The following is a 115,343-nucleotide window of genomic DNA, read 5'->3' as shown; positions in this document are numbered from 1 at the left end:
CGTCCGTCCCCGGGTCGGCGCCGGCGTCCGGACCCGTCCGGATCGCGATGATCGGGGTGCCCACCGGGATCAGCTCGCCGGTCGGCACGAGCAGGGCGTCGATCCGGCCGGCGAACGGCGAGGGCAGCTCCACGGCGGCCTTCGCCGTCTCGATCTCCACCAGGATCTGGTTGACGGTGACCACGTCACCGGGCTCGACCCGCCAGGACAGCACCTCGGCCTCGGTCAGCCCCTCCCCCACGTCGGGCATGGCGAAGATGTGCACCGCCGGGTCCTGACCGCGGGTCGTCCCGTTCTCCGTCGCCGTGCTCACCGGTACTCCTCCTGCTCGTGTACTGCCTGTTGCGGTGCCGCCCGACCGGTCAGAACGCGTAGGTGCGATCGACGGCGTCGAGCACCTTGTCCAGGTCCGGGAGGTAATGATGCTCGGCCTTGCTCGGCGGATACGGGACGTCGTACCCGGCCACCCGCTGGACGGGCGCGGCCAGCGAGTAGAACGCCTCCTCGGTGATCCGGGCGGCGACGTCGGCGCTGATCGAGGACTCCCGTGGGGCCTCGGTGACGACCACGGCCCGTCCGGTCCGCCGGACGGACTCCAGCACCGGGTCCAGGTCCAGCGGAGAGAGCGTGCGCAGGTCGATGACCTCCAGGGACCGGCCCTCGGTGGCCGCCGCCTCCGCCGCGGCCAGCGCCACGGCGACACTCGGCCCGTACGTCACCACGGTGACATCGGTGCCCGGCCGGCGCACGACACTGGAGAACGTCGACCCCTGCGGCGGCGTGCCGATGTCGACCGGGCCCTTCTCCCAGTAGCGGCGCTTGGGCTCGAAGAACACCACCGGGTCGTCGCAGGCGATGGCCTCGCGGAGCATGTCGTAGGCGTCCTGCGGCGTGGAGCAGGCCACCACGCGCAGCCCGGCGATGTGGCAGAACAGCGACTCCGGGGACTCGGAGTGGTGCTCGACCGCGCCGATGCCCCCGCCGAACGGGATGCGGATGACCATCGGCATCGAGAACGCGCCCTGCGAGCGGTAGGTCACCTTGGCGACCTGGCTGATGATCTGGTCGAACCCGGGGAAGACGAACCCGTCGAACTGGATCTCGGTCACCGGCCGGTAGCCCCGCATGGCCAACCCGACGGCGGTGCCGATGATGCCGGACTCGGCCAGCGGGGTGTCGATCACCCGGTTCTCGCCGAAGTCCTTCTGCAGGCCCTCGGTCACCCGGAACACCCCGCCCAGCCGGCCGACGTCCTCGCCCATGATCAGCACCGAGCTGTCGAGTTCCATGGACGACCGCAGGGCCAGGTTGAGGGCCTTGGCCAGTGTCGTGCGCTGCTCGTCCCGGTCCCGACCGCTCGAACCCGTCTGTCCCGCCACCGTCGCTCCACCCGTGCTCATCGGCCCGACTCCGCCGGCTCCTGGAAGGACGCCAGGTACCCGATCTGCTCCGCGTGCTGCCGCCGGGTCTGCTCGTGCTCACCGCTGTAGACGTGGCTGAACAGCCGGTCCGGGCCGGGACTGTCCAGGGCGTAGCAGGCGGCCCGGAAATGGGCCGCGAGCTCGTCGGCGTCCTGGGCGACGCGCTCGAAGAAGGCCGCGTCGGCCAGGCCCTCGCGGGTGAGGTGCACCCGGACCCGCTCGATGGGGTCGAGCAGCTTCCAGGCCTCCTCCTCGTCGGCCAACCGGTACCGGGTCGGGTCGTCGGAGGTGGTGTGCGCGTCCATCCGGTAGGTGAACGCCTCGATCATGACCGGGCCGTTGCCACTGCGGCACTCCTGCAGCGCCCACCGGGTGACCGCGAGACAGGCCAGCACGTCGTTGCCGTCCACCCGCACCCCGGGGAAGCCGTACCCGTGCGCCCGTCGGTACAGCGGCACCCGGGACTGCTTCTCCACCGGCTCGGAGATGGCCCATTGGTTGTTCTGGCAGTAGAAGACGACCGGGGCGTCGAACACGGCGCCGAACACCATGGCCTCGTGCACGTCGCCCTGGCTGGTCGCGCCGTCCCCGAAGAACGCGATGGTGGCCTCGGACCCGTCGACACCCTCGGGGCCGTCGGCACCATCAGGACCGTCGGCCCCGGCACCGGCGGCACTCGCCGAGTTGCCGGCGCCGCCGACCGCGCCGTCCAGCCGCTGGCCCATCGCGTAACCGACGGCGTTCAGCACCTGGTTGCCGATGACGATCGCGTAGCCGTTGAACCGGGTGGCCGCCGGATCCCAGCCGCACTGGTCGGTACCGCGGAAGATGCCGAGCAACTGGGCCGGGTCGATGCCGCGGCACCAGGCGACACCGTGCTCGCGGTAGGAGGGGAAGGCCATGTCGGTGGGCCGCAGGGCCCGCCCCGCACCGATCTGCGCGGCCTCCTGACCCAGCAGCGGCGCCCAGAGCGACAGCTGGCCCTGGCGCTGCAGGGCGTTGCCCTCCCGGTCGAACCGGCGGACCAGCACCATGTCCCGGTAGAGGCCCTGCAGCAGCTCGGCGGTGACCTCCAGCGGGTAGTCCGGATGCGGGGTGAACACGCCCTCCGGGGACAGCAGCTCGACGAGGTCCGGGCCCTCGCTGGTGGCCCGGAGGCCGGCGACGACCTGCTCGGGCGTGGGGTGGGCGGCGGTGCCGGCCGCACCCTGGGCGGCGGCGTCGCGGGCGGTGGTCGGCGGGTCCTGCTCCGGTCCGCCGGATGCCGCACCAGATCGTTCGCGTCGCTCAGGATGCTGTTCCCGCTGGTCCGACTCCTGCACAGGCCCTCCTCCGTCCGGCACCGGGCCCGTCCGCGCTGCCGCATCGCTCGTCCGCACGGGGGTCCGACCCTCGATACTGGCACGGATGCGACCACCGTGGTGACCTGGGCCACGTCCGACAGTCGGACGGTCGACGGTCGGTCGTGCCTGGTGGGAGGGCATGCGCGCGTCGGAGCGACCGGTCCGCGGAGGGTGCCGGATCGATCACCGCCGGGGCGCGCCGCGGTGGCGATCGGCGGCCCCCCGGCGGTTGCCGGTGCCGCCGTCGGGGCGGGCGCCTACGATCGGGCCCCGGGCAGGCGCGGTCCCCCTCGACCGCCGCCGGTCGCCCGCACCGCCCGCACACCGTTCAGTGGAGGTTCGTCGTGGAGCTGGAACACCGGTTCGAGGTCCCGGTCGGGATCGAGAAGGCCTTCGCCACCCTGGCCGACATGGAGCAGGTGGGCGGGTGCTTCCCCGGGGCCACGGTCGACAAGGTCGACGGCGCCGAGTTCAGCGGCACGGTGAAGATCAAGCTCGGCCCCATCCGGCTGACCTACAAGGGTCACGGCACCATCGTCGAGAAGGACCCGATCGCGCACCGGGCCCGGATCGAGGCGACCGGCAACGCCGGCGGTTCGTCCACCGCAGCCATGCTGGTCAGCGCCACGGCCACCGCCCTGGCCCCCAACCGCACCGCGGTCGACCTGGTCACCACCCTGTCCATCACCGGCCGGCCGGCCCAGTTCGGGCGCGGGGTGATGGTCGAGGTCAGCAACAAGATGATCTCCCAGTTCGCCGACTGCGTGTCCACCAAGCTGGTCGGCAAGGAGGCCGGCGGCGCCGAGCTGGTGGACGTCGTCGATCCCGACGAGGTCGCCGCCGAGGTCGTCGCCGACGAGCGGGAAGCCGTTCAGGAGGCACAGGCCGCCCAGGCCGCGCAGGACCGCCCGGCTGCTCCCGCCCCGGTGCAGGCGCACCGCGTGCCCACGGCCGAGCCCGAGCCCATCGACCTGCTCGGCACGGCCGGCGTGCCGGTGCTGCGGCGGGTCGTCCCCGTCCTGGCCGGGGTGGTCGGGCTGATCCTGATCAGCAAGCTGGTCCGCCGCCGGAAGACCCAGCCGGAGGAGTGACGCGCCCGCCAGGACCCGGCGCAGACCGGGTGCCGGGTCCGGTGTGAACTGCAGCTGCTGCCGGTCAGGCCACGGCGGGGGCGACCACCGCAGTGACGGACACCGTCGGGCTGGGCGGGGGCGTTGCGGCGGCCCCGCTCGGGGCGGTGCCGATGTCCACGGTCCGCCCGGCGGCGGCCCGGCGAGCGGTCTTGTGCGCGTACATGTCCTCGTCGGCGGCGTGCACCAACGCACTGAAGTCGGCCGGGCCCGCCCCGGCGGTGCTGGTGGCCCGACCCACGCTGGCGCTCACCGAGCCGGCGCGCATCGCCGCGGTGAGCCGGTCGGCCACGTTCCGCAGTTCGTTCACGCTGCAGTCCTCCAGGATGACCGCGAACTCGTCACCGCCGAGCCGGGCGACCACGTCCCAGTCCCGGACGGATTCCCGAAGCGCCCGGGCGACCAGCCGGAGGACCTCGTCGCCCGCGGCGTGACCCCGTCGGTCGTTGGTCTCCTTCAGCCCGTCGACGTCGACGAACAGCACGCTGACCGCGGTGGACCGGGCCGCCGTCCGCCGGATGGCCTGCTCGCCGGCGACCTGGAAGCCGCGGTGGTTGACCAGCCCGGTGAGGGAGTCGGTCACCGCCATCTGGGTCACCAGCCGGTTGGCCGCGTGCAGCCGCCGCCGGGTCCGCGACCAGGCCAGGTGCAGCAGGACGGCCAGGGCCAGGGTCTTCACCACCGCGAGCGCGAACTCCGTGGCGGGGACCGGGACACCGAACGCCGCGGCGCAGGCGATCCAGCCCCCCACGGCCAGTGTCACCACGGCGAGCGAGCCGAACCGGCCGGGCAGCAGGGCACCCACGGCGATGACGGACAGGATGATGCCGATCGGCGGCCAGGTCACCCGGGTCGCGACCATGTAGAGCAGCGGATTGGCGCACAGCACCATGCCGAAGACCAGACCGACGAGCGGCGAGTGCCGGCGCAGCCAGCCGTCCGGGTAGCGGCCCAGCCGCCACCAGCACAGGGCCATGCCGAGGCAGGTCAGCACGGCCAGGACACCGGCCGGGAGGGCCCCCGGCGTCGCGTCGAAGCCGAACATGGCCACGGCGATGAGGGCGAAGATGACCGACCCGACCCCGCAGGCGGGGATCAGGCCGTCGTCCACCACCAGGGCGTCGTCCTCGAGTGTCTCCGCGTCGTCCCGGCGGCGGCGCCCCTCGACGAGCAGGCCGGGACCGATCACCGGGGACGTTCGACGGGCCGTCATGGGTCCATCCTAGAGTTGATCGACCACTCTGCGTAAGAAAGAATCACTTTCAGCAACGTATGGCCGAGCAGGGCCCGCCCGGACGGTCACCCTTCGCCAGGATGACCGCCCCGGGGCCCGCCCGGGTCAGCCCAGCCGCTCGCGCAATCCGTCGAGCTCGTCGCGCAGCGCAGCCGGGACCGTCGTTCCGAGGCTGTCGAGCCACTCCTGGATGAGCGGAAGTTCACGCTTCCACTCCTGCCCGTCGACGGCGAGTGCCCGGGTGAGTTGCTCCGGGGTCACCTCCACGCCGTCGAGATCGAGCCCGCCGGGCACCGGCACGTCACCGATGGGCGTGCGGACGGCGGGGGCGGTGCCCTCGAGCCGTTCGACCACCCACTTGAGCACCCGGGCGTTCTCGCCGAAACCGGGCCACAGGAACCCGCCGTCGGCGTCGCGCCGGAACCAGTTCACCGAGAACACCGCGGGCATGCGCCGACCCGGGGCCCGTGCCAGGTCGAGCCAGTGCTGGAGGTAGTCGCCGGCGTCGTAGCCGATGAACGGCAGCATCGCCATCGGGTCACGACGGACAACGCCGACCGCACCGGTGGCCGCGGCCGTGGTCTCGCTGGCGATGGTCGCGCCCAGGAAGACGCCGTGCTGCCAGTCCCGGGCCTGCAGCACGAGCGGCACCGTGGTCTTCCGCCGACCGCCGAACAGGATCGCCGAGATGGGCACACCCCTCGGCTCGTGGTACTCGGCGGCCAGGGTCGGGCACTGGGTGATCGGGGTGCAGAAGCGGGAGTTGGGGTGCGCGGCGGGCTGCCCGGCGCTGGCCAGCACACTGCCGTCCGCGGCCAGCCCACTGGGCGTCCACTCCCGACCCTGCCAGTCCGTCAGGTGGGCCGGCGGTTCCGGCGTCATCCCTTCCCACCAGACGTCGCCGTCGTCGGTGAGGGCGACGTTGGTGAAGACCGAGTTGCCGGCGGCGATGGCACGCATCGCGTTGGGGTTGGTGTCCCACCCGGTGCCCGGAGCCACCCCGAACAGGCCGAACTCCGGATTCGTCGCGTACAGCCGGCCGTCCGCGCCGAACTCCATCCAGGCGATGTCGTCGCCGAGGGTCTCCACCCGCCACCCGGGGATGGTCGGCTCGAGCATGGCCAGGTTGGTCTTGCCGCAGGCGCTCGGGAACGCGGCGGCGACGTAGTGGACGACGTCGGACGGCGAGGTCAGCTTGAGGATGAGCATGTGCTCGGCGAGCCAGCCCTCGTCCCGGGCCATCGCCGAGGCGATCCGCAGGGAGTAGCACTTCTTGCCCAGCAGGGCGTTCCCGCCGTACCCGGACCCGAACGACCAGATCGCCCGCTCCTCGGGGAAGTGGACGATGTACTTCGTGTCGTTGCACGGCCACACCGCGTCGGTCGTGCCCGGTTCGACCGGAGCGCCGACCGAGTGCAGCGCCTTGACCCAGGGCAGCCCGGTGTTGATGAGATCCAGTGCGCCGGTGCCGATCCGGGTCATCACCCGCATGGAGGTGACGACGTACGCGGAGTCGGTGATCTCCACCCCCAGCCGCGGCTTGGCCGCATCCAGCGGCCCCATGCAGAACGGCACCACGTACAGGGTGCGACCCCGCATGCAGCCCCGGTACAGCTCCGTCATCTCGGCCTTCATCGCGGCCGGGTCCCGCCAGTTGTTGGTGGGGCCGGCGTCCCGTTCGCGCTCCGAGCAGATGAAGGTGCGGTCCTCGACCCGGGCGACGTCGGACGGGTCGGACACCACGTGGAAGGAGTTCGGCTTGCCGGTCAGCCGGGTGAAGGTGCCCGCGGCGACCAGCGCGTCGGTCAGCTCGGCGAACTCCGCATCGGTGCCGGTGACGAAGTGGATGCGGTCCGGCCGGGTCAACGCGGCCACCTCGCCGATCCACCGCAGCAGCTCGGGGGCGACCGGCGCCCCGGACGGGGCCGGGGATCTGCCGGCCGCCCCCGTCGGGCTCGGGACCGGGGCGGCCGAAACGGGCAGGGAACGGACGGTCGCGGCAGGTTCGAGGACGGCGGTCATGCGTCATCTCCAGGGTCGGGCCGCGTCGCGCCCCCTCCCGGACGGGATTCGGGCGAGCTGCGGTGCGGTGGCGGGCCCGGACGGCGGGCCGTCCGGGGCTCGGTGCACGCCCCGCGTCGGGGCGAGGAATGAGGCAGGACGTTAACCACCTCGACACCGGAAAAGGGCCCGGAAAGCTGTGGGCCGGGGCACAGAATCGTGAAAGAAGCGCCTTCGCGCTGTGGGGTGCACCACCCCGTGTCGAGAAATGTCGAGTCCTGGGGAACGACGGTGGAAAAGGTCCACGGACGAGGGGGTTCGTTCAATGCAATCGTTTCACCAGCGCGGACGACCCCCCGTGGCGGCGCCGGCCCGGCCGACCGCCCCGATGCCGACGCATCCACTCCCCGCCGCACACCCGCAGGGCACGTCCGCCGTCCGAATGCGGGAGAAAAAGACCGGGAATGCGGAGCACATTTCACCGGGAACAACTCCGGCAGACCTGGTCACGAGGATTGTAGAAATAATGTTCCCGGGCCGGTCGGCGGCCCGGGCGGACATCCGGCGCGCGGATGTGGGGGCACGGGCAGATCGGGCGAGGAACGGGTCTTCTGCGGAGCAGATCCGACTGTGACCCGGGCAGGAACAGCACGATGCTGGAGGGACGCGAGGGGGCGATCGGCCGCTCGCGGGACATCCGGACGGGAGGGCGGTGGCGATGAGCCGGACGGTGAACGCCGAACGACGCCGCGGCATCGTGCTCGCCACCCGCGCCGAGGGCCGCATCGAGGTCGCCGACCTGGCCGACCGGCTGGGGGTCGCGCAGGAGACCATCCGCCGCGACCTGACCGTGCTGGAGGCCCAGGGACTGGTGCGCCGCAGCCACGGCGCCGCCTACCCGCTCGACGGCGCCGGCTTCGAGACCACCCTGGCGTTCCGGTCCACCCACCTGGTCGGTGAGAAGCAGCGGATCGCCGAGGCGGCCGTCGACCGGATCGGCGTGGCCCAATCACTCTTCCTCGACGACGGGTTCACCCCCCTGCTCGTCGCCCAGCGACTGGCCCGGGTGGACCGGCCGCTCACGGTCATCACCCCGTCCATCTCGGTGGCCGGGGCGCTGGCCCAGGCGGCCGGGCACACCGTGATCGTCCTCGGCGGTGGCGTCCGCGCACAGACCCTGAGCACCGCCGGCCCGTGGGCCAACGCCATGCTCGACGACCTCGTCCTGGACCTGGCCGTACTCGGCACCAACGGGATCTCGCTGGATCGCGGCCTGACCACCCCGGACCCGGCCGTGTCCGCACTGAAGGCGCGGGTGATCGCCCGCACCCGACGCCGGATGTTCGTGGGCGTGCACACCAAGTTCGGCATCGACAGCTTCGCCCGGTTCGCCGATGTCGGGGACTTCCAGGTCCTGGTCACCGACCGCGGCCTGCGCAGCGTCGACGCCGCCCGGTACTCCGCCCTGGGGCCGGACGTGATCCGCGCCTGACCGCCGAGCGGAGCCGGCCGTGGGGGGCCACCCTGGTCCGGACGCCGTCCACACCCGCCCGCCCGCCCACCCATCCGCCCCCACCGGCGGCACGCCACGACGAGAGGCCGACCATGACCCAGACGACCGCCATCCCGCCCACCATGCGGGCCGCCGTGCTCACCGGTCAGCAGGCGCTCTCCGTGAAGGAGGTCCCGACCCCCGCGTACGCCGCCGACGAGGTGCTGATCGAGGTCGCCGCGGTCGGCGTGTGCGGCTCGGACACGCACTACTTCCGGCACGGCCGGATCGGCGACTTCGTGGTGGACGCGCCGCTGATCCTGGGGCACGAGCTGTCCGGGCGGATCGTCGCGGTCGGGGCCGACGTGGCCGACTCCCGGATCGGCGAGCGGGTCGCGGTCGAGCCCCAGAAGCCGTGCCGGTCCTGCCGGGAATGCCGGGCCGGGCAGTACAACCTGTGCCGCCGGATGGAGTTCTACGCCACCCCGCCGATCGACGGCGCCTTCGCCCGGTACTGCGTCATCCGTGACGAGTACGCCCACCGCGTCCCGGACTCGATGTCCGACGAGGCCGCCGCCCTGCTCGAACCGTTGTCCGTGGCCATCACCACCATGCGCAAGGCCCGCGTCGCGCCCGGATCCAGCATCCTGATCGCCGGCGCCGGGCCGATCGGCATCATCTGCGCGCAGACGGCCCGCGCGTTCGGTGCCGCCGAGATCATCGTGTCCGACCTCGTCCCGGAGCGGCGCGAACGGGCACTGCGCTACGGCGCGACCCGCGTGCTGGACCCCCGCGAGACGGACGTGGCCACCGCCGGCCTGGACGTGAACGCCTTCGTCGACGCGAGCGGCGCTGCGCGGGCGGTGTTCAGCGGCATCCGGGCCGTCCGACCCGGCGGGGTCGCGGTGCTGGTCGGACTCGGCTCGACGGAGATGTCGCTCCCGATCGAGCACATCCAGAACTTCGAGGTCACCGTCACCGGGATCTTCCGGTACACCGACACCTGGCCCGCGGCCATCCATCTCGTGTCCGCCGGGCTGGTCGACCTGGACTCCCTGGTCACCGGGCGCTTCGACCTGGACCACGCCGCCCAGGCCCTGGAGAGCGATCTGGACCCCGACAGCCTCAAGGCCATCGTCCGCCCGGGGCCGTGACCCACCCGGGGCGGTCCGGCCGCGCTCAGTTCAGCAGGGCGATGCCGATGTTCAGGCTGGTCGCGTAGAGGCACCACGCCAGGTAGGGCAGCAACAGGACCGCGGCGAGGCGGTGGCGGCGCCAGAACTCCGCCACCGTCAGCACCAGCACGACGTCCAACGCGATGATGATCACCGCGCCGAGCTCGAGGAGCTCGGCCCCGAAGAAGGCCGGCGTCCACAGTCCGTTGAGCACGAGCTGCAGCGCGTAGAGCGACAGCGCGACCCTGGCGCCGGTCGGCCCGGACAGCCCCCACCGCCGCCAGACCAGCCAGGCGGCCACCGCCATGAGGACGTACAGCACGGTCCAGACCGGGCCGAACACCCAGTTCGGCGGGGTCCACGCCGGCTTGTCGGCCTGGGCGTACCAGCCGTCGACGCCGCTGACGCTGGCCAGCCCGCCGAGGAAGGCGACCAGCCCGGACGCGGCCAGCAGCCCCAGCAGCACCCCCCACTGGCGGCCCTCGCGGGCGTGGCGGTCGACGGTCGGCGGGGTCAGGGTGGCGGTCATCCGTCAATGGTAAGCCTGCTGAGCATGAACGGCCTGTTCCCTACCGACTACCGAGCGTTATCCTCGGCGACGAAGCGGGGGCAGGTGGGGCCGTCTCAGGGTCGTATCCGGGGGATCTCAGGGCGCGTCGGGGATGACAGCCGTGCCGGTGACCGGAACGGTGGGACCCGGACGACCGCACCCGTTCCGGCCCCCGCCCACACCGCCCGTACCCACCAGTACGCCCGCCCCGCCCCAGTGCCCCGACAGGAGCCCGCCCGATGATCGAAGTGAGAGGCCTGACCAAGGCCTACGGCCGCACCGTGGCCGTCGACGACCTGACCTTCTCCGTGCGACCCGGCACCGTGACCGGGTTCCTCGGCCCCAACGGGGCCGGCAAGTCGACCACCATGCGGATGATCCTGGGACTGGACGTCCCGACCCGCGGGCAGGCGCTGATCAACGGTCAGCCCTACGCCTCCCTGGTCAGCCCGCTGACCAAGGTCGGCGCCCTGCTCGACGCGACCTGGATCCATCCCAACCGTTCGGCGCGGGCCCACCTGGCCTTCCTGGCCGCGTCCAACAAGCTGCCCAGGGCCCGGGTGGACGAGGTGCTCGAGCTCGTCGGGCTCACGGCCGTGGCCGGCAAGTCCGCCGGGAAGTTCTCGCTGGGCATGAAGCAGCGGCTCGGCCTGGCCGGCGCGCTGCTCGGCGATCCCGAGGTGCTGCTCTTCGACGAGCCGGTCAACGGCCTGGACCCCGAAGGCATCCACTGGATCCGGACGTTCATGAAGAACCTCGCCTCGCAGGGCCGGACGGTGCTGGTGTCCTCGCACCTGCTCTCCGAGATGGCCCTGACCGCGGACCACCTGCTCGTCATCGGCCGGGGCCGGCTCATCGCCGACCAGTCCACCGCCGACTTCATCTCCCAGGCCACCGAAGCCTCGGTCAAGGTCCGCTCGCCGCAACTGGCCGAGCTGCGGACCGCGCTCGCCGCGGCGGGCATCCGGACCACCGACAGCGACGGGCCGACCGGGCCCGGCGGCGCGCTGACCGCCTTCGGGACGCCCATCGAGCGGATCGGCGATCTGGCCGCGTCCCACGGCGTCGTCCTGCACGAGTTGTCCCCGCAGACCGGCTCGCTGGAGGACGCGTTCATCCAGCTCACCGGCGACTCGGTCGAGTACTCCGGCACCAGCACCCCCGGCCCCACCGGCACCGAGAGGACGGTCGCGTCATGACGCTCGTCAACGTCGAACGCATCAAGCTGTTCACCACCCGCTCGCCCTACTGGTGCCTGGCCGCGGTGTTCGTCGCCGTGCTCGGCTTCGCCGTCATCTTCGGCAGCGTCGACGGCGGTCGGCAGGCCAGCACCTCCGTCTCGCAGCTCGGCTTCAACCTCGGTCTGCCGATCTTCATGGTGCTGGCCGCCCTGGCCGTCACCACCGAGTACCGCTTCGGCACCATCCGCAGCACGTTCCTGGCCGTACCCCAGCGGCCCAAGGTGCTGATCGCCAAGACGGTGCTGCTGGCCGTGCTCGGTGGCGTGGTCGGGGTGGTCGGCGGCCTGGCCGCCTACTCCCTGACCAAGACCCTGGCCGGCGATGCCAGCACCGACCTGCAGTTGAGCACCGGCGCGGACTACCGCATCGTCCTGGGACACGGTGTGCTGCTCGCCGTCGGCGCGATCATCGCCGTGGCCGTGGCGACCATGGTCCGGCAGTCGGCCGGCGCCATCGCCATCGTGCTGCTGTGGCCGTTCCTGGCCGAGCAGCTGTTCTCGCTGATCCCGACCATCGGTCCCAAGGTGCAGCCGTGGCTGCCGTTCAGCGCGGCCAACGCCTTCGTCTCCGGCGGCAGCACCAGCCCCTTCGGACCCACGAACGGACCGACCCCGATCCAGGGCCTGCTGGTCTTCGTCGGCTCCGCCGTCGTGCTGTGGGTGCTCGCACTGGTGCTGTTGCAGCGCCGCGACGCCTGAGCCGTCCCGCCCCGCCCACCGGCGGCGGTCCCCGCAGCGGGGTCGCCGCCGGTGGCGTGTCCGGGCGGGTCAGAGCGAGCCGAGCCAGTCCACCACCGCGGCGGCGACGGCCGCGTCGCCGGTCGGGGCGTGCCCCCCGGGCAGCCACACCTGGGTGACCGGACCCGGGATGGCGCCGACGTGCGCGGCGAACTCGTCGGGGCTGCCGAACGGGTCGCGCCGGCCGGACACGAAGAGCACGGGCAGATCCAGGGCCGGGAAGTGCTCGGTGCGTAACGCATCCGGCTTGCCGGGTGGGTGCAGGGGATAGCTCAGCAGCACGAGCCCGCGGGCCGGCAGCCCCTGCGCCACGGCCAGCGAGCACACCCGGCCGCCGAACGACCGGCCGCCGAGCAGCAGGGCATCCGCCGGGATGCCCAACCCGGCGGCGAACACCCCGGCCCGTTCGACCAGGTGCGCGACGGCCACCGGCGCCTTGTCCGGTGCCCGTCGACCCGCGATCCGGTTCGGGAAGTCCAGGCGCTCCACCGGCAGCGGGGCCACCGCCTGCTCCACCGCGACCAGCGTGTGGTGGTCCCGGCCCGCGCTCGCCCCCGGGGTGAGCAGCAGCCCGCCCACGTCGTGACCCATCCCGACCCCCTCGCCCCGGCGCACCCGGACACCGCCCACCATCTCGCACAATGATGACGGCGTCCGTCCCGCACCCCGTCCGCACATCCCCCAGGAGAACCATGCCCCGCACCATCGCGACCACGACCGACGTCGACCGCGCGGAGCTGCTCGCCTTCGTCCGGCCCCGGCACGACATGGTGCTGATCGTCGGGAAGCGCGGCGGCTCCGTGCAGTCCTCCCCGGTCACCGGAGGCGTGGACGACGCCGGCCGCATCGTCATCGCCAGTTACCCGGAGCGGGCCAAGGCCAGGAACGCCCGCCGGGCGGAGCGGGCCTCGGTCCTGGTGCTGTCCGACGACTTCGGCGGTGCGTGGGTCCAGGTCGACGGGCCCGTCGAGGTGCTGGACCTCCCCGAGGCCGTCGAGCCGCTGGTCGAGTACTTCCGGAACATCTCCGGTGAGCACTCCGACTGGGATGCCTACCGGCAGGCCATGACCGACCAGGGCAAGTGCCTGATCCGGGTCACCCCGGACCGCTGGTCCCCCGTCGCCACCGGCGGGTTCCCGGCCCGCCTCGCCTGACCCACCCTGTCCGCACTCGCGACGGATGCCGACCTCGACGAGGGGAGAGTGATGAGCCGACCGGAACGTGTCGGGTGGACGCCGCTGTCCGCGCTGGTCATCGGCGTCCTGATCGCCGGGTGCGCCGGCGCCCCACCCGTGCCGGCCACCCCGCAGGCCGCCACCGTCGGCATCACCACGTTCGCCGTCATCCCGTCCGGCCCCGGCACCGCTCCGGACCCCGGGGGAACGGCCGTCCCCGGCGGATCGCTCACCGCCGTGCTGGACGCCGTCGCGGCCCGGCTGTCCGTCGCGGACGACGTGGCCCGGGCCAAGTGGGCCAACGGCCGGCAGGCGATCACCGACCCGGATCAGGAGAACCGGGTGCTGGCCGCGGTCCGGCAACAGGCAACGGCCCTGGGGATCGATCCCGACGTGGCCGAGCGGGTGTTCCGGGCGCAGATCGACGCCAGCAAGCAGGTGCAGCAGGCTCTGTACGACCGGTGGTCGGCGGACCCGGCCGTGCTGCCCGTCGACGTCCCCGACCTCACCGCCGTCCGCGGCCGCATCGCGACCCACAGCGACGAGCTGCTGGCCGCTCTGCGGTCCGCCGAGCCCGAGCTGGCCGAACCCACCTGCCGGGCCGACCTCGACGCCGCGCTGGACCGGCTGATCACCGCCATCACCGAGCCGGCCGAGCTGCGGGCGCTGCCCACCGCCACCGCGGAGCTCTGCACGACCCGGTGAACCCCGTCCCGGCGGCCGCCGAACCGGCCGGGAGCACCCCGCCGGCCCCGTACCCTCACCGGGTGCAGGACACACGCCTGAGCGGCTCGGTCGACGACGGGATGCCCGCGCACTTCCGCCGGGTGGTCAGCTTCCATCCCCGCGGCGGCCGGCTGAACGACGTGCAGCGACGGGCCTTCGAGGCGCACGGTGCCCGGTGGTTCCGGGAGTCGGCCGACCTGGCCGGCCCGGCGGACCTGGTGGCGCTGTTCGACCGGTCGGCGCCGCTGGTGGTCGAGATCGGGTCGGGCATGGGCGAATCCACGGCGGCCATGGCCGCGGCCCGACCGGAGATCAACCTGATCGCCGTCGAGGTCTACAAACCGGGGGTGGCGCAGACCCTCCATCACGCGGCGCGCGCCGGCGTCGACAACCTCCGGGTGGTGCGCGGGGACGCCGTCCAGGTGCTCACGGACCTGATCGCACCGGCGTCGCTCGCCGAGGCCTGGATGTTCTTCCCCGACCCGTGGCCCAAGACCAAGCACCTCAAGCGCCGACTGTTCACCGCCGAGTTCGCCGCTCTGGTGGCCTCCCGGCTCAGCCGCGGCGGAGTGTTCCGGGCCGCCACCGACTGGGCGCCCTACGCCGAGCAGATGCTGGCCGTGGGTTCCGGCGGCAAGCACCTGCGCAACGCCCACCCGGGCTGGGCCCCGCGCCCCGACTTCCGCCCCCGCACCCGGTTCGAGCGCCGCGGCCTGGCCGACGGCCGGGACATCCACGACCTGGAGTTCCTCCGGCGCTGAGGGTCATCGGCCCCGGAACCGGCGGAATACTTCCGACCCGGCCACGGTTGACACTCCTGCCGGCCCTGGATGCGACGGTGGAGACACCAGCAGACGACGCTCCGGCGTGGCAGTCGAGCACGGGCGATGCGGGAGGTTCGATTCCTCCCGCCGGCACCACGGCAGTACCCCGCGGAGACCCTCGGCGCACCGCGCCGGGGGTCTTCCGCTGTCCGGGGCTCAGGGCCGCGGGTAGCCGGTGGGCTCGTCGCCCAGATCCACGATGGCAGCCACCGGGCCACCGCCGTCCGGACCCTGGTGCGCGGCGGACACCGACACGAAAGCGGCCGGATCGCCCGTGACCGACGCGGTGACCCCGCCGACGCAGGCCTTGATCTGCCGGTGCCAGTGCACGTCGGAGTCGTCCAGCATGGCGTTGCGGCGGCCGCGGACCTGCCCGTCCTGGCTGACCTCGCACTTGAGGAAGACGTTGACCAGCCGCCCCTGCAGGTCGGTGTGGTGCGGACGGTCGGGCAGGTCGAGCCCGGCGTCCCGGATCGCCGACCAGATGCCGTCGGCGTCCAGCGCGTCCTTCATGACACCGTGGCCGATCCGGTACCGGCCGCCGACCCCGCGGACGTTGCCGACCACCACGATCTGCGCCTGGTCGAGCTCCACCCCGGACGAGCAGGAGGCCACCGCGGAGAACAGCGACCGGTCGTGCATGACATCGGCATCGGTCGGCATCTCGATCTCGCCCAGGGCGACGGCGACACCCAGGGCGGTGGCCCCGTTGGACAGGTCCATCGACTCGTGGGTGTGCTCGGTCCACACCGTCTTCCCGCGGGACTTGGCGTCGCGGATGGTCTGGATGGTCAGCAGCGGGGTCTTGGTCTGCACGTAGTGCACGTCGGCGACGTCGGTGATGCCCGCCCTGGCCATCGCCTCGCGGACGCCGGCCGCGACCTTCTCGATCATCGCCACCCGGCCGATGTCCTCCGGCAGCAGCACCTCGCTCATCGCGAAGCCGACCGACAACCGGGGCTCGTCACTCGGTACCGCCTTCTCCGGCGGCACGGTGGCGAACACCGTCGCGTGCGGGGACAGGACGCCGTCGGTCCCGCCCGACCAGACGATCGGGACCTGCTTGACCTCCTGGGGCGACCGGGTGCCCCTGGCCACCAGCACCTCGCGGAAGGCCCGGTCGGCGATGATCCGGGTGTAGTCGTTGACGCCGCCGTTGCCCTCGGTCTTGCCGATGACGGCGACGACCCGATCCGCCTCCAGGATCCCGTCGTCGATCAGCGCGGCCAGCTCGGAGGCGTCGGACACCGAGTGCAGGGGGATCTTGCGGACCTCGATGGCCGGGGGCAGCACGTGCGTCATGGGATCTCCTGAACGGACGGGAACGTGGAACATAACCGGCGGGGAGCCACCCGGGCAGGCCGGGACGCGCGGCGCCGGATCGGGGCGGCGGCCGAGCCCCACCGACCGGCCGGTCCCGGACCGGAGCCGGAAACGCCCATGTCGGACACGGGGCGGGGTTCAAGCGCGACTCGCGCGCGGGTTGCCTCGACGTGAGAACCCTCACGGGTGATCCCCCTGGGATCAATCCGCGGTGTTCTTCCAAGCGCACCCGGAACAGTTCAGCACGCCTTTTCTTGACCGTCCCATTACCTTTGTCCATCCCGCGTCCCGCGCCTGCGGACCGGCGAGATCCTCTGCCGTGCAGGGCAATCGGGGTACGCGCAGAAGATCATCGCCATCGGCGGGCCCGGGAACGAGCCACCGGAATACCGGACGGCATTCGTCCCGGGCGGCGGCCGCCACGGGCCGGGGGCATCAGCCCGCGTTCGTCTCGGAATGGTCAAGGCAAGGCCGCGGGAGAATACCCCCTGACACAATGGAGTCCGTGACGACCATCGAACGGACCCCGTCGGCGACAGCCGCCCTGCAGAGCTGGTGGACCGCGCTCCCCCGCGCCGCCCGGGTGATCCTCTCGATCCTCCCCGCACTGACCGCCGGCTACGCGGTCTACCTGTGGGCGCACACGGTCGTCGGCCCGCACCACCACCAGTTCGATCTGGCCATCTACTTCCGGGCCGTGCACTTCTGGGCCGCCGGCAACGACATCTACGACTACTCGCAGTTCGACCCGGTGAACATCTCGCTCGGCTACACGTACCCGCCGCTGGCCGCGGTGCTGATGTCGCCGATGGCCGCCACCACCTTCGCGGTGGTCAAGGCGATCACCCTGCCGGCCATCGTGCTGTCCGCCGCCGCCTGTGTGCTGCTCATCCTGCGCGAGCGCGTGATCATCCCCCGCGGCATGACGGTCGCCGTCGTCGGCGTGGTCACCGCGATCGCGTTCCTGCTCGAGCCCATGCGCCAGACGCTCGGCTTCGGACAGATCAACCTGTTCCTCATGCTGCTCGTCCTGCTGGATGTGCTGGTGCTGGCCCGCCGCGGCAGCCGGTTCACCGGCGTCGGGATCGGGCTGGCCATGGCGATCAAGCTGACCCCGGGCATCTTCCTGCTGTACCTGCTGGTCTCCCGGCAGTGGCGGGCCGCGCTCGTCGCCCTGGGCACCGCGGTGACCGCGACCCTGGCCGCCGCCGTCGTCGCCCCCGCCGAGACCTGGCGCTTCTACACCTCCCTGCTCTTCGAGTCCGACCGCGTCGGATTCCTCGGCAGCTCGGCGAACCAGTCGATCAACGGCCTGCTGGCCCGTTTCACCTCCCCGTTGCCGCCCAGCACCGCGGTGTGGGGCCTGCTGGTGCTCGTCCTGCTGGTCGCCGGCTACCGGCGGGTCCGCAGCGCGGTCGCCGCCGGGGACGTGCTGGCCGCGATCACCCTGACCGGTCTGGTGGGCGTGCTGATCAGCCCGGTCAGCTGGCCGCACCACATCGTCTGGGTGCTCCCGGCCATGGTCATCCTGGGCAGCACGCTGATTCGCGGCGTGCTGGCCGCCGTCCGCTCCGGCGGCCCGGTCGCGCCCCGGCTCCGTCCGCTGATCGGTCCTGCCGTGCTGGTCGCGACCGGCGTCTTCATCTGGGGCTGGGACACCCGCATCGTGCTGGGTCTGCCCGACGTCGACTACACCGGTCTCGGGCCGCTGGCCATGCTGGCCGGCAGCCTGCCGATGTTCTGGACGCTGGCCGCGCTGTTCGTCCTGCCGGTGACCTCCTTCCCGCGGGCCGCCCTCAGCGCGTCCTCCCGCCGGGTCGCCGCCGGCACCCGGGGCACCCCGACCGACTGACCGACCGGGGGCGGTCCGGGTTCCTCACGGTCCGCTTCCGGGCCGCGCGGTATCGTCACGGCGCACGACCGCCTGGGGAGGTGGCCGGCCGTTCCGTCGGGGGGTGGCATGGAACCCGCGCTCCGGCTGACCCTGCGGACGGGGTGGCCCTTCGCCGCCGTCCCGCTCATCGCCGCGGCCACCATGCTCGTCCCGCCGATGAACGGGCCGACCGCCTCGGCCCCGCTCTCCGCGTTGGCGCTCCTGCTCGGAACCCTGCTCGCCACCGGACTCGCGGTCGCAGCCGTCCGCCGGGCCGATCGGATCCTCCTGCGCGCGGCCCCGCCCCTGGTCTTCATCCTGGGCCTGGCCGCGGCCCGGTCGCTGGGCGGCGGGAGCGCCTCCGGCCTGGCCCCGCTCCTGCTGCTCCCCCTGCTGTGGGTCGTCGTCTTCGGCACCCGCACCCAGCTGTGGACCGTGGCCGCCGCCACCGCCGCCCTGTTCGTGGTGCCCCTGGTCGTCGTGGGCGCTCCGGACTACACGCCGGGTGACTGGCGCCGGGGGGTGCTGTGGACGGCCATCGTGCTGGCCCTGGGCACCCCCCTGCAGCAGGGTGTGCAGCAGTTGCGCGTGGCCGGGGCCCGGCACCGCCGATCGGCCGCCCAGCTGACCTCCGTGCTGCGGGCGGCCACCGGGCACGCCGTGGTCGCCACCGACGACGACGGGGTCATCACCCTGTTCAGCCCGGGGGCGGAGCGGATGCTCGGCTGGCGCGCCGAGGACGTCGTCGGATCCCGCGCCGACCGCTTCGTGCAGGACGAGCCGGGCCTGGCCCGCCGCGCGGCGGAGCTCGGTCTGGACTCACCGAGCGAGGTGATGGTGCAGGACCTGCTGCGGGACGGGTCCAGCGAATCGGTGCTGCGGCTGGCGCGCCGGGACGGCAGCACCCTGCGGGCCCACGTCACCGTGACCCGGATGACCAGCTCGGACGGCAGCGCGACGGGGTGGACCGGGGTGGCCAGCGACGTCACCGACCAGGAAGCGGCGCGCCACGAACTCGCCGCCGCCGAACGGCGCTGGCGGGAGCTGCTCGGCCACCTGCCCGACACCGCGGTGGCCGTGGTGGGCGCCGACCTGGGGTACCACAGCGCGCTGACCGGTCGCGGCGCCACCGGCCCGACGGACGAGCCGGACCCGGACGGTCCGAGCGCGGCCGATGCCGCCGTGACCGCCGCCGACGGGGCATCGCTGCTGCCCTCCCATCTGCTGCCGCTGGAACCCATGGTCCGGGCGGCGTTGGACGGGGAACCGGGGAGCGACGAACTGCACTCCAGCCGCACCGGACTCACCCACGAGGTCACCGCCGTGCCGCTGCCCGTCCGCGACGGGCGGCGGGAGGTCCTGGTCGTCACCCGGGACGTCACCCAGATCAGGGCCCGCGAGGCCGAACTGCGTCGGGCCCGGGACCGGTTCGGGCAGCTGTTCGACGACACCCCGCACGGCATGCTCCTGATCGGCACCGACGGGTGCATCTCCCAGGTCAACGCGGCGATGGCCCGGCTGATCGGTTGGGAACGGGAGGAACTGCTCGGCCGGCACGCCCACGACACCCCGTTCGCCGCCACCCACCCCGAGCCTCCCCGACTGGCGGACATGCTGGCCGGCCGCCTGCGGGAGATCACCGTCCAGCGGACGATCCGGGTGGGCCGGGGCGAGGCCGTGCATCTGGCCATCACCGCGGTGCCGCTGATGGTCGACGACCGCGTCGAGTCCCTCCTGGTCACCGCGGTGGACGTGACGGAGGCGACCCGGCACGAACTCCAGCTGCTGCACTTCGCCGAGCACGACCCCCTGACCGGCCTGGCCAACCGGCGCAAGTTCGACGCCGAGTTGGCCGCCCACCTGCGCCGCTGCGCCACGACCGGACCCCGGGGTGCCCTTCTGCTGCTCGACCTGGACCGCTTCAAACGGGTCAACGACACCCTCGGCCACCAGGCCGGTGACGAGCTCATCATCGCCGTCGCCGAGATCCTGTCCACCCGGATCCGCGGCACCGACGTGGTCGCACGGCAGGGTGGCGACGAGTTCGCGGTCCTGCTGCCCCGGTCCGACCGGGACGGGGCGGTCACCGTGGCCGCCGACCTGGTCCAGCTGATCCGCGAACACAGCCGCGACGCCCGCCTGCCCGCGGTCACGGCGAGTGTCGGGGTCGCCCTGGTCGACCGGGCCACGGTGACCGCCGATCACCTGCTCAGCGCCGCCGACCTGGCCATGTACGACGCCAAGCACTCGGGCCGCGACCGCGTCGCGGTGTACGGCGACGGAGGTCGACCCGACGACGGCCGGGCCCCGTCGGGTCGGGAAGCGGACCGGGGTGGCCCGTCGGCGTGGGCGGCGGACAGCCCCCGCCGGTCCGGGCCCGAGGAATGAGCCGGGACCCCCGCACGTTTCACCGGATGGACCCAGGGCACTATGGGAACGGGCTCGAGACCCGTCGCCCACGGCCTCGCGATGATCGCCGGACGTCCGGTCGATCCCCGGGCCGAGGCCGGGCCCGAGACCCACGCATGCCGGACAGCCCACCCTCGCGGGTGGTTCACGAGGAGGAACATCCATGGCACGTCGAAGCCCGCTTCCCCGCTACACCGTCCCGTCGCTGACCCCCGAGGTCGGTAGCCAGGTCGCGACCATCCTGCAGGACCGGCTCAACGCCCTGAACGACCTGGCGCTGACCCTCAAGCACGTCCACTGGAACGTCGTCGGCCCGCACTTCATCTCCGTCCACGAGATGATCGACCCGCAGGTCACCGTGGTCCGCGAGTTCGCCGACGAGGTCGCCGAGCGCGTGGCCACCCTGGGCCTGTCGCCCAAGGGCACCCCCGGCGCCATCGTCGAGGGACGCACCTGGGACGACTACTCGATCGACCGGGCCGACACCATCGCCCACCTGGGCGCGCTCGACCTGGTGTACCAGGGCGTCATCGGCAGCCACCGCAAGGCCGCCGCGGACACCGAGGAGATCGACACGGTGACCAACGATCTGCTGGTCGGCCAGCTCGGCCAGCTGGAGCTCTTCCACTGGTTCATCCGCGCGCACCTCGAGTCCGCCAGCGGCAGCCTGATCACCGACGACTCGACGACCGAGGTGCAGGCCGCCGATGCCGGCTCCACGATGAGCAACGAGTCCGCGGGCGTCGAGGTCAACAGCAACTGACCCCGCTCCGCCAGCACCGCCGGATGGCCGGTCCCCTCCCGGGGGCCGGCCATCCGGCCGTTGGTGCCCGCGGGCCGATCGTGGAGCCGGATCCTGGGCCACCCTCCACGAACGAGGAGGGGCATGTGCGTTGTGTCACCACGTCTTGCGCTCGCCGCCCCATTCGGTGGCGAATCCGTGATGCATTCGTGATCGACACCCCGTCTGCACCACGCACTGACGGCGTAAGGTCGGCGGGTCCGATCGACCGATCGGCTGAAGTGTTGTCCGGCCGTCAGGCCATGGAGGTTTCACATGATCGGCTTCATCCTCGGCATGATCCTCATCGGCCTGGTGGCCGGCGCGATCGCCCGGCTCGTCGTCCCCGGCAAGCAGAACATCTCGATCCCGATGACGATCCTGCTCGGCGTCATCGGTTCGATCGTCGGTGGGTTCCTCGGCAAGCTCATCTTCAACAAGGACGCCGCGAACGGGTTCTTCCAGACCTCCGGGCTGATCGGCTCGATCATCGGCGCGATCATCGTCCTGCTGCTGTGGATCAAGTTCGGCAGCAAGGCTCGTCGCTGACCCCCAGCGCCACCCCGGACCCGGTACTCCGCTCGGAGTGCCGGGTCTCGTGCTGTCCGGGGTCGCACGTCCGGGCCCCGCTCGGCCGGCGCACGTAGCCTGGGCCGGTGGCCCTGTCCCTGCCGCTCTTCCCGCTCGGCACCGTGTTGTTCCCCGGTGTCGTGCTTCCGCTGCACGTCTTCGAGGCCCGGTACCGCGCCCTCGTCCAGGAACTGGTCGCCCTGCCCGACCCGCCGCGCCGGTTCGGGGTGGTGGCCATCAAGGCCGGTCACGAGGTCGGCGTGGACGGCGTCACCGCCCTGCACGACATCGGCTGCACGGCCGATCTGCGCCGGGTCGAGCAATACCCGGACGGCCGCTTCGACATCGTCGCCGTCGGCCTGGAGCGGTTCCGCCTCGGTGAGGTCACCGGTGACGAGCTGCTCCGCTCGGAGGTCGAGCTGCTCGCCGACCCGGTGGGCCCGCAGGACGCCGCCCTGGCCGCCACGGCCGGCCGGCTGTTCGTCCGCTACCGGGAGGCTCTCCTCACTGCCCAGGGGACGTCGGCCGACCCGATGCCGGACCTCCCGGCCGATCCGGCCGAGGTCGCCTCGCTCATCGCCGCCTCGATGGTGGCCGACGTGACCGACAAGCAGACCCTGCTCGCCGCACCCGGTATCGCCGCCCGGCTGCGGGAGGAGGTCCGGCTGCTCCGCCGCGAGCTCGGTCTGCTGGCCCACAGCGCCTCCCGCCCGGCCGTCGAACTGGGGCGCGCCCCGTACACGGCGAACTGAGGCCGCTCACCCCCGGGACCAGGTGGACCACAGGGTGGCGTACCGCCCGCCCCGGGCGACGAGGTCGTCGTGCGACCCGAGCTCCACGACCCGGCCGTGGGCGAGGACGGCGATCGCGTCGCACGCCCGGGCCTGGGTCAGTCGGTGGGCGACGACCACCGCGGTCCGTCCGCGCAGCACCGCCCCGGCCGCCGATTCCAGCTGTCGCGCCCCGGCGCTACCGGCCTCCGCCGTGGCCTCGTCGAGGATGACCACGGGGGGATCGCGCAGCGCGATCCGGGCCAGGGCCAGCTGCTGCACCTGCACGGCGGTGAGCGCGTGTCCGCCGCCGCCGATGAGCGTGTCGAGCCCCTCGGGCAACGCGTCCACCCAGGTGTCGGCCCCGACCAGGGCCAGCGCGGCTCGCAGCTGCGCCTCGGACCGGTCGGGCGCCGCGAGCGTCACGTCGGCCCGCACCGACCCGGAGAAGACGTGGGTCTCCTGCGTGACGATGCCCACCCACGAGCGGAGCTCGTCCTCGCCGAGCCGGCCGACGGTGACCGTGCCCGCGTCGGTGACCAGGTCGGTGTGGCCGGTGGCGGCGGGGAACGCCCCGCCGATCAGGGCGGCCAGGGTGGTCTTCCCCGCACCGCTCGCGCCGACCACGGCCAGGGAGGTCCCCGCCGGCACGACCAGCTCGACATCGGTCAGCACCGGCCGCACCCCGTCGTAGGAGTGGCCCAGCCCGCGCACGCGCACGGTCACCGGCCCGTCCGGACCGGGGTGCGCGGGCAGGTCCGCCCGCGGGGTGGCGGTCACGCCGACCATGCGGGCCAGCGCCGCCCCGGCCCGCTGCACGTCGTCGAACGACATGAGCAGGATGCCCAACGGCCCGAAGAGCCGGTGGAAGAGCAGGGCCGCCGCCGTCACCGCACCGACCGTGGTGGCCTGCGCCCCGACCAGCAGGTGCCCGACGACGATCAGCGCACACAGGCCGACGGCCTCGGCCCCGTTGGTGAACAGGCCGAACCGGGAGAACAACCCGCGGGCGGCGACGGCCGCGGCGAGGTTGTCCGCCCCGGCCCGCTCGATGCGCCCGGTCTGCAACGGCCCGGTCCCGTAGGCGCGCACGGTGCTCAGCCCGTGCAGGGTCTGCAGGATCACCCCTGACCGGTCCGCGGCGAGCCGCCGCTCCCGCGCGTAGATCGGTGCCGCACGGGGCAGGTACCAGCGCAGGCCGACGGCGTAGACCGGCAACACGGTCAGGAAGGCCAGGGCCAGCCGCCAGTCCAGGACGGCGAACCCGGTGGCCGACCACAGCACGGTGATGGCCGAGGTGAAGACGGCTGCGCCCACCGGGACAGATTCGACGAAGTACTCGACGTCCTCGGTGACGCGGGACGCGACGTCGCCGTGCCCGACCTCCTCCAGGACCGGGGCGGGCAGGGTCAACGCGGCGGCCAGCACCTCCTCGCGCAGGTCGGCCGAGATGGTCGCCCCGAGGCGCTGGGCCTCCCGGAGCGACCAGCCGGTGAAGACGGCGGTCAGCACCACGGCGGCGCCCAGCCCGACCAGCAGGGGGACGAGCGCCGAGGTGCTCCCCGCCCGGACGGTGTCGACCACCTGTCCGAGCAGCACCGGCCCGGCGACCACCCCGATGCCGGCCACGCAGGTCAGCAGCACCGTGCCCAGGGTCAGCCCCCCGTGCGCGGCGGCCGCCCGGACCAGGGCCCGCCACGTCGCCCGGCCCGATGCCACCGGCAGGGTCGCCCGCACCGGACTCCCCGCGTCCCCGGTCATCTCGTCACCCGTTCCCCCGGGGCCGGTCATCGGAGCACCGCCGCGGCGTAGTCGGGGCGATCGCGCAGGTCGGCGTGCGTGCCCACCGTCGCGGCACCGTCGGCGGCGACGAACACCACCCGGTCGCAACGGGCCAGCACCAGGGGCGAGGAGGTCACCACGACGGTGCGGAACCAGGGGTGGGCCCGCAGGGTGCGGATGCCCTGGGCGGCCGCGTCCTCGGTGACGGCGTCGACGGCGCTGAGCGGATCCCGCAGGACGAGAACCGGCGGTTCGGCGGCCAACGCCCGGGCCAGGGCGACCCGTTGACGCTGCCCTCCGGAGAGGTCCGTGCCGTGGTCCTGCACCGCGTCGTCCAGCAGCCGGCCGACATCCGCACCGGCCCCGGCACCGGGAAGCGCGACCACGTCGGCGGTCTGCGCCGCGCGCAGGGCGGCGGCCAGGGTCCCCGGATCGGTCCCGCGCCCGGTGTCGAGCACCTCGGTCAGCGTGCCGCCGAGCAGGTGCACCGCGTGCGGCTCGGCGAGGATGCGGGACCGGACGGCGGCCCGGTCCAGGTCCGCGAGCTCGGTGCCACCCCACCGGACGGCACCGGCGACCGGCGTCACCGAGCCGTCGAGCAGGCCGGCCACGGCGTCGGACTGCCGCGGGTCCACCGCGGTGACCCCGACCATCTCCCCCGCCCCCACCGTGAGATCGATCGGCCCGACGGTGCCGGATCCTGTGCCGGCGCCCGCGCCGATCAGCACGAGGTCGGCGTCCGCCGGAGCGGCGTCGGATGCGGGGCCGGCGCCCGATGCCCCGCCGATCCCCTCGATGCGGGCCGCGCTGGCCCGGGACACCGCGGCCTGCTGCACGGCGGCGGCGATGTTGCGGACCGGGTCGGCCAGGAAGGAGGCCATGGCGACCACGGTGATCAGCTCGCCGATGCTGATCCTTCCGTTCACGGCCATGGCCGCACCCGCCGCGGCCGTGCCGACGAGCAGCACCCCGGTCGCGAGCAGCCCGGCGGCGGTGGCCACGGACCCGGCCGAGGCCGCACCGACCGAGGCGTCCAGGGACTGACGGCTCACCCCCCGGTAGCGGCGCACCGCCTCGGGCACGCCGCCGAAGCCGCGCAGCGGACGCATGCCGGCGACGAACTCGGCGGCGGCCCCGGCGGCCAACCCCCCGGTCTGCTGCCGGGCGTGACTGCGCCGCTCGATCCACGGGCCGAGCCGGTCCATCCCCACGACCAGGAACGGCAGCACCACCAGCACGCCGACCCCGAGCAGGACGTCGATCCCGAGCAGGACGACGGCCGAGACCAGCAGACCCACCGACGCCGACACCACGAGGCCGACCACCCGGATCACCTCGGACGCGGCCCGCGCGTCGGAGGTCAGCACGGCCATCCACTCACCGGTGGCCCGCCCCGGCCGGGCGTCGTCCACCCGCATCAGGGTTTCCGCGCTGGTGACGCGCAGGTGGTGGGCCTCGCGCAGACAGGTCACGTCCAGGAGCCAGTACCCGTAGGCGGCGGACCCGGCGAGTACCGCGAACAGGAGGAGAACCCCGACCACGGCGACGACGACGGCGGACAGGAACGGTTGGTCCACGGCCCGGTCGACGGCCAGTCCGATGGCCAGCGGCACCAGCGCCTCGCAGACCTGGTGCACGGTCGCGGCGGCGCATCCGACGGCGGCCGGCCGGGCACGGCGGCGGAAGATCTGCCGGAGGAGCGAACGGCCGGGGGGCACGGGAAGGTCCTTTCCGCCCGGCGGGGCCGGTGCGGGTCGAGGGGAACACACGGTCGCACGGCAGCCCGACATCGCCCGGTCCGACACCGCCCGGTCCGACATCGCCCCGTCCGCCGGGGGAACAGGGCCGGCACCGCCGGGTCAGCGGCTGCGGTGCATCAACCAGAAGAAGTAGGGCGCGCCGACGATGGCGGTGAGCAGCCCGGCCGGAAGCTGCGCGGGGGCGATCACGGACCGGCCGAGCAGGTCGGCGAGCACGACGAGGATCCCCCCCAGCAGCATGGCCACCGGCAGCACCCGGATGTGCCGCCGGCCGACCAGGGTGCGGGCCGCGTGCGGGGCGACCAGTCCGACGAAGGCGACCACCCCGATGGCGGCGACGGCGAGCCCGGTCAGCACGACCGCCCCGCCGAGCAGGAGCAGCCGCTGGGAGGGGGGACGGACGCCGAGCACCCGGGGGGTGTCCTCGTCCACCGACAACAGGTCCATCGTGCGGGCCCGGGCCATCAGCAGCGGGACGACCACGGCGGCCCCCAGGACCAGCGGGACCAGGTGCGCGAACGTGCGGCCGTAGGTCGACCCGGAGAGCCAGGTCAGCGCCTTGGCCGCGTTCCACGGGTCGGTCAGCACGATGAGCAGGGTGACCACGGCGGTGGTGCCGGCGGAGACCCCGATGCCGATGAGCACGAGCCGGTCGCTGGCGAACCCGGTGCGGGCGGCCAGGCCGAAGACCAGTCCCGCGGCCAGGATCGCGCCGATGCCGGCACCGCCGGCCAGCAGCCAGAAGCCGGCCCCCGGGGCCAGCGTGACGACCAGGACGGCGGCCACGGAGGCACCGCCGGAGACGCCGATCAGGGCCGGCTCGGCCAGGGCGTTGCGGCTGACCGCCTGGATCGCGCACCCTGCCGCGGCCAGGGCGACCCCGGCGAGCAGGGCCGCGCACACCCGGGGCAGCCGGTTGTCCAGGACGAAGGACACCCGCGGTCCGGCCGTGCCGGCCAGGTAGTTGGTCAGGTCACCGGTCAGCAGCAGGCTGTCCCCGATGAGCGCGCCGGCCAGGCACACCCCGAGGGCCAGGGCGACCAGCAGGGCGACGAGGATGCCGGTGCGGATGCGGCCGGCCCGACCGGGCACGCTCGTCCGACCGGCGGTCAGCACCTCGAGGGGGACGGCGACCCGACCGGAGATCGAGGAGCGCAGCCGGTAGGCCGAGGCGACCAGGACGACCGCGCCGATGACCGAGGTGATGATGCCGGTGGGCACCTCCACGGCGGCCTGCGCGCCGATGGCCGCCCGCAGCACCACGTCGGCGGCGAGCACCACGACCACGCCCGTCAGGCCGGAGACCGGGATGAGCAGGTGGTGACGGTGCAGGCCGGGCACCCGGGTGGCGGCCAGCCGGACCAGGGCCGGCGCGACCAGGCCGAGGAACCCGATGGGTCCGGTGACGGTCACGGCGGCCGCGGTCAGCCCGACGGCGAGGAGCAGCACGACGAGCTGGGTGCGCCGGACGGGGACGCCCAGGGCGCGCGCCTGGTCGTCACCCAGGCCGAGCAGGTCGAGCTTGCGCCCGTGGGCGATCAGCAGCACCACCCCGACCACGACGACCGGCGCGAACGTCGTCACCGCCGTGGTGCCCTTCTGGCCCAGCGAGCCGGCCGTCCAGGCCCGCAGCCCCTGGGTCTCCTCGGGGAACAGGATCATCACCGAGGTGGCCAGCGAGACCAGCACCAGGGCGGTGGCCGTCCCGGCCAGCACGAGCCGGACGGTCCCCCAGCGCGAGCCGGTCAACGCCAGGACGAGCAGGGCCGCGCCGAGCCCGCCGGCGAAGGCGAGACCGGCCGTGCCGAGCAGGGAACCGACCACCGAACCCTGCAGCCCGACCACGCCGCCGATCGCCACGGCGAGGGTGGCCCCGGCGCTGACGGCCAGGGTGTCCGGCGAGGCCAGCGGGTTGCGGCTCAGCGACTGCAGGACGGCCCCCGCCGCCCCGAGGGCCAGGCCCACGAGCAGACCGGCGGCCAACCGGGGCAGGCGGGAGTCGACGAGCACCGCGGTGGTCCGCGCCACGGTGGGATCGGCGGAGTCGGCGGACAGTCCGAGCAGCCACGACCACAGCTGGGTCAGCCCGACGGCCGCCGTGCCCTGCACCAGCTGCACCGAGCCCAGCACGACGATCGCCGCGACCAGGGCGACCACGACCGCCGCCGGGCCCCACCGGGCACCCCGGGGCGGGGTCCCGGCGGGGGCTGCGGTGACGGCGGGAGCCGGCGGGCTGTGCAGGGCCATCGGGTGACGCTCAGCCGGCCGCGGAGGTCGGGGCGGCGGTCGGGGCGGCCTGCGCGGCGGTCACCGCGGCCTGCACCATCTGCGTCATCGAGGCGGGCCCGCCGAACATCCAGATGGCGTCCGGGAAGCGCTGGACCTTGCCGCCGGTGACGAAGGGCAGCGACTGCCAGATGGCGTTGCCGGCGAGACCGTCGGCGTACGGGTCGGGCGTGGAGTCGCTGGCCATGTACCAGAACGGCACGTCGCCCAGGGTGGTCAGGCCCTCGACGTCGGTGGCGCCGAGCCCGTAGGCCGGGTCGCCCTCGACGCCCTGCCAGGCGTTCCCCAGCCCGAGCTCGCCGAAGACGGCGCCGACCAGGGACCCGGCCGTGTACGGCCGGATGGAGATGGCCGAACCGGTGTCGTAGGCGTCGGAGAACGCGACCGGCGTCCCGGCCAGGCCGGCCGCGGTGATCGCGGCGGCGCCGTCGGTGAGGGTGGTGGCGAACGCGGTCCTCAGCTCGGCGGCCGCGTCGGTGGTGCCGGTCGCGGTGGCGACCAGGTCGACGTTCTCCCACATGGCGCCGATGGGATCGGTGGCGTTACCGCCGGCCATCACCATGACCGGAACCTGGGCCTCGATCTGCTCCAGGGCCCCGTCGGCGAGCGAGTCGGTGACGATGACCAGGTCGAGGTCGAGGGTGCCCAGGGTGTCCAGGCTGGGCTCACCGCGGGTGCCGATGTCGGTGGTGCCCTCGGCCAGCGGGGCCGAGCTCACCCAGGTCTCGTAGCCGGCGATGTCGGCCACGCCGACCGGCTGCACGCCCAGGGTGACGAGGTACTCCGCGGCGTTCCACTCGGTGGCGGCGATGCGGGTGGCGGGTGCGTCCAGGGTGATCTCCTTGCCGCGGCTGTCGGTCAGCGTCACCGGTCCGCCGGCCTCGGCGGTGTTCCCGGAGCTGCTGGCGACACCGGAGCCGGCGGCCGAGGAGGCCGAGGAGGCGGTGGCGGCCGTCGTGGTGGAGCCGCCGCTCGCGGCCGGTTCGGTGGTGCCGCAGCCGGTCAGCAGCAGGACGGCGGCGCCGGTCAGGCCGGTCAGGAAGGTGGAGCGTCGCATCGGGGTGTCCTCACGGGTTGGGTCAGGGACGGGTTCGGGACGGGACGGGATGGGTCAGGACGGGTGAAGGGACGGCTCGGGTCGGGCAGGGACGCCGGCACGGCGCGGCCGACCCGCCGTCGGGCAGGGATCAGCGGGACATCAGGTGGACACCACGACGGCGCGCCGCCGGTGGTGCCGACCCCGGGCCCGGGTGCGCAGGGACCCGGTCAGTGCGTCGGTCTCGACGTCGATGTCGATGCCGTAGGTGCGGGTGAGCAGCTCGGCGGTGAGCACGTCCTCCGGGGTGCCGGCGGCGACGACGCGGCCGCCGTCGAGCAGGACGATCCCGTCGGCCAGCGCGGCCGCCTGGTCCAGGTCGTGCAGGACGACCCCGACGGTGATGCCGTGCTCGTCGGCGAGGTCCCGGATGATGTCGAGAAGCTCGACCTGATAACGGATGTCGAGGAACGTGGTCGGTTCGTCGAGCAGCAGGACGGCGGTGTCCTGGGCCAGGCAGCTGGCCAGCCAGACCCGCTGCATCTGCCCGCCGGAGAGCTGGTCGACCGGTCGGTCGGCCAGGTCCTGCACCCCGGTCATCGCCAGCACCCGTGCGACGACGGCGGCACCGTCGGTGTCGCCGCCGCCCCACCGGGACCGGTGCGGGTAGCGGCCGTAGGCCACCACCTCCCCGACGGTCACCCCGCCGGGCGCCACCTTCGACTGCGACAGCAGGGTGAGCCGGGTGGCCAGCACCCGGCTGGGCAGTTCGGCGACGTCGGTGTCGCCGTCCAGGTCGACCCGTCCGGACTGCAGCGGGTGCAGGCGGGCGAGGGCGCGCAGGACGGTGGACTTCCCGCTGCCGTTGGGGCCGATGAGGGCGGTGACCCGACCGGTCGGCAGGACGACGGACAGGTCCTCGACCACCGTGTTCCGCCCGTAGCCCAGGCGGAGCCCGGAGCCGCCGAGAGCGACGGCGGACGCGACGTCCGGGGCCGGACCTGCGGCGGCGCCGGCGGCACCTCGGGATTCGATCACCACTGGAAGGTAAGGCAAACCTAAGTGCTCGGCAAATCCGCGTGAGGTCCGGGCGACGGACGCCCCGCCGACCGACGGGTGACTGTCGGTGGGGCTCACTAGCGTCCTGCCCATGTCCACCGGCCGTTTCGCACCCGCCCCGGGGATCCGGGTGCTGATGCTGCTGGCCGCCTACGCCCCGCTGCTCGTGCTGATGGCCGTGCTGGATTCGTTCGGCATCCCGGCCCTGCGGTGGGTGCTCGGCGGTACCGCCGCCCTCGCCGTCCTGGCCACCGCATTGTTCTTCACCGTCGGCCTGCGGGGGCGCAACGCCGAGTCCGAGACGGTCGTGGAGGCCCGGCCCCGCGAGGGCGAGGCCCTGCGGTTCTTCGCCAGCTACGTGGTGCCGTTCTTCGTCACCCAGTCCGCGGCGCCCACCCACCAGGTCGCCCTCGGGCTCTACGTGCTGGTCATCGCGGTGCTGTACCTGCAGGGCGACATGTATTTCGCCAACCCACTTCTCGGCCTCTTCGGTTACCGGGTCTTCGAGTTGCGGCGACCGGACGGCGGTTATCTCGTCGTGCTGTCCCGGTCCTGGCACCTGGCCCCCGGCCAGCGCGTGGCGCTGGTGCCGCTGGGGGGTTACGTCTTCGTGCACCGCCGCGCGCGGGCACGTCCGGATGCACCACAGGGGGAACGATGAGCACCGATCTGCGCACCGACACCACGACGGCCGCGGCGGCACCGCCGCGCCCGCCGGGGACCACCGCCGGTCCGCCCCCGCAGCCGGTGGACGGGCCGGGCCCGACGGTCGCCGGGCACGCGGAGGACCTGAACAGGACCGACGACGGCTCGGCCGAGATCGCGGTGCCGGCCGAGGCCGAGGCGCTGCGCCGGGCGATCGGCCCGCTGGCCGGCGGGGGTGACCTCTCGGTGACCCTGACCCTCGTACTGGACCACCGCACCGAACGCCCCCGGGTGCTCGACGCGCCGGTCGACGCCGCGCTCGCCGCCGAGCTGTTGGCCGAGTGCGTGGCGACGGCCCGGTCCGCGGTGGCGGCCGAGCTGGTGCCGGCCGTGCCCGGCTTCACGCCGGGCAGGGCCCAGTGGGTCTTCGTGGAGGTCGACGAGCAGCTGGCCGAGCTGGACCACGCCGTGCGCCGGCCCAGCCACGAGCAGTACGACAGGTCCACCGATTTCGGCCGACGCAATCTGCTGGTCGTCCGGGTCAAGGCGGCCGACGGCACCCAGATCGCCCGCCTGTACCAGGGGTTCTCGCCGGAGAAGGCGCTGGGCCGCCGCACCGGCATCGTGGCGTTCTGGGGTGGGGAGCGGTTCGAGGGGCTCACCGAGGCCCCGCTGGTCATCGACCGGGCGTTCCGGGTGCTCGTCACCGGCGGGACAGCCCTGATGCCGGCGTCCTCGGCCTACGAGTCGCTCTTCGGGCCGCCGCCGGGGCTCCGGGAACAGGCGGCGCAGACCTTCGCGTCGACCTTCGGCACCCTGTCCATCACCGGGGCGCAGGAGCTGCGGGAGGCCTGCACCACCGACCCGACGATGATGCGCAAGATGCTGAGCATCGAACGCAAGCTGGCCGAGCCGGCGTTCCGCTCCGCGCTCACAATGCCCAACCTGCTGACGTTCCTCGGCCGCAATCCCAAGATCGCCGTCAAGGTCGACCGGACGGGGCCGGCGCCCAGCCTGGTGTTCGAGACCGACGCCCAGCACCGCTGGGCCCTGCTCAAGCTGCTGGACGACGACTTCCTGCACTCGGAGCTGACCAGCCGGACCTACGAGGCGAACTCGAAGAGCGAGCTCTGAGGTCTGGGCCGGCCCGGATCGTCTCCGCGACAGTGGTTCTCGACCGGGAACGGCGCGGAGGCGCCACCCGCCCGGCCGGGGTCGCGCCGCGAACCCTCAGGCAAACCCAACACTCTCCGTATAGCCATTATCGCGGAGCGTGTGCACAATGTGATCATGCCCGCCCCGTCGTCCACCCCCCATCCGATCGTCCTGGATGCGGCGGGAACGGCGCGGCTGCGGCCCCTCGTCCGGCTGGCCGCGTGGTCGTCGCACTTCCCCTCGGCGGTCCTGCACATCGTGCAGGACGGGGTCTGGGAGTCGCTCCCGTCCACCCCGTCCGCGGATCCGGCCGTGACCGCGGCGCTCACCGTCCTGCGGACCACCGTGCTCAAGCTGGGTGCGCCGCTGGTCGTCCCGGACGCCCGCGTCGACCCCCGGTTCGCCCGCCACCCGGGTGTGCGGTCGGGCGGTCTGGGCAGCTATCTCGGCGTCCCCGTCCGGGCCCGGGGCGCCGAGCCGGTCGGGGTCCTCTGCGTCCTGGACGCGCAGGCCCACGTCATCACCGCCGCCGAGGTGACCCGGCTGATCGACTTCGCCGCCCACCTCGGGAGCCAGATCGATCTCGCCCGCCGCCTGGAGCGGCAGCGCCGGGCCGGGTCCGTGGCCACCGCCGAACTCCGCCGCGCCGTCGACGAGCACCGCATCGTGCCCTGGTACCAGCCGATCGTCGACCTGACCTCCGGCTGCGTGATCGGCTTCGAGGCCCTGGCCCGCTGGGTGCATCCCGGCGGCGAGGTGGAGGACCCGGACCAGTTCGTCCCGCTCGCCCAGGGCACCGATCTGGCCCTGGATCTCGACCTGACCGTCATCCGGCAGGCCCTGACCGATCTGCGCCGGTGGCAGGTCGGCTCCCCCCGGTTGCGGATGGCGGTGAACCTGTCCGGCCGGCACGTCACCCACGCGGACGGCGCCGCGGCGCTGATCCAGCTGACCCGTGAGGTGGGTGCGGACCCGGCGACGGTGGACATCGAACTGACCGACGTGGGCGGCCCGGACGCCGCCCTGCAGGACGCGGTGTTCGTGGAACACCTGCGCGGCCACGGCTTCACCGTCTGGCTCGACGACTTCGGCTCCGGCTGGTCGCCCCTCGAGCACCTGATGCGGCTGCCGGTGGACGGCGTGAAGATCAACCGGGCCATCGCCCTGTCCCTGGGTACCGACGTGGGGGACGCGGTCACCCGGTCCGTCACCGGCATGGCCGCGCAGCTGGGTCTGCTCACCAACCTCGCCGGCATCGAGGGTGCCGACCAGGCCGCCCGGGCACGCACCCTGGGCTGCGACCGCGGGCAGGGCTACCACTGGGCGGCACCCGCGCCGGCCGCCGTCGTGGAGCTGCGGTTGGCCGAGACCCGGGAGCGCCCGCCCACCCCCGCGCCGGAGCCGCCACCCGCGTTGCGGCCGGCCATCGCCGGCACGCTGGCCGGTTCGGTGCTGGACGCGTTCCCGGACGCGACCGCCGTCCTGGACACCGCCGGGGTGATCGTGGCCGTCAACCGCGGATGGCGCGAGTTCGCGCTGGAGAGCGCGGGCCGGACGGAGAGCGTGGGGAGCGATTACCTCGCCGAGTGCCGAGCGTCGGCGGATCGCGGTGCGACCGAGGCCGGTGAGGTGGCCCGGGAGCTGCAGGCGGTGCTGCGGGGCAGCGTCCAGCAGGCCGAGATCGAGTACCCCTGTCCGACGCCGGCCCGCAACCGCTGGTTCCTGGCCCGCATCACGCCGCTCGGCGGCGCCCGCCCGGGCGCCGTCATCACCCATGTGGACATCACCCGCCGGAAGAAGGCCGAGCTCGAACTCCTGCATGCCGCGGCGCACGACCCGCTCACCGATCTGCCCAACCGCTCGGTGCTGACCGCCCGACTGCAGGCCGCCCTCGGCCAGTTGCGCGATCGCACCGCGGACGCGCACGTCGGCCTGGTGTTCATCGATCTGGACGGGTTCAAGACCGTCAACGACACCTACGGGCACGCGGCGGGTGACGACGTCCTGGTGACGGTGGGGCGACGGCTGGAGAGCGTGCTGACCGTCGAGCAGACCGCCGCGCGGGTCGGCGGGGACGAGTTCGTCGTGCTCGCGCCGCGCATCGACCGCGGGGCGCTGGCCCGGCTGACCCAGGACGTGGAGGCCGTCCTGCTGCGGCCCCACCTGATCCGCGGCCGCCAGATCGTGGTCGCCGGCAGTGCCGGCATGCACCTGGCCGATCCCGGCGAGGAGGCGGACGCGGCGCTGCAGCGTGCGGACGCGGCGATGTACCGGGTGAAGGGTGCGGTGGCGCGCGGTGTCCGGCCGGCTCCGGTGGAGACGGTCACCTCCTTCCTCGCGGAGTTCTCCGCCCGCTGACCCGCCGGGCCGGGCGGTCCCGGCAGTCCCCCGCCTCCCCCTGTCGCTCCGGCGGCGGACCCGGTCGGCGTGTCGGCACCCTCACAGCCAGACCTTCTACGTTCTGTAGAAATCATCTTCTACACGGCGTAGAAATGAGTGGACCGCTTCAGTCCGTCAACACTCAGGGGCGCACGGTGGACGTGCTCGACATCGCTCGGTGGCAGTTCGGCATCACGACCGTCTACCACTTCCTCATGGTCCCGCTGACGATCGGGCTGGGTCTGCTCGTCGCCGTCATGCACACGGCCTGGGTGCGGACCGGGCGGGCGGAATGGCTGCGGATGACCCGCTTCTGGGGCCGCATCTACCTGATCAACTTCGTCCTCGGCGTGGCCACCGGTCTGGTCCAGGAGTTCCAGTTCGGGCTGGCCTGGAGCGCCTACTCGCGCTTCGTCGGCGACGTCTTCGGCTCGGTGCTCGCCCTCGAGGCGCTGCTCGCGTTCTTCCTGGAGTCCACGTTCCTCGGGCTGTGGATCTTCGGCTGGGGCCGCATCGGCAAGAAGCTGCACCTGGCCGCCCTCTGGGCCGCCGTGCTCGGCTCGGTGGTCAGCGCGTACTTCATCATCGCCGCCAACTCCTGGATGCAGCACCCGGTCGGCGTCGTGCTGGACACCAGCAGCGGCGAGGCCCGCGCCCGCCAGGTCGACTTCCTCGCCGTGCTCACCAACAACACCGCGCTGGCCGCGTTCAGCCACGCGATCGTCGCCTCGCTGATGGTCGCCGGCGGGCTGCTCGTCGGAGTCGGCCTGTGGCACCTGCGCCGGCGGAAGCTGGCCGGGGAGCCCGTCACCGAGGTCGACCACCAGGTGTGGCGACGCTCCGTCCGCCTCGGTGGCTACGTCTCCCTCGCCGCCTTCGCCCTGGTCTCGCTGACCGGTGACTGGCAGGGAAAGCTGATGTACCAGCAGCAGCCGCTCAAGATGAGCTCGGCCGAAGCCCTGTGCGAGACAGAGGCTCCCGCCTCGTTCTCGCTGTTCGCCTTCTCCAAGCTGGGCAGCAACGAGTGCGACGACGTGCACTCGTACACGATCCCGTACGTGCTGTCGTTCCTGGCCCACGGCGACTTCTCCAGCGCCGTCCCCGGGGTCAACCAGCTGCAGGAGGAGTACGCGGCGACGTACGGCACGACCTACCCGGACGACCCGTCGTTCGGCGACCGCGCCGGCCAGGAGATCGACTACACCCCCGTCCTGGCCGTCACCTACTGGGGCTTCCGATTGATGATCGGCATGGGCATGCTGTCCGCCGGGGTCGCCGCGTACGCCCTGTGGGCCACCCGGCGCGGACGCGTCCCGACGTCCCGGATCGGTGTGTACGGAGCACTTCTCGCCGTCGGCGCGCCGTTCCTCGGCAACGCCGCGGGCTGGATCTTCACCGAGATGGGCCGGCAGCCGTTCGTCGTGTACCCGAACCCCGACGTCCCGGTGGCCGACCAGGTGTACTTCTTCACCGCCCAGGCCGTCTCCCCCGGGATCACCGCCGGCGAGGTGTGGACCTCGTTGATCTCCCTCGCCCTGGTCTACGGGGTGCTGGCGGTGGTCGAGGTCGGGCTCATCGCCCGGTTCGTCCGCCGCGGTGTGACCGACGGAGACACCACCCCCACCCCGGGCATCGGTGGCGGCCGCCGGAAGGACGGCAACGACGGTCCGGACGGCGCCGGCCCGGACGACACCGACAGCTCGGACACCACCGATGACGTCCTGCAGTTCGCCTACTGACCGACCGCACCACGCCCGCCCAGAACCCCGCCCGCAGCACCGCTCTCGACCGAGGAGCTCACCATGGACCTGACGACCGTCTGGTTCGTCGCCGTCGCCGTGCTGTGGACGGGGTTCCTGCTGCTGGAGGGGTTCGACTTCGGCGTGGCCGCCCTGTTGCCGGTGCTCGGCCGGGACCGGGCCGACCGGCAGCTGATGCTGCGCACCATCGGCCCGGTGTGGGACGGCAACGAGGTGTGGCTGGTGACGGCGGTCGGCGCGGTGTTCGCGGCCTTCCCCGGTTGGTACGCCACCTGGCTGCCCGCGATGTACCTGCCGTTCGTGGTGGTGCTGCTCGGCCTGATCGTGCGGGCGGTCGCCTTCGAGTGGCGGCACTCCAGCCACGACGAGCGCTGGGACGCCGCGTGGACCCGGGTCATCACCATCGGGTCGTTGGTCGCCGCGGGGGGTATCGGCGCCGCGCTGGGCGCGACCACCCTCGGGCTGCCCATCGGGCCGGACGGCGTCCGGGTCGGCGGCGCCTTCGCCGGCTGGTCCTGGCCCGCACTGCTCGGCGCGGTCGCCGTGCTGGCCTACTCGACGCTGCACGGCGCGATCTTCCTGGCCCTGAAGACCGACGGCGGGCTGCGGGTCCGCGCACGGGCCTTCGCCGCCCGCTGGGTGGGCCCCGCCGCGGTGCCGCTGCTGGCCTGGGCGGGTCTGGTCCAGCTGCGGTCCGGCGGGCCGATCACCGGCGCCCTGTGGGTGGTGGCGGCCGGTGCCGCGGTGGTGACCTGGACGCGACTGCGGGTCGGCCGGGAGGGCCAGGCGTTCGCCGCCTGGGCCACCGTGCTGCTGGCGTCCGCCGCGACCGTCTTCGCCGCGGCCTTCCCGGTGGTGCTGCCCTCCACGATCGACCCGGCGTTCGACGTGCTCGCCGCGCAGGCCTCGGTCAGCGACTACACGTTGACGGTGATGACGTGGGTGGCCGGGTTCGGCCTGCCGGTGGTGCTCGGCTACCAGGCCTGGACGTACTGGGTCTTCCGCCGCCGCCTGGTGGCCGAGCCGGTGCACTCCCCGGAGGAGGCGCACGCATGAGGCGATCCGGCGGGCCGACCGGGCGGGGGCCGCTGGCCCCGCTCGACGGGATGCCCGGGGTGCGGGCCGCCCTGGCCCGGGCCGGGGTGGTCGCCCTCGTCCGCACGGCCGGGATCGTCCTGCTGGCCGCCGGTCTCGCCACGGCCATCGCCCGCATCGTGGACGGCGCGCCACCCCTGGTCCCGCTGCTGCTGGCCGGCGCGGGTGTCGTGGTGCGGGCGGTGGCCGGCGCGGTCGGCGAGATGCTCGCGGCCCGGGACGCCCGCCGCGCCGAGGACGCCCTGCGCGCGGCGGTGACCGACCGGTTCGCCGTGTCCCCCGCCGCGGTCGCCGCCGCCGGCGGTCCCGGGCCGGCCGCCGTGCTGCTCACCACCCGGTTGTTCGACCTGGGCCCGTCGCTGGCCGGGTATCTGCCCGCGCTGGCCCAGACCCTCGTCGTCCCCCCGGTCCTGCTCGTCGTCCTGGGGTGGACCGATCCGCTGTCGGCCGTGCTGGTGGCGGTCACCCTGCCGCTGGTGCCGGTGTTCATGGTGCTGGTCGGGAAGTACACCGCGGACCGCACCTCGGCCGCGGCGCGGACCCTGGACCGGATCGCCGGGTACGTGACCGAGCTGGTCCGCGGCCTGCCGGTGCTGACCGGGCTGGGCCGGGCGGCCGAGCAGACCGCGGCCCTGGCCGGTCTGGGCGAGCGGTACCGCCGGACGACGACGGCCACGCTGCGGCTGGCGTTCCTGTCCGCCCTGGTGCTGGAGCTCATCGCCACCCTGGCCGTCGCCCTGGTCGCGGTGACGGTCGGGCTGCGCCTGCTCGAGGGGCATCTGACGCTGGCCGTCGGGCTGACCGCGATCCTGCTCGCTCCCGAGGCGTTCGCGCCGCTCCGCGCCCTGGGGGCGGCGTTCCACGCCAACGCCGACGCCGCCCTGGCCGCCGCGCAGGCCCGGGCGGTGCTCGCCGCCCCGGTGCCTGCGGCCACCGAGGCCGGCAGCGGGCCCGTCGTCCTCACCGACCTCACGGTCGGCTACCCGGAACGCAGCACGCCGGCGCTCCCCCCGACCTCACTCCTCATCCGCTCCGGGGAGGTGCTCGCGTTGGCCGGGCCGTCCGGCTGCGGGAAGTCCACCCTGCTGGCCGCGCTGGCCGGCGCCGTGCCGCTGGACGCCGTGGTGGGCGGCACGCTCGCCGGCGTGCCCGCCCGGGCGGCGGTGGCCCTGCAGCATCCCCGGACCACGGCCGACACGGTCACCGCCGAACTGCTGGTCCACGCCGGGTCCGCGGCGACGTCGACCGGCCGGGCCGTGGTCGCGGCCGCCCTGGCCCGGGTCGGCGCGTCGGACCTGGCCGACCGGCGGTGCCTGTCGCTGTCCCCGGGTGAGCTGCAGCGCGTCGCGCTGGCCCGGGCCCTGGTCCGGGTGGAGCTCGGCGCCGAGCTGCTGCTGCTCGACGAGCCGACCGCCCATCTCGACGCCCGCTCGGCCGCCCGCGTCGCCGCGGTGATCGACGAGCTGCGCGGCCGCATCACCGTCGTCCTGGTCACCCACGACACCCGCCTGCTGCGCCTGGCCGACCGGGTGGTCACCCTGGACGGGCGGTCGCCGAGCGCCGAACCGACCACCGGAGCGGCTCCCGCCGCCGGGGCGGGATCCCCCGATCACGAGATCGCCGCGCTGCCCGTGGTTCCCGGTCCGTTCGTGTCCGCCCGTCCCCCCGCCGGCCTGGCCTGGCCGCGCCGGGCCCTGGTCCGGGCGGTCGCGGCGGGCACCCTGACCAGCCTGGCCGGGGTGGCGCTGACCGCGCTGTCCGGCTGGTTGGTGGTCCGGGCGGCCGAGCTGCCGCCGGTGCTCACCCTGCTGACCGTCATCGTCGGGGTCCGGGCCTGCGGCCTGGGCCGGGCGGTGCTGCGCTGGTGGGAGCGGTTGACGGTGCACGATGCGGCCCTGCGGCTGGCCGCGGACACCCGGGTCCGGGTGTGGACCGCGCTGGCCCGCCAGGGCATCACCGCCGAGCGCGCCCCGGGCGCCGCCCTGGGCCGGGTGGTCGGCGACATCGCGCTGCTGCAGGACCTCTCGGTGCGGGTGCTGACCCCACCGCTGGTCGCCGCGATCACCGTGCTGGTCAGCGTGGGCGTACTGGCCGTGGTGTCCCCCTCGGTCGCCGGCGCGGTGCTGCTGCTGGTGCTGCTCGGTGTCGGCGTGGTCGCCCTGCTGCACCGGCGGGTCGACGCGGGCGCCGCGCGGGACGAGGCCACCCTGCGGGTCGCCGCCCTGCGGGAGTGCACGACCGTGCTGGACGGGGCCGTGGACCTTCGCGTGCACGGGATGACCGGCGCCGCCCTGGGACGGGTCCGCACGGTGGTCGACCGCCAGGGTGCGGCGGCCCGCGTCGGGGTGCGGGCCGGAGCGTGGAGCGCCGGGGTCGTCTCCGGGGTCACCGGGGCGGCCGCGGTGGCGGCGGCCTTCCTGGCCTGGGCGGGCGGGCTGACCGGTCCGGTGGTCGCGTTGCTGGCGTTGACGCCGCTGGCGCTGGCCGAGCCGTTGACCGGCCTGGTCGCGGCCCGGCAGCGGCGCGGGGCGTGGGTCGACGTCCGGTCGCGGGTGGACGGGGTGCTGGCCGCGCCGGTCGCGCCCGACCCGGCCCTGCCGGTGGCGGCCCCGCACCCGGTGACCGCGCTGGCGGCCGCCGACCTGGTCGCCGGGTGGCCGGGCGGCCCGGATGTGCTGCAGCACATCGACTTCACCGCCGCCCGCGACGGCTGGCTGGTCGTCCGCGGACCGTCCGGGAGCGGCAAGTCGACCCTGCTGGCCGTGCTGCTGGCCGGTCTGCGTCCGCGTGACGGTCAGTACGAACTGGCCGGCACGGGTGTTGCGGCCACTGCGGTCCGGTCCGCCGATGTGCTGGGCGACGACATCCGGGCCGCGATGGCCTGGTTGCCGCAGGAGTCCCACGTGTTCGCGTCGTCGTTGCGGGCCAATCTGGCCGTGGCCCGACCCCGCGGCGAGATCGACGACGACCGGATGCACACGGCGTTGGCCGCGGTCGGCCTCACCGCACTGGTCGCCACCATGCCCGCCGGGCTGGACACCCCCGTCGGGTCCGGCGGGGCGGCCCTGTCCGGCGGCGAACGGCGGCGGCTGGCCGCCGCCCGGGCGCTGCTGGCCGACCGGGGCGTCGTCCTGCTGGACGAGCCCACCGCCCACCTCGACCCACCGACGGCCCGGGCGCTGATCCGCGACCTGCGGACGGCACTCGCCGGCCGGGTCGTCGTGTGCGTGACCCACGACGACGACGTGGCCGCCCCCGGTGACCACGAGCTGCGGCTGGACCGGGCTTTGGTGCCGGCCTGACCGGCGCCGGCCGCTCAGTGCGCGGCGGCCTCGGTCAGCGCCTGCCGCGCCGTCCGGGGCGCGCGGCCCAGCAGGGTGCCGAGCAGGGGGTCCGTACCGGCGAAGAAGCCCTGTTCCGCGGCCTGGAACATGCCCAGGGTGAAGCGGGCGACGAACTCGGGCTGCCCACCGGCCACCCGCGCGGCGACCCATTCCTGCGGGTCGATCACCTCCACGGCGATGGACCGACCGGTGAGATCCGATGCCAGGGCGGCGATGTCGGTGAAGGTGGGGGCGTCCGGCGCGGTCAGCGTGGTCGGGCCCTCGTATTCCCCGTCGGAGTCCAGGATGATCGCGGCCGCCTCGGCGGCGTCCTCGCGGGCGGTCCAGGACACCGGCCCGTCGGCCGGGACGGTGATCCGACCGGTCTCCGTCCAGGGCCCGGTGAGCCAGCCCAGGCTGTGCGCGTAGAAGCCGTTGCGCAGCGCCGTCCACGGCACACCCGACTCGGCCAGGAGCTGCTCGGTGGCCGCGTGCACGCGCGCGGGGGCGAACGGGCTGTCCGGCGCCGCCCCCTGGTGGCTGGTGTAGAGGACCCGCCCCACACCCACCTGGTCGGCGGCGTCGATCGCGGCGCGATGCAGGCTCACGGCGTCGGCACCGGGGTCGTTGGAGGAGACCAGGAGGAGCTGATCCGCGCCGTCGAACGCCGCGGGTAACGAGGCCGGGTCGGCGTAGTCGCCGCGACGGACCTGCACGCCGCGATCGGCGAAGTGCCGGGCCCGGGCGGGATCCCGGACGCAGACGGCGATGTCGACCGCCGGGTGGCGATCGAGCAGGTGGTCCACGGTGGCGCCGTTGAGGGCGCCGGTGGCTCCGGTGATGACGATCATGGAGAGTCCTCAGGGGTGGGGTGTTAACAGCGGAATCAACCTCACCGTACTCGTGGAAACACTCTGGTAGCAAGGAGCCGTTATCGTTGGCAACATGAACGAGGTGGAGAGCGGCCGGGCCGGCACGCGGTCGAGGATCGTGGAGCGGGCCGCCCAGCTGCTCGGCGAGCAGGGTCCGGCCGCGGTGACCACCCGCGGGGTGGCCGAGCGGGCCGGCGTGCAGGCGCCGACCATCTACCGCCTGTTCGGCGACAAGGACGGCCTGCTCGACGCGGTGGCCGAACACGTGCTGGCGGAATGGGTCTCGGCCAAGGCGGAGACGGTGCGGGCCGCGTCCGCATCCGATGTCGACCCGGTGGCCGATCTGCGGGCCGGCTGGGAGATGCAGATCGCGTTCGGCCTGGCCAACCCGGCGATCTTCCGGCTGCTCGCGGACAGCGGCCGGACCGCCCCGTCACCCGCCGCGGCGCTGGGGATGCAGGTGTTGGCCTCCCGCGTCCACCGGGTGGCGGTGGCCGGGCGGTTGCGGGTGGGCGAACACCGGGCGGTCGAGCTCATCCACGCCGCCGGCCTCGGGGTGGTGCAGACCCTGCTGGCGGCACCACCCGCCGACCGTGACCCCGGCCTCGCCCCGGCCATGCTGGACGCGGTCCTCGCCCGGATCCTGGACGAGGCACCGGCTCCCGCGGCGGACGGCCGGATCCCGGCCGCCGTCGCCCTGCGGGCCGCCGCGCCCGATCTGGACGCGCTGAGCGGCGCCGAGCGGGCACTGCTCGCGGAATGGCTCGACCGGGTCGTCGCCGCGGGCACGGCTCCGGCCGGCGCCGAGCACTGAGCGGCTCACCCCCTCAGCGGCTCGCCTGCTCGATCCGGGCACCCAGGTCCTGCAGTTCGTCCAACACGGCAGCGGCCCCCCAGACCTGGTCCCGGCGGCGGTCGGTGAGCGGCCGGAGCACCCCCTGCCGGTGCAGCCGGTCCAGGGCGGCGAAGACGCTGCTCCGCGCACCCCCCACTGCCGCGCACGCATCCTCGGCGGCCAGCACGGGCCGGAGGGGGAGCAGCTCGAGCAGACGGGCGGCAGCACTTCCGGTGCGGACCGGGCCGGTCATCTCGCGCCATTCACCGGGCAAGGTGACCAACCGTTCCGCGGTGACGCGGGACTCGGCCGCGGCAGTCCGTGCCCCGTGGGTGAACGCCAGTACAAGGGGTTGCACCTCTCCACGGCGGTACTCCTCCAGCAATCCGAAGTAGCGCTCCCGGTCCGCCACCAGTGCAGACGCCAGCGGCACCACCACGGCCCGAGTGACTCCACGCCGCCGGAATACCGTGTTGATCAGCGCACGACCGATCCGCCCGTTGCCATCGGTGAAGGGGTGGATGGACTCGAACTGGGCGTGGGCCACCGCCGCCTGGAACAGGGCCGGGAGATCGTCGCGCTGGATGAACGCCATGAGGTCGTCCATCAGCACGTCGACCATGTCCGGCGGGGGCGGGACGAACAACGCGTTCCGGGGCGACCAGTCGCTCCCGCCGATCCAGTTCTGCACGTCACGGATCCGACCGGCACATCGCGCTTCGGTCGGGTCGTTCCGCATCAAGGCCCGATGGGCATCGGTGATCGCTTCCCGGCGGAGAGGGGCACCCGTTCCGACGCTGTCGACCAGGAGGTCCAGTGCCCTGGTCGCCGCGACCATGGCGACCGCCGAATCGTTGGCCCTGGACCCGTGCAGTGCGCGGGCATAGTCGTCGATCCCGGCCTCGACTTCCTCGATCTTCGACGAGGCGATCGACTCCGTCCGCAGGAGCAGACCCTTCAGAGCGCCGAGGACCTGGCCATGGGCGCCGTCGAGCAGGGTGATCTCACGGATGGCCAGGTCCATGGCGGTACTCGTCCCGGCGTCCACCTCTAGGCGCCCCTCGGCGATGAACGGGGGGATCGACACGGTCACCTCGGAGGTGGTTCGGTCCTCGCGGGTGCCGCCGCGCACCGTCTGCCGCCAGGGACGCCGCTCATGGCGGTGCACCGGCCACGGGCTCGTCGATGCGCCCCTCGGCCGTGTCATGTCCCCCCACCCCGATCGGAAACTCGGACCGTTGGTCAGACTAGTCCGAGTTACGTCGGTAAGTGAGACTCTCCCTCGCTCGGATCCGGCCTCCGAGCGCACCGCTCCGCCGCCACACCGGCGACCCACCCGGTGCCCGGCAGACTCCGCCCCACCCACAGCCGGCCGCCCCGAGCCCCACCCCGAGGACACCCCGTGACCGTCACCGTTCCCGGCCCCGCACTTCCCGTGGTGGACGCCGAACCCGGCTACCGCTCCCCGTACTCCGTCCGATTCAGCACGCCGGAGGTCGAACGGATGGCCGGGCTGGACGGGGCGCCGTGGAACGACCCGCAGATGCAGGCCTGCATCCCGTTCGACCGGTGGTACACCCCGGAGACGGCGGCGCAGTGGGGGCCCTGGGGTCCGCGGGCCTATCGGTATCCGGCACCCGCCGGGCGGTTCCGCGGGCGCGTGGCCCGGGAGCGGGTGGTGGCGGTGGCCGCGGCGCTGATCGGGCTGGACTACCAGCACCACCACGTCCCGTCCTGGTCCCCACCCGCCGACTGGCCCCACCACCCGGTGCGTTCCGGCCGGCGCGGGCCCGGCCTGGACTGCAGCAACTTCATCGGGTTCGTCCACTCCTACGCCCTGGGCATCACGCTGCCCACCCAGGTGGTCACCCAGTCCGAGATGCACCGCAGCACCACCGAGGGTTCGTGCTTCACCCACCCGATCCAGGTGCTCCCGGCCACCGACCACGACGCGTTCGTCGCCTCGCTGCAACCCGCCGACATCGTGTACATCCGGTCCGAAGCGGGGGTCGTCTCGCACGCGGTGCTGTGGCTCGGCGACTGCGGAGTCGGACCCGGGACGACCCCCCTGGTGCTGGACTCGGGCAGCAGCGGACTGCTGGACGCCGAGCGCAGCTCGATCCCGGCCGGGGTGCGCATCCGGCCCTACCGACCCGTCGGCTGGTACGCCCGGCGCACCTCTCACGCCCACCGGGTCGTCCCGGACTGACGCCGGCGGTCCCTCAGCTCAGATAGCCCTCGACGGTGTCCGCAGGACGGACGGCCGCGCCGTCCGGGTCCTGTCCGGCGTGCCGGCGGGCGTCGCGCTGGCGCAGCAGGTCCCAGGCCTGGTCCAACGCCTCCTCCAGCCCGCGCAGCTGCTCGTGCTCCTTCTCGTCGCTGATCTCCCCACGGCGGCGGCGCTCGCGCAGCGCGTGCTCCTGGTCGACGAGATGGGTGATCTGCTCGTGGATGGTGTCGTCGGACATGTCGCGACCTCCCGGGAAGATGACAGAGCCTTCTCCCGCACCGTAGGCCCCGCCCGCGCTTTTGCCGCACCGGCAAAGATGCTTGCCAAGACGGGCGTCTCCCGGCAGGCTGCGACCCCCACCCGGGCTCGACGAGGGGCACCCCATGACCCATCACCACGGCAGCACCCAGGACAGCGGGCGACCTGCGCCCGTCTTCGACAAGCCGTACTGGGAGGAGCACTGGGACCGACCGGCCACCGCCGGGCAGGCGCCGGTCAATCCCCACCTCGTCCGGGAGACGGCGACGCTGACCCCCGGCACCGCCCTGGACGCGGGATGCGGGGTGGGGACCGAGGCCCGCTGGCTGGCCGGGCAGGGCTGGCAGGTGACCGGCGCGGACATCTCCGGCGCCGCCCTGGCCGCCGCGCGCGACCACGCGGGGGCCGACGACCCCGGCGATCGGCCCACCTGGATCGAGGTCGACCTGGGCATCTGGGAGCCGCGGGAGCGGTGGGACCTGGTCGTCAGCCACTACGCCCACCCGGCGATCCCGCAGCTCGACTTCCACCGCCGGCTGGCCGGCTGGGTCGCCCCCGGCGGCACCCTGCTGATCGTCGGCCACCGGCACGGTCCGGGCGGCCACGGTCAGGAGCACCACGGTGACCACCCGCCGGCCGAGGCCACCGCGACCACGGACGGGATCACCGCCCTGCTGGCCGGCGGGCAGTGGCGCATCGACACCGCCCGCGAGGTCGACCGCGTCCTCCCCGGGCACGGACGGACCCTGCAGGACGTGGTGGTCCGGGCCACCCGGCTGCGCTGACGTCCGGGGACGTCCAGGCCCGGGTACCACGCGGGAGATCGGCCGCACCGTTGCACCGACGTGCAATCCCGAGCTCCCGGGATTGCACGATGCCCGATGCGTAACAACCCCGTGAGGTCGGCCTCCTAGCGTCGGGCGCCCATACGGCGAGCGGTTCAGCCCATGTGCCCACGCCACCCACCGCCCCTGACGGAGGAATCCCGTGATCACCCGCACCCGCCCGCTCGCCGCCCTCGCCGCGGCCGCACTCACCTTCTCGCTCATCTCCTGTGGCGCCACCGACACCTCCTCCGGCTCCGGGTCGGACGGTGTCGGATCCGTCGGCGCCGTGCCCTCGTCCGGCCCGTCGTCCTCCGGGGCGACCTCACCGGGAGCGGCCGGATCCACCTCGTCGGAATCCGGCGGTGTCACCGGCGGGGCCGGGTCCGTGGCGGCCGGCGGCGTCGTCCAGGCGGCCGCCGATCTGGTCCCGGCCGAGATCAGGGAGCGCGGGACGCTGGTCGTGGCCACCGGCGAGGGCTACCCGCCGTTCGAGTTCTACGCCGAGGACAACACCACGCTGACCGGGGTCGACCCGGACCTGGTCGCCGCGGTCGCCGGTGCGCTGGGCCTGCAGCCCGACCTGCAGGTCCTCAAGTTCGACGGCATCATCCCCGGCCTGCAGGGCGGGCGGTACGACATGGCCGCCGCCGCCATGGGGGTGACCGACGAGCGGAACAAGGTCGTCGACTTCGTGACCTACTTCGAGGGCGGCACCTCGATCATGACCGCGGCCGACAACCCCCTGGGCCTGACCCTGGACAACCTGTGCGGCCACCGCATCGCGGCCCAGAAGGGCACGATCTACGCCGACAACTACCTGCCGCTGTTCAACCAGACCTGTCTGGACGCCGGCCAGAGCGAGATCACCGTCGACATCTACCCGGACGCGGCGCAGACGAACCTGGCCGTGGGCAACGGCCGGGCCGACGCCGTCGTCTCCGACTTCGGCCCGCTGGCCTACGCCGCCCAGCAGGCGAACGGCCAGTTCTTCGTCCTGGACGCCAGTTACGACCCCGCCCCCTACGGCTTCGCGGTGCCCAACGGCTCCGAGTTGGCCCCGGCCATCGAGGCCGCCCTGGACGCCATCGTCGCCGACGGCACGTACGGGGAGATCCTCGACAAGTGGGACGTCGCGACGGGGGCCATCACCGACCCGACGGTCTCCCGTGGCTGAGGTGGGCGGAGCGGGGCGGGCCGGGCAACCGCCGGCCACCCTGCCCGGGCAGGTCGTGGCACTGCGGCATCCCGGACGCTGGGTGGCCATGGCCGTCGTCGTGGTGCTCGCCGCGATGCTGGTCAACTCGCTGATCCGCAACGAGAACTACCAATGGGACGTGGTCGCGAAGTACTTCACCAGCACCGCCATCCTGGAGGGCCTGCGCACGACGGTGCTGCTCACCGTCGTCGCGATGGTGGTCGGGCTCGTGCTCGGGGTGGTGCTCGCGGTCGGGCGGGACTCGAAGAACCCGATCGTGTCCGGAGCCTCGCTGCTCTACATCGGGTTCTTCCGCGGCACCCCGCTGCTCGTGCAGTTGATCTTCTGGTTCAACCTCTCCGCGCTGTACCCGACGCTGTCGCTGGGGATCCCGTTCGGGCCGACCTTCGTCTCCGGCAGCGCCAACGCCCTGATCACCCCGCTGGTCGCGGCGATCCTCGGGCTCGGTCTGAACGAGGCCGCCTACATGGCCGAGATCGTCCGGGCCGGACTGCAGTCTGTGGACAGTGGTCAGACGCAGGCCGCACAGGCCCTGGGCATGACGGGCCGCCAGGTGTTCCGCCGGATCGTGCTCCCCCAGGCTCTGCGGGTGATCATCCCACCCACCGGCAACGAGACCATCTCGATGCTGAAGACCACCTCGCTGGTGAGCGTGATCGCCCTGCCCGAACTGCTCTACGCCTCGCAGATCATCTACAGCCGGACGTACGAGGTCATCCCGCTGCTCATCACGGCCAGCCTGTGGTACCTGCTGCTGACCACCGTGCTGACCATCGGGCAGACGTTCCTGGAGCGCCGCCTGCGTCGTGGCGACAGCCAGGGTGGCGGTCGGGTGCGCAAGGGCAGGGCCCCGACCGACCCCGCGCCACCCGAGGAAGAGCACCTCGAGCCCGCCGACATCCAGCACGGAGGAACGCGATGACCGCCGCCGACGCCCCGCTGCTGCTGGCCCGGGGCGTCCGGAAGTCCTACGGCAGCAACGAGGTCGTCAAGGGCATCGATCTGGAGGTCCGGGCCGGCGAGGTGCTGTGCCTGCTGGGTGCGTCCGGATCCGGCAAGAGCACGTTCCTGCGCTGCATCAACCACCTGGAGAAGATCGACGCCGGGTGGATCAGCGTCGACGGCGAACTCGTCGGCTACCGACGTCAGGGCGACAAGCTGTACGAGCTCAAGGACGCCGAGATCGCCCGGCGGCGCAGCGAGATCGGCATGGTCTTCCAGTCGTTCAACCTGTTCCCGCACCTGTCGGTGCTGGGCAACCTCATGGAAGCCCCGCTGCGGGTCCGCCGGGAGAAGCCGGGGCCCGTGCGGCACCGGGCGCTGGCCCTGCTGGACCGGGTCGGCCTGGCGGACAAGGCCGACGCCTTCCCCCGCCAGCTCTCCGGCGGCCAGCAGCAGCGGGTGGCCATCGCCCGTGCCCTGGCCATGCAGCCCAAGCTCATGCTGTTCGACGAGCCGACGTCCGCGCTGGACCCCGAACTGGTCGGCGACGTCCTGGACGTCATGAAGGATCTGGCCGCCGACGGCATGACCATGATCGTGGTGACGCACGAGATCGGCTTCGCCCGCGAGGTCGCCGACAGCGTCGCCTTCCTGGACGGCGGGGTGGTCGTCGAGCACGGCCCACCGGAGCGGGTGTTCTCCGACGCCGCCCACCCCCGCACCCGGTCCTTCCTGGCCCGGGTGCTCTGAGACCCGGTTCTCGGGAACGCACGGACCTGCAGCGCCGCAGGGAGATCCACTCCGCATCACTTCCAGACAGGGGAGTTCCGATCATGGAGCACGTCGATCACGTCGTGGTGGGCCTGGGTGCCCTGGGCAGTGCCACGGCCTACCAGCTGGCCCGCCGCGGCGCGGACGTGCTGGGCCTGGAGCAGTTCGAACTGGGTCACGTGCGCGGTGCCTCGCACGACACGTCGCGGATCATCCGGCGTGCCTACGAGCGCCCGGAGTACGTCCGGTTGGCCGACGCGGCCTACCGCGACTGGGCCGAGTTCGAGGAGGTGTCCGGCGAGCACCTGGTCACCCGGACCGGCGGGGTGACGTTCTGCCCGCCGACGGCCCCGGCGCCGCTTGCCGACTACCTGCACAGCCTGCGGGTGTGCGGGGTCGAGCACGAGGAGCTGGACGCGGCCGCGATGCGCGAGCTCGTGCCGCAGTTCGCGGTACCCGAGGGGGTGGGCGCGGTGTGGACGGCCGACTCCGGGATCGTGCACGCCAACCGCTCGGTCGCCGCCCTGCAGATGCACGCGCGGATGTTCGGGGCCCGGCTGCGGGACCGCTGCCCGGTGACGTCCCTTCAGGAGGACGCCGACGGGGTGGTGCTGCAGACCGCACAGGGACCGGTCCACGCCGGGTTGGTGGTGCTGTGCACGGATGCCTGGACCAACCGGTTGCTCGCGCCGCTGGGCGCGCAGGTGCCGATGCGGGTCATGCAGGAGCAGGTCACCTACTTCAAGCCGGACCGGCCGGCGGAGTTCGAGATCGGCCGGTTCCCGATCTGGATCTGGGAGGACCAGGTCTGCTACTACGGCTTCCCGTGTTTCGGCGAGCCGACGATCAAGGCGGCCCGGGACGTCTCGGAGGTGCTGATGGGGACGGACGAGCGGACGTTCGTCCCGTCGCCCACCCGGTTCGACGAGCTGCGCGCGTTCATGGCCACCACCCTCCCCGGTAGCGGCGTCCCGCTGCGCACGGTGACCTGCCAGTACGCCCTCACCCCGGACCGGCACTTCGTGCTGGACTCCGTGCCCGGTCATCCCCGGCTGCACCTGGGGCTGGGCGCGGGCCACGCGTTCAAGTTCACCCCGACCATGGGCCGGGTGCTGGCCGACCTGGCCACCACCGGCTCGAGCACGGAGGACCTGTCGCTGTTCCGCGCCGACCGGCCCGCCCTGCGCGATCCGATGCCCGTCGGGGCCGCCTGACATGCTCACCGACGTCGAGGCCCACGCCCTGGCCCATCTGGACGAGACCGCCCTGGTCGGTGATCTCGTCGAGCTGGTCCGGATCCCCAGCATCACCGGCAGCGACGCCGAATCCGATCTGCAGCACCGCCAGGCCGCGGGCCTGGAAGAGCTCGACCTGGACGTCGACACCTGGGCGCTGGATCTGCCCGCGCTGCGGGCCGACCCGCGCTTCCCGGGCACCGAGGCCGACCGCACCGAGGGGTACGGCGTGGTCGGCACCTCCGGCCCGGGCGAACCGGCGCTGATCCTGCAGAGCCACGTCGACGTCGTCCCGCTGGGCGACCGTGCCCGGTGGGCCGGGACGGAGCCGTTCGGCGGGGTCATCCGCGGCGACGTGCTGCACGGCCGGGGCGCCTGCGACATGAAGGCCGGGGTCGCGGTCAACACCGCGGTGGCCCGCACCCTGCACGACTCCGGGCTCGTCCTGGAACGGCCGCTGGCCGTGCACTGCGTGGTCAGCGAGGAGGACGGTGGCCTGGGCGCGTTCGCGACCATGGTGCGCGGGCACGGCGGCGCGGCCGCCGTGATCACCGAACCCACCAGCGGGCGGGTGGTCACCGCCCATGCCGGTGCCCTCACCTTCACCCTGACCGTGCCCGGGCTGGCCGCGCACGGCAGTGCCCGCGCGTCCGGGGTCAGCGCGTTCGACGCCTTCCTCCCGGTGCACCGGGCGATCCTCGAGCTGGAACGCGAACGGAACGCCGACCACGACCCCCGCTTCGGGGCGAACCTGCTGCCCTACCCGATCTCGATCGGCCGGATCGCGGCCGGCGACTGGGCCAGCAGCGTCCCCGACCTGTTGACCGCGGAGGGGCGCCTCGGGGTGCGGCTGGGCGAGGACCCGGCGGATGCCCGCGCGTCGTTCGCCCGGGCCGTGGACGCGGCGTGCCGGGCCGATCCGTGGCTGGCCGACCATCCGGTCGCACTAGTCTGGTCCGGCGGCCAGTTCGCCAGCGGCGCCACCCCGACCGGGCATCCGGTCATCGCCGAGGTGACCCGCGCCGCCGGTGACGTCGGTGTCGGTCACCGGGACGGGGAGCAGGCCGTGCCCTACGGGAGCGACCTGCGCCTGTACACCGGGGTCGGGGGAATCCCCACCCTGCTCTTCGGTCCGGGCGACGTCCGGATGGCCCACGCCCCGCGCGAGCAGGTGTCCGTGGCCGAGACCCTGGCCGTGGCCAGGGCTATCGTGCTGCTGGCCGTCCGCCGCTGCGGCGCCCACCGATAGGCGGTCATGCGCGAGAACCCCGACTACGCCATGGATCCGGCCGACCTGAAGCGGCTGGTGCGGGAGAACCCCTGGGCCACCCTGGTCAGTCACACCTCGGGCGGTCTGGCGGCCTCGCACTATCCCGTGCTGGTGGACGAGACCCGGGACGAACTGTCGCTGCTGACCCATCTCGGCCGGCCCGACGAGGACGTCCTCGAGCTGGGTGACCGGGAGCTGCTGGTGCTCGTACAGGGCCCGCACGGGTACATCTCGCCCAGCTGGTACCACACGTCGCCGGCCGTCCCGACGTGGAACTTCGTCGTCGCGCACCTGTCCGGGGTCCCGGAGATCCTCAGCGGGCAGGAGAACCTGCGGGTGCTGGACGCGCTCGTGGACCACTTCGAGGACGCGGTGCCCGAGCCCCGCCGCCTGCTCACCGATCCGGCGAACGTCGCCTACGCGCAACGGATCGTCGCCGGCACGGTGGGCATCCGGCTCACCCCCACCCGCATCGTCACCAAGGCCAAGCTCAGCCAGGACAAGCCGCCGGCCGTCGTCGAGCGCGTCATCGACGCGCTCGGGTCGCCCGGCCCGTACGGCAATCCGGCGTTGGCGGCCGAGATGCGCCGCGTGCACGGGGGGACCGGATGACCGAGCCGCTGCTGCTCACCGGCGCCCGCCTGCCGGGCGCGGCCGAGCCGGTCGACGTCCTGCTCACCGACGGGCTCATCTCCGCCGTGGGGTCGGGGGCGGGGACGCGGGGCCGCCGGGTCGACCTGGCCGGCCGCTGGATCGTCCCCGGCCTGTGGGACGAGCACGTCCACCTGACCCAGTGGGCGATGACCCGCCGCCGGCTCGACGTCTCCCCGGCCAGCAGCGCGGCCCACGCCGCGGACCTGGTCCGCGCGCACCTGACCGGGCCGCACGCACCCGCGGCGGACGAGCACCCGGTGGTCGGCTACGGCTTCCGGGACGGGCTCTGGCCGGACGCACCGAGCCGGGCCCTGCTGGACGCCGCCGGACCGGACCACGCCGTCGTGCTGGTCTCCGCGGACCTGCACTGCGTCTGGCCGAACAGTGCCGCCGCCCGACTCTTCGGCGTGCTCGACGGGCAGGACGGCCTGCTCGTCGAGGACGACGCGTTCCTCATCACCCGCCGGCTCGACGAGGTGCCGGACACGGTGGTCGACGGCTGGGTCGCCGATGCGGCGGAGGCGGCGGCCGCCCGGGGGGTGGTGGGCGTCGTGGATCTGGAGATGGCGTGGAACCCGGGCGTCTGGGCACGCCGGGTGGCGGCCGGGCACCGGGCCCTGCGGGTGGACACCGGGGTCTACACCCGCCATCTGGATCGCGCCCTGGACAGCGGCCTGCGCACCGGCGATCCCGTGCCCGGCGGCGGCGGCCTGGTGCGGATGGGCCCGTTCAAGATCCTCATCGACGGCTCGCTGAACACCCGGACCGCCTGCTGCCGGCAGCCGTACCCGGACGGGACGAGCGGGTTCCTGACCGTCGAACCCGCCGACCTGCTCGACCTGCTGCGCCGGGCCGTCGGTGGCGGCCTGACCCCGGCCGTGCACGCCATCGGGGACGAGGCCGCCCGCATCGCCCTGGACACCTTCGCCCAGCTCGGGGTGGGTGGCCGGATGGAGCACGCCCAGCTGGTCGCCCCGGAGGATCTGGCCCGCTTCGCCGAGCTCGGCATCACCGCCAGCATCCAACCCGAGCACGCGATGGACGACCGCGATGTCGCCGACCGGCACTGGGCCGGCCGGACCGCGTGGGCGTTCCCGGCCCGCTCGCTGCTCGACGCCGGGGCCCGGCTGGCCCTCGGATCCGATGCCCCGGTCTCCCCGCTGGATCCCTGGCTCGGCGTCGCCACCGCGGTCACCCGCAGCCGGGACGGCCGGGACCCGTGGCATCCCGAGCAGGCCATCTCCGTCGCCGACGCGCTGGCGGCGTCCACCCGCCACGGCCGCATCGCGCCGGGCGAGCCGGCCGATCTCGTCGTGCTGGAGCGCGATCCGCTCGCCAGTTCCGGCGACGAACTCCGGACGATGCCGGTGTCCGCGACGGTGCTGGCGGGTCGGGTGACGGCAGGGGCACTGCCGGACTAGTTCTGTCCGGCACGCCGCTGCGCAGGACGCGTGAACGGACCGCTCAGCACCGCCCACTGCAGCAGCATGATCGTCTTGCCGTCCGCGATGCGGCCGTCGCCGATCATGGCCAGCGCCTCGTCGATGTCCACTTCGAGCACCTCGATGTCCTCGCCGTCCTCGGCGAGACCGCCGCCGCTGCCGGTCCTGTCGGTCGGCCGGTAGGGCGCGGCGAAGAAGTGCACGCGTTCGGTGACCGACCCCGGGCTCATGAACACGTCGAACACGTGGGTGATCGTCCCGAGCTCGACCCCCAGCTCCTCCTCCGCCTCCCGGCGGATGGCGGTCTCCGGGTCGTCGTCGTCCACCAGTCCGGCGGCGGCCTCGACGAGCATGCCGTCGGGGTGCCCGTTGACGTAGACGGGGTAACGGAACTGCCGGGTGAGCAGGACGGTGCGGCGATCGGTGTCGTAGGGCAGCACGGTGGCCCCGTTGCCGCGGTCGTAGGTCTCCCGCTGCTCGGTGGTCCACTGCCCGTCGCGACGGCGGTGGTCGAAGGTGGTGCGTCGCAACACGTGCCAGCCGCCGTGGGAGGTCAGCTCGACGTCGCGGACGACCACGTCGGGATTGCCGGTGAGGTCGCGGCCGACCCGGTCGAGCCCGGTGCGCCCGCGGTGATCGGGGATGTCGAGGCCGGGCGTCCCGGTCGGGAGAGGGGTGCTCATCCGGGTACCGTACATGCAGAAGCGTGCAACACCATGAAGGAGTGCGAATGCTGGCTGCCGAACGCCGCGACCTGCTGCTGACCCGACTGCGTGTCGACGGGAAAGTGGTGGCCAAGGAACTGGCCGCCGAACTGGGGCTGTCCGAGGACAGCATCCGGCGGGATCTCCGCGAGCTCGCCGCGGCCGGCCTGTGCCAGAAGGTCTACGGCGGAGCGGTTCCCGCCTCGCCGGCCCTGGCCGACTACACCACCCGGGCCGGTGTCGAGCCCGCCGGCAAGACCGCGGTCGCGGTCACCGCGGCTGCGCTGATCCGGCCGGGCAGCGTGGTGATCCTGGACGGCGGGACCACCACGCTCGCGGTCACCCGCGCCCTGCCGACCGACCTGGAGTGCACCGTCGTCACCCACAGCCCCACGGTGGCGGTCGCCCTGCTGGACCACCCGGGGGTCGAGGTGGTCCTGCTCGGCGGCCGGCTGTTCAAGCACTCCATGGTCACCTGCGGGGCGGTGGCCGCGGAGGCCGCCGCCGGTGTCACCGCCGACCTGTTCCTGCTCGGGGTCACCGGGGTCCACCCGGTGCACGGCCTGACCACCGGTGACGTCGACGAGGCGGCGATGAAACGGTTGCTCGCGAGCCGCTCGGCGGAGACCTGGGTGCTGGCCAGCGCCGAGAAGCTGGGCGCCGCATCGCGGTACACGGTGCTCCCGCTGGCCGAGGTGTCCGGGGTCGTCACCGACGGACGACCGCACGAGACCGTCGACGCACTCCGGAATCTCGGCGTGACGGTGCGGGAAGGGCGCGGGCCCCGCGCGCGGTGAGCAGCCCGGCGCGGGTCAGCCGGTGGGTGCGGCCAGCAGGTCGGAGACGCCGCGGGCCAGCCGGTCGGCCACGGCCCGGGTGGAGGTCAGCTCCCGGCCGATGAGATGGGTCGGTCCGACCAGGCAGGCCGCCGCGACGACCGCGCCGGAGGCGTCGCGGACCGGCGCGGCGACCGAGGTCAGGCCGTCCTCGGCGTACCCGTCGAGGACAAGGCGGTCGTCGAGCCGGGCCCGCCGCACCTGCTGGAGGAAGCTGTCCAGGTCGCGGGGGGTGCGCTGGGCGGTGAGCGACGTGCGGGCCGGTAGCACCGCGACGATCTGGTCGTCGTCGAGGTCCATGATCAGCAACGCCCCGCCGTCCGCGCCGACCATCTGGGCGGGCCGGCCGAGCCAGCTCTGGGTGCTCAGCGGCCCCTCGGCGAACGCCTCCGCCACCGTGACGCTGCGGATCCCGCGGCGGACGGTGACGTAGGCGGTGGTGCGGGACTCCTGGGCGGCCGCGGTGACCAGCGGCGCCACCTGCTGGGTCAGCACGGCGGCGGTCACCGCCCGGTGCCAGCCGTGCAGGTACCAGCGCGGCGTCACCGTCCCGCCCCCGCCGGCGAGGCGGACCAGCCCGGCGTTCTCGGCGTCGCCGAGCACCCGCTCCACCCGTTCGGGACGGACCCCGAGCCGGCGGGCGATCTCCGGCACCTCACTGCCTCCCTCGCACACGTCCTCCAGGACGGCCGCGGCCAGGCTCAGCGACGCGCGCCCGGCGGCGACCCGGACCGCCCGGCCGTCACTCGGTGCGTGCTGCGCGGGTGCGCGCACGATGGCTGCCTCCAGGTTCGACCGGGCGGCGAGCAGCACGCGGCCGGCGACCGGCAGCACCCGCTCGGTCCGGATGGCGGGGACGTGCACGACGAGGGCGGCGACCACCTCCCCACCCTGGTCGCGGACCCCGACGGCGATCTGGTCGCGTTCGTCGGCCGCGGACCGTTCGACGTCCCGGCAGCTCTCGTCCTGCAGCACGCGCACGGCGGCATCGCCGGGCCCGGCGCACAGGTCACCGACCCGGACCCGCACGTGCAGGGTCCAGCCGGACGGGACGACGGCGATGACCCGCGGTCCGCCCGGGGCGGGCGCGACCAGGCACACCGTCTCCCCGGTGGCAGCCGACAGGCGGGTCAGGGCGAAGTCGACCGCCGAGGCGACGGCCGCTCCGGCCCGGCCGGACATGGTCGCCGCACGCCGGCCCAGCCGGTACGCGCCGTACCCCTCGGCGTGGTCGAGCAGGCCGACGCCGGCCAGCGCGGCGGACACCCGCGAGGCCGACGAGGTGGTGAGGCCCAGCTCCTGGGCGAGGGCACCCACCGCCACCGGGAGGAGGGGATCCGGCCGGTCGGCGACCGCACGCACCACCGCGAGAGCGGTGGCGAGACGGTCGGGCATCGGCATCCTTCCTGTCCGGGCGCACTGGGGGACTGCGATCCTCCGGCCAGTACCGCACCGGAGACCGATTCAAACCCGCTGATCAGCGGTGGTCGACCTCCGCGAACTCCCGTCCACCGGACAACCGCGCGTAGCCGGGGCCACGATCGAAGAACGGCGGGTCGGCGGGCGCCTGCGCACGGCGGGACGCCCGCAACGCCTCGGTGGCGGCCAGGTCGACCTGCACACCGCCGGGTCCGCCGGTGAGCACGACGCCGTAGTCCCGAGCCGCACCGGCGGTCGAGACCTTGCCCCACAACACGTCCCGCTCCACGGCCGCGACGGGACGCTCCAGCGGGTCACCCCACCCGCCGCCGCCGGTGGTGCGGATGCGGATGAGTTCCCCCGCACGCACCGGCTCGTCGTCGGCCAGGGCGTCGACCTCGCGCTCGTGCGGTCCGCCCGGGTCGATGGTGACGCTGAACGACTGCCCGGCTCTCCCGCCGCGCACTCCCCAGCACGCCAGGATCGACCGGTCGGCGATGGACATGAACGAGGCGTCCACCAGCATGCGGATCTGCTTGTCGTAGCCGAGTCCGCCCCGGTACAGCCCCGGCCCGCCGGAGTCGACGGCCAGCCCGAGCCGTTCGACGAGGAACGGGAACCGCGCCTCGGTGAACTCGGTGGGCAGGTTCCGCGAGTCGGGCACCACGTGGATGGTGTCCTCGCCGTCGGCGTAGTAGCGACCGCCCGATCCGCCGCCCAGCACCTCGCGCATCAGGTACTCCCGGCCGGCCTCGTCGCGGCCGTAGACCCCGGTGTAGCGGATGGTCTCCTGGTCCGCCGGCATCCGGCCGTCCACCGCCTTGGCCAGCACCCCGGCGAGCACGCCGAGCAACCGCAGGATGACGAACGTCCGCGCGTTGGTGGGGGCGGGGAAGATCGGTGTGAGCAGCGTTCCCGGTGACGGGAAACGCATCTCGATGAGCGGGACGACGCCCTCGTTGACGTCGAGCTCGGCCATCCGCTCCGGGCTCGCGGCCAGGTTCCGCAGGATCGGTGCCAGCCACTTGGCCAGGAACACCCCGTCGGAGTAGTCGGCGGCGTGGTTGATGGGGCCCTTGGCCTGCGGGGACGTGCCGGTGAAATCCAGGATCAGCCGGCCGCCGGTGACGCCGTCCCCGTCGGACAGCTTGGTCAGGGTGATCCGCTGGGCGTGCAGCCGGGGCTCGTCCACGCCGTCGTGCTCGGCGTAGTCCTCCCAGACGTACTCGCCGTCCGGGATGCGCGACAGGATCTCGGTCCGGTACGTCTGCGTCGAACGGTCCAGGATGGTGTCGAACGCGGCCTGCACCTGCTGTGCCCCGTACCGGTCGAACAGCTCGGTCATCCGGGCGGCGCCCATCAGGCAGGCCGAGCACTCGGCGTCCAGGTCGGCGGCGAGCGACTCCGGCATGCGGGAGTTGCGGGTCATGATGGCCAGCGCCGCCTGGTTGGGCACGCCGCGGTCCCACAACCTGATGGGCGGCACCATCAGGCCCTCCTCGAACACGCTGCGGGCGTGCGAGGGCATGGAACCCGGGACGGAGCCACCGATGTCGTCGTGGTGACCGAACGCCTGCACGAACGCCACGACCCGCCCGCCGGAGAACACGGGCACGGTGACGCACAGATCGGGCAGGTGCCCGATGCCGCCCTCGGACAGGTAGACGTCGTTGTGGAAGTACACGTCGCCGGGGTTCATGGTCTCCAACGGGAAGTCCCGCACCACCGGCTGGACCAGCGCCGAGTACGACCGGCCGGTGAGCTTGCGCATCCGGGCGTCGTGGATGCCGGCGCGGAAGTCGTGCGCGTCGCGGATCATCGGCGACCGCGACGTGCGCCCGATGGCCGTCTCCACCTCGGCCTCCACCGACGCCAGCGTCCCGGCGACGATCTCGACCAGGATGGGATCGACCTGCTGTGTCACCGGCGTGGTCATCCGGCGATTCTGCCGCCGGGGGCCATCGGCGTCACGGCTGGGGGTGGGCGCGGTCGCGGGCCCGCCCGGCCTGCACGCTCATCACGATGGCCAGCGAGATGAGGAACGGGATCACGACCAGGATGGCCGTCGGCCACAGAGCGTTCAGCACGGCCGGTGAGCTTTTGTTGAACCGCACCAGCAGTGACCAGCTCAGCGCCTGCATGGGGACGGCCACCACTGCCGCGGCCAACGCCGCCGGCAGCCCGTGTCGGCCCGTCGCCACCGCGCCGAGCGACCCGATCACCAGCGACGGCACGAAGGTGAACATCCAGTGGAAGATCGGGATGATCGGCCCGACGGAGGGGCCGGCCGGCCCCGCGAAGAACAGGGCGTTCAGGCTGCCCACCGCCGCCGTGACGACGAGCAGCACCGCGAGCACCCAGGGGAACCACCGCGGTGGGGCCGGCTCGGGCAACCGGCGGAACAACACCAGCGCCGTCGCGATGGTCACTGCGGCCGTGGCGATGAGCAGCAGCCAGACGGGTAGCGGCTCGTCCAGCAACCGGCCGACCATCGACGATCGAGTGCCGGGCACCCACACGCGCTGCGGCCAGGGCAGCGATCCGACGAACACCGCCGCGATGGTCAGCGCACCCAGGGCGACGATGAGCAGTGCCGTGGTCGCGTCGCGACGCCGTGCGGCGGTGATCATCGGCCGACCGTAGCCACCCCGCGGGTCAGCCCCCGAGCCGCCGCGCCACCACCGCGTACAGCGGATCCCCGCGGTACCGCCCGCCGGGGGTCCGCAAGGAGGCCTCCGCTTCGGTAAAACCGCCGGCCTGCCGGAGATATTCGCTGACGATGGCGCAGTGCTGCTCGTCGTCGGTGGCCAGCCAGCCGCGGATCGCCTTGGACGGGAAGCAGCGGTTGGAGAACGTCAGGGCGACGGGCGCGCCCGGCCGCAGCACCCGCGCCGCCTCGGCCAGCACCTCCACCGGCCGCACCAGGTAGTCCACCGACACGCAGCACACCACCCCGTCGACCGAGGCGTCGGGCAGCGGCAGCCGCGGGTCGAGGTTGAGGTCCTGCACGATCCGCTCGGTGGCCATCGGGTTGGCGTCGAGCTCGGCCGCGTTCATGCCCAGGACGATCAGCTCCGCCGGCGCGCTGTGCAGGTGGGAGATCCACGACGACATCAGGTCCAGCACCCGCCGCGGCTCACCGGACGCGCCGTCCAGACCGAGCTCGGCGTACAGGTCGCCCACCGCGGCGATGGCGCCGTCGTCGATGTGGGTGACCAGCCGCGTCGGGGTGTAGAACTCGCCGTCCGGTGACGGGTCGCTGCGGTCGAAGAAGCCGTCGGGGAACGGAGAGGGGGAGGTCACCCCAGCCAGAGTGCCGGAAGCCGGCGGCTCAGGACTCGCAGCCGACCCCGTCCCCGTCACGGTCGAGCTTGCTGGAGTACCCAGGGTCGCCGCGATACACCGGCGCCGCTCCCGCAGCCTCGGCCGCGGAACAGTTCGCGTAGTACGCCGACTGCTGCTGCTCCTGCGTCTGCGGTGCCGGAGCCACCAACGGCTGCGGCGCGGCCTGGGTCCGCGGGGCGGCCTGCGTCTGCGGCACCACTGCCGCCGCTTCGGGGGCAGCTGCGACCGCCGCGGGCTCCTCGACGGCAGCCGCAGCCGGGGCCGGCAGGGTGACCGTCTCGGTCTGCGTCACGGTGACCGGCGGCGGTGCGGGCGCCGTCGACACCACGGTCGTCGTCACCACCACGGTCGTCGGGACGGTGACGGTGGTCGGCACCGACAGGGTCGTGATGGTCGAGACAGCTGCCGGCTGCTGGGCGACCGGAGCAGACACTGCCGGGCTGCCGCCACCCACCAGGGCGAGCACCAGCCCCACGCCGGCGACTCCCCCGCCGACCTTGCGCGATGCCAGCGGCCCCCACGACGGCCGCGCGATGACCACGGCGACGATCCCCGCGATCATCACCAGCAACCCCAGCATGACCAGTCCGCCGCCCCCGCTGATCGCACCGATCAGCGCGAGCACCAGCACAGCACCCGCCACCACCCACCACACCGGGCCGACCCCTCGACGACCAGGCGTGGGCCTCCCGGATGGTGGCGGGTGTCCCGCCGGTCCGGCTGCCGGTGCACTCATGCCTTCCCCCACCCCTGTGGCCCGGGTGTCCGGGCCGCACAGTGACCTTCTCGTCACAGCGGGCTCCGGCGTTACCCGATCGGGGAAAGTCGCCGCGGCCGTCGACCCGCTGGCCACAGTCCGTCGACGGTCCACCCCCGTTCGCCCCCCCGAACAGGGTGTTGTCGGGCCGGACATCACCGACCGGTGGACGAGCGGTGAACACCGGCAGCAGCCCGACAGCAGCCGGAGGAGAGCCCGACCGGCGTCCGTCCCGCGAAACGCCGCACCCGGGATACCGGCTGCCCCGCTGCCCACTCCGAACCACTGCCCGCGCGGACCCGCTGCTCACACCGACCCGCGTTGCTCGCGACCGGCCGCGAGCAACGCGCCCTCGCACGAGCAACGCGACTCGGCTCGAGCGACGGGCCCCGGACGGTCCCGCCCACCCGCTCCCCTCATGCGACCGACGCTTCCCTCGCGTCCGGACGAGAGCCGAGCAGACGCCACACGAGGCGAGCGCTCGCCCTGGCCGGCCGGCGCCCCAGCCCCGTGCACCCACACCCACCCGCGCCCTCACGCGACAGACGCTTCCCTCGCGTCCGGACGAGAGCCGAGCGAACGTCGCGCGAGGCGAGCGCTCGCCCCGGCCTCCCAGCCCCGAGCCGCACGTCCGCACCCCGCCGCACTCACCCCCGGGTGAGCACCAGATTCCCGAAGTCGTCCACCCGCGCGGTGAACCCGGGGGGCAGGGGCACCGTGGAACCGAACTCCTGCAGCACGGCCGGGCCCCTCACCTGGTCGCCGGCGCCCAGGCGTGCCCGGTCGTAGACGATGGCGTCGGTCCAGTCGTCGAAGTACACGGGACGCTGCTCGAGCACCGCGGGGCGGGTGTCACCGGTGCCCGGGGCCACCCGGGGGATGACCGGTCGGGCCTGCGGGCCGACCCCGGTGACGCGGAGGTTGACCCACTCGACCGGTTGGCTGGCCCGGCCGCGGAAGTCGTACCCGTACAGCGCCCGGTGCGCGTCGTGGAACGCGGACACCACGGCATCGGCCCACCCCCGGCCCACCGTCCCGGCGGCATCGAGATCGGGCGCGGGCACCCGCACCTCGAAGGCCTGACCGAAGTACCGCAGATCGGCGGACACCTCGATGCGCCGCGCGGCCGGCTCGAACCCCTCCCGGTCCAGCGCCTCGTGGGCCCGGGCGGTCAGTTCGGCCAGCACGGCGCGGACACGGGCCGGGTCGAGCTCGTCGTCGCGGAACACCATGGTGCGCACCGTGTCGTGACGGACGTCCACGGTGAGCAGCCCGTAGGCCGAGACGGTGCCCGGGTCCGGGGGGACGAGAACGGCGGGCAGGCCGAGGATGTCCATCAACCGGCAGGCCAGCAGCGAGCCGGATCCGCCGAAGGCGACCATCGGGTGGTCGCGGATGTCCAGCCCCCGCTTGACGGTGACCTGGCGCAGGGCGTTGGCCTGGTTCCACGCCGAGATCTCCAGCACCCCGGCCGCGCAGGCCGGGACGCTCAGCCCGAGATCGGCCGCCAGGACGGCGATCCCGGCACGAGCAGCCTCGGTGTCCAGCGGGATGCGGCCGCCGAGCAGGTGCGGCGGGATCCGTCCGAGAACCAGCTGGGCATCGGTGACGGTCGGTTCGACCCCGCCGCGGGCGTAGCAGATCGGACCGGGGTCGGCGCCGGCCGACCGCGGGCCCACCGACAGCGAGCCCTGCGGCGAGACCGCCGCGATCGACCCGCCGCCCGCACCGACGGTCACCACGTCGATCATCGGGATCTTGGCCGGGAACACCCCGATGGTGCCCTCGGTCGTCAGGGGCGCCCGACCGTCGGTGATCACCGTGACGTCGGTGGACGTGCCGCCGCCGTCGCAGGTGACCACGGACGGGTGGCCGGCGTTCGCCGCGATGACGGCGGCACCCAGCGCGCCCGCGGCGGGACCGGACAGCACGGTGGTGATCGGCTGGTGGACGACCTCGCCCGCCGACAGCACCCCGCCGTTGGACCGCATGATCGAGAACGGGATGTCCCGGCCCGGGTCGAGTTCGGCGAGCCGCTCGGCGATCGCGCGCACGTAGGCCGCCACCCGGGGTTTGACGGCCGCGTCGACCAGGGTCGTCATCGCCCGCTCGTACTCGCGGTACTCGGGGAGCACCTGGCTGGACAGCGAGACCACCGCGGCCGGGTGCTCGGCGCGGATGACGTCGAGCAGGGCCTGCTCGTGGCTGTCGTCGGCGTAGGAGTGCAGGAGGCAGACACCCAGGGTGTCGATCCCGCGGTCCCGGAACTCCCGGACGGCGGCGACGGCGCCGGCGCGGTCGAAGGGCCGGATCTCCCGACCCCGGTGGTCCATCCGCCCGCCGACGGTGCGGACCCGGTCGACCGGCACGATGCGGTCCGGCTTCACCCAGAAGTAGCTGTTGCCGTAGCCGTCGGGCACGGACTGGCGGGCGATCTCCAGCAGGAACTCGTACCCCTGCGTGGTCAGGAAACCGAGCTCACCCACCGCCCCCTCGAGCAGCTGGTTGGTGGCCACGGTGGTGCCGTGGGCGATGGACGCGATGGCCGACGGGCCGACCCCCAGGACGTCGAGGATGGCGTGCACGGCGGTGAGGAAGCCGACGGCGGGGTCGGCCGGGGTGGACGGGGTCTTCGACGTCACCACCAGTCCGGTGCGCGTGTCGACGGCGACGACGTCGGTGAAGGTGCCGCCGGTGTCGACCCCGATGCGCAGGGTGCGGGCGGCGGGCGGGTGTTCGGCGATGACGGTCCTCCCGGGATCGGGTCGGGTCGGCGCGGGGCGGGCGCGACGCCGTCCCGATCCTCCCCCACCGGTGCCGGGGATCAGTCGCGGCGGCCCAGGGCGCGCAGGGTGCTCCGTTGGGCGGCGCCCAGGCCGCTGATGACGACGTCGATGCCGTCCAGCCGGGCCTGCGCCGAGGCCGCGGCCAGCAGCTCCAGCCCGCCGTCCGCCCAGGCGGTCACGGCGCGGGCATCGACCACGATGCGGCGCACGGGCGGGGTCAGCGCCTCCCGCATGACAGCGTTGAACCGGTCCAGTTCGGTGTCCGCCAGCGGCCCCCGCAGACCGACCACGGCGAGATCGCCGGTGATCTGCAGATCGGTGGACGACACCGCCGGCAGGGGCTCCACCGGATCGGACGGGCGGCGATCACCGTGCACGTCCACCACCGGTGCTCCTGGCCGCTCGATGCTGCTGTCCCCTGGTCGATCGGGTGCGGACAGCGTAAAGCTGGTCACACACCGTGGCAAGAGCACGACAGATCACGCCCGGGTGACCCGTCCGCCGGTCAGGAGTGGATCACTCCTCACTCCCCGTGGCCGCCCGTCCGGAGGACCGACCCCGACCCGGCGGCGTCAGCGGGACGTTCTACCGACGATTCGCGCCCGACGGATCACGCCGTCCGGGTGGCAGCCATGGTGGAACCGCACCGGCACGGTGACCACGGGTGACCGGGAATCACCGTGACGGGCGATCATGTCAGCCGCGTTCCCGGAGAGTCTTGACACGCGCCGTCGTCAAGGGACTACTGGAAGTGATCTTGCGCCGTCCGTTTCGTCCCGGGCGCACGCCCGGACTCCGCCCCCGAGGAGAGCGACAGTGACCGCAGCCCGGCCCGTGGATCCGGCCCACCCCGCCGGAGCCGACGGGCTGCTCCGTTCGGGCGACGACACGGACTGGGTGCAGCATCTGCTCCAGCTCGCCCGGGTGCGCCTGGGTATGGAGCTCTCGTGGGTGTCCCGGGTGGAGGACGACACGGTCGTGGTCGAGGCCGTCAGCGGCGCGGTCCCCGATGTCCCGTTGGCCGCCGGCTACACATCCCCCCTCGGTGACTCGTACTGCGTCCGCGTGCTGGACGGTGCCGCACCGCTCGTCGTCCAGGACGCGGCTCTCGACCCGCTCACCGCAAACCTGCCGGCGACGGCCGAGATGGGTATCGGGTCCTACGTGGGGGTTCCCCTGCAGCGGTCCTCCGGGGCGGTCTACGGGACGCTGTGCTGCCTGAACCGCGATCCCGATCCCCATCTGCGCCTGCGGGACGCCCAGTTCCTCCAGCTCCTCGCCGACCTGCTGATGGACCTGCTCGATCGCGGGGAGGACCGCACCATGCAGCTCCGGGAGGACGAGGCCACGCGTGACGGGGTTCGCGCCCTCATCGCCGACGGCGGGCCGGACATGGTGTTGCAGAGCATCCACGCCCTCCCGGACCTGCGCATCATCGGCTACGAGTCGCTGGCCCGGTTCGCCGCCGGAACCCCGGACGTCTGGTTCGCCCGGGCCCGCGAAGTCGGCCTCGGGGTCGAGCTGGAACTCGCCGCGGTGGCCAACGCCCTGGAGCACCTCGACCAGCTCACCGACGAGCAGTTCCTCACCGTGAACGTCTCACCCGACGTGGTGTCCCATCCGGGCCTGGTCGCGGTGCTGGGTCGACGGGGGCTGCACCAGCTGATCCTGGAGATCACCGAACACGAGAAGGTCGACGACTACCTGGGCCTGCGGGAGGCGATGGACCGCTGGCGCACCCGGGGTGTCCGTTTCGCCGTCGACGATGCCGGGGCCGGGTACTCGGGGATGCGGCAGCTGATCGAGCTGCGCCCGGAGATGATCAAGCTCGACCGGTCGATCACCCGTGGCCTGGACGCCGACCCGGCCCGGTTCGCCATGGCCACCGCCCTCGCGGCATTCGCCCGGGAGATCGGCTCCGGCCTCGTCGCCGAGGGCGTGGAGACGGCCAGCGAGCTGGCCAAGGCCCTGGAACTGCGGATCCCGCTGGCCCAGGGCTACCACCTGGGTCGACCGGGAGAGCGGCGCCCCCGGGTCGACCTGACCCGCCCGCGACTGACGGCCTGACCGGTCAGCTCCGCGGGTCGACGACGGTGATGCCCGGCGCGGCCGGTCCGTCCAGTGCGGCCAGCGCGGGACCGGCGCCGTTCAACCCGACCACCTGGCCGATGAGGTCCTGGGGTCGGAGTCGTCCCGCGGCGACCAGCTCGAGCATGCCCGGGTAGTCCACCGCGGGCATGCCGTGGCTGCCGTAGATCTCCAGCTCGTGCGCGATGACCCGGTCCATCGGCAGCGGCGGGGTGGACCCCGCCCCCAGCAGCAACCCGGCCTGGACGTGCCGGCCGCGGCGGCGCAGGGAGAGCACGGAACCCACCGCGGTCGGCGTGCTGCCCACCGCGTCCAGGCCGACATGGGCGCCGCCGGCGGTGATCTCGCGGATCCGCTCGGCGGTGTCCGGCCCGGCGGCGACCACCTGCTCCGCACCCAGCTCCCGGGCCCGGTCCAGCGCGTCGGCCGAGGTGTCCACCGCGACCACCCGGGCGCCCAGCGCGACGGCGATCATCACCGCGGACAGCCCGAGGCCGCCGCAGCCGAACACGGCCACCCACTGCCCCGGGGCGACCCGCCCGTGCACGGTCAACGCCCGCCACGCGGTGGCGAAGCGGCAGCCCAGGGCCGCGGCGGCCAGCACGTCCACCCCGTCGGGAACGGCGACGAGGTTGAACGCGGCGGGGCGGACGACGACCCGTTCGGCGAACGAGCCCGGCCCGGTGAACCCGGGTTGGGTCTGGTCGGGGCACACCTGGGCCTCGCCGGCCCGGCACAGCGCGCACCGACCACAGCCCAGCACGAACGGCACGGTGACCGTGTCGCCGAGCCGACGCCCCGGGCCGAGATCGCCCACCCCGGAACCCAACTCGACGAGGATCCCGGCCAACTCGTGCCCGGGCACGTGCGGGAGGGAGACGGGGTCGTGGCCGCGCCAGGCGTGCCAGTCCGACCGGCACACACCGGTGGCCCGCACCTCGATGACCGCGCCGTCGTCAGGGCAGACCGGGTCGGGGATCTCACGGACGCTCAGCGGGCCGCCGACGGTGTCGAAGACGACCGCCCTCACGCGTGGTGACCCGGGACCAGCGCGACCTTGCCGGAGCGCCCCTGGTCGACGAGCTGGTAGGCGGTGGCGGAGTCGGCCAGGTCGAAACGGTGGCTGACCACCACCTCGGGGTGCAGGTCCCACACCACCAGGCGGTCCATCAGCTCGGCCATCCGACCGACGCTGCTGACCCACGAACCGATCAGGGTGATCTGCCGGTGGATGACCTCGTGGCTGACGTCGAAGTCCATCCGGCCCCCTTCGCCCACGAACGCCATCCGGCCCCACCGGGCCAGGGCGAGCAGAGCGGTGCGCCGGCCGGCGCCGGAACCCGAACAGTCGACCGCGGCGGTCACCGAGCCGGCGCGCGACCCGGCCAGGTCCTCGGGGCTGACCACCTCGTCGACCGCGCCCAGGTCCAGCGCCAGCTGGGAGCGCTCCGGGGACGGATCGGTGCCCAGCACCGGTCGGCCGCCCAACTTGCGGGCGAGCAGACCGGCGGCCAGGCCCACGGGGCCCAGACCGGTGACCAGGACGCTGTCCTCGCCGGAGATGTGCAGTCGGGTCAGCGCCTCGTAGGCGGTGCTGAACCCGCAGGCGATGCACGCGCCGTCGACGAAGCTCAGCGCGTCCGGCAGCGTCACGCAGGTGACCTCCTCGGCGAGCAGGTAGTCGCCGTGACCGCCGTCGCGCTGCCAGCCGTAGGCGCTGCGCAACGGAGAGGTGCAGCTGATGAAGTAGCCGCGGCGGCACTCGGCACACTGCCCGCAGCCGGTGATGTGGTAGACCGCGACCCGGTCGCCGACCGACAGACGCCGGCAGCCCGGGCCGACCGCGACGACGGTGCCGGCCGGTTCGTGCCCGGCGATGACGTCGTTGTAGCCCTCCGGGCCGGAGCCCAGGTGCTCGCGGTAGATGGCCCGCACGTCGCTGCCGCAGATGGTGGACGCACCCACGGCCAGCAGCACCTGACCGACACCGGGTGTGGGAACAGGGATGTCGTCCCGCAGGACGGTGGTGGAGTTCCCCGGCAGGTAGACCCCGCGCATCGTGGTGGGGAGATCGGCGACGGTGGGCACGGTGGACGCGGTCGGCATGGGGTCACGGTAGATCCCCGCCCGGCCGTCGGGGGACGCGAGCCCGCTCGGGCACACAGTGGTCAGCGGGCGGCACCGATCTGGTCACCGACGGCGCGAACCGGGCTCAGACCCGCAGGACCCTCGGTCCCAGGCTCTCGAACCGCCGCGCGGCGAACGGCGCGAGCCCGCGGTCGGTGATCAACGCGTCGAAGTCGGCGACGCCGGCGAACCGCGCGAAGCTGTTCACCCCGAACTTGGTGTGCACCCCGACGAACAGCCGCCGGCGTGACCGGGCCATCACCATGGCCTTGACCGTGGACACCGCCGGGTCCGGGGTGGTCAGTCCGTGTTCCACGGTGATGCCGTTGCTGCCCAGCACGGCGGCCTCGAAGACCAGATCGGCCAGGATCTCCCGCACCCAGTGCCCGGACGTGCTGAGGATCTTCTCGCGGACGAGACCGCCCAGCACGATCACCGTGTGCCGCTCGTTCGCGGCGAGGGCGGCCGCGGCGGGCAGGGACGGGGTGACCACGGTGACCGGCCAGTCCGCCTCGGCCAGGGCCTGCGCCACCAGCAGCGGGGTGTACCCGTCGTCCAGGAACAGCGACTGCACCACGCCCAGTTCCTCGACGACGGCCCGGGCGATGCGCCGCTTCTCGGCGACCAGGTGGGCGGACCGGTAGGACAGGGTCGTCTCGTACCCGGCGCCCTCGAACGGCACCGCCCCGCCGTGCACCCGGCTGATCAGCCCGGTGCGGTCGAGCACGGCCAGGTCCCGCCGGATCGTCTCCGCGGACACCCCGATGACCCCGACCAGGTCGAGCACGCTCATCCGACCCGCCCCGCGGACGGCCTCGACGATGGCGCGCCGCCGCTCGGCATGGTCACTGCGCCGCACGGTCATCGGTGTCCTCCCGTCGGGAGAACCTACGGGGCGGCCCGGGTGTCCCCGGACCGCCCCGCAGGACCACGCCGTCAGCGCCGGAGGGTCACCAGACCTGGATGACCGAGGGACGCGGGCCGGCGAACTGGCCCGGCTTCGCGGCCTGTCCGACCGGCACGTAGTCCGGGAAGCGCGAGAGCTGCGCGTCCCACGTGCCGTCCTCGCCGGGGTGCTGCACCGCGACGTAGGCCATGCCCCTGCCGTCGCGCTCGTGGACGACCGGTCCGCAGGTCTCCGCGCCGGTCGGCACGGCCAGGAACTGCTGCACCCGGCCCCGCTCCCTGCCGGACAGCCCGACCTTGAACAGCCCGTCGTTGTACCCGATGGTGCTGGGGGCGCCGTCGGTGGAGATCCACAGGTTGCCCGACGCGTCGAAGGCGACGTTGTCCGGGCAGGAGATCGGCGAGACCTTGTCCTTCGGGTAGCCGGCGAAGTACGTCGAGTCGTTGGTCGCCGGATCACCGCACACCAGCAGCAGGTTCCAGGTGAACGTGGTGCCGCAGGCGTTCCCCTTGTCCTCGTTGATCTCCACGATGTGCCCGTCGCGGTTGGCCAGGCGCGGCGCCACCTCGGTGGCGCCCTCCTTGCCGGCCTTGCCGCGGTCGGTGTTGTTGGTGCAGGCCACGTACACGCGCCCGGCGATGGAGCGGTGCGGCTGCACGTCCTCGCAGCGGTCCATCTTGGTGGCGCCGACGGTGTCCGCGGCGAGTCGGGTGTTGACCAGCACCTCCTGCACGGTGAATCCCGGCACCGCGCTCTTCCCGCCCCGGGTGAGCGCGATCCACGTGCCGGTGCCGTCGAAGGCGCCGTCGGACGGGAGCTTCCCGGTGCCGTCGATCTCGGCGACCGGGGAGTCGCCGGAGAACCGCGCGACGTACAGGTCGCCCTCGGTCAGCAGGGTCCGGTTGTACTCGCGGTCGGCCTTGGCGGTGCCCGTGCGCATGCTCCGTGCGGAGACGAACTTGTACAGGTAGTCGAAGCGCTCGTCGTCACCCATGTAGGCCACCGGGCGGCCGCCGGACAGCGTGACGTTGGCGCCCTCGTGCTTGAACCGGCCCATCGCGGTGTGCTTGAGCGGCGTGGCCGTCGGGTCCTCGGGATCGATCTCGACGATCCAGCCGAACCGGTTGGGCTCGTGGACGTCTCCGCTGCTGCGGGCGTCGAACCGCGGGTCGATCTCCTCCCAGCCGTAGGTGCTGGGGGCGTCCTTCAGGCCGTACCGCTTCTCGGCGGCGGAGACACCGGTGGTGCGGAAGTACCCGTTGAAGTTCTCCTCGCCGGAGAGCACGGTGCCCCACGGGGTGGTGCCGCCCGAGCAGTTGCCGAACGTGCCCAGCACGGTGCGACCGGCCGGGTCGGCGGTGGTGCGCAGCAGCTCGCACCCGGCGGCCGGTCCCGTCAGGGTGAACGGGGTGTCCGCGGTGATCCGGCGGTTCTTGCGTCCGGCGGGGTCGTAGGTCCACGGGGTGCCGTAGGTGGACCGCTTGAGACCGACCACCGACATGCCGTGCGCGGCCTTGGCGATCTTCTTGGCGGTCACCGTGTCGACGGTCGGCGGGAACATGATGGCCGGATTGACGTACTCGTGGTTGGCCACCAGCAGCCCGCTCAGACCCTTGGCCCCGTTGACGATGATGTCGAGGTAGTCGTTGTTGTAGCCGAACTGCAGCGCCTGCTTCTCCGGCGTCTGGGCGAGCGCGTCGAAGGCGACGCCGCCGGGCAGGATCGGGTCACCCCAACGGATGATCGGCGACCAGGAGTACCCCTCGGGCACCGTCACCGCGTCGACATCGGCCGGCACGGGCGCGATGGGGCTGAAACGCAGCAGACCGCCGGCCGGGCGGGCGCCACCTCGGGCGACCCCGGCGGCCTGGCCGGAGGCGTCCGGAGCCGCGGGGGCCGCGGCCGCGGCGGGCATGCCGCCCAGGAGAGCGGGACCCAGGGTGAGCGCGGCGGCACCGGCACCGGCCAGGCCGAGGGCCTTGCGCCGGTTCAGCACGGTGTCGGCGATGCTGCGGAAGGTCGGGTTGGCCGTGGGGTTCGGCACCGGGTGGGCGCAGGCGTCGGCGCACTTGAGGTGGCAGGTGACGGGGCTGCGCTTGCCCCGGGTGTGCCCGTCCATCAGCAGGGACAGGCGGCGTGCGGGCGGGATCGGCGCGGCGGGGTCGGACTCGGGCGATTCGTGGCATGCGGACACGGCGGACTCCTGTGTTCGGCGTCAGGGGTGAGGTGACCGTAGGGCGGTCGATCACCCGGCAGGGGGGCCGGAGATGACGCACGGGCGAACGCTGGATGGCCGCCGGGCGGCCCCGGCCGCCCGGACGGCTGAGGACTATCACCCGAACGGGGTGGCCCTCAGGTTGGGGAATCGAGCTCGAGCGACCAGACTGAGCCGGATGCGTGATCAGACGATCACTGCGAGACACTGGATGTGCGACGACAGCTGCAGGACGGAGGCGCGGCCGGCATGACACTGGCGATCCGGGCCGGCCAGGTCTTCGACGGCACCGCGTTCCGCGGGCCGGCCGCCGTACTGCTGGACGGTCCCCTGCTCGTCGACGTGGTGGACCCCGAGGCGGTACCGGCCGGAGTCGAGGTGCACGACTTACCGGGGGCGACCGTCCTGCCCGGCCTCGTGGACACCCACGTGCACCTGTGCGGCGACGGGCGGCTGAAGGCGATGGACCGGGCCGCCCGGGCCGATCCCACCGAGCTGGACGCGATCATCACCCGCAGCCTGGGTGTCCAGCTGGCCGCCGGGGTGACCACGGTCCGCGACCTCGGCGACACCCGGTTCGCGGTGGTCGACCGGCGGGACCGGCAGCGCCGGCACGAGCCGGACGAGCCGACGGTGGTGGCGGCCGGACCCGCCCTGACCAGCCCCGGCGGCCATGCGGCGGCACTCGGCGGGGTGGTCAGCGGGCGGGCGGAGATCCTGGCCGCGGTGCAGGCCCGGGTGGACCGCCGGGTGGACGTCATCAAGGTGATGGGCAGCGGCGGCCTCACCACCTGGGGCAGTGACGTCGCCGGTTGCCAGTTCTCCGACGACGAGCTCGGGTTGATCGTCTCCACCGCCCACGGCGCCGGCCTGCCGGTCACCGTGCACGCGCACTCCCTGGCCTCGGTCCGCCAGGCACTGCGGGCGGGCGTGGACGGCCTGGAGCACTGCGGGGCGCTGACCGAGACGGGGTTCGACCTGCCGGACGACACCCTGGCCGCGCTGGTGGCACAGGACGTGGTCCTCGGCGGCTGCCTGGCCCACTCCTCCGCCGACGTGCTGACCATGGCGCCCCCCACCGTGCTGGCCATGATGCGGCGGGCCGGCGTCGGCCCCCGCGACTTCGACGAGGGCCGCGCGGCGATGCTGCGTCGGGTGTTCCTCGCCGGGATCACCATCGGCGTGGGCACCGACGGTGGGGTGACCTCCGGCCGGCCGCACGGCGGTGCCGCCGCCGACGCCGCCACCGTGCTGCGCATCGGCGGGGACACCCGGGACGCCGCCGCCGCCGCGACCTCGGTGGGCGCCGGAGTCTGCGGCCTGGGCGACCGCAAGGGCCGCCTGGCCCCCGGGTTCGACGCCGACATGCTCGTCGCCGACGGCGACGTGGCCGGCGACATCACCGCGCTGCAGCGGGTTCTCGCCGTCTACAAGGCGGGCGTGCCGGTCATCGGCCGATGATCGCCGGCGGTCCGGTCGGGGCCGCCGTCACGGCCCGCCGCGCCAGTGGTCGATCCGGTGGTGGTCGGGGGCGAACCCGTTGTCGATGCCCCACAGCACGGCCTGGGTCCGACTGGCCACGTCGATCTTGCGGTAGATGATGCGGATGTAGGACTTCACCGTGTTCGGGCTGAGGAAGGTCAACGCGGCGACCTCGGCGTTGCTCTTGCCCTGGGTGATCAGCGCGAGGATCTCGGCCTCCCGGTCGGTCAGGCCCTCCCCGCGGCCCGGCCAGTCCAGCCCGTTCACGCTGCGGGCCCGCCGGGGCGGGTCGCTGATCACCATCTCGCCGGCGTGCACGGCCTCCAACGAGGAGACCAGCTCCCGGGCCGGCAACGCCTTGGAGAGGTAGCCGTGCGCCCCCTGCTCGCGGGCGCTGCGGACCAGATCGGGATGGAAGTTCCAGGTGTAGACCACCACCCGCCGGGCCCGCGGATTGGCGACCAGCACACCGATCTCGTCGTGATCGGATTCGGGCTGGGCGAACGAGTCGTAGAGCACGATGTCCACCGAGTCGCTCAGCGCGCTGTTGGTGTCGATCTCGGCGATGAGCACCCGGTCCCGGTACTGGTCCAGGATGCTCGCCACCCCGATGAGGACGACGTCGTAGTCGTCGACCAGGGCCACGGTGATCGGTCGACGCTCGCCAGGTGTGCTCACGTCACTGACGGTAAACCTCCCTAGGGGTGTGCCGCACCCTCCCTGGGGGTGGTTGTGTCGTCCTCACAGGAAGCCGCGCCCCGCCCCTCGGGTCGGGATGCGGCATCCACCACCCCCATCGCACGGAGGCACCCATGTCCTGGATCGGACTCATCATCAGCTTCATCGTCGTCGGCCTGATCGCCGGTGCCGTCGCCCGCCTGCTCGTCCCCGGGAAGCAGAACATCTCGATCCCGATGACGATCCTGCTCGGCATCATCGGCTCGTTCGTCGGCGGCTTCCTCGGCTACCTGATCTTCCACAAGGACGCCGCGGACGGCTTCTTCCAGCCCGCCGGCATCATCGGTTCGATCATCGGCGCCGTCATCGTGCTGCTGATCTGGCTCAAGGTCGGCGGCCGACGCAGCGTCTCGTCCCGCTGACGGCACGGCCTGACCGGCCGACGGCACGGGGGGTCGACCGGTCAGGTCAGGTCAGGTCAGGTAGCGGAACGCCGCCGATCCCGGCGCGATGCGCTCGCACCCCATGGGGGACGCGGACATCCGCTCGAGCAGCGCCGGAAGTCCCTCCGCCGCACCGAGTTCGATGCCCACCAGAGCGGGCCCGGTCTCCCGGTTGTTGCGCTTGACGTACTCGAACAGGGTGACGTCGTCGTCCGGTCCGAGCACCTCGTCCAGGAAGCGGCGGAGCGCCCCGGGTTCCTGGGGGAAGTCGACCAGGAAGTAGTGCTTGAGCCCCTGGTGCACCAGCGAGCGCTCGAGGATCTCCCCGTACCGCGACACGTCGTTGTTGCCCCCGGACACCACGCAGACCACCGTGCTGCCCGGCACCACCTCGTTCTCCAGCAGCGCGGTGACCGCCAGCGCGCCGGCGGGCTCGGCGATGATGCCCTCGTTCTGGTACAGCCCGAGCATCCCCGTGCACACCGCCCCCTCGCCCACCGTGCGCAGGGTGACGCCGTACGCCCGGATCGCCGCGAACGGCAGGGCGCCGACCGTCCGGACGGACGCGCCGTCGACGAACGGATCGGTGGTCTCCAACGGCACCGGCCGGCCCGCGGCCAGGGCGGCGGCCAGCGACGGGGCGCCGGCGGGCTCGACGGCCACGAGGGCCACCGCAGGGGCGCGTTCGGCCAGGTACGCGGCCATCCCACCGAGCAGACCGCCGCCACCCACCGGGACGATCAGCTGGTCCGGCGGCCGACCCAGCTGCTGCAGGATCTCCCGGGCCACCGTGCCCTGCCCGGCCATGGTGCGCAGATCGTCGAACGGCGGGACCAGCACCGCACCGGTGGCCAGCGCATCCGCGGCCGCGTGCTCGGCCGCGTCGTCGAAGGAGTCGCCGACGACGATGAGCTCGACCCGGTCGCCGCCGTGGGCGCGGATCCGGTCGCGCTTCTGCCGAGGTGTGGTGCGCGGCAGGTAGATCCGCCCGTCCACGGCCAGCGCCCGACAGGCGTAGGCGACACCCTGCGCGTGGTTGCCGGCACTCGCGCACACCACCCCGGACGCCCGCTGTGCCTCGTCCAGTTGGCTCATCAGGTTGTAGGCGCCGCGCACCTTGTACGACCGGACGACCTGCAGGTCCTCGCGCTTGAGCAGCACCCGGGCACCGGTCAGCGCACTGAGCCGGGGCGCGGGTTCCAGCGGTGTGCGCACGACGACCCGGTCGATCCGCCGGGCGGCCTCGTCGATCGCCGCAGCCCGCAGGGCAGGCGGGGGTGTCATCGGCGGCACGGGAGGAACGGACACCGTCCGATCCTGCCACCCGGTCCCCGACCACCGGTCCGCTCCGACCCTCCTCCCGGGTGACGGGCGCCACGCGTCACCCCATCGGCGGTACGACCTCGCCGTCGTGGCGAATATAGTTCTGTTATCACTAACCACCCGGGACTCGATCGGCGGGTAGCGGGACCACAGCCTTACCCCGTCAGCTCGCGGCCGATAGGGTTCGGGCCGAGGCGAGGGGGCCGCTGCATGGACAGCCTGACCTGGGCGCTGCTGATCACCGGCGGCGTCGGTGTGGCGCTGCTGGTGATCGCCCTGGTCCTCGGCGAGATCCTCAATCTCGGCCACGTCGACGCGGACGGCCCGTTCTCCCTGCCGGCCATCGCCGCCTTCGTCGGTGGCGCCGGGTTCATCGGTGCCCTGGCCGCGTCCCTGCTGCCCGACGGGATCACCGGCGGCGGCCGGGTCGTCGCCTCGGTGGGCATCGGCCTGGTCGGGGCGACCCCGTTGGCCTACGGCGCCATCCGGTTGACCCGCGGGTTGATGGGCATGCGCACCGACGGCACCCTGACCGACACCGATCTGCTGGGGGCCCAGGGCACGGTCATCACCGCCATCCCCGGGACGGGCTACGGCGAGGTGCGCCTGACCGTCGGTGGTCACCAGCTCAAGTACTCCGCGCGGGCACCGGAGCCGTTGCCCGCCGGCACGCCCGTCTTCGTCACCGATGCGTTGAGCGCCACCGCCGTCGAGGTCGTGTCCACCGCGTTCGACCGCTGACCCGCACCGCCCGAGTGCCGGGCCCCGTTCCGTTCCACCCGAGCACCACCCCGTGCACCACCCGTCCAGGAGGGCCCTGCCCATGACCTTCTCCCCGACCCTGATCGCCATCGCCGGCATCGTCGTGCTCGTCGTGCTGCTGGTGCTGCTGATCCTGTCCCGCATCAAGGTGGCCGGCCCGAACCAGGCGTTCCTGGTCACCGGGCAGCGCGGCAAGTCCGTGACCTCGGCGTCCGGCGAGCGCTCCACCGATCTGTCCGGCCAGAAGGTGGTGATGGGGGCGAGCGTCTTCGTCATCCCCGTCGTGCAGAAGCTGCACACCATCGACCTGTCCAGCCGTCGCATCCCCGTCGGCATCCGCGGTGCGGTGTCCAAGCAGGGCATCAAGTGCGATCTCGAGGGCGTCGCCATCGTCAAGGTCGGCGGCAACGAGGGATCCATCCGCGCTGCGGCGCAACGGTTCCTGAACCAGCAGGCCGGTATCGAGGTGTTCACCTCCGAGGTGCTCGCCGGTGCGCTGCGGTCCATCGTCGGCCGGTTGACCATCGAGGAGATAATCCGCGACCGGGCCGCGTTCGCCTCCGCGGTCGCCGAGGAGGCCGAGTCCGCCCTCACCGGCCAGGGCCTGATCCTGGACACCTTCCAGCTGCAGGACATCCAGGCCGAGGGCAGCTACCTGGCCGATCTGGGTCGCCCCGAAGCGGCCCGGGTGCTCAAGGAGGCGGCGATCGCCGAGGCCCGCGCCAAGCAGGCCGCCGAGCAGGAGCAGCTGCTGGCCCAGGAGGCCATCGCCATCGCCAACCGCCAGCTGAACCTCAAGCAGGCCGAGATCAGCGCCGAGATCGACGCGGCCAAGGCCCAGGCAGCCGCGGCCGGCCCGCTCGCCCAGGCCGCGCAGGATCAGCAGGTGCTCCTCGAGCAGGAGAAGGTCGCCGGTCGCACCGCCGCGCTGAAGGAACGGCAGCTGGACACCGAGGTCCGCAAGCCGGCGGATGCCGACCGGTACCGCATCGAGCAGCAGGCCGAGGCCAACAAGAACGCGGCCATCTTCCGGGCCGAGGCCGAGCGCCAGTCCACCATCGCCGCCGCCCAGGCCACCGCCGAGCAGGCGCGGCTGTCCGGTGAGGGCGAGCGCGCCCGCCGATCGGCCCTGGCCGACGCCGAGGCCATCGAGGGCGAGAAGAAGGGCGAGGCCGAGCGCCTGCGCCGGCAGGCCATCGCCGCGGCCGTGGAGAGCGAGGGCGCGGCCGACGCCAGCGCCATCCTGGCCCGCGGTCAGGCCGAGGCCAAGGCCATGGACCAGCGCTCGCAGGCCTTCGCCACCTACGGCGAGGCCGCCGTGCTGGACCTGCTGGTCAAGGTGCTCCCGGAGATCGTCAGCGCCGCGTCCGCGCCGATCTCGGCCATCGACAAGATGACCGTCATCTCCACCGACGGCGCCGCCGGGGTCACCAAGTCGGTGGCCGCCAACGTGGCCCAGGGTCTGCAGCTGTCCTCGGACCTCACCGGGGTCGACCTGGGCAAAATGCTCTCCCGCCTGGGCGGGGCCAGCGCCGTCGAGGCGGCCGGCCGCACGGAACCCGCCGACGGCGCGGCCGCCCGGTCCGCCGCCGACCGGGACGGAAAGGCCCGCACCATCCCCGTCGACTGACCCCGCGGGTTCCCCCCCGCACCCCGGACGCGCCGGCACTGCCTGTCCCAGGCGGTGTCGGCGCATCGCCGTTCGGGCTGCGCTCCGGGGTCGGCCGCTGTTCAGGCCGCGGCCAGACCCGACGTCTCCAGCCGCACCGCCAACGCCAGCAGGTCCCGGTCGCGGCCGTGTTCGCCGATCAGCTGGGCGCCGATGGGCAGACCGCCCGTCCCGGTGCCGATCGGCACGGTGACGACCGGTCCGCGGGCGAGCGAGGTGATCACGCCCCAGTCGAAGATCACCGAGGCCGGCAGCTCGGCCCCGTCGACGAGCACGGTCCGGTCGTCCAGCGGCACGGCGGACAGCGGCGGCGCCACCACCGGGGTGATCGGGCAGACCACCGCGGCCACCGTGGCGAACACCTCCGTCGACCAGGCGTCCACGACCTCGGCCTGGCGTTCCAGATCGGCCAGCAGCGGTGGGGCGAGATCGGGAACCGCCGCGCCGTGGGCGATCTCGGCCGCCATCAGCCGCCGATAGACCGCGGCCTCGGCCGGTCCGGCCAGCGGTGGCCGGATCACCACCAGCTCGATCCCGGCGTCCCGGGCCCGCACGCACCAGGCCGACAGGGCGTCCCGCACCTCGGTCCCGGTGACCGGCCAGTCACCCGGCATCCACACGCCGAGCCGGATCTCCTCGGCCGCCGACCCGAGCGGGGCGGCCGCCCCGGCACCGCCGGGCGCTCCGGTGAGCAGCGCCTCGGCGGGCAGCAGCAGATCGGCGACGGTGCGCGCGGTGATGCCGACGGTCGAGGCCGGCGGCTCCAGTCGTCGGGACGGCGGCCACGGCAGGTGGCCGCGTTTGGAGACCAGACCGTGGCTGGGCCGCCAGGACGTCACCCCGCACCAGGCCGCGGGAAGCCGTACCGAGCCGGTCATGTCGCTGCCCAGGTCGAGCCAGGAGTGTCCTGCCGCGACCGCCGCCGCGCCCCCGCTGGACCCGCCGGGGGTGCGTGTCCGGTCCTGGGGGTGCCGGGTGATGCCGAGGTGCGCGGACCCCGACTGATAGTCGTCGAGCCACGGCGGGACGTTGGTCTTCCCCACGACGACGACGCCGGCCGCGCGCAGGGCCGCCACCGCGGGGGCGTCGGTCCCGGCGACGTACTCGTGATCGGGCACGCCGTCCCCCGTGGTCAGGCCGGCCACGTCGAAGCAGTCCTTGACGGTCAGCGGCAGCCCGGCGAGCGGCGGGAGCGGCTCCCCGTCCCGACGGCGCCGGTCGATCTCCCGCGCCTGTGCGGACGCGGTCGGGTCGCGGCGCACCACGGAGTGCACCGGAATCGGGCCGGCCTCGTCGGTGTCCCACCGTTCGTGCAGGTCCGCGACGACCTGCTCGGCGGTCACCGTGCCGGCGCCCAGTGCGGTCAGCAGGTCCCCGGCTGTCATCCCGGTGGTGTCCCTGCCGGTGGTGTTGCTGCCGGTCATCCTGTCCCCTCCCCTGCGACGCCCCTCGCCGCGGGTCGCCGTTCGATATGACCACATCCCCGCACGGGGCGGTCCGCTGGTTAGGGTCGGGGGACGCCAACCCGTCGTCCGGAGGTGCCCCTCGTGCTGGCCGCCCTGCGCCGCGCGCGCATTCTCGAGGAGGTCCGCCGCTCCGGCGGGGCCCGGGTCACCCACCTGACGACCCTGCTCGGGGTGTCGGACATGACGGTCCGGCGCGACCTGGAGGTGCTGGACCGGCAGGGCCTGCTGGCCAAGGTGCACGGCGGGGCGACCGCGATGGAGACGGCCAGCGCCATCGAGCCCGGGTTCGAGATCACCAGCCAGCGGGAGTTGCGCGAGAAGGAGGTGATCGCCGCGCGGGCCGCCACCCTGGTGCATCCGGGGATGGCCGTGGCCATCACGGCGGGCAGTACGACGTGGACCCTGGCCAGGCACCTGTTCGACGTCGCCGACCTGACGGTGGTGACCAATTCCCTCAAGGTCGCCGAGGTGCTGCACGCCCAGCAGCGGCGCGATCTGACCGTCGTCCTGACCGGCGGCCTGCGCACCCCGTCCGACGGTCTCGTCGGACCCATTGCCGTGCAGGCGATCCGCTCGTTGCACGTCGACCTGGTGTTCATGGGCGTGCAGGGTGTGGACGAGCGGGCGGGGCTGACCACCCCGAACCTGCTGGAGGCCGAGACCAACCGGGCGTTCGTCGACTCGACCCGCCGGCTGGTCGTCCTGGCCGACCACACCAAGTGGGGGAAGGTCGCTCTCGCGCACATCGCGCCGTTGTCCGCGGTCAGCACGATCATCACCGACGACCGGTTGAGTTCGGAGGCCGCGGAGGTGTTGGCCGATCAGGTCGCCGAGGTGATCGTCATCCCCACGGGCGACGACGAGGGCTGACCGGCTCGGCCCCGGTCAGCGGGTCGGATCGAGCACCGGCAGGGTCAGCGTCATCACGCAGTTCCCCTTGCCCTTGGGGCGCTCGTAGGTGAACCCGAGGCCCTCGTACATCGTGCGCGTGGCGTTGTAGAGGAACGACGACGACACCTTCCGCCCGGGCTCGAGGTCGTGCGGGTAGGCCTCGACCAGGCCGCCGCCGGCGGCCGCGATCAACGCGAGAGCGCCCCGTACCGCGATCCCGGCCATGCCCTGGCGGCGGAACCGCCGGTCGACGAACAGGCAGGTGATCCGGAAGTCGGGCTCGCGGACCGATTCGGCCTCCCACTGCTTGCGGTGGTGGATGTTGCGCAGCTCGCCGACCGTGCCGAACTGGGCCCAGGCGATCGCCTCGTCCCCGTCCATCACCAGGGCGGCGTGGGTCCGGCCCGCCTCGACCAGCCGCCGCTTGAACTCGCGGTTGCCGCACTCCCGCCGCTCCGGGGGATCGGGGTACAGGTGGAACCAGGTGCACCAGCACCCACCCCAGACCCCGTTGTGCCGTTCCGCGAGGTCGGCGAACGCCGGCCACGTCGCCGGGCCGAGCGGCTCGATCCCGTGGCCGTCGACGACGATCCCGGCGCCGCCCCCCGCTGCACCGTCCTGCGCTGCACCGTCCTGCGTCATGGCGGGGAGGGTAGGCGCGGAAGCGGTCAGCCCCTGTCCGGATGCTCCACGGCCCGGGCGCGCCGGGTGAGGAACTCCCGGACGGCGGGGTCGGTGGCCAGCTCCCCGGCCCGCCGGTAGGCCTCGAGCGCCTCGGGGACGTGACCGGCGGCGGCCAGCAGGTGGGCCCGGACCGCCCAGGCCGGTTGGAAGGAGGCAGCCCCGTCACCGACTTCGTCCAGCAGTCGCAGACCGGCTGAGGGCCCGTCGACGCGCCCCACCGCGCCGGCCAGGGCCACGCGGGTGCCGAGGGTCGGGGCGAGCAGGCGCAACGCCCGGTACAGGGTGCACAGGGCCGGCCAGTCGGTGTGCCCGGTGGCGGCACGGGCGCAGTGGACGGCCTGGACGGCGGCCTCCAGCTGGAAACGCCCCGGCCGAGGGGTACCTGCGCGGCGCAGGTACTCCTCGCCCTCGGCGATGAGCGCGGTGTCCCACCGGGCGGTGTCCTGTTCGTCCAGGGGCACGTAACCCGGTCCTCGCGCGGGTTCGCGGGCGAGGGCCAGGGTGATCAGGGCGGCCAGCCCCCAAGCCTCCGGCTCGCCGTCGAGCAGTGCGGCCACCGTGACGGCCAGATGGTGTGCCTCGTGGACCATGTCGGCCCGCCCGGTCCCCTCCCGACCCAGGGCGAAGCACCCGTACACGGCTTCGAGCACCGGGCCGAGGCGACCGGGCAGCGCTTCGCGGGCCGGGACGGTGAACGGGATCCGGGCGTCGCGGATACGCCGCTTGGCCCGGACGAGCCGCTGCGCCATGGTGGCCGGTGCCACCGCGAAGGCGGTCGCGACCTCGGCGGCGTCGAAGCCGAGCACCGTCTGCAGCATGAGCGGGGTCCGGATCGTCTCGTCGATGGCCGGGTGGGCGCAGACGAACAGCAGGGCCAGTCGGCGGTCCGGCAGGGCGTCGGGGTCGAGATCGTCGAACGGGTCGCGGGGGGACAGGGCGGCACCGGGCCACCCCGGGGGTGACGGGGTGGTCTGCTCGGTGGGCAGGGCCACCGAGGTGCGGTGCGCCGCGGACCGCCGGCGATCGCGTTGCCGGTTGCGGGCCACCGTGATCAGCCATCCCTCCGGGTTGTCCGGCACGCCGGTCTCCGGCCAGCGCCGGAGCGCCTGTTCGAAGGCATCCGCCAGGGCGTCCTCGGCCTGCTCCAGGTCGCCGTCGGCGGCGGCGAGAACGGCGACGAGGCGCCCGTGGGCGGTGCGCGCGGTCCGGGCGGCGGCCGCACGCACCGGGTCGGACGGTGAGCTCACGTGTTCGGGCGCCACGCACCGTCGGCGTGGAAGACGGACCCGGGCCGGACCTCCACCGCACCCCAGTCGACGGGCGGCGCCTGTTGCGCCCAGCCGAGCGCGGCGTCCAGGTCCGGCACGTCGATGACGAAGGACCCGCCCAGCTGATCCTTGGTGTCGGCGAAGGGGCCGTCCTGGATCTGCAGGCGGCCGTCCCGTCGGCGCACCGTGGTGCTGCTCGCGGACGGCTGCAGGACCTCGGCCGACAGCAGCACGCCGGCCGCGGTCAAGGCGTCGGCGTACGCGGCGAACGCCTGCCGCCCGGCCTGTTCGACCTCGGGCCCGAGATCGTCGGACGTCATCTCCGGGTAGTGCAGGAGCAGGGTGTAGCGCATGTCGGTGCCTCTCGTCGGGCGGCGAACCGCGGGATCCTCACACCGTCATGACGATCGACGCCGGCCCCGATCGACACCCGCCGGAAAAAGATGCTCACCGGCGACCGGCGACCGGCGACCGGTGCCGTGTCGGCCGTCCCGGGCCGGCCACCGCTCGTCCCCCGGCGGCACCGCCACCCCGCGGCGCCGCCCGCCCCTCGTCAGGCCCGGCTCTCGGTCCAGTCCGCCGTCCGGTCGCGGAGGACGTCGTACCGCCGGCGGACCACCGGCGTGGGGTCGGCGGTGAACGCGGTGGTCTCCGGGGGCGCCCAGGCCGGCGGTTCGTCGGCTCCGGACAGCGCCCAGGCGGCCTGGCGGGCGGCGCCGAGCGCGACGTACTCGCCGGGCACGGGGAACTCCACCGGCAACCCCCAGACGGCCGGGGCGAGCTGCTGGACGGCGGGGTTCCGGGCGGCCCCGCCGATGACCAGGACCCGGCCGGGGACGACACCGAGCGCGTCGATGGCGTCGCCCAACGAACCGAGCAGGGCCTCGACGGCCGCCCGGGCCAGGTCCTCCCGCTGGACGCCGGAGGTGAGCCCGGACAGCACACCGGTGGCCGTGGGGCGGTTGGGGGTGCGTTCGCCGTCCATGTACGGCAGGAACGTCAGCCCGCCGGCGCCGGGCTCGGCGGCCAGGGCCAGGGCGGCGAACTCGTCGTGGTCGACCCCGAGCAGCCGCGCGGTGACCGACAGGATTCGGGAGGCGTTGACGGTGCACACCAACGGCAGATAGCGGCCACTGGCGTCGGCGAACCCGGACACCGATCCGGTGGGGTCGGCGCGGGGACTGTCGGTGACGCAGAACGCGGTCCCGGAGGTGCCGATGGAGACCACCACGTCCCCGTCGCGCAGGCACAGCCCGAGGGCGGCGGCCATGTTGTCACCCGTCCCCGCGGACAGCTGCGCCCCGCCCGTGGTGGTGCCGACGACCTCACCCGGCCCGGCGATGCGGGGCAGCTGGGGGGCCGGTCCGCCGGGTCCGCGGCCCAGGGCCCACGCGGCGACCTCGGGCAGCCAGTCACGGCGGGCGGGCGAGTAGTAGCCGGTCCCGGAGGCGTCGCCGTGGTCGGTGACCATCTCGGCGCCGGAGCCGGGTCCACCGGCGAGCATCCAGGTCAGCCAGTCGTGCGGGAGCATCACCGCGGAGGTGCGTTCGGCGTTCTCCGGTTCGTTCTCGGCCATCCAACGCAGCTTGGTGACGGTGAACGAGGCGGGCGGCACGGAGCCGATGGCGTCCGCGGTCTGCTGTTCACCACCGAAGTGGGCGATGACGTCGGCGATCTGCGGGGCGGAGCGGAGGTCGTTCCAGAGCAGCGCGGGTCGGACCACCGCGCCGTCCGCGTCCAGGGCCACCATGCCGTGCTGCTGTCCGCCGACCCCGATGGCCGCCGCGCGGTCCAGCAGCCCGGATCCGGCCAGCTGCAGGGCCTCCCACCAGGCCTGCGGGTCGACCTCGGTGCCCACCGGATGCGGGCTGCTGGCCTGGTCGACCACCACCCCGTCCTCGGCCCGGACCAGGACGACCTTCGTGGACTGCGACGAGGAATCGATCCCCGCGACGAGCTGCGACACAGTGGTCCTCTCGGTTCGAACGCCGTGGTGCGCCGGACGACCCACCCGGCCACCGTCGCAGGCTCGCACACCGACCGGCGGCGAGCACGTCGCCGGGTGTCCGTGGCGCCCGCCCGGACGCTCGCCGGGACGCCGTCGGGGTGGTCGGGACGGGGTGGTCAGTACGAGTACAGCGACCCCTTGGCCAGCCCGCCGCCGGTGACGATGGAGACGCCGGACGAGGTGCCGATCAGGTCGGCGCCGGCCGCGAGCAGGGCCCGGACCTGCTCGATGGTCTTCACCCCGCCGGAGGCCTTGACGCCGATGGAGGCGGGGACGGCCCGGCGCAGATACGCGATGGTGGCGGGATCGGCGATGCCGACGGCTCCCCGGGACGCGGGCTTGACGAAGGCGGCACCGGCGTCGATGGCGGCCTGCACGGCCTGCTCCCGCTGGCGGCGGTCCAACAGCGGGAGCTCGAGCATGACCTTGACCCCGATCGGCGACGCGGCGTCGACGACGGCCTTGAGGTCGGCGGCGAACTCGGTGACCCGACCGGAGAGCAGGTAGCCGATGTTGACGGTGGCGTCGAGCTCGTCGACCCCCTCGTCGACGAGGGAGGCGGCCTCGGCGCGGCGGCCGGCGGTGGTGGAGCTGCCGTGCGGGTAGTCGACGATCGACCCGATGCGGGCCGAGGTACCGCGGAGCTCGTCGCGGGCGACCGCCACCCAGGCGGCGGGGACGACGGCGGCGTCGAAACCGTGGGTCAGCGTCTCCTGGATGTGCAGGCGGACGGCCCGCTCGGTGATGCCCTGCCCGACGAGGGTGTGCTGGATGCGGCCCGCGAGCTGTTCCCGCGGCAAGGTCAACGCCGGGTGCTCGTCCGGGAGGAGGCCGCGGCGGGCCTGCTGCACTCCGGAGAGCTCCGGGTAGGAACCCACTGGGGCCACCGACACGACACATTCCCCCTGCTCGTCCGACCGTTCCGGTCACGATGACCGCTGCGGTGCCCACCACCCGACCCGGTCAGGCCGGCCCGGGCGACCTGCGCCGGTGCCGGACTCCCTGCCGTCGAGGACCGGCCCCATGTCGCGGTCGAGGACTCCCGATCGTCACCGTCGAGGCCCCCACCGGGCTCGGCGGGCCGATCTCTCGCCCGTTCGCCGCTCCGGCCGATCGCGGTGACACGCTCCGTCCCCAGTCTGGCACGCCGAGACCGGGGTCACATCACTCCGGCGGGTGGTGCGCCGGGGAACCGCCGGCGGGGTTTGCGGCATGAGCAGCAGGTGGGGCGTGGGGTTGGGGTTGGGACCGAGCCGGGTGCCGGGGGTGGGTACGGAGGTCGTCCGGACGTCCCAGCACCTACGCTCGACGGTCATGCGCATCCTGTCGATCCAGTCGTCGGTGGCCTACGGACATGTCGGCAACAGTGCGGCGACGTTCCCGCTGCAGCGGCTCGGGCACGAGGTGTGGCCGGTGAACACGGTCCACTTCTCGAACCACACCGGCTACGGGGCGTGGCGGGGTGAGGTGATGGCGCCGGAGGTGGTGGGCGACGTGATCCGCGGGATCGACGAGCGGGGTGCGCTCGGTGACGTGGACGCGGTGCTGACCGGCTACCAGGGGTCCCCGGGGGTGGCCGAGGTCGTGCTCGACACGGTGGAACGTGTCCGCGAGCTGAACGCCGCGGCACTGTACTGCTGCGACCCCGTCCTCGGTGACGTGGGGCGGGGCATGTTCGTGCTGCCGGGGATCCCGGAGCTGATGCGTGACCGGGTGGTGCCGGTCGCCGACGTGGTGACGCCGAACGCCTACGAGTTGGCGTTCCTGGCCGCCGACCCGGAGTTCACCGCCGGCGGCCGGGAGGCGCGGATGCCCGCGACGCTCGACGAGGTGCTCGCCGCCGTCGAGGTGGTGCGAGGGTCGGGGCCGTCGACGGTGTTGGTGACGTCGGTCGAGCAGGGCGCGACGGACGACGAGATCGCGATGCTGGCGGTCGATTCCACCGGCGCCTACCGGGTGCGGACGCCGCGGCTGCCGCTGTCGGTGAACGGGGCGGGCGACGTCACCGCCGCGCTGTTCCTCGCCCACCTGTCGGCCGGCATCGACACCGCCCTGGCCCGCGTGGCCTCGTCGGTGTTCGCGATCCTCACCGCCACGCACCGGGCCGGGGCGCGCGAGATCCGACTGGTCCATGCGCAGAGCGCCATCGCCGATCCGCTGGGTGAGTTCCCGGTCGAGCGGTTGGCCTGACCCCGGAACACGAGGGGCGTGGTGCCGCAGGGCGCACCGGTGTCGCCGGCGCGGCGCGGCGCAGCGCGGCGCGGCGCGGCTCGGCGCGGCTGGGCGCGGCTGGGCTGAACCAGGCGCGGCTCGGCTCGGCGCGGCTCGGCTGGGCTGCGCTGAACCCAGGCTCGCGCGGCGCGGCTCGACTGGGCTGAACCAGGCTCGCCCTGCTCGGCTCGGCTCGGCTCGGGCTGAACCAGGCTCGCCTTGCTCGGCTCGGCTCGGCTCGGCTCGGCTCGGCTGAACCAGGCTCGCCCTGCTCGGCTCCGCTCGGCTCGGCGCAGTTGCGCTCGGCTGGGCTGAACCGGGCTCACCCTGCTCGGATCCGCTCGGCTGGGCTGGACCGGGCTCGCCGGGTTCGGCTCGGTGCTGCTCGCCGGGCTCGGCTCCGCCCGGCTTCGACCGAGGGGGCCGAGGCCAGCCGGTTCAGCCGCCGGTGGCCGTGGTGAGGCAGAAGGGATGGCCGACGGGGTCGAGGAGCACCCGCCACATCTGCGGCCCGGCCTGATGGACGGCCTGGGTGGCTCCGAGCTCCTCGGCTCGAGCGACGGCGACATCGAGCTGCGCGACGGCGATGTCGAGGTGGATCTGCTGGGGACGTTCGGGGTCGGGCCAGGTGGAGGCGGCGTAGTCGTCGACCTGCATGAGCGTCAGGTTGGGGCCGGTCGCTCCGGCGAGGGAGACGAGCCGGCCGTCGGGCGTCGCGAAGACGCGGCGCATGCCGAGCAGGGCGGTGTAGAAGTCGGCGAGTACGGCCGGCTCGGGGCAGTTCAGCGACACCGAGGCGAGGGTGCCGATGGGTGCGGGATCGGGCTGGGCGGCGGAGGTCATCGCCACACGGTGCCATGGCGGTCCGACACCTGAGGTCCCGCAGGCGCCGCCCCGGCCCACCGTGGCGGCCGGCACCACCGCAGCCCGCATCAGCGCAGCCGGCGCCCGAGCGTCGGTCATCCCGTGGTCTGTTGTCGGCTCACCCGGTGAAGGTGACCTCCGCGGCCGGAACGACGGCGGCGGTCCGGCCCGGCGCCGCCTGGAAGCTCCAGTACAGGTTGGTGTGGGCGATGACGGCCGGCACCGGCGGCGCACCCCAGGGGCTCTTGTCCCCTGCGGTGTGCGCGTCGCCGACGAGGGTCACGTCGTAGCCGCGGGTGAAGGCGCCGTGGATGGTCGATCGGATGCACGCGTCGGTCTCGGCGCCGGCGACGATCAACCGGCCCACCCCGGCCTCGGCCAGGATGTCGCTCAAGTCGGTGCCCTCGAACGAGTCGCCGTACGACTTGTGCACCAACACCTCGGTTTTCGCGGGTACCAGCTCCGGCACGTAGGCCCATTCGACGCTGTCGCGGACGAGCTCCTCATCGCTGTGCTGGACCCAGACGACGGGAATCGACTCGTCCCGGGCACGCCCGACCAGGGCGGCGATGGCGGCGACCACCTCGTCGCGGCGATGCGCCCCGTCGACCACCCCCTGCTGCACGTCGATCACCAAGAGCGCCGTGCCGGTGCGGTCCTCGAAGGTGCTCATCATCTACTCCCCTGGCTCACTCGGAGGTGGCAGTGCGGCGGCCCGCAGAGCCTTTGCTGACGGTACGACCGGACACCGACAACCACCCGTCGAGTGGTGGACACGGGCCGGACACCACATCCCGACTGGTCCGTGTCACGGGTTCGGTCAGGCAGGACGCTGAAGCTAGAAGGGCGGAGCGTCGTCATGACCTGCTCCTGCTGCTGGCGGTGGGGGGGCCTCCCCGTCGACGGGTTCGTCGCTGTGGTGTCGCCGGCTGAAGTGTTCGTGCAGCACCAGGGTGATCAGGTCGTCCTCGACGACACTGATGTACGAGCCATTGCCGACGGCCTGGCTCGTGCCGCGATCCTGATCGCCGGCGCCTTCTTCCGAGATCCGCGCGCGGTACTGCACGTGCCGAAACTCCAGGAAGTCGAGAAAGGGTTGCTTCTTCGTCGACGCCCGCGGCCGGACGTTCACGGGCGCGTCGTCTCCACCCGTGACCTCGGCAGGCCCGTCCCCGTCCCCGGTCGGCGTGGAGGCCGGGGACGGGGTACTCGTGCCAGTGGGTGGAGCGGTCTTCACATCAGCAACTGGTGCAGCGTCCTGGCCGGCCCAGGTGGAGTGGGTGTCGCATCGGGGAGGGCAGCGGTCGGTGCACCCGAGGGTGAAAGAACCGATCGCGGGGTAGAACTCGACGCTGGGGCGGGGTCGGCCGGGGGTGCGTTTCACCCATGTCTCGGGGACGGCGACCTGTCGGGGTGGGTCGGGGTAGGTGTGTCCGGTGGGGCTTCGCCAGGTGACACCTTGGCCGGCAGGGTCGGTGGGGCTTGGGGCGTCGCGGCGCAGGGTCCAGCCGGCGTGGTGTTTGAACAGGTGGTGTCGTCGGCACAGCGGGTCGAGATTGCTCGTGGTGGTCTGGCCGCCGGCGCCAGGTGTGCGGTGGTCGTAGCGGTTGCGGTGGTCGATGTCGCAGCGCCAGACGGGTTGGCGGCAGGAGGGGAAGCGGCAGGAGTCGGCCAGGGCGGTGAGGTGGTCGCGGAGGTCTTGGCGGGGGCGGTAGTGGTGGGTGCCGGCGTGGGTGACGGCGCCGGTGGTGGGGTCGGCGAGCAGGGTGCACAGGGTTGCGGCGGAGGCGGCGATGGTGCGGGCCATGCCGGCGGTGATGGCGCCGTAGCCGGCGAGGTCGGCGGGGAGGTCGTCCAGGCCGGCGAGGGTGTGCAGGCCGAGGGTGATCTGCAGGTGGGGTCGGCGGCCCTGCCGGGACAGGCGGCGGGTGGCGCGCTGATCAACGCGACCGGAGGTGACGGCCCGACCGTTCACGGGCGAAGGCAGTGCTGAGGGAATGGTTTCGGTGCTGGCAGGCATGTCGGCGATCCGGTGATCACCCGCGCCAGCGCCGGTCGCGTCGGCCGCGCCGGCCGCGCCGGTCGCGTCGGCCGCGTCGGCCGCGCCGGCCGCGCCGGTCGCGTCGGCCGCGTCGGCCGCGCCGGCCGCGCCGGTCGCGTCGGCCGGGAGATTGGTGTCGGCCGTGACTCTGGTGTCGGGGGTGAGGTAGTCGGCGAGGTCGACCTGCCCGTGGGTGAGGATCTGCCCGGCCAGGTCGGTCAGCGCATCGACCCGGCGGGCCCCGATGGACCGGTCGTCGTCGGCGAACCCGACGGTGTGCGTGGCCAGGAGGTCAGCCAACTGGAAGATGCTGACCGCGCCGTCCGCCGCGAGGTACGCCTTCAACGTGGACATCCCGTCGGTGCCGGGCTGCACCAGCAGACCCCGCTCCCTGCGCGCAGCCTCGTGCCGTTCGGCCGCGCCGCGGGGGTCGACCGCGATGACCGCGGCCGCGGTGGCCTTACGGGTCGCCGCGGTGGACTGCGCCGAGGCGATCGGCAGTACCCGGCCTTCCACGATGCCGGTGAGGTGGGCGGGCAGCGGCGCGGTGTACTCGGCGATGACCCGGGCCTTGCCCCGGTCGATCACCCCGGACGACAACGCCGCCAAGGTAGCGGGCAGTTCGGTGCACATCCGGATCGCGTCCCGGACCTTGACCCCGGCGGTGACCGGGGAGATCCGGAACGCTGCCGCGACCTCACCGGCGGCCATCGACTGCGCTGCGTCCAGCACGAACGACCCCAGCACATCGGGATCCGAGTCAGCCGAACCGGTCAGCTCCCGGCCGGCCAACCGACCCGCCAACGCATACGGATCGCCCGCCACCCCCGGGACGGCGAACGCCGCCAACGCGCGCATCTGCCACGCCGCCACCGCGGACATCAGCCGCTCGGACTCCGCGGTCGCATCGACCAGGTCAGCACCGGACATCGACCCCGGGTCGGCACGCAACAGGTCAGGCACGGCAAGGGGCGGGACGACGTCGACCGCCGCCCCGTCCTGCTCGTTCCCGTCGTCGTACATGTGTTCGATTCTATCCTTTCAAACAGTCATCGAGGATCCCCTGGCCGGGTGATGCCCCCGGTCAGAACCGCGGCACGTCCCTCGCTTCGAAGACATTGCCGGGGACGTCCTCGAGAAACCCGGCCACGACGACCGCGGCAGTGGGGCGGCGGCCCGGCCTGAGGCCTGCCCAAGGCGCGCAGGGCGACCGCTGGTCGCCGGTGAGGCGGACGGGTGCAGCCGACCGCCGCTCCGCCCGCTCCCCACCAGTCAGCGCCGGTCCACCACGCAGCGGGACGGCGGTCTCGGCCCTTCGCGGGCCCACCCCGCGCACGCGGAGCCACCGCCTGCACTGCAGGGCGCACGAGCGCCGGGCACCGACCCGCCCGCTTCCCACCAGCCGATACCGGCCACACCCGGCCGCCGGCCGCCAGCCGCAAACCGCGAGCCCGCCTCCGACGCGTGACGAACCCGGAACTCGACCCCGGGGCCCAGGACACCCAGCCCCCGAACCGCCTCGACCCCCGCGGCTCACCCACCCCGCGGCCCGTACATGATCAGCCCCACCCCGGCCAGGCAGACCAGCGCACCGATGACATCCCACCGGTCGGGTCGGAAACCGTCGGCGACCATCCCCCAGGCCAGGGAACCCGCGACGAAGACCCCGCCGTACGCCGCCAGGATGCGGCCGAAGTTCGCGTCCGGTTGCAGGGTCGCCACGAATCCGTAGGCGCCAAGGGCGAGGACCCCGGCCCCGATCCACAGCCAGCCGCGGTGCTCACGTAACCCCTGCCAGACCAGCCAGGCGCCGCCGATCTCGAACACAGCGGCCACGAGGAAGAGCAGCAGGGAACGCGCGATGGTCACCGCTGCCACGCTAGGCGGCGGCCGGGTGACCTGCGCCGCAACCCCGCACAGCCACCTCCGCTGCCGTAAGGTCGTCAGCGGTGCGCCGGGAAGTCTGGTCGGCAGTCGTTGGAACGACCCACGAGCACGACGAGCCACCAGGAGCACACCATCCCCTCGCACCCCGCCCCCCGTGGTCGCGCCCTCGGTCGCGGCAGCTGGCCGGAAGCCAGCCGCATCGCGTCGATCCTGCGTCGCGAGACCGTGGGCGGCGCGCTTCTGCTCGTCGCCACCGTCATCGCCCTCGTCTGGGCCAACTCCCCCGCCTCCGACCTCTACGCCACCGTGCGCGACACCCGGATCGGTCCGGCCGCACTGCATCTCGACCTCACCCTCGGACAGTGGGCCGCCGACGGTCTGCTCGCGGTGTTCTTCTTCGTGGCCGGGCTCGAGCTCAAGCGGGAGTTCGTCGCCGGTGACCTCCGCGACCCCCGGCGCGCGTCGATCCCCATCGCGGCGGCGTTCGGCGGCGTGCTCGTTCCCGCCCTGATCTTCCTGCTCTTCACTCGCGGTGACAGCACGGCGATGGCGGGGTGGGCGATCCCCACCGCGACCGACATCGCTTTCGCACTGGCTGTTCTCGCCGTGATCAGCACCCATCTGCCGACCGGGCTGCGGACGTTCCTGCTCACCCTCGCCGTCGTCGACGACCTCATCGCGATCACCATCATCGCCGTCGCGTACACCAGCTCACTGGCCCTGGTCCCGCTGCTGCTGGCCCTGGTCCCGCTCGCCCTGTTCGCCGTCCTCGTCCAGCGCCGGGTCCGGTCCTGGTATCTGCTGGTGCCGCTCGCGGTGATCACCTGGGCCCTGGTGCACGCCTCGGGCATCCACGCCACCGTGGCGGGGGTCCTCCTGGCGTTCACCGTTCCGGTCATCCGCAGCGCCCGCAACGGCGGGCCCGACGCCGGTCCGGGCCTGGCCGAACACTTCGAACACCGGCTGCGGCCGCTCTCGTCCGGCTTCGCCGTGCCGGTCTTCGCGTTCTTCTCCGCCGGCGTCACCGTCGGCGGACTGAGCGGTCTCGGCGCCTCGCTCAGCACCAGCGTCACCCTGGGCGTGATCGTCGCCCTGGTGGCCGGCAAGACCGTCGGGGTCTTCACGGCGACCTGGCTCATGGCCCGGTTCACCCGGGCGGACCTGGACGACGAACTGTCCTGGACCGACGTCCTGGGCGTGTCCATGTTGGCCGGAGTCGGCTTCACGGTGTCGTTGCTGATCGGTGAGCTCGCCTTCGGCCCGGGCACTCCGAGCGACGACCACGTCAAGGTGGGCGTACTCCTCGGGTCGTTGCTCGCCGCGCTGCTCGCTGCCGTGGTGCTCCGCCTGCGGAACCGGGTGTACCGGCGGATCTGCGAGGCCGAGGCGCTGGACGAGGACCAGGACGGTATTCCTGACGTCTACCAGCGCGACGGTCGGTAGCGACGGACGGGCCCCGGGTGGCCGGGCACCGTCAGATGCCGCGCAGGCGCTCCACGAACTCGTCGGCCATGTCGAGCTGGGTGCGGAGCTTCTCCCGGCGTTCCAGGGCCTGGGCGACGAAACCGGCGAGCCGGGCGCGGGCGGGATGGTCGGGGTGATCGGCGTCCGCGTCGAGCGCGTCGATGGTGGCGAGCAGCTCCCGCATCTCCTCGATGGAGAACCCCAGCGGCTTCATCCGGCGGATCAGCAGCAGCCGTTCGAAGTCCTCGCCGCTGTACAGGCGGAAACCTCCGACGCTGCGGGCGGACGGGACGATCAGCCCCTCCTCCTCCCAGTGCCGGATGGTGCGCAGCGAGAGGCCCGCGCGGTCGGCGAGTTCACCGATCTGCATCAGGTCGGTCACGACGACTCCAGGTGTTCACGGCGCACGGTGCCGCCATCGTGCCAGCCCCGGCGGACGCCCCGCGACTCACCGGACGTTCTGCGCGCACCCGTGGCCCGCCACTCCCGCCGCCCGAGTCGGCGACGGACGCCGGCTGCCCGGAGAAATCACAGCATCACTGGATCTCTTCCGTAACGTGAGGGTATGGTCGTGCTGTCGCCGCGGCCCCCGGGCTGCGCCGCCCCCGCGCACAGATGCGCCCGCGCTCCCCCGCATTCGTCGGCGGTGCGCGCCATGCCCCATCAGAACGGATCACCCTCGTGCCCGAGGTACTCGCGCCCGGCCGTCCCGTCTCCGGCCGACGGCCCGCCTGGCTGGCCCCGCACATCCTGAAGACCGAGGTCCTGGCCGGTCTCGTCGTCGCCCTCGCCCTCATCCCGGAAGCGATCTCGTTCTCGATCATCGCCGGGGTCGACCCGCGGGTGGGGCTGTTCGCGTCGTTCACCATGGCCGTCTCCATCTCGATCCTGGGCGGCCGGCCGGCGATGATCTCGGCGGCCACCGCCGCGGTCGCGCTGGTGATCGCCCCGGTCATGCAGCAGTACGGCCTGGACTACCTCATCGCCACCGTCATCCTGGCCGGCGTTCTCCAGGTCGTGCTCGGGCTCATCGGGGTCGCGCGGCTGATGCGGTTCGTGCCGCGCAGCGTGATGGTCGGCTTCGTCAACGCCCTGGCCATCCTGATCTTCGTCGCCCAGTGGCCGAACCTGACGAACGTTCCCGTCATGGTCTACGTCCTGGTCGCCGCCGGTCTCGCGATCATCTATCTGCTCCCGCGGCTGACCAAGGTCGTCCCGTCGCCGCTGATCGCCATCCTCGTGCTGACGATCCTCACCCTGTCGGTCGGCATCGCGGTGCCCACCGTCGGCGATCAGGGCGCCCTGCCCGACAGCCTGCCGCTGCCCTTCCTGCCGGACGTGCCGATGACGTGGGAGACGCTTCGGATCATCGCGCCGTTCGCCATCGGCATGGCCCTGGTCGGGCTGCTCGAGTCGCTCATGACGGCCAAGCTCGTCGACGACATCACCGACACGCGGTCCAACAAGACCCGCGAGTCCTGGGGCCAGGGCGCGTCCAACATCATCACCGGCTTCTTCGGCGGCATGGGCGGCTGCGCGATGATCGGCCAGACCATGATCAACGTGAAGTCCCGCGCCCGCACCCGGCTCTCCACGTTCCTGGCCGGGGTGTTCCTGCTGATCCTGGTGGTCTCCCTCGGCGACATCGTCGGCCGCATCCCGATGGCCGCCCTGGTCGCCGTCATGATCATGGTCTCCATCGCCACGTTCGACTGGTACTCGATCACCCCGCGCACCCTGAAGCGCATGCCCAAGAGCGAGATCGCGGTCATGCTGGTGACCGTCGTGGTCACCGTGGCCACCCACAACCTGGCCTACGGCGTCATCGCCGGCGTGCTCCTCGCGCTGGCCCTGTTCGCCCGACGCGTCGCGCACCTGGTCAACCTGGACAGCACGCTGTCCGCGGACGGCACGACGCGCACGTACACCGTCACCGGCGAGCTGTTCTTCGCCTCGTCCAACGACCTGTACGGCCAGTTCGACTACAACGACCCCGCGGAGCGCGTGGTCATCGACCTCACCGGGGCACATCTCTGGGACGCGTCGACCATCGCCACCATGGACGCGATCAGCCACAAGTTCGCGCTGCACGGGCGCACCGTCGAGATCATCGGGCTGGACGCGGACAGTGCCGAACGGCACGAGCGACTCAGCGGGACGCTCGGCGGTCACTGACCCCCGGCGGCATCGGGAGGCCCGCGTGCGGGCGGCCGGGTGGGACCCGCGGTGAGAGCAGTCCCAGGTGCTCGGCCCGCCGAACGGCGTCCATCCGGGACACCGCCCCGAGCTTGCGGTAGACGTTGGTCAGGTGCCGCTTGACGGTGCCCTGGCTGATGCGGAACTCGATGCTCATCTCGGCGGTGCTCCGAGCCCGGGACAGGGCCTGCAGCACCTGCGCCTCCCGCTCGGTGAGCAGTTCCGCGGTCGGCGGGGGACGTCGGCCCAGCTGGTGGATGGTGGCCCGGGAGACGGCCAGGAACACCAGGTCGTCGGGCCGCACCACGCTGCGCACGGCGGCGGTCAGCTCGACCCGGTCCGCGTTCTTGACCAGGTACGCGCTGGCCCCGGCGGTGATCAGGTCGACCATCAGCTCGGCGTCGTCGTGCATGGTCACCACCACCACCCGGGTCGACGGGCTGGCCGCGCGGATGCGCTGCACCGTCTCCTGGGCGGGCGGTCCGGGCATCTGCACGTCGATGACGACGACCGCCGGACGCAGCTCCTCGGCGACCCGCACGGCGGCGGTGCCCGAATCCCCTTCGGCGACCACCCGCACCCCCGGGATCGTCCCCAGGATCTCGGCCAGCCCCTCCCGGAACAACTGGTGGTCGTCGAAGACCGCGACGGTGATCCCGCCGGCCGGTGCGGTCATCGACCCTGGGCCCCGGACGGCACCCGCAGCACCACCCGGGTCCCGATGCCCGGCTCACTGTGCACGTCGAGGGTGGCGCTGAGCAGCTGGGCCCGTTCCCCCATCGAGTCCATGCCCACGTGACGCTCCCCGGCCCGGACCGCCTCGACGTCGAACCCGGCCCCATCGTCGGTGACGGTCACGGTCAGCAGCCCGTCCGCTGCGGTCAACTCGACCGTCACCGCTGTCGGGGCGGCGTGGGTGACCGCGTTGCGGACGGCTTCCCGGACGACCAGGAACGTCTCCTCGGCGAACGCCGCGGGCAGGGCGTCCACCGGTCCCGCGGTCTGCAGGGACGTCCGGACCGCTGACGGGACGGCGTCCAGGGCGGCCTGCACCGCGGCGACCAGACCGCCGTCGTCCACATGGTGGCGCAGCTCGGCCGACAGCTCGCGCACCAGGGTGCCCACCGTCTCCATCGCCGCGCGGGCCGCGTCCAGCTTCCCGCCCGCCCGCTCGGGGTCGTCCTGCGCGTAAATGCCGTGCAGTTCCAGGCTCTGCAGGGCGACGGCGACCGTCGGCGCCGCCACGTCGTGCAGCTGGCGCGAGATGCGCCGCCGCTCCTCCTGGCTCGAGTCGTGCGCCTGGGTGAGCAGACGCTGCCCGTAGCCGAAGGCCGCCACCGCCATCCGCTGCATGATGACCCGGTTCAGGGCCAGCGCCGCGGCCGCGACGCCGTCGGGATGGTGCTCGGCGACGGTCGGCAGTGCCGCCTGGAAGATCAGCCCCGCCGCCTTCAGGGAGTCACTGGGGTTCAGACCTGCGGTGGCCCTGGTCCGGCCGATGGTCTCGCTCAGCACATCGGGACGAGGGGCACCCGCAGGCGGCGCGGCGACGGTCGTCGGTGCGCCCAGCACGGCGTCCACCACGCTGTAGAGCTGCGCAGCCAACTGGGGGCGGGCTCGTGGGTCGTCGATCAGCGGGTTCCCGGAGAGCGCCAGCAGCCGGAAGTACTCCGCGAGCACCACCTCGCGAGGGGCGGGGACGGGGACGGACAGGACAGCCTCCCCACAGCTCGGACAATTCGGCCCAGCCTAGAGCGGCCCGGCCCACCCCGCCCCGCCACGGCGCCCCCGCTCAGACCATGACGGCGACCGCGGCGACGTTGATCGCCAGCTGGCAGGACAAAAACATCAGGTACGGACGGCGACGCCCGACCCGATCGGTCGCCCGGGACGCCGCGGGCAGAGCCACCGCCACCAGCACCGACCCGACGACCACCACCACGGCGACCGGCAGGAACACCGGTGCGAGGACCAGCACCGCCGCGGCGACGAGGCCGCCGGCGACGAGGGCGACGACACCCAGCACCCACCCGGTGCGCACCGGACCGAGGAGGACCGGCAGGGTGCGGCGGCCGGCCAGGGCATCGCCCTCCCGGTCGGACAGGTCCTTCGTGGGACAGCAGCACGTCACCCACACCGCCAGCAGAGCGCCGAGCATCAGCACGGGATGCGGCCCGCCGTAGACCAGCCAACCGGCGGCGTAGGTCAGCAGGGCACCGGCGCCCACGGACAGCGCCGAGCTCACGGCACCGTCCTTCCACCGTGGGCCGGCCGAGTACGCCCAGCCGAGCGCCAGGGACGCCACCGCCAGGAGAAGCGGACCTGGTCCGGACCAGCCGCAGAGCAGCAGGCCGCCGAGACCCGTCGCAGCACAACTGATCCCGGCCACGCGGATGCCGATCCGGCCCTGCGCGAGGGGGCGGCCCGACCCGTTGACGCGATCCTCGTCCTGATCGCACACCCCGTTGAACACATACACGGCGACGGCGAGCATCGGCCAGCCCAGGAGGAGGCGTCCCGCGTCCGGATGCGGCACGACGAGGAACCCGCTGGTGACCAGGATGCGTTGCAGGAACACCAACTGGACGGCCGGCCGCGCCTCGAGGAACAACGTCCACGCCGTCGCGGCCACCCGCGCACCCCGCCCGACACCGACCGTCCGCAGCGGGACGGGTGGAACGGAGACCAGTGTCGGGAAGGGCGAGATCGGTTGCATCGCAACACGATCGGCAGCAGCCGCATGCCATCACATCGGCCGTCGGGTCCCGTCGCCCAGCCGTGGGGCGTAGTCGCCACGAGCCGGAGGTCGTAGTGCGGCTACGACTTTCGTCGTATGGACAGCGCACGGGGGCGCGTGAATAAGTGGAGAGCGCAGGTATGTCGTCGTGACGGCCCTCGGGGCCGGACCGCCGGCGCCCGGACGGTCGTGGACCGACAGGCGCACCGGCGCCGCCGCGGGCCCTCTGGGGGGTGGGCCCGCGGCGGGATAGCAACCAAGCACCGCACCCGCGCCCGGCGCCCGGCGCCCGGCGCCCCGGAAAATGATCACCGCGCCCATACGCACGGCCTGATGGACTCTGGTCACTCTCCGCTCATGAATGCCTCGGGTGCCGCGGACCCGGGTGCGTTCCGTCGCGCCGTCCCGAGGTGGGTCATGCCCCGTCGCCCTGTGTCCGGAACCCTCGCGTGCCTGCTGGTGGTGCTCATCGTCGGCGGCGGTAGCGGCCTCCTGATCGGTCCACCCGTGGCGGCGGCGGCGGCTGCTCCCCCGGCTGCGGCCGCGGCCGCGGCCGCCGCGCCCGACGTGGATCTCCGGGTCACCGTGGCCGGACCGGCCTCCGGGGTGCCGGGCGGCGCCTTCACCTACCGGGTGGTGGCGAGCAACAACAGCCTGCCGTCCGCCGACGGGGCCGTGATTACCATCGCCCTCCCCGAGGGGGCGACGGAGGTGGCGACATCCTGCGCCGCCGCCGGCGGAGCGGTGTGCCCGGACACGGTGGACCAGGACGGCGGGAGCGCCTCGGCGACCGTCCCGACGCTGCCCCACCTCGGCGAGATCACCGTGACCGTCACCGGCCGATTCCCGGCCACCCCGGTCAGCTCGGTCACCCTGTCCGCCACCGTCGTCCCCCCGGCCGGGCTGGTCGACACCGACCCCGCCTCGGACTCCAGCTCGGTGAGCACGGCCCTGCTCACCGGGGCCGACCTCTCGGTGGACCTGACCCAGGCCTCCGGCGAGTTCTCCCCCGGCGAGCCGCTGCGCCTCACGCTCGGTGCCGTCAACGACGGACCAGAAGCAGCCGACGGCGCCCTGCTGGCGCTCTTCAGCTACGGCGAGATCCCCGGTTCAGGCGGGACCCCACTGACCGCTCGGACCCACATCGTCTCCTGCACGGCCACCGGTGGTGCCGTCTGCCCCGATCTGGCGGATCGCGAGTCGATCAGCGCCGCCGTGATGGCGCCGATCCCCACGTTCCCCGCCGGGTCCCGCATCGTCGTCGTGCTCACCGTCGAGCCCCAGCTCGACGGACTGTGCACCCCACCGGTCTCGTGGAGCAGCGCCGCCCGCATCACCGGGCCACCCGGAGCGACCGATCCCGACACCGACCAGCGGTTCCTGACCGCCACCGGGTTCCCTCCCGCCTGCGCGCCCGCCGACCTGAGCGTGACGCAGGTCCAGGCGGCCGGCACCTTCGCTCCAGGAGAGCCTTTCGAGCTGACCGTCACCGCCAGGAACGACGGGCCGGAGGCAGCTGACGGCGCCCTGCTGAGCATCAGCGGATTCGGGACCTCCACCCGCGACATCCCGGCGCAACAGGCCGCGGCCGTCACCATCCGGTCCTGCACCGCATCCGGGGGCGCGGTCTGTCCGGAACTGGCCGACACCGAGTTCTCCGCACTGGCCGTCCAGACCGCCGTACCGTCGTTCCCCGCCGGCGGCAGTGTCGTGATCGTCCTGACCGTCGACCCCGTCCCGTCGTCCGGCTGCGGAACAATCACCTGGCACACCACCAGCCGCATCGCACCCCCGGCCGGGCGCAGTGATCCGAAGCCCGGCGACAACGAGAGGTCCACCGACGCCGTCGGCCCGGACGTTCCCTGCCCGGTCGCCGATCTGACCGTCAGCCAGAGTCAGGCCTCGGACTCCTTCGCCCCCGGTGAACCTCTGCGGATCACCCTGACGGTCGGCAACGACGGACCCGAGGCCGCTGACGGGGCCTTCCTGTCGGTCTTCTCCTCCGGCACCACCTCCGACGGGACGGGCCGCGTCCTCACCGGGGCGGTGCGCTTCCTGTCGTGCACGGCCGCCGGCGGCGCCGTCTGCCCGGTCACCACGGACCGCGCCGGCAGCAACCCGGCCCTGCAGACTGCACTTCCCACCTTTCCGGCCGGCGGTCGGGTGGTCATCACGATGACCGTCGACCCCACGACCACCGGTACCTGCAGCCGGAGCATCGCGTGGACGACCTCGGCCCAGGTGTCCGCACCGGACGGGGTCGTCGACCCCGCCGCCGGTAACGGCTCCACGGTCGGCGCCAGCGGATCCGCACCCTGCGTGGACGTCTCGGTGAACTCCGCACTTGGCCGCGTCGCGGTCCGGGCCGGTGACCCCGTCCGCTCCACCGTGGTGGTCGCGGCCTCCGGCACCGGGCCGGCCCGGTCCGTCCGCTTCACCGACGTCCTCCCCGTGGGCTTCGTGTACTCCGGCGGCTCCTGCGTCCCGGCCACCGCGGTGTCGACCTGCGGACCGCTGACCTGGAACCCGGTCACCCGGGAGGTGTCCTCGACCATCCCCGTCATCGGGGCGGCGGACTCGGTGACCTTCACCCTGACCGGCACCGCCGGACCGGTACCCGGCACGTTCGCCACCCGGGCCTCGGCCGTGTCGGGCACCGGGGCCGACGCCTACGTCGACATCAACCCCGGATCCGACGTCAGCACGGTCAACCTGCAGATCTCCAACACCGCGTCGCGCATCGGCGTCACCCCCGTGCTGACCGGCCTGCCTGCCGGTGGTGTCTCGACCGACCTGCCCCTGTCCGGTGAGATCATCTGTGGCACACAAGGTGCCGTGTCCTGGTCGGCCACCGTTCCGGCCGGGGCGTCGACCGCGGGCTCAGCTCCGGTGCTCTTCTACGACGGCGAGGACTGCACGGTCTCGGTCGACGCGTTCCAGCCGCCGGCCGGATACGTCCTCGTCGGGCCGCCCCAGGTCGCCACCGACGGCCTGCGCCCGCTGGGACCGGACAGCGACGTCCGCATCCTGGTCACCGTCGCCTTCGCTGCCGATGAATCGAGCACCACACCGGACCCGAGCACGCCGGACACGAGCACACCGGTCACCAGCACGCCCGGCACCACCACACCCGGCACCACGACACCCGCCCCGTCCACCACGGCACCGGGCCCGGTCTTCGACCCGGCCGGGACGAATCCGGCGGACGTCGTGCCGTGGTTCACCGATCGGTCCGGTCGGGGAGTTCCCGACTCGACGGCGTCCGGGCGGCCGTACATCGCGGGCGCGCCGCTGGCGTCCACGGGGGTGCCGGTGCTCTCCGGGGTCGCGGCAGGTGCGGGCCTGCTGCTGATCGGCGCGCTGCTGCTGGTGGGTGTGCCGCTGCTGCGGGGTCGACATCGCCCCCGGCCCGGTCAGCGCAGGGCGGCCATCGTCGCCGACACCACGGAGCGGTGACGCTCGACCCAGGTCGCGACGAGCTCGCCGACCGCGTCGATCTCCGACTCCGCGACGAGCACCGACGGCGTGGGGACGACGGCACCCAGCTCGGCCAGCACGGGCCGGAGCTGCAGATCGGCCAGGTGCCGGTGCGCCGGCCCGGCCGAGGTGGTCAGCGGGACGACGACGGTGCCGCTCAGCGCGTCCGCGGGCAGGGTGTCGAGGAACAGCTTGAGCAGGCCGGTGAACGAGGCCTTGTAGGTGGGGGTGGCCATGATCAGCAGCTCCGCCGCCCGGGCGTGCGCGGACGCCTGCGCGGCCTCCGGCGACAGCGACCAGGGCGCCAGGAGACCCGGGGCCAGGGTGGCCAGGTCCACCACCTCGACGTCCCCCGGCGGGACGTCGAGGACGGCGGCGAGCTGGTCAGCGAGCGCAGTGGCGGCGCCGAGGGTCCGCGACCCGACCTTGGGATTACCGACCACGGCGACGATCCGGGGCTCGCTCATGCCACGGCCGCCGGGGTCCGTTCGCCGGCGGTCACGGCGACGGGCAGGGTGTTGCCGGCGATCGGGGCCGGGCAGGTGCCGAACGGACTGAACGAGAACGGCTGGTTCACCGCGCGGTTGAAGTCCAGCACCACCTCGCCGGCGCGGCCGCCGGGTGCCGGCACGACCGGGACGACCCGCCACGGGGCGGTGGTGTCCCCGTTGGTCGCGTCGTGGAAGGCGATCGACGGCGATCCCGCCGAGCCGGTGGCGACCAGCGTGTGGGACGTGCCGGCGATCTCGACCGTCACCTCGCCCACCGCGGGCACCCGCTGCCGCAGACCGGCTCGCGCGGTGTCGACCTCGGTGGGCACCGGCGCCGGATAGGCGGCGTACGTGCCGGTCAGCACCCAGGCCGGATCCACCGGGAAGGCCGGGATTCCCCGGAAACCCTGCAGCGTCGGTGCTTTCGGATCCCGGACCCGGACGGCGTACCGGCCGCCGCGCAGGACGAGCTCGACGACCCGCTCGCCGTCCCGCACCCACATCAGCGAGCCGTCCTCGGCGAGCTGGGCGGTGAGCGTGCCCTCCACCGGCCGGCCGTCGGCCGCGACCACGAGGCCGTCACCGCCGGTCAGTTCGGCACCGGCGGCGTCGGCGCGCCAGACGCCGGGCAGGCCGTCCAGCTCCCCCGCCGTCTCCGGCAGCCAGTGGAACCCGGTGAGCGACAGCCAGCCGTGCGGGACGGCCAGGGCCTCCTCCCGCCCCCGGTGCCAGGCGTCCCAGGCGGACTGCAGATCGGTCGTGCGGGTCGGTGCCGGAGTCACAGCGGTCACGGGGGGAACCTTTCTCAGGAGCAGGCAGATCAGACGTGCGCGGGCTCGCGGGCGTCCAGCAGCTCGCGGTCGCGACTGGCCACCTCGTCACGCACGAGCGGGATCACGTAGCGGCCGAAATCGATCGCGTCGTCGAGGATGTCGTACCCGCGGGCGGACAGGATCCGCACCCCCAGACCGTAGTAGTCGAGCAGGGCGGCGGCCACCGTCTCCGGAGTGCCGACCAGGGCGGTGGAGTTCCCGCCGCCGCCGGTCGCCCCGGTGGGGGCGGTCCACAGTGCGCGGTCATGCCGCTCTCCGGCCGCGGCCGCGGCGAGAAGCCGCTGCGAGCCGGTGTTCTCGGGGACGGCGGGACGCAGCCGGGCCGGGACGCCGCTGGTCGCCGCCGAGGCCTTGACCGCCTCGATGCGGGTCAGCACCCGTTCCGCCTTGGCCCAGGCCAACTCCTCGGTGGGGGCGATGATCGGCCGGAACGCGACCTGCAGGATCGGCCGCTCCTTCCCGGCGGCGGCGGCCGCGGCGTCGATGGTGGCGATCTGCTCGCGGGTGCCGGCCAGGGGCTCCCCCCACAGCGCGAAGATGTCGGACTCGGCGGCCCCCACCGCGTACGCGGCCGGGGAGGACCCGCCGAACGAGATCCGCGGGCGCGGCTGCTGCACCGGAAAGATATCGGCCACGAAATCCTTCAGCTGGTAGTGCTCGCCGTCGTAGTCGAACCGTTCGTGCGAGGTCCAGGCCTGCTTGATGATCTGCAGGTACTCACGGGTCCGGGCGTACCGGCTGTCCTTGTCCAGGAAGTCGCCCTCGGCGGCCTGGTCGGCGGTCGACCCGCCGGTGATCACGTGCACCTCGAAGCGGCCGGCCGAGACGTGGTCCAGGGTCGCGAACGTCTTCGCCGCGTACGTCGGGGCCGAGACGTTCGGGCGCTGGGCGAGGACCAGGTTGATCCGTTCGGTCTGCCCGGCGATGTACGCGGCGACCTGCGCCGGGTCCGGTGATCCCGAGTGGTAGGCGAACAGGATGCGGTCCCAGCCGTTGTCCTCGTGCGCCCGGGCCAGGCGACGGGTGTAGTCCAGGTCCAGGCTGCCGCCGGGGCGCGGCGTCACCTCACTGGCGGCGTTGGTACCGGCGATTCCGAGGAATTCCACGGGCATGACAGGTCTCCAGACGAGCGGTTCAGGCGTGGGCGGCGGAGGCCGCGAGGGACGGTGCGGACCGGTCGATACCGGTGGCGGTCAGCAGGCCCAGGATGTCCCGGGCGACCTGGTCGTTCTGGCGGAAGCCGGGGGCGTTGAAGTTCGGGCGCGCGAAGCCGGCGGCGCCGGCCGACCCGGACACCGAGGGCCCCAGCAGGAAGCGGCGCTCGTGCAGGGTGCGGTCCGCGCGGACCGCCCGGGCCCGGACGTCGGCCCGGAGCTGGCCGCCGCCGAGCGATCGGCCGTCGGCGTCCCGGAGGTCCTCGGCGGCCAGTTCCCCGTCGGCCAGCAGACCGCGGATCAACGGGTCGGTGGCCTCCCGCACGTCGGGACGGGGCAGCCGGGCGTCGATCATCGCGGCGGCCCGCAGGCGCAGACCGGGGACGGCCGGCGAGGTGGCCACGAACGCGGGGTCGTCCCGGTCCCCGGCGGCATCGACCGACACCTGCAGATCCGGCCCGAGGAAGCGCACCAGACCGGCACGATGGACGGCCAGCAGTTCGGCGAGCCGCCGCGGCGGCGGACCGCTGGCCACGAACGAGAAGAACCCGTGGAACTGCCCCTCGGTGTACCGGACCCGGTCGACCGGGCTGATCCGCCCGGCGGCGACCGCGCCCAGCAGCACCCCGTACACGGTGAGCAGCGCGTCGAAGACGGCCCCGTCGGCGGAGTGCGCCGGATCGGCGCTGCGGCGCAGGTCCTCGGTGATGTGCCCGACCAGGGCATCGGTCAACGTGTCCGGGCCGGTGAACGAGTGCCCGGCCAGCGGGCGGTCCAGCGCCGGGACGACGAACCGGTCGACCGGGTCGGGAACGGCGGTCTCGACGACCGCGGCCAGCTCGGCGGCGTCCGGTCCCATCGTCGCGATGATCGGTTCGAGATCGGCGAACGAGCCGCGGGTGCGCTCGGGGTGGGCGGCGAACAGCCGTCGATAGTGGGCGTCGGTGAGCTCGCGGACGATCAGCGGCCAGACCTGCTCCCGGAAGTCCAGGGTGCCGGCCGGTCCGGCCAGGTCGGCCAGGGCGCCGGGGGTGAAGTACCGGGGGGCCACCGGGCCGCCCGTGTTCACCGCGTAGCCGAGCTTGGCGTGGTAGGGCACACCGCGACGGGAACCCACGTGCAGCACCGGTTCCGCGCCGCTCGGCCGGTAGCTCAGCACACCGTCCCGCTCGACGAACCGTCCGCCGCGCTGCTCCATGGTCAGCACCATCAGGTCGATGAAGGCCAGCCCGAACCCGCGGACGATCACGTCCTGGCCGGCGCGCAGGCCGCTCAGGTCGAGGTCGGCGGTGTATCCGGGCGGCACGTAGGTCAGCCCGTGCTCGACCGCGGCATCGGCCAGGGACCGCTCGTCCGCGGTCAGCGTGCGGTCCAGGTAGCCCTGGGCGAGCACGACGACATCGGCGTCGAGCACATCGCCGTCGGACAGGTGCAGCCGCTGCCGGCCGTCGGGCAGGTCGACCAGGGAGACCGCCCGCGCGGCGTGGGTGGTCAGGCGGACGCCGGCCGGCAACGCGGCCACCGCCCGCTCCCACACCCACGCCAGGTACTGCGCCTGCACCTTGCGGGGGGCGAAGTCGTCGGGTCCGTAGCTGTCCGCCGCGTCGGGAAGGCCGGCGGCGGCGAGCACCGCACGGCCGGGGCCGCGCAGCCAGCCGTCCAGGGACGGCCCGGGGGTGATCGGCCCGCGGCAGCGCACCGAGTCGTCGGTGAACATGGTGACGTCGCGGGTGCGGGAGTTCATCCACAGCAGCGGCGACTGGTCGGCCCGCCAGATGCGGCCGCCGCCGACCGGATAGGGGTCGACCACGTGCACGTCGACCGGACGGTCACCCAGCAGCTCGGGGGCGTTGGCACCCAGCCGGTCGAGCAGGGAGACCGTGCGGGGTCCGCCGCCGACGAAGACCACCGTGGGGCTGTCGGTCGCCGTCATCGAGTGGCGCCCACCGGCTCGCGGGCCGGGTCGGCGTGCCGCCGGTGGGCCGCCTCGATCTCCGCCCAGCTGAGCTGACGCCACTCGGGCAGACCGGCCCCGGGCACCAGTTCCTTCCCGAACGCCAGTGGGCCGATGGACTCCGGGTCGGCGTCCACGTCGAACCGGGGGGTGTACCCCGTCGCCAGGTACAGCGCCCGGGCCTCGGGCTGCCGCGGGCCGGTGGTCAGGTGGACGCGGTCGTAACCCAGCGACGCGGCGGCGACCTCGAGCTCGGCCATCACCCGCACGGCGAGTCCGCGGCGGCGGTGCCGGGCCGCGGTCCACACCCGTTTGACCTCCGCGGTGCGCTCGTCGTACCGACGCAGGGCGCCACCCGCGACGATCTCGCCGTTCTCCTGCAGCAGCAGGAACGTGCCGTGCGGCGGGACGAAGTCGCTGATCGGCACCTCGGTCAACTGGGTGTTCGCCGACGGACGCCCGTACCGCGTGCCGTACTCGACGACCAGGTCGGTGAGCAGCGGGCGGGCGCGCGGATCATCCGCGGTCACCCGCAGCACCTCGAGGTCGGCCGCACCGGCCCGCGGGTCCACCCGGACCGGCGCCCGCGGGGCGACCACCGGCTCCGGGCCGTCGGCCCGACCGGCGAGATGGGCCAGGAACTCGTCGGTGACCTGGGCGACCGGGCCCGCCGAGGCCGGGTCGAGCAGCAGACCGCCGTCGGGGTAGCTGCGGACGTGTCCCGACGGGACGAACCAGCCCTGACCGACGTGGGCGGCGCCCAGCGCGGACAGCAACGGACGCAGGGCGTAGTCCACGGCCAGCACGTGGGCCGGGGAACCGCCGGTGGCCAGCGGGAGGACGGCCTTGCCGCGCAGCGCCCGCTGCGGCAACAGGTCCAGGAAGATCTTCAGCAGACCGGAGTACGACCCCTGGTAGACGGGGGTGGCCACGACGAGCGCGTCGGCGGCGGCCACCGCGGCGAGTGCCTCGACGATCCGGGGGTCGGCGAGGTCGGCGTGCACCAGGGCCTGGGCCGGCAGGTCGCGCAGCTGCAGCGTGTGCACCCGGTGCCCGGCGCCGGTGATCCGCCGGTTCACGTGGGTCAGCAGGGCATGGGTGCTCGAGCTGGCCGACGGGCTGGCCGAGATGCTCAGCACGGTCAGGCCGGTGGTCGGGCCGGTGTCGGTCATGTCGCTCCCTGGTGCACGGAAGGGGGTGCGGGCGGCGGCGCTGTCGTCCCGTGGGTCCAGCTCTCGATGGTGCCTGTGCTGCGGGCCTCGACCGGGGTCGGCGCCGGTAAATCCTTCGTACGGGGTGGAACGCCGGACCTCTCGTCGGTCTTCCCCCGGTGGGTGATCGGGCCGGACATCACACGACCGCCGAGATCGCGTGCTCGGCGCTGTCGGGGTCGGCCGACCAGATGTGCGGCTCGAGCACTGCGGCCGGGTCGGCGACGGGCGACGGCTCAGGCCGCGCCCGGGCGTGCCTGCGTCGGATCGTCGAGGAGGGCGCGGATCCCGGCGTGGGCGGCGCCGAGCGAGGCGGCGTCGAAGCCGAGGCGGGAGAACTCCACCCGGCAGGATCCGGCCAGGGTGCGGGCGGTCATCTCGGCGCGCATCGAGCCCTCGAGGTGCCGCCGCAGCGGCGGGTAGTGACCGCCCAGGACGATGACCTCCGGGTCGAGCACATTGGCCAGCAGGGCACAGCCGATACCGAGCCAGCGACCCTGGTCGGCCAGCGCCGTCTCCGCCCGGGGGTCACCGCGGTCGGCGCGGCGGGCGACCTCCTCCAGGCGGGCGGTCAGGTCGACGGTCGGGTCGCGCACCTCGTCGTCGATCGGGAACGCGGCCAGCAACGCGGCCAGCCCCACCCCGGTCTCCCAGCAGCCCCGCCGGCCGCATCCGCACTGGGCGGCGGCCGGGCCGACCGGGATGTGGCCGACCTCGCCCGCGAAACCCGAGGCACCGCGGAGGATCTGGCCGGCCTCGATGATGCCGGCCCCGACACCGGCCTCACCGGCGAGGTAGACCAGGTGGGGGGAGCCGGCCTCGCCCCCGGCCGCGTACTCCGCGATGGCACCGAGATTGGCGTCGTTGTCGACGGCGACCCGCACGTCGGGCCAACCGAGCCGGCCGCTCAACGTGTGGGCGATGTCCACGTCCCGCCAGGACAGGTTGGGGGCGAAGGCGAGCATGCCGGCGGACACCTCGACCAGGCCGGGCAACGACACGACCACACTGTGCACCTGCGTCGGATCGGCCCCCAACCCGTCCACGAGCTCACGGACCAGCTCGGCCACCCGGCCCATGGTGCGGGCGGGGCCGAGCTCGACCACGGACAGGCCGATGCGGCGGCGGGCCAGCACGCGGCCGGCCAGGTCCAGCACGACGGCGGCCAGGAAGTCGATGTTGACCTCCACGCCGACGCACCGCAGCGCGTCGGCGTTGAGGTGGAGGACCCTCCCGGGGCGCCCCAGGCCGCGGTGCGGCTCCCCGGCGTCGCCCTCGGTGACCAGGCCGAGTTCGGTCAGCTCGGCGACCAGGCTGGACACCGTGGCCTTGGTCAGGCCGGTGTCCTCGGCCAGCCGGGCCCGCGACCGCGGCCCGCCCCCGGCCAGGGTGCCGATGAGCAGGGAGAGGTTGAGACGGCGCACGGTCGCCTGGTCGGCGCGGGCCGGGGCGGTGCGCAGGTGCACCGGGTGCGCCAGTGGTGATGCCATCCCGACGCCCCTCTCCTGCTGTGTCGGATGCCCGGCCGTCGCACCCGAAGTCGATCATGACAGCCGGCGGGTCCAGGTCCGCGACCCTCCGGGTGAACGTTCACCACGGAGCCGTCCACCCGGTGGCGCCGGGCGCAGGATTGCGCCGCCCGGAAGGACGGGCCGCGTGGGCGGCCCGTCCCTCACCCCTTGCGGAGGATCAGCGGCCGGCGCTGGACCGGCGGCGGCGGCTGATGGCGTCGACGCTCGCGGCGACGAGCAGCACCAGGCCGGTGACCAGGTAGTTGACCTTGGCCTCGAAGCCGAGCAGGCCCAGACCGTTGTTGATGACGGCGATGACCAGACCACCGATGATCGCGTCGCGGGCCTTGCCCTTGCCGCCGAACAGCGACGTGCCACCGATGACGGCTGCGGCCACCGCGTACAGCAGGGTGTTGCCGGCGCCGGCGTCGGGGGTGACCGAGTTCAGCCGGGAGGCGGCGATGATGCCGGAGATCACGGCCATGCCCGAGCTGATGACGAAGCACCACACGGTGATCCGGCCGACCCGGATGCCGGCGCGGCGGGCCGCCTCGGCATTCCCGCCGACCGCGTAGACGTACCGACCGAAGGCGGTGCGGTTCTGCACGAACGTCCAGATGATCAGCAGGACGGCGACCAGCGGGGCGACCCACGGGATGCCCTCGAGCTGGATGGTGGCCACCCGGGCCCGGTTGACGCTCAGCACGGCGGTGGCGGCGATGAGCAGGGCGGCGATGAACGCGATGCGCAGCACGATGACCGCGAGCGGCGGGCTGACCAGGTTGCGGGACCGACGGCGCTGCCAGACCGCCAGGCTGACCCCGGCGTACGCGGCGATGGAGAGCACCACCAGCACCCAGCCGACGACCACCGGGACGTTGTTGTTGGCGATGCCGACGATCACCGGCTCGTTGATCGGGACGGTGCCACCGGTGCCGATGATCCACAGCAGCACGCCCTGCCAGGCCAGGAAGAACGCCAGCGTCACCACGAAGCTCGGGATACCGATGGTGGAGACCAGCCAACCGGTGATCAGACCCATGATCACGCCGATGAGCAGCGCGGCCAGCACGGCCACGTACCAGGGGAAGCCCTCCTTGAGGATGAGCATGCCCATGGAGCCGGCGCCGACGCCGCCGATGACACCGGCGGACAGGTCGATGTGGCCGAGCAGCAGCACGAAGCCGATGCCCATGGCCAGCACGCAGATCGACCCGGCCTGGGTGATCAGGTTGGCGAAGTTCAGCGCGGTCGGGAAAGTGCTCGGCCGGGCGATGGTGAACACGATGATGAGGGCGAGCAGGCCGAGGATGGCCGGCAGCGACCCGACGTCACCGGAGCGGACCTTGTCGCGGTAGCCCTGGACGTAGGCGCCCAGCGAGACCGGGCCCTTGGCGTCGGCGGCGAACCCGGCCCGTGCCTCGACATCGGTGCGGCCCTTGCCGGACGGCGGCGGGGTGGTGGTGGGGGTGCTCATGCGGACTCCTGCGCAACGGCGGGGGCCAGTCCGTGGTTGCCGGAACGGCCGGTGGTGATCAGTTCGACGATCTCGCGGTTCGTGACGTCCTTGGCGGCGACGTCGGCGGCCACCCGGCCCAGGTACAGCGGCGTGATGCGGTCGCTCACCTCGAGCACGTCGTTCATGTTGTGGCTGATGAGCAGGACGCCGAGGCCGTTGTCGGCCAGTCGGCGGACCAGGTCCAGGACCTGGCGGGTCTGGGCGACACCCAGGGCGGCGGTGGGCTCGTCGAGCAGGACGACCTTGGAGTTCCACAGCACGGACTTGGCGATGGCCACGGTCTGCCGCTGCCCGCCGGAGAGGCTGGAGACCAGCTGGCGGACCGAGGAGATGGTGCGGACCGACAGGGAGGCCAGGGTCTCCCGGGCCTTGATCTCCATCTGCGCCTCGTCGAGGACCAGACCGGCCTTGGGCTCGCGGCCCAGGAACATGTTCTGGACGATGTCGAGGTTGTCGCACAGCGCGAGGTCCTGGTAGACGATCTCGATGCCCAGCGCGGCGGCGTCGCGGGGACTGCCGACCGACACGGGCTTGCCCTCGAAGAGGTACTCACCGCTGTCGATGCCGTGGATACCGGCGACACACTTGACCAGGGTGGACTTCCCGGCGCCGTTGTCGCCGACGAGCGCGGTCACCTGCCCGGGGTAGATCTTCAGGTCGACGTCGTGCAGGACCTGCACGGCGCCGAAGCTCTTGTTCACCCCGGTGAGCTGGAGCACCGGCGTCTGGGTCTGGGTCATGCGGGCGGGATCCTCTTCGGGAGAGTCGGTGCCGAACGGGTGGAGCCGCGCGGCGGGGGTGACACGGGGCGGACCGCCCGATGGCGACGAGCGTGCTGCTCGTCGCCATCGGGAGGGTCGTTCACACGGGGCGGAAGCCCAGGGTCAGCTGATGCCGGCCTCGGTGCACTTGGCGGCGTAGTCGCCGGTGCACAGCTCGGCGGCGGACACGGCGCCGCCGTCGATGACGTCCTTGACGTTCTCCTTGGTGATGGCCTTGGGATCCAGCAGCACGGCCGGGACGTCACGACCGCCGGTGGCGTCGGTGACGGTGCCGGTGGCGCTGCCCTCCTGGCCGGAGGCCAGCGCGATGGCCAGCTTGGACAAGGCGTCGGCCTCCTGCTTGGCGTCCTTGTAGACGGTCATGCACTGGGTGCCGTCGAGGATGTTCTGCAGGCCCTGCACGGTGGCGTCCTGGCCCGTGACGGGCAGGGTGACACCGTTCTTCTTGAGGATGGAGATGACCGCGTTGCCCAGGCCGTCGTTGGCGGCCAGGACGCCGTCGACGGCGCCACCCTGCTGGGTGAAGATCTGCTCGAAGATGGTGGCGGCCTGCTGGTTGTCCCAGTCCGGCACGGCCTGCTCGGCGACCTGCTTGTAGCTGGTGATCTTGTCCAGGACGTTGTGCGCACCGGCGGCGAAGTCGGTGGCGTTGGAGTCCGAGGGCGACCCGTCGAGGAAGACGATGTTCTTGTCGCCCTCACCCAGGCAGTCGGCCAGACCCTGGCCCTGCAGCTCGCCGACCTTGGTGTTGTTGTACGAGACGTAGTAGTCGGCCACGCCACCGAGGGTCAGCCGGTCGTAGTCGATCGTCTTGACACCCTGCTGGGCGGCCTTCTTCTCGATGGCCGCACCGGACTCGTTGTCCAGGTTGACGATGGCCAGCACGGTGACGCCGCTGGTGATCATCTGGTCGGCGATGGTCTGCATCTGGGCCTTGTCGCCGTTGGCGTTCTGGATGTCGTACTCCACGCCGGCGGCCTTGAACGCGGTCTCCAGGGCCGGGCGGTCCGCGGTCTCCCAGCGGACGGAGGACTTGGTGTCCGGCAGGATCACGCCGATCTTGCCGGACATGGTGCCACCGGCGGCGGGTGCGGAGGACGCCGCCGAGGAAGATGCCGACGACGAACCCGAGGACATCGCCGAGGACATCCCGGACGAGGCCGACGAGACCGCCGACGAGGCGGCCGAGGTCGCGGAGGACACGGCGCTCGAGGCGGCGGTGCCGGTGCTGCCCCCGCAGGCGGCCAGCAGCAGCGAGCCGCCGGCCAGCACGCAGAACGCGGCAGAAGTCTTGAGACGCATGGAGTTCCTTTCATCGGACACCCCGGGCGAGCGACCGGGGCGGGAGGTGCGGCAACGCCGCCCACGGCCGGGCGACTCTGCGAGGGGAACGCGGGGGCGGAGCGGAAGACGGGCCGGCGGCACGAACCCGACGCACGATCCGGACGACGCCGAGGCGTCGGCGATCGTCGGGCGGGGACGGGACGGACCCGGACAGGAAGAGGCGGCGTGGCGGACCCGTGATCAGGACACGGGATCAGCAGGCGGGAGTCAGGAGGCGGGGACGCGACCGGACGGCAGAGCGGTGGGCGGGCCGGTGCGGATGGAGCGCACACCGGACGAGCGTGTCGACGATGACATGCAGATCCTTCTGAACGGACCACGGGCCGATGTCCGCGGGGAGCGGCGGCACGGGGATGACGGTGGGGCGGGACGAGCGGCACAGCTGCGACGGACCGCTTCTGCAGGGGCGTCATGCCGGCCGTCTGCGTCGATCAGGTCAGTGGTCACACAAACTATGAGCGCTAAAGCACCATGTCAAGGAGGTCACATCACGATTTAGTCATGGTGGCCGAACGAAGTCTGTGTGTCTCTGTGGGTGACCTGTCGCTCAATGGGGTGAGCGGCTCCGGCGACCGATCCGGGCACCGATGAGCACCCCGAGCGCAGTCGTGACGGCGCCGAGCAGGGCGGCCCCGGCGAGCGGGAGCAGCTCGGGGGACCGGAGCGGTGCCGGCGCGGGGTCCCCCGGACGGGTCGTCGGGACCGGCCGTGGATCCGGGGCGGATGCGGTGACCGGCGCGGCGGTGGAGACCGGAGCCCCGGAGGCGACGGCGGCGGCCGACTCGGCGATGGCCGCCGGTTCAGCGACGGCGGCGGCGGTCACGAGCTCACGGTCGGCGGCGAGCACTCCGTCGATCGCGACGAAGAACAGGCCCGCGGTCCGGCGGGCCACGCTGACCAGGACCCGTTGGCCGACTCCGCCGACCATCCCGCCGACCACGGCGTCCGCGTCGTAGGTCAGGGTGGTCGTCCCGTCGCCGCCGTCGGCCAGTCCGACCTGCACCGTGGTGTCGATGGTGCCGGGCCCGCCGGCACCGACCGCGTGCAGCACCAGCGCGGTGGGGGCGACCAGATCGGTCAACCGGACCTCGCCGGAGTAGGAACCCCTGATGGACGCCACGCCCAGCGTCACCGTCATCCCGAAGTGGTTCTCCCCCAGGGACATCAGATCCTGGCAGCCGGGGATGACCCGGTTCAGCACCGCCGGGTCGAGCAGGGCGTCCCAGACCCGTTCCGGGGTGGCGTGCAGGACGGCGGATCCGGCGACCTTCATCGGGTGACTCCCTCGTCGGAACGGGCGACGCCGTGCGCAGCGGTGGCCCCGGCCCGGGCATGCCGGGTGCGGAGGTCGAACAACAGGCTCGGGTTGAGCGGCATGGCCGTGATGGGGAACCCGACGGCGTCCTCGACCGCCGACGCGAGCACGGCGGGGACGGGAATGACCCCGGCCTCCCCGGCGCCCTTGATGCCCAACGGATTCAGCGGCGACGGAGTGGTGGTGTGGCCCAGCTCGAGGACGGGGATCTCCGACACGTACGGCATGAGGAAATCCATCAGCGACGCATTCTGCAACTGTCCGTGCTCGTCGTAGGCCAGCGTCTCGTAGAGCGCCCCGCCGATCCCCTGGGCCACCCCACCGTGCACCTGTCCGGCGACGATCATCGGATTGATCAGCGTCCCGCAGTCGTGCACGACGCAGTACCGCAGGATCGTGATCTCGCTGGTGTCCCGGTCGATCTCGACCACGGCCGCATGCATCCCGGAGGCGAAGGTCGAGCGGGGCGGGGAGTAGTACTCCTTGCCCTCGAGGCCGGGCTGCGTGCCCTCCGGCACCGGCGGGACGTCGGGATCGGCCGGCCGGGCGAACTGGGTGGCGGCCTTGGCGGCCTCGTCGAAGGCGTAGCGCAGCGGGTTGGACAGCACCGCGACCGACCCCAGCGGCATGGAGACCGCGGGATTCCCGGCCATCACCACCAGACCGTCGACCACGTCGAGATCCTCCAGGGCGCACTCCAGGGCGTCCGCCGCCACGGTCAGCGCCTTGGCCTTCGCTGCGCGGGCGGCCAGGACCACCGCGCTGCCGGACATCACCGCGGCCCGGGAGGCGAAGGTGCCCACCGCATGTCCGAAGCGTCGGGTGTCCCCACCGGTGACCCGCACCCGGTCGATGGGCACGCCGAGCTCGTCCGCGGCGATCTGCGCGAAGACGGTCCGGTGCCCCTGCCCCTGCGAGGTCAGGCCCACCGACACCTCGACGGTGCCGTCGGTCTGCACCGTCACGTGGGCACCCTCGTAGGGCCCGGGCCCGGTGCCCTCGACGTAGCAGCCGAGTCCGATGCCGATCATGCGGCCCTGCGCCACGGCCTCGGCGCGCAGACGCGGGAAGTCGTCCCAGCCGACGAGCTCGCACAACTGGTCGAGCTGTGCCGGGTAGTTGCCGGAGTCGTAGATCAGCGGCCGGCCGTCCTGGAACGTGAGCCCCTGGTCGTACGGGAACTCGTCGGGCTGGATGAAGTTGGCCCGCCGCACCGCCGTCCGGTCCAGACCGAGCTCCGCGGCGATCCGGTCCAGCGTCCGCTCCATGACGAACACACCCTGCGGCCGACCGGCGCCGCGGTAGGGCGTGACGATCACCGTGTTGGTGTAGAGACTCGTGAACTCCACCCGGTAGGCGCCCGGCTTGTACGGCCCCAGCAGCTGGGTGGAGGTGACGATCGGGCAGATGATGCCGTACGGCGTGAACGCGCCGTTGTCGTGCCAGAACCGCACGTTCAACGCGAGAACGCGTCCGGTGTGGTCGAAACCGACCCGGACACGGTGTTCCTGGCCGCGCTCGTGGGCCGAGGAGATGAAGTGCTCGCGCCGGTCCTCGGTCCACTTGACGGCCCGGCCCAGGCGGCGCGCGGCCAGCGGCACCAGGATCTCCTCGGGCCACGGGTGCATGATCTTCACCCCGAAGCCGCCGCCGACATCGGGCGCGATCACCTCGACCTTGGACAGCGGCAGCTCCAGCTTGGCCGCGACCGCGGCGCGTACCGAGGTCGACGTCTGGGTCGACGAGTACATCCGCAGACTCTCGTCGTCGGCGTCCCAGCGGGCGTGCACCGCCTTGCCCTCCAGCGGCATCGAGCACGACCGCTCGATGGCCAGCTCCAGCTCGAGCACCCGCGGCGCGGCGGCCATGGCCCGGTCGACGTCCCCGACCTCCTGCACCAGGTGCGCGGCGATGTTGTCCGGGACGTCCTGGTGCACCGCGGCGATTGCGGCCCGGGCGGCGGGGATGCCCACCACGACCGGCAGGATCTCGTACTCGACGCGGATGCGGGCGGCGGCATCCTCGGCCAGATAACGGTTCTCGGCCACCACCATCACCACGGCCTCACCGACGTGGTGCACCGTGTGCGGGGCGAGCGCGTACCCGGTCCGGGGGGCGTGCAGCGCCGGGTGCGGGATGAGCACCGGCAGGGGCAGGGCCGCCGGGCCGGGCAGGTCCTCGTGGGTCCAGACGGCGACGACCCCGGGGACGTCGAGGGCGTCGGTGACGTCGATGTCCAGGATGCGAGCGTGCGCGTGCGGGGATCGGACGAACGCCGCCTCCAGGGCCGGGGTGGCCCCGCCGGCGCCGATGTCGTCGGTGTACCGGCCGTGGCCGGTGGTGAGGGCGACGTCCTCGGTGCGCAGGACGGATCGGCCGACGTAGCGGCCCGCCATCAGTGCCGCCCCCCGGCCGCGTCGGTGTCGGTATCGGGCTCGGGGTGGGGGTCGAGCGGTGCGTCGGGGTCCGCGGTGAGCTCGGCCGCCCGCAGCACGGCGGCCACGATGTTCTGGTAGCCGGTGCAGCGACACAGGTTGCCGCCGATCATCTCCCGCGCCTGCTCGACCGTCGGGGACGGGTTCTCGCGCAGGCCGGCGCTGATGGTGGTGAGGAAGCCGGGGGTGCAGAAGCCGCACTGCAGGGCATGGCAGTCGCGGAAGGCCCGCTGCACCGGGGCGAGCGAGGCCGGGTCGCCGCTCTCGTCGATCTGGCCGAGCCCTTCGACGGTGGTGATCGCGGCACCCTGCACCGAGACGGCGAAGATCAGGCAGGACCGCACCGGGTCGCCGTCGAGCAGGACGGTGCAGGCCCCGCACACCCCGTGCTCGCACCCGACGTGTGTGCCGGTGAGGCCGAGGTCGTGCCGCAGGAAGTCGCTCAGGGTGCG

The 115,343-nt window shown here is 73.3% G+C and carries 96 protein-coding genes (2 of these 96 only partly in view); 40 read left to right on the top strand and 56 right to left on the bottom strand.

Annotated elements, in window-relative coordinates:
* From J2S58_RS12830 to J2S58_RS12820, 3 genes are all read right to left on the bottom strand, one after another.
* Window positions 1–250, bottom strand: the beginning of a protein-coding gene (locus J2S58_RS12830) for a dihydrolipoamide acetyltransferase family protein (RefSeq protein ID WP_205256955.1). It extends 1,175 nt beyond the left edge of the window; 250 of the gene's 1,425 nt are visible here — the first part of the coding sequence; its start codon is at window positions 248–250; its stop codon lies beyond the left edge, outside the window.
* Between the two features lie 112 nt (window positions 251–362).
* Complete coding sequence (locus tag J2S58_RS12825) at window positions 363–1,289, bottom strand: alpha-ketoacid dehydrogenase subunit beta (protein WP_240188911.1); 927 nt, start codon at window positions 1,287–1,289, stop codon at window positions 363–365.
* 107 nt (window positions 1,290–1,396) lie between these two features.
* Window positions 1,397–2,743 (bottom strand): thiamine pyrophosphate-dependent dehydrogenase E1 component subunit alpha, encoded by a 1,347-nt coding sequence (locus J2S58_RS12820; RefSeq protein WP_306828472.1) that lies wholly within the window; start codon window positions 2,741–2,743, stop codon window positions 1,397–1,399.
* 365 nt (window positions 2,744–3,108) lie between these two features.
* On the opposite strand from J2S58_RS12820, the gene J2S58_RS12815 reads away from it, so the two are divergent.
* On the top strand, window positions 3,109–3,855 hold the full coding sequence (locus tag J2S58_RS12815) for an SRPBCC family protein (protein WP_205256736.1): 747 nt from the start codon (window positions 3,109–3,111) through the stop codon (window positions 3,853–3,855).
* A 64-nt stretch (window positions 3,856–3,919) separates the two neighbouring features.
* Here J2S58_RS12815 and J2S58_RS12810 read toward each other — a convergent pair whose 3' ends face one another.
* Together J2S58_RS12810 and J2S58_RS12805 are read right to left on the bottom strand one after the other, a co-directional pair.
* Window positions 3,920–5,107: a GGDEF domain-containing protein gene (locus tag J2S58_RS12810; RefSeq protein ID WP_205256737.1), complete on the bottom strand. Its 1,188-nt coding sequence runs from the start codon at window positions 5,105–5,107 to the stop codon at window positions 3,920–3,922.
* 126 nt (window positions 5,108–5,233) lie between these two features.
* Window positions 5,234–7,150: a phosphoenolpyruvate carboxykinase (GTP) gene (locus J2S58_RS12805; protein ID WP_205256738.1), complete on the bottom strand. Its 1,917-nt coding sequence runs from the start codon at window positions 7,148–7,150 to the stop codon at window positions 5,234–5,236.
* A gap of 697 nt (window positions 7,151–7,847) precedes the next feature.
* Here J2S58_RS12805 and J2S58_RS12800 point away from each other — a divergent pair.
* Together J2S58_RS12800 and J2S58_RS12795 are read left to right on the top strand one after the other, a co-directional pair.
* Window positions 7,848–8,621 carry a DeoR/GlpR family DNA-binding transcription regulator gene (locus tag J2S58_RS12800; RefSeq protein ID WP_205256739.1) on the top strand — a complete coding sequence of 258 codons (774 nt, stop codon included), beginning with the start codon at window positions 7,848–7,850 and terminating at the stop codon, window positions 8,619–8,621.
* Window positions 8,622–8,734: 113 nt separating this feature from the next.
* Complete coding sequence (locus J2S58_RS12795) at window positions 8,735–9,775, top strand: NAD(P)-dependent alcohol dehydrogenase (RefSeq protein ID WP_205256740.1); 1,041 nt, start codon at window positions 8,735–8,737, stop codon at window positions 9,773–9,775.
* Between the two features lie 25 nt (window positions 9,776–9,800).
* On the opposite strand, the gene J2S58_RS12790 is transcribed toward J2S58_RS12795, so the two are convergent.
* Window positions 9,801–10,325, bottom strand: a complete 525-nt coding sequence (locus J2S58_RS12790) for a TspO/MBR family protein (protein WP_205256741.1) — start codon at window positions 10,323–10,325, stop codon at window positions 9,801–9,803.
* A 260-nt stretch (window positions 10,326–10,585) separates the two neighbouring features.
* Here J2S58_RS12790 and J2S58_RS12785 point away from each other — a divergent pair, with 260 nt between their 5' ends.
* Complete coding sequence (locus tag J2S58_RS12785) at window positions 10,586–11,545, top strand: ABC transporter ATP-binding protein (RefSeq protein ID WP_205256742.1); 960 nt, start codon at window positions 10,586–10,588, stop codon at window positions 11,543–11,545.
* On the top strand, window positions 11,542–12,285 hold the full coding sequence (locus J2S58_RS12780) for an ABC transporter permease (RefSeq protein ID WP_205256743.1): 744 nt from the start codon (window positions 11,542–11,544) through the stop codon (window positions 12,283–12,285). The genes J2S58_RS12785 and J2S58_RS12780 overlap by 4 nt, the downstream gene beginning before the upstream one ends.
* A gap of 69 nt (window positions 12,286–12,354) precedes the next feature.
* On the opposite strand, the gene J2S58_RS12775 is transcribed toward J2S58_RS12780, so the two are convergent.
* Window positions 12,355–12,915: an alpha/beta hydrolase family protein gene (locus tag J2S58_RS12775; RefSeq protein ID WP_205256747.1), complete on the bottom strand. Its 561-nt coding sequence runs from the start codon at window positions 12,913–12,915 to the stop codon at window positions 12,355–12,357.
* Between the two features lie 101 nt (window positions 12,916–13,016).
* Here J2S58_RS12775 and J2S58_RS12770 point away from each other — a divergent pair, with 101 nt between their 5' ends.
* The 3 genes from J2S58_RS12770 (at window position 13,017) to trmB (ending at window position 14,986) form a co-directional block, all read left to right on the top strand.
* The gene (locus tag J2S58_RS12770; protein WP_205256750.1) at window positions 13,017–13,478 is read left to right on the top strand and encodes a TIGR03618 family F420-dependent PPOX class oxidoreductase; all 462 of its coding nucleotides are present in this window, start codon (window positions 13,017–13,019) and stop codon (window positions 13,476–13,478) included.
* Window positions 13,479–13,529: 51 nt separating this feature from the next.
* Window positions 13,530–14,204 carry a gamma subclass chorismate mutase AroQ gene (gene aroQ / locus J2S58_RS12765; RefSeq protein ID WP_205256751.1) on the top strand — a complete coding sequence of 225 codons (675 nt, stop codon included), beginning with the start codon at window positions 13,530–13,532 and terminating at the stop codon, window positions 14,202–14,204.
* A 62-nt stretch (window positions 14,205–14,266) separates the two neighbouring features.
* Complete coding sequence (gene trmB, locus J2S58_RS12760; protein WP_306828462.1) at window positions 14,267–14,986, top strand: tRNA (guanosine(46)-N7)-methyltransferase TrmB; 720 nt, start codon at window positions 14,267–14,269, stop codon at window positions 14,984–14,986.
* Window positions 14,987–15,205: 219 nt separating this feature from the next.
* Here trmB and bar read toward each other — a convergent pair whose 3' ends face one another.
* The gene (gene bar, locus J2S58_RS12755; protein ID WP_344470411.1) at window positions 15,206–16,339 is read right to left on the bottom strand and encodes a barbiturase; all 1,134 of its coding nucleotides are present in this window, start codon (window positions 16,337–16,339) and stop codon (window positions 15,206–15,208) included.
* 538 nt (window positions 16,340–16,877) lie between these two features.
* Here bar and J2S58_RS12750 point away from each other — a divergent pair.
* The 5 genes from J2S58_RS12750 (at window position 16,878) to J2S58_RS12730 (ending at window position 22,757) form a co-directional block, all read left to right on the top strand.
* The gene (locus J2S58_RS12750) at window positions 16,878–18,224 is read left to right on the top strand and encodes a glycosyltransferase 87 family protein (protein ID WP_205256753.1); all 1,347 of its coding nucleotides are present in this window, start codon (window positions 16,878–16,880) and stop codon (window positions 18,222–18,224) included.
* A gap of 108 nt (window positions 18,225–18,332) precedes the next feature.
* A complete protein-coding gene (locus tag J2S58_RS12745; protein ID WP_205256754.1) occupies window positions 18,333–20,633 on the top strand; it encodes a diguanylate cyclase in 2,301 nt (766 codons plus the stop codon).
* Between the two features lie 184 nt (window positions 20,634–20,817).
* Window positions 20,818–21,417, top strand: coding sequence for a Dps family protein (locus J2S58_RS12740; protein ID WP_205256755.1), 600 nt, complete (start codon window positions 20,818–20,820; stop codon window positions 21,415–21,417).
* Window positions 21,418–21,711: 294 nt separating this feature from the next.
* Complete coding sequence (locus J2S58_RS12735) at window positions 21,712–21,984, top strand: GlsB/YeaQ/YmgE family stress response membrane protein (RefSeq protein WP_205256756.1); 273 nt, start codon at window positions 21,712–21,714, stop codon at window positions 21,982–21,984.
* A gap of 107 nt (window positions 21,985–22,091) precedes the next feature.
* Entirely contained in the window at window positions 22,092–22,757 is a 666-nt protein-coding gene (locus J2S58_RS12730) for an LON peptidase substrate-binding domain-containing protein (protein WP_205256757.1), read from the top strand.
* Between the two features lie 6 nt (window positions 22,758–22,763).
* Here J2S58_RS12730 and J2S58_RS12725 read toward each other — a convergent pair whose 3' ends face one another.
* The 5 genes from J2S58_RS12725 to J2S58_RS12705 form a co-directional block, all read right to left on the bottom strand.
* The gene (locus J2S58_RS12725; RefSeq protein ID WP_205256758.1) at window positions 22,764–24,566 is read right to left on the bottom strand and encodes an ABC transporter ATP-binding protein; all 1,803 of its coding nucleotides are present in this window, start codon (window positions 24,564–24,566) and stop codon (window positions 22,764–22,766) included.
* The gene (locus J2S58_RS12720) at window positions 24,563–26,275 is read right to left on the bottom strand and encodes an ABC transporter transmembrane domain-containing protein (protein ID WP_205256759.1); all 1,713 of its coding nucleotides are present in this window, start codon (window positions 26,273–26,275) and stop codon (window positions 24,563–24,565) included. Before J2S58_RS12720 ends, J2S58_RS12725 begins: the two co-directional genes overlap by 4 nt.
* Window positions 26,276–26,416: 141 nt before the next feature.
* A complete protein-coding gene (locus tag J2S58_RS12715; protein ID WP_205256760.1) occupies window positions 26,417–28,564 on the bottom strand; it encodes an iron ABC transporter permease in 2,148 nt (715 codons plus the stop codon).
* Window positions 28,565–28,574: 10 nt separating this feature from the next.
* Entirely contained in the window at window positions 28,575–29,660 is a 1,086-nt protein-coding gene (locus tag J2S58_RS12710) for an ABC transporter substrate-binding protein (protein ID WP_205256761.1), read from the bottom strand.
* 141 nt (window positions 29,661–29,801) lie between these two features.
* Window positions 29,802–30,677: an ABC transporter ATP-binding protein gene (locus tag J2S58_RS12705; protein WP_306828452.1), complete on the bottom strand. Its 876-nt coding sequence runs from the start codon at window positions 30,675–30,677 to the stop codon at window positions 29,802–29,804.
* Between the two features lie 112 nt (window positions 30,678–30,789).
* On the opposite strand from J2S58_RS12705, the gene J2S58_RS12700 reads away from it, so the two are divergent.
* The 6 genes from J2S58_RS12700 to cydC all read left to right on the top strand — a co-directional run bounded on the left by J2S58_RS12700 (window position 30,790) and on the right by cydC (window position 41,034).
* On the top strand, window positions 30,790–31,359 hold the full coding sequence (locus J2S58_RS12700; protein ID WP_205256763.1) for a hypothetical protein: 570 nt from the start codon (window positions 30,790–30,792) through the stop codon (window positions 31,357–31,359).
* The gene (locus tag J2S58_RS12695) at window positions 31,356–32,477 is read left to right on the top strand and encodes a Kiwa anti-phage protein KwaB-like domain-containing protein (RefSeq protein ID WP_205256764.1); all 1,122 of its coding nucleotides are present in this window, start codon (window positions 31,356–31,358) and stop codon (window positions 32,475–32,477) included. Before J2S58_RS12700 ends, J2S58_RS12695 begins: the two co-directional genes overlap by 4 nt.
* 156 nt (window positions 32,478–32,633) lie before the next feature.
* Entirely contained in the window at window positions 32,634–34,856 is a 2,223-nt protein-coding gene (locus J2S58_RS12690; RefSeq protein ID WP_205256765.1) for an EAL domain-containing protein, read from the top strand.
* A gap of 176 nt (window positions 34,857–35,032) precedes the next feature.
* On the top strand, window positions 35,033–36,616 hold the full coding sequence (locus J2S58_RS12685) for a cytochrome ubiquinol oxidase subunit I (RefSeq protein ID WP_344470415.1): 1,584 nt from the start codon (window positions 35,033–35,035) through the stop codon (window positions 36,614–36,616).
* Between the two features lie 63 nt (window positions 36,617–36,679).
* On the top strand, window positions 36,680–37,693 hold the full coding sequence (cydB, locus tag J2S58_RS12680) for a cytochrome d ubiquinol oxidase subunit II (protein ID WP_205256767.1): 1,014 nt from the start codon (window positions 36,680–36,682) through the stop codon (window positions 37,691–37,693).
* Window positions 37,690–41,034, top strand: coding sequence for a thiol reductant ABC exporter subunit CydC (gene cydC / locus J2S58_RS12675; protein ID WP_205256768.1), 3,345 nt, complete (start codon window positions 37,690–37,692; stop codon window positions 41,032–41,034). Before cydB ends, cydC begins: the two co-directional genes overlap by 4 nt.
* A 14-nt stretch (window positions 41,035–41,048) precedes the next feature.
* On the opposite strand, the gene J2S58_RS12670 is transcribed toward cydC, so the two are convergent.
* Window positions 41,049–41,906, bottom strand: a complete 858-nt coding sequence (locus J2S58_RS12670) for an NAD(P)H-binding protein (protein ID WP_205256769.1) — start codon at window positions 41,904–41,906, stop codon at window positions 41,049–41,051.
* A 94-nt stretch (window positions 41,907–42,000) separates the two neighbouring features.
* Between J2S58_RS12670 and J2S58_RS12665 the strand changes: the two genes are divergently transcribed.
* Entirely contained in the window at window positions 42,001–42,741 is a 741-nt protein-coding gene (locus J2S58_RS12665) for a TetR/AcrR family transcriptional regulator (protein WP_205256770.1), read from the top strand.
* Between the two features lie 13 nt (window positions 42,742–42,754).
* On the opposite strand, the gene J2S58_RS12660 is transcribed toward J2S58_RS12665, so the two are convergent.
* Window positions 42,755–43,855: a Fic family protein gene (locus J2S58_RS12660; RefSeq protein ID WP_205256771.1), complete on the bottom strand. Its 1,101-nt coding sequence runs from the start codon at window positions 43,853–43,855 to the stop codon at window positions 42,755–42,757.
* A 309-nt stretch (window positions 43,856–44,164) separates the two neighbouring features.
* Between J2S58_RS12660 and J2S58_RS12655 the strand changes: the two genes are divergently transcribed.
* Window positions 44,165–44,971, top strand: coding sequence for an NlpC/P60 family protein (locus J2S58_RS12655; protein WP_205256772.1), 807 nt, complete (start codon window positions 44,165–44,167; stop codon window positions 44,969–44,971).
* Between the two features lie 13 nt (window positions 44,972–44,984).
* Here J2S58_RS12655 and J2S58_RS12650 read toward each other — a convergent pair whose 3' ends face one another.
* Window positions 44,985–45,230, bottom strand: coding sequence for a DUF2630 family protein (locus J2S58_RS12650; protein ID WP_205256773.1), 246 nt, complete (start codon window positions 45,228–45,230; stop codon window positions 44,985–44,987).
* Between the two features lie 145 nt (window positions 45,231–45,375).
* On the opposite strand from J2S58_RS12650, the gene J2S58_RS12645 reads away from it, so the two are divergent.
* The 8 genes from J2S58_RS12645 (at window position 45,376) to J2S58_RS12610 (ending at window position 53,586) form a co-directional block, all read left to right on the top strand.
* Window positions 45,376–46,035 carry a class I SAM-dependent methyltransferase gene (locus J2S58_RS12645; protein ID WP_205256774.1) on the top strand — a complete coding sequence of 220 codons (660 nt, stop codon included), beginning with the start codon at window positions 45,376–45,378 and terminating at the stop codon, window positions 46,033–46,035.
* Window positions 46,036–46,237: 202 nt separating this feature from the next.
* Window positions 46,238–47,251, top strand: a complete 1,014-nt coding sequence (locus J2S58_RS12640) for an ABC transporter substrate-binding protein (RefSeq protein ID WP_205256775.1) — start codon at window positions 46,238–46,240, stop codon at window positions 47,249–47,251.
* A complete protein-coding gene (locus tag J2S58_RS12635) occupies window positions 47,244–48,215 on the top strand; it encodes an amino acid ABC transporter permease (protein WP_306828442.1) in 972 nt (323 codons plus the stop codon). Before J2S58_RS12640 ends, J2S58_RS12635 begins: the two co-directional genes overlap by 8 nt.
* Window positions 48,212–48,985, top strand: a complete 774-nt coding sequence (locus J2S58_RS12630; protein WP_205256776.1) for an amino acid ABC transporter ATP-binding protein — start codon at window positions 48,212–48,214, stop codon at window positions 48,983–48,985. Before J2S58_RS12635 ends, J2S58_RS12630 begins: the two co-directional genes overlap by 4 nt.
* 83 nt (window positions 48,986–49,068) lie before the next feature.
* Window positions 49,069–50,220 carry an N-methyl-L-tryptophan oxidase gene (solA, locus tag J2S58_RS12625; protein ID WP_205256777.1) on the top strand — a complete coding sequence of 384 codons (1,152 nt, stop codon included), beginning with the start codon at window positions 49,069–49,071 and terminating at the stop codon, window positions 50,218–50,220.
* 1 nt (window position 50,221) lies between these two features.
* Window positions 50,222–51,490 carry a M20/M25/M40 family metallo-hydrolase gene (locus J2S58_RS12620; protein ID WP_205256778.1) on the top strand — a complete coding sequence of 423 codons (1,269 nt, stop codon included), beginning with the start codon at window positions 50,222–50,224 and terminating at the stop codon, window positions 51,488–51,490.
* A 6-nt stretch (window positions 51,491–51,496) separates the two neighbouring features.
* Window positions 51,497–52,123, top strand: coding sequence for an FMN-binding negative transcriptional regulator (locus J2S58_RS12615; RefSeq protein WP_205256779.1), 627 nt, complete (start codon window positions 51,497–51,499; stop codon window positions 52,121–52,123).
* The gene (locus J2S58_RS12610; RefSeq protein WP_205256780.1) at window positions 52,120–53,586 is read left to right on the top strand and encodes an amidohydrolase; all 1,467 of its coding nucleotides are present in this window, start codon (window positions 52,120–52,122) and stop codon (window positions 53,584–53,586) included. The genes J2S58_RS12615 and J2S58_RS12610 overlap by 4 nt, the downstream gene beginning before the upstream one ends.
* Here J2S58_RS12610 and J2S58_RS12605 read toward each other — a convergent pair.
* Window positions 53,583–54,290, bottom strand: a complete 708-nt coding sequence (locus J2S58_RS12605; protein ID WP_205256781.1) for an NUDIX domain-containing protein — start codon at window positions 54,288–54,290, stop codon at window positions 53,583–53,585. The genes J2S58_RS12610 and J2S58_RS12605 overlap by 4 nt on opposite strands.
* A 47-nt stretch (window positions 54,291–54,337) precedes the next feature.
* Here J2S58_RS12605 and J2S58_RS12600 point away from each other — a divergent pair, with 47 nt between their 5' ends.
* Window positions 54,338–55,108, top strand: a complete 771-nt coding sequence (locus J2S58_RS12600) for a DeoR/GlpR family DNA-binding transcription regulator (protein WP_205256782.1) — start codon at window positions 54,338–54,340, stop codon at window positions 55,106–55,108.
* A gap of 15 nt (window positions 55,109–55,123) precedes the next feature.
* Here the strand turns inward: J2S58_RS12600 and J2S58_RS12595 are convergent, their stop codons facing one another.
* The 7 genes from J2S58_RS12595 to J2S58_RS12565 all read right to left on the bottom strand — a co-directional run bounded on the left by J2S58_RS12595 (window position 55,124) and on the right by J2S58_RS12565 (window position 63,840).
* A complete protein-coding gene (locus tag J2S58_RS12595) occupies window positions 55,124–56,542 on the bottom strand; it encodes an IclR family transcriptional regulator domain-containing protein (protein ID WP_205256783.1) in 1,419 nt (472 codons plus the stop codon).
* Window positions 56,543–56,624: 82 nt separating this feature from the next.
* Window positions 56,625–58,502, bottom strand: a complete 1,878-nt coding sequence (locus tag J2S58_RS12590) for a hydantoinase B/oxoprolinase family protein (protein ID WP_205256784.1) — start codon at window positions 58,500–58,502, stop codon at window positions 56,625–56,627.
* Window positions 58,503–58,533: 31 nt separating this feature from the next.
* Window positions 58,534–59,196 (bottom strand): hypothetical protein, encoded by a 663-nt coding sequence (locus tag J2S58_RS12585; RefSeq protein WP_205256785.1) that lies wholly within the window; start codon window positions 59,194–59,196, stop codon window positions 58,534–58,536.
* A gap of 25 nt (window positions 59,197–59,221) precedes the next feature.
* Window positions 59,222–59,869 carry a methyltransferase domain-containing protein gene (locus tag J2S58_RS12580; RefSeq protein WP_205256786.1) on the bottom strand — a complete coding sequence of 216 codons (648 nt, stop codon included), beginning with the start codon at window positions 59,867–59,869 and terminating at the stop codon, window positions 59,222–59,224.
* A gap of 28 nt (window positions 59,870–59,897) precedes the next feature.
* A complete protein-coding gene (locus tag J2S58_RS12575) occupies window positions 59,898–60,557 on the bottom strand; it encodes an excalibur calcium-binding domain-containing protein (protein ID WP_306828433.1) in 660 nt (219 codons plus the stop codon).
* A 758-nt stretch (window positions 60,558–61,315) separates the two neighbouring features.
* A complete protein-coding gene (locus J2S58_RS12570; RefSeq protein WP_205256958.1) occupies window positions 61,316–63,412 on the bottom strand; it encodes a hydantoinase/oxoprolinase family protein in 2,097 nt (698 codons plus the stop codon).
* Between the two features lie 80 nt (window positions 63,413–63,492).
* Window positions 63,493–63,840 (bottom strand): STAS domain-containing protein, encoded by a 348-nt coding sequence (locus J2S58_RS12565; RefSeq protein ID WP_205256788.1) that lies wholly within the window; start codon window positions 63,838–63,840, stop codon window positions 63,493–63,495.
* A gap of 430 nt (window positions 63,841–64,270) precedes the next feature.
* Between J2S58_RS12565 and J2S58_RS12560 the strand changes: the two genes are divergently transcribed.
* Entirely contained in the window at window positions 64,271–65,521 is a 1,251-nt protein-coding gene (locus J2S58_RS12560; RefSeq protein ID WP_205256789.1) for a sensor domain-containing phosphodiesterase, read from the top strand.
* Window positions 65,522–65,525: 4 nt separating this feature from the next.
* Here J2S58_RS12560 and J2S58_RS12555 read toward each other — a convergent pair whose 3' ends face one another.
* The 4 genes from J2S58_RS12555 to J2S58_RS12540 all read right to left on the bottom strand — a co-directional run bounded on the left by J2S58_RS12555 (window position 65,526) and on the right by J2S58_RS12540 (window position 70,695).
* Window positions 65,526–66,572, bottom strand: coding sequence for a zinc-dependent alcohol dehydrogenase family protein (locus J2S58_RS12555; protein ID WP_205256790.1), 1,047 nt, complete (start codon window positions 66,570–66,572; stop codon window positions 65,526–65,528).
* Window positions 66,569–67,648 carry a zinc-dependent alcohol dehydrogenase family protein gene (locus J2S58_RS12550; protein WP_240188858.1) on the bottom strand — a complete coding sequence of 360 codons (1,080 nt, stop codon included), beginning with the start codon at window positions 67,646–67,648 and terminating at the stop codon, window positions 66,569–66,571. The genes J2S58_RS12555 and J2S58_RS12550 overlap by 4 nt, the downstream gene beginning before the upstream one ends.
* Window positions 67,649–67,754: 106 nt before the next feature.
* Window positions 67,755–68,534 (bottom strand): DeoR/GlpR family DNA-binding transcription regulator, encoded by a 780-nt coding sequence (locus J2S58_RS12545; RefSeq protein WP_205256791.1) that lies wholly within the window; start codon window positions 68,532–68,534, stop codon window positions 67,755–67,757.
* Between the two features lie 85 nt (window positions 68,535–68,619).
* Window positions 68,620–70,695 carry a PhoX family protein gene (locus J2S58_RS12540; protein ID WP_205256960.1) on the bottom strand — a complete coding sequence of 692 codons (2,076 nt, stop codon included), beginning with the start codon at window positions 70,693–70,695 and terminating at the stop codon, window positions 68,620–68,622.
* 345 nt (window positions 70,696–71,040) lie between these two features.
* Between J2S58_RS12540 and J2S58_RS12535 the strand changes: the two genes are divergently transcribed.
* A complete protein-coding gene (locus tag J2S58_RS12535) occupies window positions 71,041–72,252 on the top strand; it encodes an amidohydrolase family protein (RefSeq protein WP_205256792.1) in 1,212 nt (403 codons plus the stop codon).
* Window positions 72,253–72,279: 27 nt separating this feature from the next.
* Here J2S58_RS12535 and J2S58_RS12530 read toward each other — a convergent pair whose 3' ends face one another.
* A complete protein-coding gene (locus J2S58_RS12530; protein WP_205256793.1) occupies window positions 72,280–72,951 on the bottom strand; it encodes a response regulator transcription factor in 672 nt (223 codons plus the stop codon).
* A gap of 134 nt (window positions 72,952–73,085) precedes the next feature.
* Between J2S58_RS12530 and J2S58_RS12525 the strand changes: the two genes are divergently transcribed.
* Entirely contained in the window at window positions 73,086–73,373 is a 288-nt protein-coding gene (locus J2S58_RS12525) for a GlsB/YeaQ/YmgE family stress response membrane protein (RefSeq protein WP_205256794.1), read from the top strand.
* A gap of 51 nt (window positions 73,374–73,424) precedes the next feature.
* Here J2S58_RS12525 and ilvA read toward each other — a convergent pair whose 3' ends face one another.
* Window positions 73,425–74,678, bottom strand: a complete 1,254-nt coding sequence (ilvA, locus tag J2S58_RS12520) for a threonine ammonia-lyase IlvA (protein WP_205256795.1) — start codon at window positions 74,676–74,678, stop codon at window positions 73,425–73,427.
* A 249-nt stretch (window positions 74,679–74,927) separates the two neighbouring features.
* Between ilvA and J2S58_RS12515 the strand changes: the two genes are divergently transcribed.
* Window positions 74,928–75,458, top strand: coding sequence for an NfeD family protein (locus J2S58_RS12515; protein WP_205256796.1), 531 nt, complete (start codon window positions 74,928–74,930; stop codon window positions 75,456–75,458).
* A gap of 82 nt (window positions 75,459–75,540) precedes the next feature.
* On the top strand, window positions 75,541–77,109 hold the full coding sequence (locus J2S58_RS12510; protein WP_205256797.1) for a flotillin family protein: 1,569 nt from the start codon (window positions 75,541–75,543) through the stop codon (window positions 77,107–77,109).
* A gap of 101 nt (window positions 77,110–77,210) precedes the next feature.
* Here the strand turns inward: J2S58_RS12510 and J2S58_RS12505 are convergent, their stop codons facing one another.
* Window positions 77,211–78,572, bottom strand: a complete 1,362-nt coding sequence (locus J2S58_RS12505) for an amidase family protein (RefSeq protein WP_205256798.1) — start codon at window positions 78,570–78,572, stop codon at window positions 77,211–77,213.
* 123 nt (window positions 78,573–78,695) lie between these two features.
* Here J2S58_RS12505 and J2S58_RS12500 point away from each other — a divergent pair, with 123 nt between their 5' ends.
* Entirely contained in the window at window positions 78,696–79,484 is a 789-nt protein-coding gene (locus J2S58_RS12500) for a DeoR/GlpR family DNA-binding transcription regulator (protein WP_344470418.1), read from the top strand.
* 15 nt (window positions 79,485–79,499) lie between these two features.
* On the opposite strand, the gene J2S58_RS12495 is transcribed toward J2S58_RS12500, so the two are convergent.
* The 5 genes from J2S58_RS12495 to deoC all read right to left on the bottom strand — a co-directional run bounded on the left by J2S58_RS12495 (window position 79,500) and on the right by deoC (window position 84,358).
* Complete coding sequence (locus J2S58_RS12495; protein ID WP_205256800.1) at window positions 79,500–80,147, bottom strand: hypothetical protein; 648 nt, start codon at window positions 80,145–80,147, stop codon at window positions 79,500–79,502.
* Between the two features lie 26 nt (window positions 80,148–80,173).
* Entirely contained in the window at window positions 80,174–81,436 is a 1,263-nt protein-coding gene (locus tag J2S58_RS12490; protein ID WP_205256801.1) for an RNA polymerase sigma factor, read from the bottom strand.
* Window positions 81,433–81,810 carry a YciI family protein gene (locus tag J2S58_RS12485; protein ID WP_205256802.1) on the bottom strand — a complete coding sequence of 126 codons (378 nt, stop codon included), beginning with the start codon at window positions 81,808–81,810 and terminating at the stop codon, window positions 81,433–81,435. The genes J2S58_RS12490 and J2S58_RS12485 overlap by 4 nt, the downstream gene beginning before the upstream one ends.
* Before the next feature lie 200 nt (window positions 81,811–82,010).
* Entirely contained in the window at window positions 82,011–83,423 is a 1,413-nt protein-coding gene (gene xylB / locus J2S58_RS12480; protein WP_205256803.1) for a xylulokinase, read from the bottom strand.
* Window positions 83,424–83,581: 158 nt separating this feature from the next.
* Window positions 83,582–84,358, bottom strand: a complete 777-nt coding sequence (deoC, locus tag J2S58_RS12475; protein WP_306828419.1) for a deoxyribose-phosphate aldolase — start codon at window positions 84,356–84,358, stop codon at window positions 83,582–83,584.
* 421 nt (window positions 84,359–84,779) lie between these two features.
* On the opposite strand from deoC, the gene pdxY reads away from it, so the two are divergent.
* Window positions 84,780–85,655 (top strand): pyridoxal kinase PdxY, encoded by an 876-nt coding sequence (gene pdxY, locus J2S58_RS12470; RefSeq protein ID WP_205256804.1) that lies wholly within the window; start codon window positions 84,780–84,782, stop codon window positions 85,653–85,655.
* Window positions 85,656–86,114: 459 nt separating this feature from the next.
* Here pdxY and J2S58_RS12465 read toward each other — a convergent pair whose 3' ends face one another.
* From J2S58_RS12465 to J2S58_RS12450, 4 genes are all read right to left on the bottom strand, one after another.
* Window positions 86,115–86,519 carry a VOC family protein gene (locus J2S58_RS12465; protein WP_205256805.1) on the bottom strand — a complete coding sequence of 135 codons (405 nt, stop codon included), beginning with the start codon at window positions 86,517–86,519 and terminating at the stop codon, window positions 86,115–86,117.
* A 139-nt stretch (window positions 86,520–86,658) separates the two neighbouring features.
* Window positions 86,659–87,213, bottom strand: a complete 555-nt coding sequence (locus J2S58_RS12460; protein WP_205256806.1) for an isochorismatase family protein — start codon at window positions 87,211–87,213, stop codon at window positions 86,659–86,661.
* Between the two features lie 165 nt (window positions 87,214–87,378).
* Complete coding sequence (locus J2S58_RS12455) at window positions 87,379–89,604, bottom strand: HNH endonuclease signature motif containing protein (protein ID WP_205256807.1); 2,226 nt, start codon at window positions 89,602–89,604, stop codon at window positions 87,379–87,381.
* A 510-nt stretch (window positions 89,605–90,114) separates the two neighbouring features.
* The gene (locus tag J2S58_RS12450; protein ID WP_205256808.1) at window positions 90,115–90,450 is read right to left on the bottom strand and encodes a YnfA family protein; all 336 of its coding nucleotides are present in this window, start codon (window positions 90,448–90,450) and stop codon (window positions 90,115–90,117) included.
* 108 nt (window positions 90,451–90,558) lie between these two features.
* On the opposite strand from J2S58_RS12450, the gene nhaA reads away from it, so the two are divergent.
* Window positions 90,559–91,911, top strand: coding sequence for a Na+/H+ antiporter NhaA (gene nhaA / locus J2S58_RS12445; RefSeq protein ID WP_240188859.1), 1,353 nt, complete (start codon window positions 90,559–90,561; stop codon window positions 91,909–91,911).
* Between the two features lie 31 nt (window positions 91,912–91,942).
* Here the strand turns inward: nhaA and J2S58_RS12440 are convergent, their stop codons facing one another.
* On the bottom strand, window positions 91,943–92,302 hold the full coding sequence (locus J2S58_RS12440; protein WP_344470420.1) for a MerR family transcriptional regulator: 360 nt from the start codon (window positions 92,300–92,302) through the stop codon (window positions 91,943–91,945).
* A 245-nt stretch (window positions 92,303–92,547) separates the two neighbouring features.
* On the opposite strand from J2S58_RS12440, the gene J2S58_RS12435 reads away from it, so the two are divergent.
* Window positions 92,548–94,107, top strand: a complete 1,560-nt coding sequence (locus J2S58_RS12435) for a SulP family inorganic anion transporter (protein ID WP_205256810.1) — start codon at window positions 92,548–92,550, stop codon at window positions 94,105–94,107.
* On the opposite strand, the gene J2S58_RS12430 is transcribed toward J2S58_RS12435, so the two are convergent.
* The 3 genes from J2S58_RS12430 to J2S58_RS12420 form a co-directional block, all read right to left on the bottom strand.
* Window positions 94,082–94,804, bottom strand: a complete 723-nt coding sequence (locus J2S58_RS12430) for a response regulator transcription factor (RefSeq protein WP_205256811.1) — start codon at window positions 94,802–94,804, stop codon at window positions 94,082–94,084. The genes J2S58_RS12435 and J2S58_RS12430 overlap by 26 nt on opposite strands.
* A complete protein-coding gene (locus J2S58_RS12425; RefSeq protein ID WP_205256812.1) occupies window positions 94,801–95,811 on the bottom strand; it encodes a sensor histidine kinase in 1,011 nt (336 codons plus the stop codon). Before J2S58_RS12425 ends, J2S58_RS12430 begins: the two co-directional genes overlap by 4 nt.
* Before the next feature lie 109 nt (window positions 95,812–95,920).
* Window positions 95,921–96,844 carry a UbiA family prenyltransferase gene (locus J2S58_RS12420; RefSeq protein ID WP_205256813.1) on the bottom strand — a complete coding sequence of 308 codons (924 nt, stop codon included), beginning with the start codon at window positions 96,842–96,844 and terminating at the stop codon, window positions 95,921–95,923.
* A gap of 438 nt (window positions 96,845–97,282) precedes the next feature.
* On the opposite strand from J2S58_RS12420, the gene J2S58_RS12415 reads away from it, so the two are divergent.
* Window positions 97,283–100,321 carry a DUF11 domain-containing protein gene (locus J2S58_RS12415; protein WP_205256814.1) on the top strand — a complete coding sequence of 1,013 codons (3,039 nt, stop codon included), beginning with the start codon at window positions 97,283–97,285 and terminating at the stop codon, window positions 100,319–100,321.
* Here the strand turns inward: J2S58_RS12415 and J2S58_RS12410 are convergent.
* The 12 genes from J2S58_RS12410 to J2S58_RS12355 form a co-directional block, all read right to left on the bottom strand.
* Entirely contained in the window at window positions 100,279–100,809 is a 531-nt protein-coding gene (locus J2S58_RS12410) for an NADPH-dependent FMN reductase (protein WP_205256815.1), read from the bottom strand. The two genes, J2S58_RS12415 and J2S58_RS12410, sit on opposite strands and share 43 nt — an antisense overlap.
* Window positions 100,806–101,624: a DUF1684 domain-containing protein gene (locus tag J2S58_RS12405; protein WP_205256816.1), complete on the bottom strand. Its 819-nt coding sequence runs from the start codon at window positions 101,622–101,624 to the stop codon at window positions 100,806–100,808. Before J2S58_RS12405 ends, J2S58_RS12410 begins: the two co-directional genes overlap by 4 nt.
* A 29-nt stretch (window positions 101,625–101,653) precedes the next feature.
* The gene (locus J2S58_RS12400) at window positions 101,654–102,778 is read right to left on the bottom strand and encodes an LLM class flavin-dependent oxidoreductase (protein ID WP_205256817.1); all 1,125 of its coding nucleotides are present in this window, start codon (window positions 102,776–102,778) and stop codon (window positions 101,654–101,656) included.
* Between the two features lie 22 nt (window positions 102,779–102,800).
* Window positions 102,801–104,753: an FAD/NAD(P)-binding protein gene (locus J2S58_RS12395; RefSeq protein WP_205256818.1), complete on the bottom strand. Its 1,953-nt coding sequence runs from the start codon at window positions 104,751–104,753 to the stop codon at window positions 102,801–102,803.
* Window positions 104,750–105,946, bottom strand: coding sequence for an NADPH-dependent FMN reductase (gene ssuE, locus J2S58_RS12390; RefSeq protein WP_205256819.1), 1,197 nt, complete (start codon window positions 105,944–105,946; stop codon window positions 104,750–104,752). The genes J2S58_RS12395 and ssuE overlap by 4 nt, the downstream gene beginning before the upstream one ends.
* A gap of 275 nt (window positions 105,947–106,221) precedes the next feature.
* Window positions 106,222–107,475 carry an ROK family transcriptional regulator gene (locus tag J2S58_RS12385; protein WP_205256820.1) on the bottom strand — a complete coding sequence of 418 codons (1,254 nt, stop codon included), beginning with the start codon at window positions 107,473–107,475 and terminating at the stop codon, window positions 106,222–106,224.
* 199 nt (window positions 107,476–107,674) lie between these two features.
* The gene (locus J2S58_RS12380) at window positions 107,675–108,973 is read right to left on the bottom strand and encodes a sugar ABC transporter permease (protein ID WP_205256821.1); all 1,299 of its coding nucleotides are present in this window, start codon (window positions 108,971–108,973) and stop codon (window positions 107,675–107,677) included.
* Window positions 108,970–109,755 carry an ATP-binding cassette domain-containing protein gene (locus tag J2S58_RS12375; protein ID WP_205256822.1) on the bottom strand — a complete coding sequence of 262 codons (786 nt, stop codon included), beginning with the start codon at window positions 109,753–109,755 and terminating at the stop codon, window positions 108,970–108,972. The genes J2S58_RS12380 and J2S58_RS12375 overlap by 4 nt, the downstream gene beginning before the upstream one ends.
* A gap of 144 nt (window positions 109,756–109,899) precedes the next feature.
* Window positions 109,900–111,099 carry a sugar ABC transporter substrate-binding protein gene (locus J2S58_RS12370; protein WP_205256823.1) on the bottom strand — a complete coding sequence of 400 codons (1,200 nt, stop codon included), beginning with the start codon at window positions 111,097–111,099 and terminating at the stop codon, window positions 109,900–109,902.
* A 589-nt stretch (window positions 111,100–111,688) separates the two neighbouring features.
* Window positions 111,689–112,414, bottom strand: a complete 726-nt coding sequence (locus tag J2S58_RS12365; protein WP_205256824.1) for an SRPBCC family protein — start codon at window positions 112,412–112,414, stop codon at window positions 111,689–111,691.
* The gene (gene cutA / locus J2S58_RS12360) at window positions 112,411–114,852 is read right to left on the bottom strand and encodes an aerobic carbon-monoxide dehydrogenase large subunit (RefSeq protein ID WP_205256825.1); all 2,442 of its coding nucleotides are present in this window, start codon (window positions 114,850–114,852) and stop codon (window positions 112,411–112,413) included. The genes J2S58_RS12365 and cutA overlap by 4 nt, the downstream gene beginning before the upstream one ends.
* Window positions 114,852–115,343, bottom strand: partial view of a (2Fe-2S)-binding protein gene (locus J2S58_RS12355; RefSeq protein WP_205256826.1) — the 3' portion only. The gene runs 90 nt beyond the window's last position; only the last 492 of its 582 coding nucleotides appear in the window; the start codon falls outside the window, past its right edge — the gene reads right to left on this strand; it ends in the stop codon at window positions 114,852–114,854. Before J2S58_RS12355 ends, cutA begins: the two co-directional genes overlap by 1 nt.

The sequence above is a fragment of the Nakamurella flavida genome (assembly GCF_030811475.1).
GTDB classification, from domain to species: Bacteria; Actinomycetota; Actinomycetes; order Mycobacteriales; family Nakamurellaceae; genus Nakamurella; species Nakamurella flavida.
The sequence above is the reverse complement of the archived record's forward strand: the minus strand, read 5'-3'. Positions and strand labels throughout refer to the sequence as shown.

Excerpts from the sequence above, each read along its gene's own strand:
- J2S58_RS12825 (WP_240188911.1), bottom strand. The coding sequence starts at position 1,289 with ATGGAACTCGACAGCTCGGTGCTGATCATGGGCGAGGACGTCGGCCGG.
- J2S58_RS12810 (WP_205256737.1), bottom strand. The coding sequence starts at position 5,107 with ATGACGGCCCGTCGAACGTCCCCGGTGATCGGTCCCGGCCTGCTCGTC.
- J2S58_RS12805 (WP_205256738.1), bottom strand. The coding sequence starts at position 7,150 with ATGACCGCCGTCCTCGAACCTGCCGCGACCGTCCGTTCCCTGCCCGTT.
- J2S58_RS12800 (WP_205256739.1), top strand. The coding sequence starts at position 7,848 with ATGAGCCGGACGGTGAACGCCGAACGACGCCGCGGCATCGTGCTCGCC.
- J2S58_RS12795 (WP_205256740.1), top strand. The coding sequence starts at position 8,735 with ATGACCCAGACGACCGCCATCCCGCCCACCATGCGGGCCGCCGTGCTC.
- J2S58_RS12790 (WP_205256741.1), bottom strand. The coding sequence starts at position 10,325 with ATGACCGCCACCCTGACCCCGCCGACCGTCGACCGCCACGCCCGCGAG.
- J2S58_RS12785 (WP_205256742.1), top strand. The coding sequence starts at position 10,586 with ATGATCGAAGTGAGAGGCCTGACCAAGGCCTACGGCCGCACCGTGGCC.
- J2S58_RS12780 (WP_205256743.1), top strand. The coding sequence starts at position 11,542 with ATGACGCTCGTCAACGTCGAACGCATCAAGCTGTTCACCACCCGCTCG.
- J2S58_RS12775 (WP_205256747.1), bottom strand. The coding sequence starts at position 12,915 with ATGGGTCACGACGTGGGCGGGCTGCTGCTCACCCCGGGGGCGAGCGCG.
- J2S58_RS12770 (WP_205256750.1), top strand. The coding sequence starts at position 13,017 with ATGCCCCGCACCATCGCGACCACGACCGACGTCGACCGCGCGGAGCTG.
- aroQ (WP_205256751.1), top strand. The coding sequence starts at position 13,530 with ATGAGCCGACCGGAACGTGTCGGGTGGACGCCGCTGTCCGCGCTGGTC.
- J2S58_RS12745 (WP_205256754.1), top strand. The coding sequence starts at position 18,333 with ATGGAACCCGCGCTCCGGCTGACCCTGCGGACGGGGTGGCCCTTCGCC.
- J2S58_RS12740 (WP_205256755.1), top strand. The coding sequence starts at position 20,818 with ATGGCACGTCGAAGCCCGCTTCCCCGCTACACCGTCCCGTCGCTGACC.
- J2S58_RS12735 (WP_205256756.1), top strand. The coding sequence starts at position 21,712 with ATGATCGGCTTCATCCTCGGCATGATCCTCATCGGCCTGGTGGCCGGC.
- J2S58_RS12725 (WP_205256758.1), bottom strand. The coding sequence starts at position 24,566 with ATGACCGGCCCCGGGGGAACGGGTGACGAGATGACCGGGGACGCGGGG.
- J2S58_RS12715 (WP_205256760.1), bottom strand. The coding sequence starts at position 28,564 with ATGGCCCTGCACAGCCCGCCGGCTCCCGCCGTCACCGCAGCCCCCGCC.
- J2S58_RS12710 (WP_205256761.1), bottom strand. The coding sequence starts at position 29,660 with ATGCGACGCTCCACCTTCCTGACCGGCCTGACCGGCGCCGCCGTCCTG.
- J2S58_RS12700 (WP_205256763.1), top strand. The coding sequence starts at position 30,790 with ATGTCCACCGGCCGTTTCGCACCCGCCCCGGGGATCCGGGTGCTGATG.
- J2S58_RS12695 (WP_205256764.1), top strand. The coding sequence starts at position 31,356 with ATGAGCACCGATCTGCGCACCGACACCACGACGGCCGCGGCGGCACCG.
- J2S58_RS12690 (WP_205256765.1), top strand. The coding sequence starts at position 32,634 with ATGCCCGCCCCGTCGTCCACCCCCCATCCGATCGTCCTGGATGCGGCG.
- cydB (WP_205256767.1), top strand. The coding sequence starts at position 36,680 with ATGGACCTGACGACCGTCTGGTTCGTCGCCGTCGCCGTGCTGTGGACG.
- cydC (WP_205256768.1), top strand. The coding sequence starts at position 37,690 with ATGAGGCGATCCGGCGGGCCGACCGGGCGGGGGCCGCTGGCCCCGCTC.
- J2S58_RS12670 (WP_205256769.1), bottom strand. The coding sequence starts at position 41,906 with ATGATCGTCATCACCGGAGCCACCGGCGCCCTCAACGGCGCCACCGTG.
- J2S58_RS12665 (WP_205256770.1), top strand. The coding sequence starts at position 42,001 with ATGAACGAGGTGGAGAGCGGCCGGGCCGGCACGCGGTCGAGGATCGTG.
- J2S58_RS12650 (WP_205256773.1), bottom strand. The coding sequence starts at position 45,230 with ATGTCCGACGACACCATCCACGAGCAGATCACCCATCTCGTCGACCAG.
- J2S58_RS12645 (WP_205256774.1), top strand. The coding sequence starts at position 45,376 with ATGACCCATCACCACGGCAGCACCCAGGACAGCGGGCGACCTGCGCCC.
- J2S58_RS12630 (WP_205256776.1), top strand. The coding sequence starts at position 48,212 with ATGACCGCCGCCGACGCCCCGCTGCTGCTGGCCCGGGGCGTCCGGAAG.
- solA (WP_205256777.1), top strand. The coding sequence starts at position 49,069 with ATGGAGCACGTCGATCACGTCGTGGTGGGCCTGGGTGCCCTGGGCAGT.
- J2S58_RS12620 (WP_205256778.1), top strand. The coding sequence starts at position 50,222 with ATGCTCACCGACGTCGAGGCCCACGCCCTGGCCCATCTGGACGAGACC.
- J2S58_RS12615 (WP_205256779.1), top strand. The coding sequence starts at position 51,497 with ATGCGCGAGAACCCCGACTACGCCATGGATCCGGCCGACCTGAAGCGG.
- J2S58_RS12610 (WP_205256780.1), top strand. The coding sequence starts at position 52,120 with ATGACCGAGCCGCTGCTGCTCACCGGCGCCCGCCTGCCGGGCGCGGCC.
- J2S58_RS12605 (WP_205256781.1), bottom strand. The coding sequence starts at position 54,290 with ATGAGCACCCCTCTCCCGACCGGGACGCCCGGCCTCGACATCCCCGAT.
- J2S58_RS12600 (WP_205256782.1), top strand. The coding sequence starts at position 54,338 with ATGCTGGCTGCCGAACGCCGCGACCTGCTGCTGACCCGACTGCGTGTC.
- J2S58_RS12595 (WP_205256783.1), bottom strand. The coding sequence starts at position 56,542 with ATGCCCGACCGTCTCGCCACCGCTCTCGCGGTGGTGCGTGCGGTCGCC.
- J2S58_RS12590 (WP_205256784.1), bottom strand. The coding sequence starts at position 58,502 with ATGACCACGCCGGTGACACAGCAGGTCGATCCCATCCTGGTCGAGATC.
- J2S58_RS12585 (WP_205256785.1), bottom strand. The coding sequence starts at position 59,196 with ATGATCACCGCCGCACGGCGTCGCGACGCGACCACGGCACTGCTCATC.
- J2S58_RS12550 (WP_240188858.1), bottom strand. The coding sequence starts at position 67,648 with ATGCCGACCGCGTCCACCGTGCCCACCGTCGCCGATCTCCCCACCACG.
- J2S58_RS12545 (WP_205256791.1), bottom strand. The coding sequence starts at position 68,534 with ATGACCGTGCGGCGCAGTGACCATGCCGAGCGGCGGCGCGCCATCGTC.
- J2S58_RS12540 (WP_205256960.1), bottom strand. The coding sequence starts at position 70,695 with ATGGACGGGCACACCCGGGGCAAGCGCAGCCCCGTCACCTGCCACCTC.
- J2S58_RS12535 (WP_205256792.1), top strand. The coding sequence starts at position 71,041 with ATGACACTGGCGATCCGGGCCGGCCAGGTCTTCGACGGCACCGCGTTC.
- J2S58_RS12525 (WP_205256794.1), top strand. The coding sequence starts at position 73,086 with ATGTCCTGGATCGGACTCATCATCAGCTTCATCGTCGTCGGCCTGATC.
- ilvA (WP_205256795.1), bottom strand. The coding sequence starts at position 74,678 with ATGACACCCCCGCCTGCCCTGCGGGCTGCGGCGATCGACGAGGCCGCC.
- J2S58_RS12515 (WP_205256796.1), top strand. The coding sequence starts at position 74,928 with ATGGACAGCCTGACCTGGGCGCTGCTGATCACCGGCGGCGTCGGTGTG.
- J2S58_RS12510 (WP_205256797.1), top strand. The coding sequence starts at position 75,541 with ATGACCTTCTCCCCGACCCTGATCGCCATCGCCGGCATCGTCGTGCTC.
- J2S58_RS12505 (WP_205256798.1), bottom strand. The coding sequence starts at position 78,572 with ATGACCGGCAGCAACACCACCGGCAGGGACACCACCGGGATGACAGCC.
- J2S58_RS12495 (WP_205256800.1), bottom strand. The coding sequence starts at position 80,147 with ATGACGCAGGACGGTGCAGCGCAGGACGGTGCAGCGGGGGGCGGCGCC.
- J2S58_RS12485 (WP_205256802.1), bottom strand. The coding sequence starts at position 81,810 with ATGCGCTACACCCTGCTCCTGCACTACCCGGAGATGACGTCCGACGAT.
- pdxY (WP_205256804.1), top strand. The coding sequence starts at position 84,780 with ATGCGCATCCTGTCGATCCAGTCGTCGGTGGCCTACGGACATGTCGGC.
- J2S58_RS12465 (WP_205256805.1), bottom strand. The coding sequence starts at position 86,519 with ATGACCTCCGCCGCCCAGCCCGATCCCGCACCCATCGGCACCCTCGCC.
- J2S58_RS12460 (WP_205256806.1), bottom strand. The coding sequence starts at position 87,213 with ATGAGCACCTTCGAGGACCGCACCGGCACGGCGCTCTTGGTGATCGAC.
- J2S58_RS12455 (WP_205256807.1), bottom strand. The coding sequence starts at position 89,604 with ATGTACGACGACGGGAACGAGCAGGACGGGGCGGCGGTCGACGTCGTC.
- J2S58_RS12440 (WP_344470420.1), bottom strand. The coding sequence starts at position 92,302 with ATGCAGATCGGTGAACTCGCCGACCGCGCGGGCCTCTCGCTGCGCACC.
- J2S58_RS12435 (WP_205256810.1), top strand. The coding sequence starts at position 92,548 with ATGCGCCCGCGCTCCCCCGCATTCGTCGGCGGTGCGCGCCATGCCCCA.
- J2S58_RS12430 (WP_205256811.1), bottom strand. The coding sequence starts at position 94,804 with ATGACCGCACCGGCCGGCGGGATCACCGTCGCGGTCTTCGACGACCAC.
- J2S58_RS12420 (WP_205256813.1), bottom strand. The coding sequence starts at position 96,844 with ATGCAACCGATCTCGCCCTTCCCGACACTGGTCTCCGTTCCACCCGTC.
- J2S58_RS12415 (WP_205256814.1), top strand. The coding sequence starts at position 97,283 with ATGCCCCGTCGCCCTGTGTCCGGAACCCTCGCGTGCCTGCTGGTGGTG.
- J2S58_RS12410 (WP_205256815.1), bottom strand. The coding sequence starts at position 100,809 with ATGAGCGAGCCCCGGATCGTCGCCGTGGTCGGTAATCCCAAGGTCGGG.
- J2S58_RS12400 (WP_205256817.1), bottom strand. The coding sequence starts at position 102,778 with ATGCCCGTGGAATTCCTCGGAATCGCCGGTACCAACGCCGCCAGTGAG.
- J2S58_RS12395 (WP_205256818.1), bottom strand. The coding sequence starts at position 104,753 with ATGACGGCGACCGACAGCCCCACGGTGGTCTTCGTCGGCGGCGGACCC.
- ssuE (WP_205256819.1), bottom strand. The coding sequence starts at position 105,946 with ATGACCGACACCGGCCCGACCACCGGCCTGACCGTGCTGAGCATCTCG.
- J2S58_RS12385 (WP_205256820.1), bottom strand. The coding sequence starts at position 107,475 with ATGGCATCACCACTGGCGCACCCGGTGCACCTGCGCACCGCCCCGGCC.
- J2S58_RS12380 (WP_205256821.1), bottom strand. The coding sequence starts at position 108,973 with ATGAGCACCCCCACCACCACCCCGCCGCCGTCCGGCAAGGGCCGCACC.
- J2S58_RS12375 (WP_205256822.1), bottom strand. The coding sequence starts at position 109,755 with ATGACCCAGACCCAGACGCCGGTGCTCCAGCTCACCGGGGTGAACAAG.
- J2S58_RS12370 (WP_205256823.1), bottom strand. The coding sequence starts at position 111,099 with ATGCGTCTCAAGACTTCTGCCGCGTTCTGCGTGCTGGCCGGCGGCTCG.
- J2S58_RS12365 (WP_205256824.1), bottom strand. The coding sequence starts at position 112,414 with ATGAAGGTCGCCGGATCCGCCGTCCTGCACGCCACCCCGGAACGGGTC.
- cutA (WP_205256825.1), bottom strand. The coding sequence starts at position 114,852 with ATGGCGGGCCGCTACGTCGGCCGATCCGTCCTGCGCACCGAGGACGTC.